The following is a 115343-nucleotide window of genomic DNA, read 5'->3' as shown; positions in this document are numbered from 1 at the left end:
AAGAGCGGTTCCGGCGACAAGGCCCCCGCCGGCGCGGGCTCGGACACTCCCACCAAGGCCCCCTCGGCCGGTTCGGCGCCCAAGTCGGCACCCGCCGTGGTGTACAGCGGCGTGTCGGGACCGGAGTGCCCCACCCAGCGCTTCCAGAAGTCGGGGTACTACAGCGACGGCAAGGAGGGCTGGGCCACCCACAGCGGCGGCTTCGGTGGGTACGGCTGCGCGGGGAAGTACCTTTCCATGCCGATGTCCGGCAGTTCCTCCAAGGACTCGGGCGGATCGGCGACCTGGCTGTTCGACCTGCCCGCCACCGCCAGGAAGTGCAGCATCTCCGTCCATGTGCCCGGGAGTTCCGACATCGCGCGGGTCGGTGGCAACCCGAGCTACTACACCGTGTACGACCGCTTCCTGCCCAGGACCAGCAACCTCGTCGGCTCCTACTACGTCCGCCAGCAGGAGCGTCGCGGCACCTGGTACAACGTGCCGGGCACCTTCTCCGTCGACGCCAAGAAGCTCTCCGTGCGACTGCACGACCGGGGCGAGGACAACAACTACGAGCACCACGCGATATCCGCGCTGAAGGTGACCTGCACCGGCTGAAAAACCGGCTCGGAGCCCACTGGGAATCCGGCTGCGTCACCGGCCGGCCGACCGGTCCCCGTCATGTTCTTCGCGGTCCTGCAAGAGGACCGCTGTCCTCCGGGCCCGGCATGACTGTGTCCCCCCTGTCGAAGGCATGACCGGGGGGTCACCGGGCCCGGGAGGTTGCCGTCGCAGACGCCGATCAGAGGTCCGGCCACCGCCCGGTCCGGCGCAACGCCGGACAGCTCGCGGGCGGCAGGTCTGCATGACGTGGACGCGCGCGTACGACACCAGCGCCGAGGCCGGCACGTTCAACTCCCCTGGCGGCACGATGTTCGCGTTGGTCACCAATGCCATCCGCTACGGCGCCGGCACGTCGTCGAGGGCCTGCTGAAGAACGCCTCCGAGGTCCACCTGGCCATGGTGCACGAGCACTCCCGGTACCGGCGTCGGCCCAAGGGCCGTTGAACCTCAGTCGGAACCCACTGGCAGGACGTCCGGTGAGAGCGCGCCGGCACGGACAGAACCGCTCGTCATACGGCGACGATGGTGACGCCGGCACAACACCTCGTAGCCGACGTCCGCAGCGGGGCTGCTCACGTCACCGACCACGACCTGCTCACCTTCCACCACCATCTCGCCGCCCACCGTGCGGGCATTGTGCGTAGCACGCGCCCCGCACCAGCACATCGCTTCCACCTGAAGCGTCTCCACTCGGTCCGCCAGCTCGATCAGCCGCCGCGAGCCGGGGAAGAGCTCGGTGCGGAAGTCAGTGGTGATCCCGAAGGAGAAGACATCCAGGCCCAGGTCGTCCACGACCCGCGCCAATTGATCGATCTGCTCCGGCTCCAGGAACTGCGCCTCGTCCACGATCACGTAGTCGACCCTGCCGCCCTGCGACACCCGGTCGACGACATAGGCATACAGATCCATGCCCGCCACCGCCTCGACCGCCTCGGTCACCAGCCCGAGCCGTGAGGAGAGCTTCCCCTCCCCCGCGCGGTCGTCCCGAGTGAAGTTCAGACCCTGCAGCCCCCTCGCCGACCGGTTGTGCGCGATCTGAAGCGCCAGTGTGCTCTTTCCGCAGTCCATCGTTCCGGAGAAGAACACAAGCTCGGGCATGAGGGGCTGAGCACCTTTCGGGCGGGAGGAGAAGCGGTGGCAGGTGGGAAAAAAACGGTTACGAGCGTACTTCGAGCAGCGGGACGAGCTGCTCGGCGGGGGTCATCGAGCCGTGCATGCCGACCATCGCGGACTCGTGCGGTTCATTGACCGAGGCGGTGATCACCACATCGTCGTGGGCCGCCGCGACGACGTCGCCGATCCTGCCGTGGACGCGTTCGTCGATCGTCGGGCCGAACCAGCCGGCCTCGATCGCCTCGTCCCGGCTCGCCACCCAGAACTGCTCGCCGAGCACTTCGCGCCAGACGGCCAGGACATCGTTCTCGGCGCCGGGGACGGCGTACACGTGCCGGGCCCGCCCCTCACCACCGAGCAGCGCGACGCCGGCGCGCAGTTCCCAGTCCTCGTCGAAGTCGATGCGGGACCGCTCGTCGAAGGGGATGTCGATCATGCCGTGATCGGCGGTGATGTACAGCGCCGAGCGGGGCGGGAGCTGTTCGGCCAGGCGCCGGGCCAGGCTGTCCACGTGCATGAGCTGTCCGCGCCAGGCGTCGGAGTCGACACCGAAGCGGTGGCCGTTGGCGTCGACCTCGCTGTAGTACGTGTAGACGAGCGACCGGTCGCCCGCGGCGAGGCGTTCGGCGGCGACGTCCATCCGCTCCTCACCGGTCAGCCGGCCGAGGAACGTGCCGCCGCTGAGCGCGACCTGGGTGAGCGGGGTCCGCTCGAAGGCCGGTGCGGAGACCTGGGCCGTGTGCACGCCCGCGGCGTCGGCGAGCGCGAAGACGGTGGGGTGCGGCTGCCAGACGGCGGGCGGGGTCCAGGGCTGCCAGCGGAGCTGGTTCATCAGCTCGCCGGTCGCCGGATCACGCACGGTGTAGCCGGGCAGGCCGTGCTCCCCCGGCGGGCGTCCGGTGCCGACCGAGGCCAGCGACGTAGCCGTGGTGGCCGGGAAACCCGCTGTGACCGGTCGGCCGGTGCCACCGCGCGAGGTGGCGAGCAGCGAGTGCAGGAACGGTGCCTCCTCGGGGTGCGCCCTGACCTGCTCCCAGCCCAGGCCGTCGATCAGGAACACGCAGTTCCGGTCGGCCGGGGCGAGTTCGGGGATCGTCGCGGTGAATCCGGGCACGCCCTGCCCCGCCACGAGCGTGGGCAGCAGATCGCCGAGCGAGCCGCTGCCGTACTCGGGGACGGGAGCGGTGGCGATGTCGAGCAGAACGGGGTCCTGCCAGGCCGGCTGGGCCATCAGCGGCCGGTCGCCGCGGTCGCGGCCGTGGCCTCGGAGAGGGACTGTGCGAAGGCGAGCGTCTGGCGCACGGTGTCCGGGCCGTCACCGGCCTCGCTGACCCGCAGGCTCAGGTCGTCGGCGGTGGAGTTGCCGGTGTAGCCGTGGTCGGCCTCGCAGTTGGGGTCGCCGCAGGCGGCCGGTTCCAGATCGATGCGGGAGACCGCTCCCCAGCCGATGGTGAGGACGACCTCGCGCGGCAGCGTACCCGGCACGTACTTCTCGGGGTCGGCCACGACCCGGCTGACCACGACCGACGAGATGCGGTCGAGCTTGACCGATTCCGTGGAGGTGGTGGCGTACGGCGACGGGGACGTGGTGTCCGCGTTCTGCTCGTCGGTGTGGCTGACGATGAAACGGGTGCCCGTGAGGACCAGGACCGTGACGTGGCGGCGCACCTCGTTGGAGTCGAAGGTGGTCTCCTGGTGGACGAGGTACGAGGCGACGGGCTCACCGCCCACGGCGGCTTCCACCGCCTCGGCCACGAGGGCCGGGTAGTAGCCACTGCGCTCGATCGCCGCGCGCAGCCCCTGGGTCGTCGTACCGGTCTTAGCCATGGGCACCATCCTACGGGGGGCGGATGACTGCCGGGGACGTCGTGCGGCGGCGCGGACCGGGGACGGCGGTCCGCGCTCTCGGGGGCACCCGGCGGCCGGAGCGGTGCGGGCCCGGTCCGGGCCCCGTCGGCGGTTGTCCGGCTCAGTAGTTGGGGAGGCGGCGGGGACCGAGGTCGGTGCGGGGCGGCGGCGGTGAGAGCCGGACGCTCGCGCCGAGAACGCTCAGCCCATGGGGGGCGACCACGACCGGTTCCAGGGCGACGGAGACCACCTCGGGGTGGTCGTCGACCAGCCGGGACACCCTCAGCAGCAGTTCTTCGAGCGCCGCGGTGTCCACGGGTGCCGCGCCCCGCCAGCCGAACAGCACGGGGGCCGCCCGAATGGACCGGATCAGCTCGGCGGCATCGCGGTCGGTGGCCGGAACCAGTCGGTGGGCGGTGTCGCCGAGGAGTTCGGAGGGCGCTCCCGCGAGCCCGAAGGACAGGACGGCGCCCGCCGCCGGGTCGATCGTGGCCCGTACGACGGTGTCGACGCCGCGCGGGGCCATGGCCTGGACGACGGGCCGGAGTTCGGCGGGCCTGCCGAGCAGGTCGGTCAGTTCGCCGTACGCGCGGCGCAGCGCGTCCTCGCCCGCGAGGTCCAGCCGCACGCCACCGAGATCGGCCCGGTGACGCAGATGGTGCGCGGTGGTCTTGAGCGCCACGGGATAACCGAGCCGCGCCGCCGCGGCGACGGCGGCCTCCGGGTCGGGGGCGGGCAGCGTCGGCCGCACGGCGATGCCGTAGCGGCCGAGGAGCTCGCACGCCTCGTCGGGCGTGAGCTGTCTGCCGCGAGGGTCGGGGTCCGGGCCGAGGAGGGGTTCGATCAGCGCGGCGGCCCCGGACTCGTCGGTGGTGTCGTCGAGGAACTCGGGCACCTTGCCGGGTACAGCGGCCTGCCGTCGCCATTGCGCGTACCGCACCGACTCGGCCAGGGCGCGTACGGCCCGTTCGGCGGCGGGGTAGGCGGGGATCCGGCCCGCGCGGCCGTCCGTTCCGGGTCCCTCCGGGGTGGCCCGGGCGTGCTGACCGTCCCGGGCGTCCGGGGCCCCGGCGTGGGCGGTCCCGGCGTGCGCGGAGGCGGTCGCCGGCTGAGCGGTCGCGGGTTCCCCGGTCGTGGAGGACGGCTTGGCCGTGCGTGGCGGCGCGACCGTGCCGCTGGCCACGGCGAGGGCCTCCGCCAGCCCGCCGATCTCCACGTGGACGACGGCCACCGGCTTGGCGGGACCGGTGGCCGCGGCGGCGCGCAGGGCGGTCGCCAGCACCTCCCCGCCGCCGTTCTCCGCCTCGCCGTCCTCGCCCACCCAGGGGATCGCCGTGACGATCACCGAGTCGCAGTCCTCGTCGGCGAGGGCCTCGGTCAGGGCGTCGCGGAAGTCCTGCGGCGTCGCGGCGGTGGTGAGGTCGAGGGGCAGTCGCGGGCGCAGCCCCTCGGTCAGGCAGGCGTCGTACGTGAGCAGCCCGAGCGACTCGGAGTTGCCGAGGATCGCGACCCGGGGGCCCGCCGGGAGCGGCTGGTCCGCGAGGAGGAGGGCCACGTCGACCATCTCCGTCACCGTGTCGACGCGGATCACGCCCGCCTGCCGCATGAGGGCGGAGACCGTCGCGTCCGGGATCCGGCTGACGGGCACGGCGTGGCCGGGCGGGGTGGAGCCGCTGTGCCGGGCCCCCTTCACCACGACCACGGGCTTCGCGGCCGCGGTGCGCCGGGCGAGCCGCATGAACTTGCGCGGGTTGCCGAACGATTCGAGGTACAGCAGGGCGACGTCGGTGTCCGGGTCCTCGTACCAGTACTGCAGGAAGTCGTTGCCCGAGATGTCGGCCCGGTTGCCCGCGGAGATGAAGGTGGAGAGCCCGGCGCCCTGCCGGTAGAGCCGGGAGAGCAGGGCGATGCCGATCGCCCCCGACTGGGTGAACAGCCCGATGCGTCCGCGCTGGGGAGGCTCGGGTGCGAGAGAGGCGTTCAGCCGGACGGCCTCGGCGTTGTTGATGACGCCGAAGGCGTTCGGGCCGATGATCCGCATCCCGTACGAGCGCGCCTGACGGACCAGTTCGCGCTGCCGGTCCCTGCCCTCGGCGCCCCACTCGGCGTATCCGGCGGAGAGGACGACGAGGCCCTGGACGCCGTGCTCGCCGCAGTCGGCCACCGCCTCCGGTACGCGTTCGGCGGGGACGGCGACGACCGCGAGGTCCACCGGTTCGCCGATTTCGCCGACCGAGCGGCGGGCGGGGACGCCGTCGATGGCGCCCTGGTCGGCGGCGAAGGAACGATTCACGGCATACGTACGGCCGGTGAAACCGGCTGCGAGGACGTTGCGCAGGACCGTGCGGCCGACACCACCGGGCGCCCGGCCGACGCCGATGACGGCCACGGATCCGGGGGCGAGCAGCCGTTGCACGGAGCGCGCCTCGGCCCGCTGTTCACGGCCGCGCTGGACGGCGAGGGACTCGGCCGTCGGTTCGAGGTTCAGGGTGAGGTGGACGGAGCCTTCCTCGAAACTCCGCTGCTGGGTGTAGCCGGCGTCCCGGAACACCTTGATCATTTTCGTGTTGGCGGGGAGCACCTCGGCGGCGAAGCGGCGGATGCCGCGCTCGCGGGCCACGGCGGCGATGTGCTCCAGCAGCGCCGACGCCACGCCCCGGCCCTGGTGCGCGTCCTGGACCAGGAAGGCGACCTCGGCCTCGTCCGCGGGCGCGGAGGCGGGCCTGCCCTGTCCGTCGATCCGGTCGTAGCGGACGGTCGCGATGAACTCGCCGCCGACCGTGACCGCGAGCCCCACCCGGTCGACGTAATCGTGGTGGGTGAAGTGGTACACATCCTTGGCGGACAGCCGGGGGTACGGGGCGAAGAAGCGGTAGTACTTCGACTCGTCGGAGACCTGCTCGTAGAAACTGACCAGGCGTTCGGCGTCGTCCGTGGTGATGGGCCTGATCCGCGCAGTGCCTCCGTCCCGGAGGACCACGTCCGCTTCCCAGTGGTCGGGATAGGCGTGATGCGGACTCTGCTCCGGCGAGGACTGCATGGGCACAGACTACGGCTCGCCCACCACTCGCGTAGCTCCCGGGGCCGGGGCAGTCTGAGGGGGGCCGAACGGCGTTGCGGCACCGCTCGTGGGTGTGGCGCGGGTCGGCCGGAGCACCGCGCACCGCATGAGAGAATGGTCTAGACAACTAGTGATTCATGAAGGGCAGAACCATGGCTGAGCGCCGCGTCAACGTCGGCTGGGCCGAGGGCCTGCACGCCCGCCCCGCTTCCATATTCGTCCGTGCCGCCACGGCTTCCGGCATCCCCGTGACGGTCTCCAAGGCCGACGGCACCCCGGTGAACGCCGCATCCATGCTCGCGGTGCTCGGTCTCGGCGCGGAGGGCGGCGAGGAGATCGTGCTCGCGTCCGAGGCGGACGACGCCGAGGCCGCCCTCGACCGCCTGGCGAAGCTGGTGGCGGAGGGTCTCGACGAACTCCCGGAGACCGTCTGAGCCCCGTCCCGGGTTCCGGGCCCGCGGGACCGAGTCCCGCCACAGAGCCGCGATGCCGCCCACCGGCACCGCGGCTCTTTGCATTCTCCGGCCCGGGCACCTCTGCCGGGCCCGGCCCTTTTCCGGCCCTTCCCCTCTCGCCCCCTTCTCCGGTCGGTCTTTCTGCGGACCGGACCCGTTCTCCGTCCCGAGCCGGAGCCGGGTCGGCGTCACGATCGGCGCGAGGCTGCCGGACGCCTGCGCCGACGGGTCGTGGAACCGGCCGTCCGGCGGGCGAAGATCCTCCCCGCCGTGCTGCCGGGGCCGTAGGTGCGGTTCGGGGGCCGGCCGTCGGTCAGACGGAGACGCCGTGGGCGCGCAGATACGCGACGGGGTTCATGTCGGATCCGTAGAAGGGAGTGGTCCGGGCCTCGAAGTGGAGGTGCGGCCCGGTGGAGTTGCCGGTCGAGCCGGAGAGACCGATCTGCTGGCCCGCGCCGACACTCTGGCCGACACGGACACCGATCGACGAGAGGTGCCCGTACTGCGTGTACGTGCCGTCCGTCATGCGCAGCACGACGTTGTTGCCGTACGCGCCGCCCCAGCCCGCCTCGACGACCGTACCGGCACCGACGGCGACGACGGAGCTGCCGGACGCCGCGTGGAAGTCGATGCCCGAGTGGCTGCCGGAGGACCAGAGCGAACCGCTGGACTTGTAGCCGGTGGTGACGTAGGAACCGGCGACCGGGAGCTGGAAGAGACCCAGGCGGGTGCGCTCGGCGGCGCGGGCGGCACGCGCCTTCTCGGCCCGCGCCTCGGCGGCGCGCTTCGCCTCGGCCTCGGCGCGCTTCTCGGCCGCGGCCTTCCGCTGAGCCGCCGCCTTCGCCTCGGCCACGAGGTCGGCCCGGTGCTGCTGCGCGTCGGCCTGGGCTTCGACCCGGTCGGCGATGGCGTCCTGGATCGCGATGACCTGGTGCAGGCCGGTCTCACCGACCGCGGGTGTCTTGGTGTCCGCGGCGAGGGCCGGGGAGGCGGCGCCTGCGACGACGCCGGTGGTGGCCAGCGCCGCGACGCCGGCGATCATCGCGCTGCGGCGCGTCGGTCGGCCGGGGGCACGGTGCTTCCCGGTGGCACGGGTGAACGCCATGAAGTGGCTGATCCTTTCCTTCCCTCTCGCCTACCGGGTTAGCTGACGGGTTCGGAGCAGGAAGGTCTCCTACGGGCGCCCCGGCCTCACCGAGGCTCGGGCTTCCGATTCACCCCAGGGACTGCTTCGGGTCCCCGGCTCCCCAGGGCTCACGCCCGACGGGACTCGGCGATGGCTGTCCGGTGCGTCGCGGTCGCGACATACGAGTGGCGGACAGCCCGGTCGACGCTAAGCGCGAGCACATTCCTTCACCAAACGGACAAGCCGTTTTGTAGCGCATGCCACAGGACGTACGGGCAACCTCGCCGCCGGGACGGACACGAAGGGAAGACCCCGGCGAGACATCGCTCACAGGGGTCTTCCTCGCCCGCGCGCCCGGCCGCCGGGGCCGACGGCCCCGGTCAGGCCGTTCCCGTTCGGCGTCGGCCCGTTCCGTGCGGCCCCGGCAGGATCCGCTGGCTGTCCTTTGGGGACCTGCCCCGGTACGGGAGCGGGGCGCCGGACGCCCGGCGTCGGCCGACAGGCCCGGGGCGCCGAAGCCCGGACGCCGGGGCCGGGACGTCCGGGCCCGGGCGTCGGGGCCCGACCGGCCGACGGGCCCGGGGCGTCGGGGCCCGGAACACCGGTCGGAGTCCGGGAACCCGAGGTCGGGACGGGAAACGCAGGTGGCCGTCGGCCGGTGCGTCGTCACCTTCACGGCTGGTGAGCGGCCTCGTGCGCCGTTGCGGGTGCCCGCGCACGCCCTCACCCGGCCCCGGCCCGGGCGGTCGGGCCGGGGCCGGGACGGCGTACCGCTCAGCCGGCGACCACCGACACCTCGCCGATGCCCAGGGCCCGGACCGGCTCCTCGATCCGGGACGCGTCGCCGACGAGGATCGTCACCAGCCGGTCGCCCGGGAAGGCGCTGACCACGGCCGCGGTCGCCTCGACCGTGCCGGTCGAGGCGAGCCGGGTGTACAGGTGGGCCTGGAAGTCGTCCGGGAGGTGCTGCTCGACCTGGTCGGCGAGCGTGCCCGCGACGGAGGCCGCCGTCTCGAACTTCAGCGGCGCGACACCCACGAGGTTCTGCACCGCGGTCTCGCGCTCCTCGTCGGTGAGCCCCTCGGCCGCCAGCGTCCGCAGGACCGTCCACAGGTCCTCCAGCGCCGGTCCGGTCGACTCGGTGTCCACCGATCCGCTGATCGCGAGCATGGCGGCACCGGTCGCGCCCGTGGCCGAGTCCGGGGCCGACGACCGCAGCACCTGGGCGAAGGCGCGGACACCGTAGGTGTAGCCCTTCTCCTCGCGCAGCACCCGGTCCAGCCGGGAGGTGAGCGTGCCGCCCAGGCAGTACGTGCCGAGCACCTGGGCAGGCCACACGCTGTCGTGCCGGTCCGGTCCGATCCGGCCGATCAGCAGCTGCGTCTGCACCGCGCCCGGGCGGTCCACGATGACCACGCGGCCGGTGTCGTCGGCGGTGATCGGCGGAGCGGGGCGCGGCTCGACGGTGTCTCCCGACCAGTCGCCGAGCGTGTCGGCGAGCAGGGCCTCCAGGTCGATCCCGGTGAGGTCGCCGACGACCACGGCAGTCGCCGCGGACGGGCGGACATGGGCCTCGAAGAAGGCGCGCACCGCCTGCGCGTCGATCCGCTCCACCGTCTCCTCGGTGCCCTGACGCGGCCGGGACATCCGCGACGTGGCCGGAAAGAGCTCCTTGGAGAGCTGCTTGGCGGCGCGGCGCGCCGGGTTGGCCTGCTCGTGCGGGATCTCGTCGAGCCGGTTGCGCACCAGCCGTTCGATCTCGCTGTCGGCGAAGGCGGGAGCCCGCAGTGCCTCGGCGACCAGTCCGAGCGCCTTGGTCAGCCGGGAGGCCGGGACCTCCAGGGAGACCCGCACGCCGGGGTGGTCGGCGTGCGCGTCGAGCGTGGCGCCACAGCGCTCCAGCTCGGCGGCGAACTCCTCGGCGGTGTGCTTGTCGGTGCCCTCGGACAGGGCCCGCGCCATGATCGTGGCCACGCCGTCCAGGCCCTCCGGCTCGGCGTCCAGCGGGGCGTCGAGGATGATCTCGACCGCCACCACCTGCTGGCCGGGGCGGTGGCAGCGCAACACCGTGAGGCCGTTGGGCAGCGAACCGCGCTCCGGGGCGGGGAAGGCCCACGGGCGGGCGACGCCGGGGGCCGGCTGGGGGTGGAACTGCATCGAAACTCCAGTCGCGGCGGCGTCGGTCACTGGTCCGCTCCTTCGTGCGCGTCGGTGTCGTCGGCGTTCTTCCCGTCCGTCTCCGCGGCGTCCGCGGAATCGGCCGGTTCGACCGGTTCGTAGACCAGTACCGCCCTGTTGTCGGGACGCAACCGGGCCTGGGCGACCGCCTGGACCTCCTCCGCCGTCACGTCGAGAACCCGATGCACGGCGGTCAGGGCGAGCTGGGGGTCGCCGAACAGCACGGCGAACCGGCAGAGTTCGTCGGCGCGGCCCGCGACCGTACCGAGCCGGTCCAGCCACTCGCGCTCCAACTGTGCCTGCGCGCGCTCCATTTCCTCTGGAGTCGGGCCCTCGGCGGCGAACCGGGCCAGCTCCTCGTCGACCGCCGCCTCGATCCGCGGCACCTCGACCCCGCCGGAGGTCTTGACGTCCAGCCAGCCGAGCGACGGGGCGCCCGCCAGCCGCAACAGCCCGAATCCGGCCGCCACGGCCGTACGGTCGCGGCGGACCAGGCGGTTGTGCAGCCGCGACGACTCCCCGCCGCCCAGCACGGTCAGCGCGAGGTCCGCCGCGTCGCACTCGCGGGTGCCGTCGTGCGGGAGCCGGTAGGCGGCCATCAGTGCCCGCGCCGGGACCTCCTCGCGCACCTCTTCGCGCAGCTGCTCGCCCATGACGTCGGGCAGCGTGCCGTCGCGCGGGGGCCGCTTTCCGTCGTGGGAGGGGATGGAGCCGAAGTACTTCTCGATCCAGGCGAGCGTCTGCTCGGGGTCGATGTCGCCGACGACCGACAGCACCGCGTTGTTCGGCGCGTAGTACGTACGGAAGAACGTGCGCGCGTCCTCCAGCGTCGCGGCGTCCAGGTCCGCCATCGAGCCGATCGGGGTGTGGTGGTACGGGTGCCCCTCGGGGTAGGCGTGCGCCGTCAGCCGCTCGAACGCCGTGCCGTAGGGGACGTTGTCGTAGCGCTGGCGGCGCTCGTTCTTGACGACGTCGCGCTGGTTCTCCATCGACTCCTCGTCGAGCGCGGCGAGGAGCGAACCCATGCGGTCCGCCTCCAGCCAGAGGGCCAGCTCCAGCTGGTGCGCGGGCATCGTTTCGAAGTAGTTGGTGCGCTCGAAGCTGGTGGTCCCGTTGAGCGAACCGCCGGCGCCCTGCACCAGCTCGAAGTGTCCGTTCCCCTTCACCTGGCCGGAGCCCTGGAACATCAGGTGCTCGAAGAGGTGAGCCAGACCGGTGCGTCCCTCGACCTCGTGGCGCGATCCGACGTCGTACCAGAGGCAGACCGCGGCGACCGGGGTCAGATGGTCCTCGGAGAGCACCACGCGCAGGCCGTTGGCCAGGCGGTGCTCGGTCGCTGTCAAGCCGCCGGAACCGGCCTGGGCTGTGGCCGTGTGACCCATGGGCATGTACGTCCCTTCGATCGCGATACTGGATTTCCTGCGAGACCTGCCACTGTAAGCAAGCGCACCGACACCTGGCGAAGTTCCCGTACCGCGGAAGTTCGTGTGAAAGAGGGGCGCACCACCCGGCGCACGCGCCCCCGCCGCCGCTTCGGGGCCCTTCCTGGCGGCCGCGGGGAGGCCGGTTGGGATGGGGCGAGGTCGGCGTTGTCCGTGCGGAGGTCCACAATGGTCCGCGTCAGAACCTGAGGTTGCCCGAACAAAATCCGTGAAGGAGTCGCAGCAGCGATGGCCCGCCGCAGCACGAAGACCCCGCCGCCGGACGACTTCGAGGAGAACATCCTCGACATCGACGTCGTCGACGAAATGCAGGGCTCCTTCCTCGAGTACGCGTACTCGGTGATCTACTCACGGGCCCTGCCCGACGCCCGTGACGGTCTGAAGCCGGTGCACCGCCGCATCGTGTACCAGATGAACGAGATGGGCCTGCGCCCCGACCGCGGCTTCGTGAAGTGCGCGCGGGTCGTCGGCGAGGTCATGGGCAAGCTGCACCCGCACGGCGACGCGTCGATCTACGACGCGCTGGTCCGGCTGGCGCAGCCGTTCTCCATGCGTCTGCCCCTGGTCGACGGCCACGGCAACTTCGGTTCGCTCGGCAACGACGACCCGCCGGCCGCCATGCGGTACACCGAGTGCCGGATGGCCGACGCCACGTCGTTGATGACGGAGTCGATCGACGAGGACACCGTCGCCTTCCAGGCGAACTACGACGGCCAGGAGCAGGAGCCCTCCGTTCTCCCGGCCGCGTACCCGAACCTCCTGGTCAACGGGGCGTCCGGGATCGCGGTCGGCATGGCGACCAACATGCCTCCGCACAACCTGGGCGAGGTCGTCGCCGCCGCCCGCCACCTGATCAAGCATCCGGGCGCGGACCTGGAGACCCTGATGCGGTTCATCCCCGGTCCCGACCTGCCGACCGGCGGCCGGATCGTGGGCCTGGGCGGCATCAAGGACGCGTACGCCGGCGGGCGCGGGACGTTCAAGATCCGTGCGACGGTGTCCGTGGAGAACGTGACGCCGCGCCGCAAGGGCCTCGTCGTCACCGAACTGCCCTTCGCGGTCGGCCCGGAGAAGGTGATCGCCAAGATCAAGGACCTGGTCTCGGCGAAGAAGCTCCAGGGCATCGCGGACGTGAAGGACCTGACCGACCGCGAGCACGGTCTGCGCCTGGTCATCGAGGTGAAGAACGGCTTCGTGCCCGAGGCGGTGCTGGAGCAGCTCTACAAGCTGACCCCGATGGAGGACTCCTTCGGGATCAACAACGTGGCGCTGGTCGACGGGCAGCCGCTCACGCTCGGCCTCAAGGAGCTGCTGGAGGTCTACCTCGACCACCGTTTCGACGTGGTGCGTCGGCGCAGCGAGTTCCGGCGCGGCAAGCGCCGCGACCGTCTCCACCTGGTCGAGGGGCTGCTCGTCGCGCTGCTCGACATCGACGAGGTCATCCGGCTCATCCGGTCCAGCGACAATTCGGCGCAGGCCAAGGAGCGGCTCATCGAGCGCTTCTCACTGAGCGAGATCCAGACGCAGTACATCCTGGACACCCCGCTGCGCCGGCTGACCAAGTTCGACCGGATCGAGCTGGAGAGCGAGCGGGACCGGCTCAACAAGGAGATCGACGAGCTGACCACGATCCTCGAGTCGGACGCCGCGCTGCGCAAGCTCGTCTCGTCGGAGCTGGCCGCGGTCGCCAAGAAGTTCGGCACCGAGCGGCGCACGGTGCTGCTGGAGTCGGCCGGTACGCAGGTCGCCTCGGTGCCGCTGGAGGTCGCGGACGACCCGTGCCGAGTGCTGTTGTCGTCGACCGGTCTGCTGGCGCGTACCGCCGGCGACGATCCGATCGTCTTCGCCGAGGACGCCAAGCGCGCCAAGCACGACGTGATCGTGTCCGCGGTGCCCTCGACCGCCCGGGGCGACATCGGGGTGGTGACGTCGGCGGGACGGCTGCTGCGGCTCGCGGTCATCGATCTGCCACAGCTTCCGGACACGCACGCGGCGCCCAATCTGTCGGGCGGGGCGATGATCTCGGAGTTCCTCACGCTGGAGAGCGACGAGGAGGTCGTCTGCCTGACCACGCTGGACGAGGCGTCGCCCGGTCTGGCGCTCGGCACGCTGCAGGGCGTCGTCAAGAGGGTGGTGCCGGACTACCCGGCCAACAAGGACGAGCTGGAGGTCATCGCCCTCAAGGACGGTGACCGGATCGTCGGCGCGGCCGAACTGCGCACGGGCGAGGAGGACCTGGTCTTCATCACGTCCGACGCGCAGTTGCTGCGCTACCCGGCGGCGCAGGTGCGGCCTCAGGGCAGGCCCGCCGGTGGCATGGCGGGGGTCAAGCTCGCGGCGGGCGCGTCGGTGATCTCGTTCACGGCCGTGGATCCTGCGTCGGACGCGGTGGTGTTCACGGTGGCGGGTTCCCAGGGCATGCTGGACGACTCGCTGCTGACGTGCAAGCTCACCCCGTTCGACCAGTACCCGCGCAAGGGCCGGGCCACCGGCGGGGTGCGCTGTCAGCGGTTCCTCAAGGGGGAGGACGCCCTGGTCTTCGCCTGGGCGGGTGCCGCGCCCGCGAGGGCCGCGCAGAAGAACGGCGCGCCCGCCGGACTTCCGGCGCCCGACCCGCGGCGCGACGGTTCGGGTGCGCCGCTGGCCGCGCCGGTCGCGTCGATGGCGGGACCGGTGTAGCCCGCCGCACGGCTGGCGCCGGTCCGACGATCAGGACCTACTGCTCGTCGGGCCGGCGCACGTACCGCAGGACGCCCCACATGCTTCGCTCGTGTGCGGCGTCCTGCGCCGTCTCCGGGGCCGGCGCGTCGGGAACCGGGGCTGCGTCGGGCATCAGCGTGCCCGGGGTCGGCCTGTCGGTCTCGCGGCAGTCGGTCAGCTCCTTGTGCAGGGCTTCCGGTTCGATGCCCGAGCCGATCAGCACCAGCCGGGTGAGGCGCGGTTCGTCGCGCGCCCACGGCTGCGGCTCGAATCGCAGAAACCGGCCGACCGCGTGCAGGACGTACTTGTTGGCGCGGTCGCCCGCTCCGAAGTCGACGAATCCCTTGATCCGGTAAAGCCCCTGCGGCCGGGAGTCGAGGAAGTCCATCAGCCTGCGCGGGTCCATGGGCACGTCCGCGGTGAAGGACACGCTCTCGTACGCGGCGTGCAGATGATGCTCGTGCCCGGCCGCGGCCTCCTTCTCGCCCCGCTCGGCCAGCAGCAGGTCCTCGAAGGTGAGCTGGCGTGCCTTCTCCTCGCCGTCCGGCCGCAGCGACGGGTCGAAGAGCAGCTCGGGATCGATGCGCCCGTACGTGGCGCAGATGACGGCGCCCGCGCCGTCGCCCGCCGATCCGCCGGTGCCCGGTGCGCCGGCCGTGGCGACGGCCTCGCGGACGCGGGCCAGTTCGTCGTCGCCGACCCGGTCGGTCTTGTTCAGGACGACGAGGTCGGCGACGGCGAGATGGCGGTCGATCTCCGGATGGCGGCGCCGGGTGGCATGGAACTCCGCCGCGTCCACGACCTCCACCAGCCCGCCGTACATGACGTGCGGATTGTCACTGGCCAGGAGCATGCGGACGAGTTCCTGCGGCTCCGCCAGTCCGCTGGCCTCGATGACGATCACGTCGAGACGGGTCGAGGGCCGGGTCAGCGTCTCCAGGAAGGAGTCGAGCTCGCTCGCGTCGACCGCGCAGCACAGGCAGCCGTTGCCGAGCGAGACCGTCGAGCCGACCTGCCCCGAGACCGTCATGGCGTCGATCTCGATCGAACCGAAGTCGTTGACGATCACGCCGATCCGGTTGCCCGCACGGTTGCGGAGGAGGTGGTTGAGCAGTGTCGTCTTGCCCGACCCCAGGAACCCCGCGAGGACGACGACCGGAATCTGCTGCGCGCGGGGTGGGGGCGGCGGGTTCAACGGGGACCTTCCTCCGGATCTTCAGGGCGCCGGGACCGACTGCGACGGCGGTGTGCCGACGTAACGGGCCGCCGGGCGGATGATCTTCGTGTCCTCCGCCTGCTCCAGGATATTGGCGCTCCAGCCGATCACCCGCGCCGCACAGAACGTCGGGGTGAACATCTCGCGCGGCAGCCCGCACAGCTCCATCACGACCCCGGCGTAGAACTCCACGTTGGTGTGGAGCTCGCGGCCCGGCTTGAGTTCGGCGAGGATCGCCTCGACCTGCCGCTCCACCTCGACGGCGAGATCGACGAGCGGGCCGCCGAAGCTCCGGGCGATGTCCCGGAGCATGCGGGAACGGGGGTCCTCGGTGCGGTAGACGGGGTGGCCGAAGCCCATGATCCGCTCCCCCGCGAGCACCCGTTCACGGATCCAGCCGTCGATGCGGTCCGGGGTCCCGATGGCGTCCAGGGTGTCCAGGGCGCGACTGGGCGCCCCTCCGTGCAGCGGACCTGAGAGGGCGCCGACGGCCGCCACCAGGCAGGCGGCGACATCGGCGCCGGTGGAGGCGACGACCCGGCCCGTGAAGGTGGAGGCGTTGAAGCCGTGGTCGATCGTGGAGATCAGGTACTGCTCCACGGCCCTGACGCGTCGAGCGTCCGGCACGGAACCGTCGAGCATGTACAGGTAGTTGGCCGCGTACGGCAGGTCGTCGCGGGGCTCGACCGGCTCCAGGCCCCGACCGAGCCGGTGCAGGGCGGTGAGCACGGTGGGAACGGCGGCGCAGGCGGCCAGGGCGTCGTCGCGGCGCCGGCCGGCGTCGAGGTCGTACACCGGCCGGAAGTGCGCCGCGGCGCCGAGGAGCGACAGGGCGGTGCGCAGACCGGCCAGCGGGCCCGAGACGGCTCCTGCCCGGGCTATCGCGGGCAGGGCCTCGCGCACCTGCGCGGGCAGGCGTCGCAGGACGGCGGTCCGGGCGGTGAAGCCGTCCCGGGCCGCGGCATCGGGCAGTTCGCCCTCGAACATCAGGTACCAGACGTCCTCGAAGCTCCGGGTCCGCGCCAGCTCGGTCGCCGAGTACTGCCGGTAGTGGTAGAAGCCCTCGCCGCCCCGGACATCGCCGAGAGCCGTGTCCGTGACGACGACGCCCGCGAGGCCGCGGGGTACGTCGAGGCCGCCGCCAGTCGTGATCTGCATCGTTTCCTCCGTGAACGTTCCGGTGAGCCATCGATATTGATTCGACCATTCATGATTGACTTCAATCCTGTCAATGTTGATTACATCAATGTAGATACGGTTGACGGCATGAAGGATCAGGCAGTTCCGGAAGACGCTCCGGACGCGACGGCACCGCGGCGGCTCAGCACGAAGGAGACGGCCGACCGTCTCGGGGTGAAGCCCGAGACCGTGTACGCCTACGTCAGCCGGGGGCAGCTGAGCAGCAGACGGGCCCCCGGCGGGCGCGGCAGCACGTTCGACGCCGCGGAGGTGGACGCGCTGGCCCGGCGCTCGGGCCGCCGTGAGCCCTCCGCCGCCGGCACCGGTGACCTGGTGTTCCGTACCGGCATCACGCTGATCGAGAGCGACCGCTACTACTTCCGTGGCGTCGACGCCACGGAACTGGCCCTGCGGTACGCCTACGAGGAGGTCGCCGAGTGGCTCTGGACCGGTGTCCTGCGGCCGGGGATCCGCTTCGCGGCGCCTGCCGAGGCGCTGGCGGCGGCACGCCGGGCGGTCGACGCGCTGCCCGCCCACAGCGGTTCGACGGACCGGTTGCGCGTGGCCGTGGTCGCCGCGGCGACGGCCGATCCGCTCCGCTTCGACCTCTCGCGCGAGGCGGTGATCGCCGGGGCGCGGAGCCTGATCCCGACGCTGGTCCGCGCGCTGCCCGCGGTGTCAGCCGCTTCTTCGACGGCTGACGACGGGGAACGGGCCTCCGTCGACGAGGAGCGGGCGCCGGCCAAGGAGGTCGCCCTCGCCCGGCTGCTGTGGCCGAAGCTCACCGCGCGCCCGGTGGACGGGCCGTCGGTCGCCGTGCTGGACACCGCGCTCGCCCTGCTGATCGATCACGATCTCGCGGCTTCGACGCTGGCCGCCAGAGTGGCCGCGTCCGCCCACGCCCATCCGTACGCGGTGGTCTCCGCGGGCCTCGGGGTACTGGAGGGCCCGCTGCACGGGGCGGCGAGCGGTCTGGCGCACCGGATGCTGACCGAGGTCCTGGAGCGGGGCAGCGCCGTTCCGGTGGTCGCGGACCAGCTGCGTACCGGACGCGGCGTGCCGGGACTCGGGCACCGGCTCTACGCCTCCGAGGACCCGCGGGCGAGGACCCTGTTCGCCCTCCTCGCGGACGTTCCTCAGGCGGCGTCCGCGCTCGCCGCCGCGCGCGACGTGGTTGCCACGGCCGCCCGCCACGCGCCCCTGCACGCCAACGTCGACCTCGCGCTGGCCGTGCTCTCGGTCTGCTCCGGCATGGCCGCGGAGGCGGGCGAGACGGTGTTCGCGGTGTCCCGGACGGCAGGCTGGATCGCGCACGCGCTGGAGGAGTACGAGGAACGGCCGTTGCGCATACGGCCCTGCGGCCAGTACGGCGGCCCGCGTCCGCCACAGCCGCTCCCTTCCGCCGAAGACCGACCGGTTGAACGGCTGACCGGTTGAACGACCGTGGGGCTCACCGGCTCGTACGACGGACGAGGCCCTCCACGTACCGCGCAAGGCTGCCCGGTCCCGCGATGTGGTCGGCGGCTACACCGCTCCGGCGCCGGTGAGCGCGCGAACCTCGGTCTCCGCGTGCTTGGCTGCATCGGCCGGCTCGGCAGAGGTCACCGTTCCGGCCCAACCGGCCAGGAAACCCAGCGGGATGGAGACCAGACCGGGGTTCTCCAAGGGGAAGAACTGGAAGTCGAGCCCGGGGAAGAACGAGGCCGGGCTGCCGGAGACGACCGGGGAGAACACCACGAGGAGCACCGCGGGAATCAGTCCTCCGTAGATCGACCAGACCGCTCCCCTCGTGGTGAAACGCCGCCAGAACAGGGAGTAGAGCAACGCCGGAAGGTTGGCCGAGGCGGCTACGGCGAAGGCCAGCCCGACCAGGAACGCCACATTCAGGTTCTGCGCGACCAGACCGAGCCCGATGGCTGCCACCCCGATCCCGGCCGCGGCGACCCGGGCCACGGTGACCTCGCTGTACCGCTGGGAACCGGGACTCCTGAGTGAGGCGTAGAGGTCGTGCGCGACGGAGGCGGAGGAGGCGAGGGTGATCCCCGCGACGACGGCGAGGATGGTCGCGAAGGCGACGGCCGCCACCACGGCGAACAGGATCGTCCCCCCGGTGGCCCCCTCGCCGCCGCCGAGAACCAGGGCCAGCAACGGAACCGCCGTGTTCCCCGCGGCGTTCGACACCCGTACGTCGGCCGAGCCGACCAACGCCGCGGCACCGAACCCGAGCGCGATGGTCATCAGGTAGAAGCTGCCGATGAGCCCGATCGACCAGACGACCGACCTCCGGGCCGCGCGGGCGGTGGGCACGGTGTAGAACCGCGACAGGATGTGCGGCAGTCCTGCCGTACCGAGCACCAGGGCCAGGCCCAGGCTGATGAAGTCGATGCGCGCCGTCCAGGTCCCGCCGTACAGCAGGCCGGGCGCGAGGAACCGGCTTCCGTGGCCGCTCCGCCGGGCGGCGGAGTCGAGCAGCGCGTCGACGTCGCCGTGGAAGCGGACCAGGACGAGCACGGTGAGCACGACCGCTCCCGCCATCAGCAGAACGGCCTTGACGATCTGGATCCAGGTGGTGGCCCGCATTCCGCCGAACGACACGTAGATCACCATGAGCGCCCCGACACCGACGACGGTCCAGGACCGTGCGGCGCCGCCCGTACCGCCGAGGAGCAGGGCGACGAGGCTGCCCGCGCCGACCATCTGCGCCACCAGATAGAGCACGGAGACGGTGACGGACGACGTGCCCGCGGCGATCCGTACCGGGCGCTGCGCCATGCGCGCCGCCACCACGTCGGCCAGTGTGAACCGGCCGCAGTTTCGGACCAGTTCGGCGATCAGCAGCAGAACCACGAGCCAGGCGACGAAGAACCCCACCGAGTAGAGCATGCCGTCGTAGCCGTAGAGGGCGATCAGGCCGGAGATACCGAGAAAGGAGGCCGCCGACATGTAGTCGCCCGCGATGGCGAAACCGTTCTCCATCGGAGAGAACAGCCGACCGCCCGCGTAGAACTCCTCGGCCGAGCCGTGCCGGTTGCGGCTCACCCAGGTGGTGATGGCGAGCGTCACCGCGATGAAGGCGCTGAAGAGCACGAGCGCCAGCGTCTGGTGATTCCCGCTCAACGTCCCGCCTCCCGTGTCATCTCCTGCGTCTCCCAGCGCAGTTCGAGCGCGGCCCGGTCCCTGCGCAGCCGCGCGTGCCGCGCGTAGGCCCAGGTGAGGAGGAACGTCGTGAGGAACTGCCCGAGACCCGCGACCATCGCGACATTGACCGATCCGGCCACCGGACGCGACATCAGCCCGGGCTCGGTGACCGCGACCACGACATAGGCGAGGTACCAGGTGAGGAAGGCGATCGTCGCGGGAAGGACGAAGCGCCTGTACCGGCGGCGCACCTCCTGGAAAGCTCCGCTGCGCTGCACCTCCAGATAGATCTCGGCCGCGCTGTGGCCGCGCTGCGGGGCCGCGGGACCGGCCGGCCCCGCGGGTACGAAATTCCCCGCCCCGTCCAACTCGCCCCATCCGGAGGCAAGCGTGTCGTACCACGGGTCGACGAGCCGCACCGCTGCGGCGTCGCGCCCTGCTTCCTTCTCCACCGAACAACTCCCCTTGTCCACTGACCACTTCGGCCGCGTACCCAAGAATGGGCGGATTGGGAAGACCTCGGACGATTCATTCGCCGGCGTTCACCCCATCAGGTGAAAACCGGACCGGATGGCTGCGCAAGGCCCCGAACATAGGCGTAGCGAACGGCCTGTGCATGGTCACGTACCCCGGCCTTGGCGAAGAGATTGTTGATGTGGCTCTTCACCGTGGCCTGCGAGATGTGCAGTCTGCGCGCGATCTCCGGGTTGGACAGTCCGTCGGCGATCAGGACCAGCGTCACCATCGGTTCCGCGCACAGGAACGCCACGGACAGCGCCGAGTGACGCGGATCGACCGTCCCCGGCTCCCGCGGCGACATGACGAGGAGGACGCCCGGCAGGACCCACCAGCGCCCGCCCTCGGAGATCCGCTGCGCCGAGAACTGACGGACGACGACAGCGACGACGGCGATGGTCACCAGGACATCGACGAACCCCGGCATGGCTGCCTGCGTGAAGCGGGAAGATCGGACGCCTTCGACGCTACGGAACCGACCGGGACGGAGGATCGGCCCAGGGGTTGATCAAGGGTGGAGGCGCTGTCTCCACCCACGGGTGGAGACAGGTGGACGCTCCGGGCGGAGACGGCACCGCTCAGGCGTCGATGCGCGAGCGGTCGAGCGTGGCGGCCGAGCTGGTGATGAACTCCTTGCGCGGTGCCACCTCGTTCCCCATCAGCAGATCGAAGACCTTCTCGGCCGCTTCCAGGTCGCCGATGTTGATCCGCCGCAGCGTGCGGTGGCGGGGATCCATCGTGGTCTCCGCCAACTGGTCGGCGTCCATCTCGCCCAGTCCCTTGTAGCGCTGGATCGAGTCCTTGTACCGGATCTTCTTCCGCTGCAGTTCCAGCAACCGCTGGCGCAGTTCGTTGTCGGAGTACGTGTAGATGTACTTGTCCTGGCCCTTCTTGGCCTGGACGAGCTCGATCCGGTGCAGCGGGGGCACGGCGGCGAAGACCCGGCCCGCCTCGACCATGGGCCGCATGTAGCGCTGGAACAGTGTCAGCAGCAGGATGCGGATATGCGCGCCGTCGACGTCGGCGTCCACCAGCAGGACGATCTTCCCGTAGCGGGCCGCGTCGATGTCGAAGGTGCGTCCGGACCCGGCTCCTATGACCTGGATGATCGCGCCGCACTCGGCGTTCTTCAGCATGTCCGAGACGGACGCCTTCTGCACGTTGAGGATCTTGCCCCGGATCGGCAGCAGCGCCTGGAACTCGCTGTTCCGGGCGAGCTTGGCCGTGCCGAGGGCGGAGTCGCCCTCGACGATGAAGAGCTCGCTGCGGTCGACGTCGTCGCTGCGGCAATCGGCGAGCTTCGCCGGCAGCGAGGAGGTCTCCAGTGCCGTCTTCCGGCGCTGGGCGTCCTTGTGCTGGCGCGCGGCGATACGGGTGCGCGCGGCCGCCACGGCCTTGTCCAGGACCGCCCTGGCCTGCGCCTTGGCATCGCGCTTCGTCGAGGTCAGGAACGCCTTGAGCTCCTTGGCCACGACGTTGGCGACGATCCGGTTGGCCGCCGAGGTTCCGAGCACCTCCTTGGTCTGCCCCTCGAACTGCGGCTCCGCCAGCCGCACGGTCACGACCGCGGTGAGGCCCTCCAACGCGTCGTCCTTGACGATGTCGTCCTCGGCCACACGGAGCAGCTTCGCGGACCGCAGCGCCTCGTTGAGGGTCTTGGTCACGGAGCGTTCGAACCCGGTGACGTGCGTGCCGCCCTTGGGGGTGGCGATGATGTTGACGAAGGACTTGATGTTGGTGTCGTATCCGGTGCCCCAGCGCAGGGCGATGTCGACTCCGAGTTCACGGGTGACCTCGGTCGCCGTCATGTGCCCGCGCTCGTCCAGGACCGGCACGGTCTCCTTGAACGTGCCCTGCCCGGACAGGCGCAGCACATCGCAGACCGCCTTGTCCTGGGCCAGGTACTCGCAGAATTCGCTGATTCCGCCGTCGAAGTGGAAGGTCTCCTCCGACTTCCCCTCGCCGTCGAGACCGCGCTCGTCGCGTACGACGATGGTGAGGCCGGGGACGAGGAAGGCCGTCTGCCGCGCCCTCTGGTGAAGCGTCTCCAGGCCGAGCTTGGCGTCCTTGAGGAAGATCTGCCGGTCCGCCCAGTAGCGCACCCTCGTGCCGGTACGGGTCTTCGGCACCCGCTTGCCCTTGATCAGGCCGTTGGCCGGATCGAACGGGCTGTCGGGACCTTGTTCGGTGAAGATCCCCGGGACTCCCCGCCGGAAGCTGATCGAGTGGGTCGCGCTGTTGCGGTCGACCTCGACGTCGAGCCGGGCGGAGAGGGCGTTGACCACGGAGGCGCCCACGCCGTGCAGTCCGCCCGACGCGGCGTACGAACCGCCGCCGAACTTTCCGCCGGCGTGCAGCTTCGTCATCACGACCTCGACGCCGGACAGGCCCGTCTTGGGCTCGACGTCGACCGGGATCCCCCGGCCGTTGTCCCTGACCTCCACCGAGTTGTCGTCGTGGAGGATGACCTCGATGCGGTCGCAGTAGCCGCCCAGGGCCTCGTCGACGGAGTTGTCGATGATCTCCCAGAGGCAGTGCATGAGACCGCGGCTGTCCGTGGACCCGATGTACATGCCGGGTCGCTTGCGAACGGCTTCGAGCCCTTCGAGTACGAGGAGATGCCGCGCGGTGTAGTTGGAACCGTCTCGGTCTGCTCCGGTCAGCAGCGCAGTGGACGGCACGGACGTATCGGCGGTCACGCGGTTCGCTCCTCGCTGAATTTCTTTTGGGGCCCAGTGGGCAGGGGTTCGGCTTCGGTCGCCGCTGAGAGGGTACCGAGGCCCGGTGGAGCGGTCGTCACGCCACCCTTCGAGCACCCCTCACACTAGTCCAGCTTCGCATGCACGTTCGATCCCTCGGAGGAGTGACGCGCACATCACGTTCCCTTCCAGGCATGAACCATTTAGGCTCCGGGCACGTCCTCATGAACAAACCGGCAAGCCGGCCGGGAGGACCGAACCACCGAGACAAGCAACGCGAAACCGTAGCGCTACGCAATACGGCACATTCGCCGCCAACCGGCAACAGACAGCCATCTTGAGAAGAAGTTTCAAAGAAAAGCCACGAGCGGGAACGTTTTCGGCCTGGTTGGATGTTGACCCTGGTACGACAGCTCGTCGAGCTAGAGAAGAGGCGACGTGACTACTGTTCTGACCCCCGCGAGCCCGCTGACCGCAGCAGATCGCTGTGACCGCTGCGGCGCCCAGGCATATCTGCGCGTCGTCCTGATCAGCGGCGGTGAGCTGCTCTTCTGCGCCCACCACGGTCGCAAGTTCGAGCCGGAGCTCAAGAAGATCGCCGCGGAGATACAGGATGAGACGGACAGGCTGACGGCCGTGCAGGGACACGACGTCGAAGAGGAACGGCACTGACACCTCGCATCCACGACGAGCCAGGGCCAGGTCGCGACCTGGCGACGGGCGGCTTCCCATGAGGAAGCCGCCCGCTCTCGTCATCACGGTCCGATGTCGTTCAGACACCCTCCGGCATCCAGCCGATGGCGGCGGAGATGCGGGTGTACACACCGGGTCTGCCCGCCCGGCCGCAGCCGTCTCCCCAGGACACCAGCCCGATGAGCCGCCCTCGGGCCACCAGTGGCCCTCCGCTGTCTCCCTGGCAGGCGTCGTACCCACCATCCGGTTCGCCCGCGCAGAGCATCGCCGAGGCGTCGTACGTGCCGTTTTCGCCCCCGGGGTAGGCCCGTTCGCACGCGGTGTCCGGCAGCACACTCAGTTTCGCGGCGCGGAGTGACGAGGCGTAGTCGCCGTTGCCCGTGGTGTCACCCCATCCGTAGACCACCGCGCTCGTACCCGGTTCGTACGCCGCGTCGCCGGATTCGGCCATGGGGATCACGTCCTTCGCGGGGACCGGGTCGGCCAGGGTGAGCACCGCCAGGTCCCCGGCGTTCGTCGAGGGATCGAACCTCGGGTTGCTCCACGCCGCCTGCACGGGGATCTCCCGCCCATCGGTTCCGCGGAGGCCGTCCCGGCCCGCGATCACCTTGAAGTCACGCATCCGGCCAACGTCGACACCGAGCGCCGCCCGGCCAAGGCAGTGCGCGGCGGTCAGCACTTTCCTCGGCGCCACGACGACGCCTGCACAGAACTGACCGGCACGCGTCTGCCCGAATCGCTCCCGGCTGGACAGGGCCACGACCCAGGGGCTGTCCTTGACGTGCGCGGGCTGACCACCGATGACGATGCTGTCCGCGACGGCCGGGGTGGAGGATCCGAACGGCAACGCGGCCGTCACGGCAACCAGGGCGAGCGCCCCGGACATGACACGGAAGACGGTACGGGACATGCGCGCTCCTGACTCTGTGGTGAACACCTCCTACCCAGAGTCGTCGCAGCCGACCCCGGCCGCACCCCCAGATACGCCGAGGGCCCGACTCCCCATGGGATCCGGGCCCTCGGTCCGAGAACTCCGACGAGCTCCGCGGCCTAGTCGAGGTAGTCGCGCAGCACCTGCGAACGCGACGGGTGGCGCAGCTTCGACATGGTCTTCGACTCGATCTGACGGATGCGCTCACGCGTCACGCCGTAGACCTTGCCGATCTCGTCCAGCGTCTTCGGCTGACCGTCGGTGAGTCCGAAACGCATCGAGACGACGCCCGCCTCACGCTCGGAGAGCGTGTCGAGCACCGAGTGCAGCTGCTCCTGGAGGAGCGTGAAGCTGACCGCGTCGGCCGGGACGACCGCCTCGGAGTCCTCGATCAGATCACCGAACTCGCTGTCTCCGTCCTCGCCCAGCGGGGTGTGGAGGGAGATCGGCTCACGGCCGTACTTCTGGACCTCGATGACCTTCTCGGGCGTCATGTCGAGTTCCTTGGCCAGCTCCTCCGGCGTGGGCTCACGGCCGAGGTCCTGGAGCATCTGGCGCTGCACACGGGCGAGCTTGTTGATGACCTCGACCATGTGCACCGGGATGCGGATGGTGCGGGCCTGGTCGGCCATGGCGCGGGTGATCGCCTGACGGATCCACCAGGTGGCATACGTGGAGAACTTGTAACCCTTGGTGTAGTCGAACTTCTCGACCGCGCGGATCAGACCGAGGTTGCCCTCCTGGATCAGGTCCAGGAAGAGCATGCCGCGGCCGGTGTAGCGCTTGGCCAGCGACACCACGAGACGGAGGTTGGCCTCCAGCAGGTGGTTCTTGGCCCGGCGGCCGTCCTCGGCGATGATCTCCAGCTCGCGCTTGAGCTTGGGCGCGAGCTTGTCCGAGTTCGCCAGCTTGTCCTCCGCGAACAGACCGGCCTCGATGCGCTTGGCGAGCTCGACCTCCTGTTCGGCATTGAGGAGGGGGACCTTCCCGATCTGCTTCAGGTAGTCCTTGACCGGGTCGGCGGTGGCTCCGGCGACGGCGACCTGCTGCGCGGGCGCGTCGTCCTCGTCCTCGTCGGAGAGGACGAAGCCCTTGTTCTCGCCCTCGCCCTCCTCGTCCTCGCCCTTGCCGACCTTGACTTCCTCGACCAGATCGTCGCCGTCGAGGAGGTCGTCGTCCTGCTTCCCGGCCTTCTTCGTCGCTGTCTTCTTCGCCGCCGTCTTCTTCGCGGCGGTCTTCTTGGCTGCCGTCTTCTTGGCTGCCGCCTTCTTCGCAGGTCCGGCCGCGGCGGCGTCGCCGGCCACCGCGCCCGCGGCCTCTGCCGACGGGGCGGCAGAGGCCGCGACGGTCCTGGTCACGGTCGTCTTGGCCGCGACGGTCTTGGTGGCGGTGCGCTTGACCGGGCTCTTCGCTGCGACGCTCTTGCGGGCACGCTTGGACGGCTCCGCGGCACTGACCATCAGCGTCACACCCTCTTCCTCGAGGATCTGATTGAGGCTGCGCAGAACATTCTTCCACTGGGTTGGCGGAATCTGGTCAGCTTCGAAGGCCCGACGCACGTCATCGCCGGCGATCTGCCCATCAGCCTTTCCCCGCTCGATGAGCGCCATCACAGACTCGGACTCGGCGATCTCCGGCGGGAGCGTACGGGATGTGCTGGCCGACACGAACAACCTCTCGGAACGATGGAAACGGCTTCCGGCCCGGCCCTGGAGAGGACCGGAGCCGACGACCGCCGGGCTGGGAATGTACCGACGGCGCGGGTTTGGCCTCAGAACTGCACAGCGCACTGAACGGCTGCTGTATTCCTTCCGTGGCGGTCACCTCTTAGGTCATCGCGCTGCTTCGAGGAGTGTTACGCCCAATCCGCGTGGCCCGAGTCACACCTCATTTGCGACGAACGTGATCAAGAATGCCATCCCGCCACAATCGTGTCGCCGGACCGCAAGGGTCCGGCGACACGCGGTTCACACACCTGACCGTGCTGTGTTCAGTGCTCGCGGGGCGCGGGCACCACCCGTTCCACCTCGGGGTGGACGACGAGCAGTTGACGCATGGCCGCCTCGGCGCCCGACGCGTCCCCCGACGCGAGGGCGTCGACGATCCTGGCGTGGTGGGCGAGGGACGCCTCCGTGGGTCGGTCACAGCCCGTGGCGGGGCCGCCCGAGACCTGCAGGGCCGCCGCGACGATTCCGGACAGGTGCTCCAGCATGCGGTTGCCCGCGGCCTGGATGAGCAGGGAGTGGAACTCCGCGTCGGCCCGGGATCCGGTGATCACGTCGCCCTGCCCGAGCGCGTGCCCCATGATCTCGACCATGTCGCCGAGGCGCTGCTGGATGTCCTCGCGGCCATGGCCCGCCGCGAGACGGGCCGCGAGCGGCTCGATGGTCCATCGGAGCTCAGCCAGCTCGCGCCGCTGGTCCTCGCGCTGCGGGCCGAAGGCGCGCCATTCGATGATGTCGGGGTCGAGCAGATTCCAGTCACTGACGGGGCGGACCCGGGTGCCCACGTTGGGCCGGGCGCTGACCAGGCCCTTCGCCTCGAGGACGCGCAGTGATTCACGGACGACGGTGCGGGAGACCTCGAAGCGCTGACCGATCTCCTCCGGCACGAGGGGGCGGTCGGCGCCGAGGTCGCCGGAGACGATCATCTGACCCAGCTGCTGAACGAGTTGGCCGTGCAGGCCGCGCCCCCGGCTGGCCGAGCCCCGTCGGCCGGCCCGGCCGAGCTCGGCATCGGACCCCTCCCAGGAACGCAGAGCGGCACGCTCGCCGGCCGGCGCCTCCGCATACGAGTAGCGGTCGAGTTCACCCGGGCCGGCGAGACCGGAATCGGCGGAGCGGGCGGCGGTCATCATGGTGTGCGCAAGGGTACTCACGCATCCTTTGTCGGCGCCGGTCCTCCACCCCTTGAGGTCTTTGGTGAAAAGCACACGAAAGGGTGATCGTCACCCGCCCGCCAATTGACGCCTTATCCCCTCAAATCAGGCATTCTCAAGGGACTTGTGATCCGGAAACGACTTGCCGCCACCTTCGATCACCAACGAACCCGGCCGCGAAGGCCGGTGAGCACGTAGGCGCAGACCAGGATCGACAGCGACAGCGACAAGGCGACCCCCACCGGTTGCCCCACCACGCGCACGACAGCCGTCAGCCACCGCTCCACCTCGTGCGGCCAGTGCGGCCACAGCAGTTCACTAAGCCTGCCGGGCAGCCCTGCGGCCTGGCGGGAGCCGGGCCCCGTCGGCACCGCCCGGACCAGCGGAACACCGAGGACGGGTACGGCGAGCACGGCGACGACACCGGCCGTCGTCGCCCTGAATACTCCGGCACCCAGCAGGCCCGCCCAGGCACAGCCGACCGTCAGCCCCGCCCAACTCGCGCCCAGAGCCGGAGAATGAGGGACGATTTCCGTCAAATCACCACCATGTGCGAGGTAGTAGGTACCTGCAGAGGTCAGCACGACAGCCGCGGCCAGCGCCAGAGCGACTGCTGCCGACACCACCAGCTTGGCGAGGAGCAGCCCGATGCGGCGTGGGGCGGCACCGTATCCCGCCGCGAGGGTGGGGTGGCGGAGTTCGTCACCGGACGAGAGTGCGCCGAGCAGTCCGGCCCCGATCGCCGCGGGCGGCAGCGGCAGTGGCGACGGCCAGGCCGCCAGCATCCTGGGCAGCGGGGTGTGCCCGGAGAGTGCGAGGATTCCGGAAATTCCGAGCGAGACGGCGAGGACGGCCGCCATGACCAGTGTTGTCGTTCCGGTGCCGAGGAGACGGCGCAGTTCGTAGCGGAGCGGCTGGAGGGGGCCGCGGGGCGGCCGGCGCCTGATCGGCGGCGTGGGTCTCGCGCCGTTCGCCCGTGGGGCCGGGCATGGTCCGGCTTCCACGGCCCCGGCGGAGAGGGCCGGCGGGGCGGCGGTGTGCGTGGGGCCGACGTCGGGGACCTCGTCGGCGAGTCCGTGCACCGGGAGCCCGTGCCGGAAGGCCGTGTCGCCGATCTCGGCACAGGTGGCCCCGTACACGGAGAGCCGACCGCCGGTGCCGGCGACCACCTCGACGGGGCGTTTCGCCGCCCGGGCCTCACGACCGACGACAGCGGCGAGGCGGGCGGCGTGCGGACTGCGCACCGCGACCCGGGGGCGGAGGCGGTCCCGGGAGAAGTCGCCCGCGCTCTGGTCGGCGACGAGCCGTCCCGCGTCGATGGTGACCACACGGTCGGCGGTGCGCAGGGCATCCCTGGGATCGGTCATGGTGCACAGAACGGTTCCGCCGCGAGTCGCCCGGTCCCGCATCAATCGGTGCACCCAGCCCGCCTCCTGCGGCGAGAGTCCTTCGGCGGGATCGTCGAGGACGAGCGTGTGCGGGTCTCCCAGCAGGGCCGACGCGAGTGCGAGCACGCGGTCCATGCCGAGCGACAGGTCGCCGACGCGCTGGTCCCGGAGTCCGGTGAGATCGACGAGTTCCAGCACCTCGTCGGCCCTGGAGGCGGGTACGCCCACGGCGGCGCAGAGCATGCGGAGGTGGCCCCGGACCGTACGGGCGGGATGCACCGGCACGTCACCGAGGAGCACCCCCACCTCATGCGCGGGGCGAGGAATCCGGTGCAGCGGCCTGCCCCGGAAATACGCGACCCCCCGCCCCGGGTCGAGTTCGAGCATCAGGCGGAGGGCCGCGGTCTTGCCCGATCCGGGCGCACCCAGAAGTGCGGTGACGTGACCGGGTCGGGCTTCGAAGGTGAGATCGTCCACAACGGCCGGACGGCCGCGTCGGGATGCGCTGGTGAGTCCGATGGCCTGGAACATCGCTTCTCTCGCGGAGGATGAGACCGCTCGGCGGCAGGGCGAGTACCGCAGCACGATAACGCGATGTATCCGACTTTTTGCGCAGCGTCGCCCCCCGGGTGTTCCGCGGGGTCAGACCTCCGGCCTCAGCATCGGCGGGTTGAGTACCGTCGCCGCACCGGCCCGGAAGAGCTGGGCCGGTCGGCCGCCCTGCCGGGTGGTCGTTCCTCCGGCGGGCACCAGGAAGCCGGGGGTGCCCGTCACCTTGCGGTGGAAGTTCCGGGGGTCCAGAACCACGCCCCACACCGCCTCGTACACCCGTCGCAGCTCACCGACCGTGAACTCCGGCGGGCAGAAGGCGGTGGCCAGGGAGGAGTACTCGATCTTGGAACGCGCGCGTTCGACGCCGTCGGCGAGGATCTGCGCGTGATCGAAGGCGAGCGCGGCCCGGCTCTCGTCCTTGCGGCCGTCCCCGCTCCCGGGTCCGAGCAGGTCCTCGACCGGCGCCCAGCGGGCGTAGTTCGCGTCACCGCCTGCCCGGGGCGCAGGCAGGTCCGGGGCCAGCGCCAGGTGGGCGACGCTGACGACCCTCATCCTGGGATCGCGGCCGGGGGCGCCGTAGGTGGCCAGTTGCTCCAAGTGCGCAGCGCCGACCGCCGGGCCCGCCGGGTCCTGGGCGCACAGTCCGGTCTCCTCGGTCAGTTCGCGTGCCGCGGCGGCACCGAGGTCCTCGTCGGCTCTGACGAAGCCGCCGGGCAGCGCCCATCTGCCCTGGAACGGCGGTTCACCCCGGCGTACGACCAGTGCGCACAGCGCGTGGCGGCGCACCGTGAGCACAACCAGGTCGACGGTGACTGCGAAGGGCGGGAAGGTCGACGGGTCGTAGGGCGGCATGCCGCGATCATAGTCGTCTTCCTGACGATAAACACTCCCTTCGCCGTGTTCCCGGGCCCGACTGGCGCTGTCGCGCCGCTCGTTGCGTCCGTCGCCTGGTCCCCCGTCGTCCCGTACGGGCCGGATTGCGGGCGCGCACCGCAGCCGTTCCTCGGCCCGCCCTTGCGGAGCCATGGGGCGGCTTCGTCATCGACCGCTCCTGGAGCCGCGACGGTTCGGAGGTGTCTGCCCCGAACGGCGGCGGGAGGACGTCGGCCCCGGGCAGGCGGGTCCCCGTGTCGGCTTCCTCCGCCGAGCGGTGGCCGGACGAACCGTCCGGTGCCGTGTGCGGCGCTCCGCGCGGGGACGCCCGGCCGGCTCCGCGGCCCGGTCCCGCCCGGCCGTCCGGGCGCCGCGCTCACCGCGGAGGCAGCGGCGCAGCGTTTCCGGGTCCAGCCCCTGGTTGCACGCCTCGTGGAGGAGTTGGGCGAAGGTGTAGTGCGGGTCCGCCCGCAGGGCGAGGCCCAGGGCGACCCGCGCGCCGGGTTCGTCACCGGTGGACCAGGAGACCCAGCCGGCCAGCGTCAGCGGGGCAGCGGCATGCTCCTCGTACGGGGTGACGCAGCGCCGTGCGAGCGCGCGCCAGAGCCGCAGCGCGGAAGCGGCTTCGGGCCCTTCCATCCACTCCGCGGCCCTGTCACGCGTTTCCCGGTCCTGTAGGCCGAGGATCACTGCGGCGGCCTCGTCATGCGTGATCAGCCGGTCGTCGTCGGTGTCCGACGCGGAGGGTGTCGCCGGTGCCTGTTCGAGGCGCTTCATGAGCCGCCGGACGAGATCGAGGGTGTCCCGGCCCACGTTCTCGCGTCCCGCCCCGTCGAGGATCTTCGGGAACAGCTCGGCACCGGCCGAGTCGAGCGCGCGTTGCTGCTCGGCAACCGCCGCCGAAGCGTTCAGCGGTGCGAGCCGCGCCTCCATCTCCCGTAGCGTGCCGCGCACTTGAATGCCCGCGTACGCCGCGGCGGCTGCCATCACCGAGGTACCGGGCATGGCCATCCGGTTCCCCTCGACCGGACAGCAGCGGTCGTCCGGGCAGCAGTACGACCAGTACCGGCCGTCGGAAATGCAGAGCGCTTCGAGCACGGGCACATCGAGCGCACCGCAGGCCGTGCGCAGGTTCTGGGCAAGGGGGCGCAGACGCTCCATGACCTGATCGCCGCTCTCGCCCTCGGCCGGATCCTGGCAGAGGAAGACGACGATCGCGTCGGGCCGTCCCCCGCGTCGCTCACTCCCCTTGATCAGGCATTCGGCGAGTTGCTCGGCGACGGACGGCCATTCGCGGGACACCCGGGGGATACCGAGCCGCAGCCGCCCGCCGAAGCGGCCGCGACCGCCGTGCAAGGCGACCATGACCACGCTGTCGCTCGGATGAAACCCCATCAGGTACGGGAGGGCGTCGGCGAGCTCGGCAGGCCCTCGCAAGGTGATCTGCTGTTCGTCGTGCGGGCCGGTGGATTCGTGGTGCTGGTTCATGGCATGACCGTCCCGCGAACGGCCGATTCCCGCGACCCCTGTGGATAACTTTATCCACAGGCATCAGAGGGCACTCGCGGTTTGTCGTAGCCGTCGGGTTGCATGGAGGGATGACCACGCAGACCGCAAAGAGCCCCGAACTCAGGGCTTCGGCCGATCCCGTGCTTCACCCGTCCGGTCGGTGGCACCTCCGGCACCGCACGCGACAGAGCGAGGGCCACCCACCTCCGTTGCCCACTGACGCATGACCAAGTACCAGCCTCTGCCCAGGTCGCTGCCCACGCCCGGAGTTCGTCGCGCGGGCGTGAAGGGCCCGGCCGAAAGAAGCGTGGTGACTGGAGTCCGCCAGCCGCAGGGAGACTTCCTGCCGGTCTTTCGATGTCACGACCAACTCGCCCTGCTTCCGGGCGCGCTGATAGCTCCTGAACGATGTCGCGAAGCGGTCGAGCTCATCCCTGACCGCAACCCGTAGTTGGAGAGCACTTCCATGTGTGGAATCGCTGGATGTCTCGACCGCAACCTTACGAAGGAGGCGGGCACGGCACGGGCGATGACCCGGACCATGGCGTGCCGTGGTGCGGACGCCGAGGAAATCCGGACCGACGGGCACGCGATGTCGACCACCGCCGGAAGGCGTTGATCGACATGGAAGGCGGCAAGAAGCCGATGCGCTCTGCGGAGACCGGCCCGGACCGTGATCCGCTGGTCGTCCTCAGCCACAGCGGCGAGGTCTGCAACTTCCGCGAGATCCGCGGCATCGCCCGCCCGGGGCACCGGGGAAACGCCGTGCGAAGCGCCGCGCGGACAGCGGCGCCTCCCCGCCGTACCCGGGAAGGCTCAGCCCGCCGCGGCGAGGACCAGCGGAAGGACCTGTTCGCCGCCGGCCCGGCGCAGCAGGCGGGCCGCGACCGCGAGGGTCCAGCCGGATTCGGTGTAGTCGTCCACGAGCAGGACGGGTCCGGGAGAGCCGGTCAGCGCGTCGGCAAGATCCTCGGGGACGGCGAAGGCACCGGACAGCGCCCTGAGGCGTTGGGCGGAGTTGCTGCGGCGTGCCGCGTGCGCTCCCCCGGGCCCGTTGTACGTCAGCGTGCCCAGGAAGGGCAGGCGTCCGACGGCCGCGATGTCCCGGGCGAGGGAGCCGACCAGTCTCGGGCGGGCCAGCGACGGCACGGCGACGACCCCCACCGGACGGGCGGAGGCGTCCGGGTCCTTCGACGCCCAGCCGCCGGGAGAGCGCGCCCAGTCGGCGAGGACCGCCACCGCGGCCCGCAGGACGTCATCGGGGACCGGCCCGTCGGGAGCGTTCTCCGCGAGCAATGGGCGCAGGCGGTTGCCCCAGCCGATGTCCGAGAGCCGGCCAAGGGCACGCCCGGTGGAACACTGCTCGCCGAGAGGGATACGGCCCTTGAGCTCGATGCCGAGGGCGGGCATGCCGGTCGGCCACATCCGGCGCGGCTCGATCTCCACGCCCGGGCGGTCCAGTTCCTTCGTCGCTCCCGTCAAAGCCTCCGCGGAGACGGAGGAATCTGCCCAGGCTCCGGCGCAGTTGTCGCACCGGCCGCACGGGACCGCTCCCTCGTCGTCGAGCTGCCGGCGCAGGAACTCCATCCGGCACTGCGTCGTGCTTACGTAGTCGCGCATGGCCTGCTGCTCGGCCGCCCGCTGCCGGGCGACCCAGGCGTAGCGCTCGGAGTCGTAGACCCATGGCTCGCCGGTTGCGATCCAGCCGCCCTTCACCCGCTTGACCGCCCCGTCCACGTCGAGCACCTTGAGCATGGCCTCCAGGCGGGTGCGCCGGAGATCCACCGCTGCCTCCAGGGCCGGAACGGACAGCGGCCGCCCCGCGCCGGCGAGAGCCGAGAGGGTCTGACGCACCTGTGCCTCGGGCGGGAAGGCGGTGTCGGCGAAGTAGCGCCAGATGGCCTCGTCCTCCTTGCCCGGCAGCAGCAGGACATCGGCATGGGCCACACCGCGGCCCGCCCGCCCCACCTGCTGGTAGTAGGCGATCGGTGAGGACGGCGAGCCGAGATGGACCACGAACCCCAGGTCCGGCTTGTCGAAGCCCATGCCCAGCGCCGAGGTCGCGACCAGTGCCTTGACCCGGTTCTCCAGCAGGTCCGCCTCGGCCTGCAGCCGGTCCGCGTTCTCCGTACGGCCCGTGTAGGAGGCCACCTGGAAGCCGCGCTGCCGCAGGAAGGCGGTGGCCTCCTCGGCCGCGGCGACGGTGAGGGCGTAGACGATCCCGGAACCCGGCAGCTCGTCCAGGCGCTCGGCGAGCCAGGCCAGGCGGTGGGCCGCGTCAGGCAGCCGGATCACACCGAGCCGCAGGCTCTCCCGCTCCAGCGAGCCGCGCAGCACCAGGGCCTCTCCTGCGCCGGTACCCAGCTGCTCGGCCACGTCCGCCGTCACGCGCGCGTTGGCGGTCGCGGTGGTCGCGAGCACCGGCACACCGGGGGCGAGGTCCCCGAGCATCGCCCGCAGCCGACGGTAGTCGGGCCGGAAGTCATGGCCCCAGTCGGAGATGCAGTGCGCCTCGTCGACCACGAGCAGACCGGTCGTGGCCGCGAGACCGGGGAGCACCTGCTCCCGGAAATCCACGGAGTTGAGGCGTTCCGGACTCACCAGGAGAACGTCGGTAGCGCCGCGCTCGACCTCCTCGTAGATGGTGTCCCACTCCTCCGGATTGGCCGAGTTGATGGTGCGGGCCCGGATACCCGCTCGATCCGCCGCCTCGACCTGGTTCCGCATCAGCGCCAGCAGCGGCGAGACGATCACCGTCGGGCCGGAGCCCCGCCGACGCAGCAGAGCGGTGGCGACGAAGTACACCGCCGACTTGCCCCAGCCCGTGCGCTGCACCACCAGGGCGCGTCGACGCTCCTCCACCAGAGCCGCCACCGCCTGCCACTGGTCCTCCCGCAACCGTGCCGAGCCCTCGGGGGCACCGACGAGTTCGGCGAGGACGGCGTCGGCTTCGGCGCGGAGATCCGGTTCGTTCATGCCCCCATGCAACCCGATGACGGGGGCGAGCAGCCAGCTCACCGAACGTGACGAGATGCTCACGAACGGCACGCTGGTCACGCACCGGTCGTGGACGGCCGGACCTGAGTGCTCGACGATCCCCGCCTCGGATCCGGCCGCTCCGCTGGGAACGTTTCCGCTGGTCCTCGCCGTTCGGACGGGGCAGGAGGCGTGATCGGGCAGGGCGAGGGCAGGGATAAGGGAGAGGGGCAGGGACATCGGCGTCATTCCGCCGCATTTCCGCCAGTTGCGACGATTGCTCGTTGCCGCCGGTGAAAACGCCAGGAAGAATTGGAGTCGCTCCCCGCCCAGGCGTTCGCCACCCTGGAACAACTGTGCCCAGTGAGCCCTCACTCGTCCCTGCCCGCCCTGTGGGCGCGTATGCGAAGGGAGGACCATGACCTTCGAATTCGCCCCGTCCACGGCCGCTTCGATGTCGGCGCCGTCCGCGTCCGCCGATTCCGTCAACCGCCTTGCCAGGATGCTGGAACCGGCCGAGTGGGCCGAGGCGGGCATACCGTTGCTCCGCAGTCCCCGTGAGGTCGTCGGCGGTCTGCACGCCCGCCACCGGCCCGCTCCCGGAACCGCCGTCGTCGCGGTCCTGGACCACGAGGAACGCCTCGTGGCCAGCGCCTCGTTCGCCCGCCGCGCCATGGCGACGGACGGCTGGGAGTTCCGCAACGCGCTGCTGGCGCATCTGCGCCGGGTCGTTGCGCACGACCTGCGCCGCCGCGCGCCTGTCCGCACCGCCGTCCTGCTCTACTGCCGTGAGGGCGACGAGCGTTGGACGGAGGAGGACGGGGCGTGGATGTGGGGGCTGCGGGACGCCTGCACACTGCACGGTCTGCGGTGCGGTGCCTACATCACCCTGACCGGCGGTGGCTGGCAGGTGCTCGGCGAGGGGCGCGGCGGTCGTCGGCCCACCGCGCCGTCGCAGCCGTCGCCCCTCACCGGAACGACGCTCGACACCACTCCGCCGCCGATGCGTACCGGCGGCGGGGCGTCCCGGGCGCGTCCCAACGGGGCACGCTGACCGACGGGGCGGTGCCCCGGCCCCCTCTCGGGCAACCGGGTCACCGCATCACGGCGACATGCGCGGCGCATACTGCGACCGCGTACGCGGCGTCGCTCAGACGCCTGCGCCCAGCACCGCGTCGACGCGTCGCGGCTCCCCGCACACGATCAGCAGGGCGCCCGCCCGTGCGCGGGCACCGGACAGCACCTCGGCGATGTCGGCGCCGCCGCCGTCGTTGACGGCCACGACCACCACGGGACGGGGCTTCAGCCGTCCGACGGCCTCGGCACGGGCGAAGAAGACGTCCTCGCCCGCTTCGTGCTGAGCCCAGTAGGCGGCCTCGCCGAAGGAGAGTTCGTGCGCGGCCCACGGGTGCTGCTCACCGGTGGTGACCACCAGGATGTCGCCCGGTGCGCGTCCGGAGTCGAGCAGCAGGTCGACGGCCTCGTCGGCGGCGTCGACCGCGGCGGTCGCCTCGGCGGGGATCACCTGGATCTGCGGTGCGGAACGATTCTCCGGACGGGCTCTCCGCGACGCTCCGGAGGCGGGGTGCGGGCGCGGCGTCGGCGGCGCGGGCCTCGCGGAGCCGGGGCCCGGACGACCGGGACGCGGCGTGGCCGCTGTACGCGGACCGGGTACGGGACGGGGGGTCGACGCGGCACGGCCTGAGGCCGGAGTGGCGCGGGGACCCTGGGCGCTCTCGTGAATCTGAGGCTCCTCGGGGATGAGAGGCATGGGTGGTTGTCTATCAAACGCCGGCATGCGGGACGTCGGCGGGTGGGTACTTGTGCGCGGTCAGAAGTCGAAGCCGAGCTGGCCCCCGCTTTCCAATGCGGCCGCCTCGGCGGAGAAACGGACCTTCTTGAGGTGCTGCCACCTGGGCAGCGCGTCGAGGTAGGACCACGAGAGGCGGTGGTGGGGTGTGGGACCCCACTCCTCCAGAGCGGCCCTGTGCACGGGCGACGGATAGCCGGCGTTGGCACCGAAGTCGAATGCGGCGTACTCGCCGGAATGCGCGCCCAGTTCAGCCATCATCACGTCCCGTCGGACCTTCGCGATCACCGAGGCCGCCGCGACGGCGATGCAGGACTGGTCACCCTTGATCACCGTACGGACCTTCCAGGGCTGTCCCAGGTAGTCGTGCTTGCCGTCGAGAATCACCGCGTCGGGCCGCACCGGCAGGCCCTCCAGGGCGCGTACGGCGGCGAGGCGCAGTGCCGCCGTCATCCCCAGGTCGTCGATCTCCTCCGCAGAGGCGTCCCCCAGGGCGAACGCGGTGACCCAGCGTTCCAGTTGCGGTGCCAGCTCCGCGCGGCGCCTGGGGCTGATCAGCTTGGAGTCGGTGAGTCCGGCGGGAGGTCTGCGAAGGCCGGTGACGGCCGCACACACGGTGACCGGCCCCGCCCACGCTCCGCGTCCGACCTCGTCGACGCCGGCGACGATCCTGGCGCCGGTGGTGGCGCGCAACGAGCGCTCGACAGTGTGCGTGGGTGGTTCGTACGGCATGGCGCCTGTCAGCGTACGCCGACGGGAACGCGTGCAACACCCCGGGGGCGCCTGATGACCGCGCCGGACGCGGGCGGCGTCGGGGGCGTGAACTGCCGCCTGAACGCGGACCGTCGCGCCGGTTTGCTGCGGTACACGGCTCGGCGGGCCGCGCACGGCCGGCGATGTCCGCGAGCGGTCGCGCCGACGTCGGGGAAATCCGGCGGCCGATCACTGTCCGAGCCGCTCGCAAGGGGCCGCGTCACATTCGTGAAGCCCAGAACGCGGTACGCAACGGCGCGGCGACGGACCCGGCGCAGCGCGCGAGCGACCGGCACGACAGTGGCCACGGGCACCGCCGCGGGTATGGACCGGAGGCGGCGGGTCCGTACCCGCGGCGGGCCGTGTCAGCGCGGGTCGTTCGGGTCGCCCACGTCGTTCGGGATGTGCGGCCCGCTCGTGTCGTTCAGTTCGTTCGGGACGTAACGGCCGTCCTCGTGGCCGCGGTCGCCGTTTCCTCGTTCTTCGACGCTCACGCGCACGGCGGCACAGGAGCCCTCCGGGTCCCTCGTACCGCGCTCGCGCAGGATCTCCCGGGCCCGTTCCTCGCCCAGGCTCATGGCGTGCCAGGGCGTGTCCGAGGACCGCAGGGAACGCTCGATGTCCCGCAGGGCGCAGGAGCGCAAGGGCTCGGGCAGCGTGTCGAGGGCCAAAACGGCATCGGCCGAGAGGTCGCGGAGATAGTCGATGTCGATCGCGTGCCCGTCGCGGTATCGCTGCACGTTCTGTTCCGCGATGAGACCGTCGGGCGAGACCAGACCGAACGCGAGCACGGCGGCGGCTGCGCTCGCGGCGACGGCGCGCGGGAGCAGGCGGGGACGGAGCGCGCCGAGGACCACGATCAAAACGAGGACGACGCCCAGCCAGAGTTCCACAGCGGAGACCGAGATACGCAGCCGCGTCAGTCCGTACGTATCGACGTACAGGTCCATGCGCCTCAGCGCGGACGCCACCACGACGAGGGTGAGCAGGCAGAGCGCGCCGAGCACGCTCCGTACGAGAGTGCGGTCCCCGTCCCGTCCGCGCGGCGCCAGGCGCAGGGCGATCCCGATGACCAGCAGGGTGAGGAGGGTGGCCCAGAGAAGCTGCCAGAAGCCCTGTCGGGCGTACTCGGCATGGCTGAGGTGGGTCTCGGCCATCACCTTGTCGTATCCGCCGAGCAGCACGGTCAGCTGGACGGCGATGAACACGGCGAACAGCAGGTTCAGCGCGATGAGCGGCAGCGCCCATTCCAGCCGCCCGCGCGCCTTTCCCGGCGGGAGGGCGAGGCCGTCCCAGCGCACCGGGGCGGCGGCGGTGTAGGCGGCGGCGAGTGAGCCCACCAGTCCGAGCGTGAAGAGGAAAAGCCTCCAAGGGCTGTCGCCCAGCGACACATCGGGGATCAGGCCGCTGAGCACATCGGCGAAGGCGGCGTCGGCACTCGCGAACAGCGTGCCGAACACGATGAGCAGGACCGCCGCCACCGCGGTGGTGCGCAGTGCGGCACCCCAGCGCTTCCGGGACCCTTCCATGCGCCCGCGCACGCCTCGCCAGCCCCAGGCCGTCCCCCCGGCGAGGGAGCTGAACAGGCCCGCCGAGCCGAGGAGGACCCCCATCCAGCTGCGACCACCGTGCAGCGCGAGCGAACCCAGAGCCACGGCCGACACGACGGCGAGGAAGGTCGGCCACCCGGCGTCCCGCAGCGCCGGGACGGCGAGGAGCGCCAGGCCGCCGACCGCCCAGACGGCCGTCCACGGGCGGAGGCGGCGTCCGGCCGCCCGCGCGGCGAAGAAGGCCGCGAGCGCCGCGGGTACCGCGACGATCAGCAGGTTCGTGCCGAGGCCGTCGCCGAGCAGCGACGCGCTCAGGACAGCGGTGACGAGGGCGGAGCCGAGTGTCGCGCCCCGGACGGCGGCCGGCTCGGTGGTCCGCAGTCGCGCGGCCGTCGGGGGCGGGGGGCCGCTGCGTTGCCAGGGACCGGACGGTGGCTGCGGTCCGCCGCGTCGCGCGTGGGCGCGCGCCCGCGACGGCCCGGGCGTGACGTCGTGGGACCGCGACGGCGTCGGCTTCGATGGTGCGCTCGTATCCGGCTCCGTACCGCGTCCCGACGGCCCGGATGGCTCGGACACGTCCTCCTGCCGGTGGTTGTCTGGTGCGTGATCGGACAATGGGACCCCTCCCCCACCGGGCCCGCGCACCGCCGCTGGGCAGCACGGGGACACCCCGGCGTCTCATTCGGTGCACGCCCGTCCGGATGATCACCGGGGGCGACGTGGCCGAAAGAGTAGCCTCCCCTTCCTTTTAAACATGCGTTCGATGGAAGGCTGTGGCAGGACCGTGACAGTACGGGTCGTGCGACGTCACGGCCTGGCGCACCATTCCGCTCGTTCGGAGAACCTTCGGCTCGTTCGGAGAGCTTCCGCTCGTTCGGAGAACCTTCGGCTCGGGCCCGCTGTTCGGCTCTGGGCCACCGTCGATGTGTGGATCGCCGTCCGGTTCGAAAGTGCGCCGTTCGGCTCGGTGCCGCCGTCCGGTTCGGCGCGAGCACCGTTCGCCCGGCTCGCGCTACTGCGGAAGCCAGCCCGGCAGTTCCTCCGTCTGTGCCGACCAGTCGACGGGCGGTGCACCCGCTTCGCTCGCCGCGACGATGCCGCCGACGATCGCGCAGGTGGTGTCGACGTCGCCCCCGGCCCGGGCCGTGCCCCAGAACGCCTGCTCGAAGTCGCCGAGGTGCCGCGCCGCGGACCAGAGGGCGAACGGGACAGTGTCGTGGGCGCTGGTGCGCCGTCCGTTGCCGAGCACCGCGGCGACCGTCCCCGCGTCGTCGTAGTCGAGCATGTCGCGCGCCCGGCGCAGTCCGGCGCCGACCGCACTGCGCGGCACGAGGGCGATCACACCGTCGAGGAACTCCGTCGGGATGGGCGGCCCCGCGCTCGCCGCGGCCAGCGCCGCCGCCGCCGCGACGGCCATCGCGCCCGCGACCGCCTCGCGGTGCTGATGCGTGGTGTACGAGGAGATCTCGGCCTGGTGCGTGGCCTGCTCCGGGTCGTCGGCGTACCAGGCCCCGAGCGGCGCGATGCGCATCGCGGAGCCGTTGCCCCAGGAACCCTGTCCTTGGAACAGCGCGGACGCCAGCTCGCGCCAGTCGCCGCCTTCCCGGACGAGCCTGAGCAGCCGGTTCACGGCGGGGCCGTAGCCCCTGTCGAAGTCATGATGCTCGGCGAAGGACCGGGCGAGCGCGTCCTGGTCGATCCGTCCGTGCGCCATCAGCACGGCCACCACCGACGACGCCATCTCGGTGTCGTCCGTCCACTGCCAGGGGCCGGGCGGCAGACCGCCCCGCTTCAGCAGGGGGTGGTTCACCGGCACGAAGAACTGGGATCCCAGCGCGTCCCCCACGGCCAGTCCGCGGAGGCTGGCCAGGGCACGTCTGAATCGTTGGTCGGCGGCAGAGGAGGCAGACGTCATCGCCTACCACTCTATCCGGTGATGCCGTACGGCTCAGGGGTGCGCCAGCGCTCGAACGGCCGGTCCAGGGTGTAGCGCCCGCCCTTTCCGAGTATCAGCGTCCTGGTCTCCCCGTTGCCGGGATTGGACAGGGACTCGAACTCGGCCACCGACCAGTGGAACCAGCGCATGCAGAACAGACGCATGGTCAGTCCGTGCGTGACCAGCAGGACGTTCGGCGGGTGGTCGGGGGCCTCGAAACTCCGGTGCAGGCTCTCCAGGAAGGCATCGACCCTGTCGTACACATCGGCCCCGGACTCGCCCTGCGCGAAACGGTAGAAGAAGTGCCCGTAGGCGTCCCGGTACTCCCTCTGGAGCCGCACGTCCTCCCGGTCCTGCCAGTTCCCCCAGTCCTGCTCCCTCAGCCGCGGCTCCTCCCGCACCCTCACCCGTGCCGGATCCAGGTCCAGCGCCCGGAACGTCTCGTGCGTGCGGCGGTAGGGCGAGACGTACACGCTGACCCGCTCGGTGCCGAACACTTCGCGCAGCCGCGCGCCGGTCTCCCTGGCCTGCCGGAGCCCCGTGGAGGTGAGCCTCAGCGCGTGGTCCGGCACGCGCTCGTACACCGAGTCGTCCGCGTTGCCCTCGGACTCCCCGTGCCGGACGAGGACGATGCGTTCGGGTCGTGCCATGGGTCGACCCTAAGCGCTGTCCGCCGCCCCGGGCGGGCGCACCACGGCAGCCGCGGCGCCCCCGCGCGAACGGGCCCGCGCGGCACGCCGCACCGATGCCGCACGCCGAACCAGGGGAAGCCGAGGACAGGACCCGAGGGCGAGGCCGGGGGGAGGCGGCCGGACAGAAGGGGAGGGCCGCGGGAGAGCAGGGTCGGCAAGGAGGCGGAAACGGAAGGACGGGGCGGAAGGCAGGCGGACGCGCCTTCGACTTCGGCGACGGGAACCCTCTGGAGCAGGCCGAGAACGGACGGTCGTGCCGAGCGACGCGGGGCTTCGCCCTCCGTCACACCGTCCAGGACGGTTCGAGTTGCACGACATCGCCCGCCACTGCCGCCACGTCGTCCTCGACCTGCGTCCGCTGCGTCAGCCGCTCGATGCTGCCGGCCCGGTACTTGCCGCGCTCGGCGCTCGACTGCCACATCGACAACACCAAAAACTCGTGCCCCGGCGCTTCCCCGAACATCCCTCGCACCATGCCGGGCGAGCCGGCCATGGCCGGATTCCACACCCGCTCCTGCATCAGCGCGAAATGCTCGGCCCGGTCCTCGTGGACAGTGCTGTGGGCCACCCTGACGACGTCCACGTCGGTGAAGCGTGGCTCGAAACCGGTCTTCACGTCGAAGCGGTGCTCGAACAACTTGACCTGGACACGGCTGCACGTACGGGACTGTACGGCGGCCAACCGGTCGTGCCCGCGCGCCATGAACGAGTCGTAGAAGACGCGGTTCTCCCAGAAGGCGAAGACGTGCGCCACGCCGGGACGTCCTCGGCTCCACCCACCGCCCTGTCCCCTGAATCCCTGCTCTCCCAGCAGCTCCGCCCACTTTCGCTGTTCCCGTTCAAAACCCCGACGGTCCACCACGGTGCAACGAATCCACTTGACCAGCACCGCGCCATCGTACGGTGCTGGACATCACCAGGGTCACTCCCGCCCACGCTCATTTCGAACCGCCCTGTACCGAAAAGGAGTTGGCGACCCTGCTTGCCACGGATGAGCCAACCTCCGTTTCCCGGCTCATGCTTCGTGGTACGCGCACCGGATGCCGGCCGCCGCTCCCGCCCGGGGCTCGCACCGGGCGAGGTGGCCCGATTCCGTCGCCGTCGGCCAACCCGATTGGTTCGACGGTCGGTTACGGCATGATCGAGTGGTATGAACGGCCCGACAGCACAGCGGCACACCACGGAGGGAAGTCCGATGAGCACCCCCAACAAGGACATCGAAAAGGTCGAGGTCAGGCTCAAGTGGGATCCCAGCCCTCATGGTGCCCGGGACCACGACCTCGACATCATCGCGGGCACCTACCGCACGGACGCGCCGTACGGCAGTCCCGCGTATCTCGTGCACTTCGACAGCCGGTCGCCGGACGGCACCATCACGCTCAACCGTGACAGCAAGACCGGTCAGGGCTTCGGCTTCGACGAGGTGATGACCCTCGAACTGGGCCGTCTGTCGTCCGCGTACACACGGGTCGTCGTCGGAGTCGCCATTCAGCAGCGTGACGGCCGCAGGACGTTCGGCGACATCCCGAACACCGCTGTACAGGTCAGGGAGGGCCACAGCAGCCTGTCGGAGGACGACTTCTCTTCGGTCGGCGACGCCACCGCCGCGACCGTCGCGGAGTTCGTCCGCGACGCCTCCGGCGTATGGGAGTTCCATGACACGGTCAGGGGCTTCGACGGCGACCCGGAATCGTTCGCCGCGGCGATGGGAGGCCGTCCGCCCGCGGCATGACCCGCCGCCCGGCGCCGCGGGACGCGGAACCGGCACGGCACGCGGGATCCGGCACCGGGCCCTTCCGGACGCGGAGCGGGAACGCTACTCGATCGGTGACGCGACAGAGGGTGACGGGTTGCCGCATGCGGAATGCGGGCCCGTGGAGATGGCCCGAACGGCACAACATCTCGTGGCATCGTCGCGAAGGCGGGAGCACCGGAAAGGGTGCCGACCCATGGCCGGCACCCTCTCTCATATGCGGATCAGCGCCCTCAGCAAAAGTTGCTCAGTGCCGCATCCGACGCGGCTCCGCGCGGTTTCAGCTGCAACCGCTGGTCGAGCCGCAGCCCTCGCAGATGTAACAGGACCCGGCGCGCTGCATCTTGGTGCCGCAGGAGAAGCAGAGCGGCGCGTCCGCGCTGATGCCGAGCTGCATCTCGACAAGTTCCGCCGAGGTGTGCGCCGTCCTCGGGGCCTGCTCCTCGTCCTCCTGCACGGCGGCCACGGCCTTCAGGGGCTCCGTACGCACCGGGGCCGACTGCGCCAGGCTCTCGACGTCGATCTCGTCGTCCTCCAGGGAGGGCTCGTACGAACCGGTGTCGAGGTGGCGCTGACGCTCCTCGGCCGAGTGGATGCCCAGGGCCGAGCGGGTCTCGAACGGCAGGAAGTCCAGCGCGAGGCGGCGGAAGATGTAGTCGACGATCGACTGCGCCATCCGCACGTCCGGGTCGTCCGTCATGCCGGCCGGCTCGAAGCGCATGTTGGTGAACTTCGAGACGTACGTCTCCAGCGGGACGCCGTACTGCAGTCCGACCGAGACGGCGATGGAGAACGCGTCCATCATGCCCGCGAGGGTGGAGCCCTGCTTGGACATCTTCAGGAAGACCTCTCCGAGACCGTCGTCCGGGTAGGAATTGGCGGTCATGTAACCCTCGGCGCCGCCTACCGTGAAGGAGGTGGTGATGCCCGGGCGGCCCTTCGGGAGGCGCTTGCGGACCGGACGGTACTCGACGACCTTCTCGACCGCGTCGCGGATGGTCGCTTCGGCCTTGGCCGTGACCTCGGCCTTCTCCTTCTCCTTGGTCTTCGCGGAGAGGGGCTGGCCGACCTTGCAGTTGTCGCGGTAGATCGCGAGCGCCTTGACGCCCATCTTCCACGCCTCGAAGTAGATCTCCTCGACCTCCTCGACGGTCGCCGACTCCGGCATGTTGACCGTCTTGGACAGGGCGCCGGAGATCCACGGCTGGATGGCGGCCATCATGCGCACATGGCCCATCGCGGAGATGGAACGCTCGCCCATCGCGCAGTCGAAGACCTCGTAGTGCTCGGCCTTCAGGCCGGGCGCGTCGATCACGTTGCCGTGCTCGGCGATGTGGGCGACGATCGCCTCGATCTGCTCCTCCTGGTAGCCCAGACGGCGCAGGGCCTGCGGGACGGTGCCATTGACGATCTGCATGGAGCCGCCGCCGACCAGCTTCTTGAACTTGACCAGCGCCAGGTCGGGTTCGAGGCCGGTGGTGTCGCAGGACATCGCGAGACCGATGGTGCCGGTGGGGGCGATGACCGACGCCTGGGCGTTGCGGAAACCGTTCTTCGCGCCCAGGCGGATCACGTCCTGCCACGCCTCCGTCGCGGCGGCCCAGATCGGGCTGTCCAGGTCGTCCATGCGGACGGCGGCGGCGTTTGCGTCCGCGTGCTGCTTCATGACGCGCTGGTGCGGCTCGGCGTTGCGGGCGTAGCCGTCGTACGGACCGACCACCGCGGCGAGCTCGGCGGAGCGCCGGTACGAGGTGCCGGTCATCAGCGAGGTGATGGCACCGGCGAGGGCGCGGCCGCCGTCGCTGTCGTAGGCGTGACCGGTCGCCATCAGCAGGGCGCCGAGGTTGGCGTAGCCGATGCCCAGCTGACGGAAGGCGCGGGTGTTCTCGCCGATCTTCTGGGTGGGGAAGTCGGCGAAGCAGATGGAGATGTCCATCGCGGTGATGACCAGCTCGACGACCTTCGCGAAGCGCTCGGAGTCGAAGGACTGGTTGCCCTTGCCGTCGTCCTTGAGGAACTTCATCAGGTTCAGCGAGGCCAGGTTGCACGAGGTGTTGTCCAGGTGCATGTACTCGCTGCACGGGTTCGAGCCGTTGATCCGGCCGGACTCGGGGCAGGTGTGCCAGTGGTTGATCGTGTCGTCGTACTGGATGCCCGGGTCGGCGCAGGCCCAGGCCGCCTCCGCCATCTTGCGGAAGAGGGCCTTGGCCTCTACCTCTTCGATGACCTCGCCGGTCATGCGGGCGCGCAGCCCGAACTTGCCGCCGGACTCCACGGCCCTCATGAACTCGTCGTTCACGCGGACCGAGTTGTTGGCGTTCTGGTACTGGACGGACGTGATGTCGTCGCCGCCCAGGTCCATGTCGAAGCCGGCGTCGCGCAGGGCGCGGACCTTCTCCTCCTCCTTCACCTTGGTCTCGATGAAGCTCTCGATGTCCGGGTGGTCGACATCGAGAATGACCATCTTGGCCGCACGCCGGGTGGCGCCACCGGACTTGATCGTTCCTGCGGAGGCGTCGGCGCCGCGCATGAAGGAGACCGGGCCGGAGGCGTTGCCCCCGGAGGACAGCAGTTCCTTGGAGGAACGGATACGGGAGAGGTTCAGTCCGGCCCCGGAACCGCCCTTGAAGATCATGCCCTCTTCCTTGTACCAGTCGAGGATCGACTCCATGGAGTCGTCGACGGACAGGATGAAGCAGGCGGAGACCTGCTGCGGCTGGGGCGTTCCGACGTTGAACCACACCGGGGAGTTGAAGCTGAAGATCTGGTGCAGGAGGGCGTACGCCAGCTCGTGCTCGAAGATCTCGGCGTCCGCGGGCGTGGCGAAGTAGCCGTGGTCCTCGCCGGCCTTGCGGTACGTCTTCACGATCCGGTCGATGAGCTGCCGCAGACCGGTCTCGCGCTGCGGGGTGCCGACGGCCCCGCGGAAGTACTTGCTGGTGACGATGTTGACCGCGTTCACCGACCAGAAGTCGGGGAACTCGACGCCGCGCTGCTCGAAGTTGATCGAACCGTCGCGCCAGTTGGTCATGACGACGTCACGGCGCTCCCAGACCACCTCGTCGTACGGATGCACGCCGGGGGTGGTGTGGACGCGCTCGATGCGCAGCCCCTTGCTGGCCTTGGAACCCTTGGCTCGGGAACCTCGTGCCGGGCCACTCGCCGTCTCTGTCATGCCGCCTCCCATATGTGGGCAAAAACGCCCTGAAGTGCCCAGAACTTCCCAGGGCACAGTCTGTCTCTGCTGCTCCGGGCGCCACGGAGGACGCCCTGAGCGGGTTCATAAAGCCGCTTGCCCGCCGGTCCGCGGTCGCGCCGCGGGACCGGCCGGTGCCGCTCAGTCGGCGGCGACGGCGGGAACGGGGACCTCAAGGGTCGCGCCGGTCCCGCGCTCCTCCGCAGGAGGCCGCCGTTCGCGGAGTTCCGCGATGGCTGCCTCGAAGTCTTCAAGGGTGTCGAACGCCCGGTACACGGACGCGAAACGCAGGTATGCGACGAGGTCGAGTTCCTGCAGGGGGCCGAGGATCGCCAGGCCCACGTCATGGGTGGTCAGCTCGGCGCTGCCGGTGGCGCGCACCGCTTCCTCGACCCGCTGGCCGAGCTTGGCGAGGGCGTCCTCGGTGACCGGCCGTCCCTGGCATGCCTTGCGGACGCCGGAAATGACCTTGGTCCGGCTGAAGGGTTCGGTCACGCCGCTGCGCTTGACCACCATCAGCGAGCAGGTCTCCACCGTCGTGAAACGGCGGGAGCAGTCGGGGCACTGGCGGCGACGGCGGATCGACGTGCCGTCGTCGGTGGTGCGGCTGTCGACGACCCGGCTGTCGGGGTGCCTGCAGAAGGGGCAGTGCATGGCTCCCAACCCTCCTTCACAGCACGACTGAACAGCCTCGGCAGGACCCGTCAGGGCCCCTCGAAGCAGTCACAAGCATAGGCGATGGCCACACCCCTGACGGACCAGGGACCACAACTTCTGGGCGGCCAGAACAATCCAACCACTAGATCTTGGGTTCAGTCGCGCATTTGGCCCTGTGAGCGTGTCGCGGTTCGCGGACAGCCGGCGGGCGGTGTGCGGCCGTGCACGAGGGTACGGGAACCGCCCGGCCGCCGGGATCGCGGGCCCCGCCGCCACGCCTCGCACGGCGAACGACCGGAACTCCGCACGGCGAGACGGCGCCCGCGGACGTCACCGTAACGACCCGTCTCGCAAAGGGGCCGCCTCGCGTGTGATCGCATGCGCCCCGCCCCCGCATCGGCGTCCGCCTCGCGCACGCGCCCGCACAGGGGAGAGGGCGTCGCTTTTGCCTGTTCCACGCCTTTCGACCTCGCGCACGCGCCCGCACCGGGAAGGGGAAGGCGCGGCCACCGATCGTCAGACGCATGGCCACCGGCACACACGGCCACCTGCCACCCGCGACGGCCGACACGCGCAGCCGCGCACCGGCCACGCCGGGGACGCGCCTCCGGCACCGGACGCTCGCAGAACTTTGCGGCAGCGAAGACGTCCGGGAGGCGCCGCAATCGGCCGACCTCCCCCGCCGGACGCCTTCCGGCGCCGGTTCGCATAAACAGCCGACAGTCAATCCGCATACACCCAGCGGTTAACCCGTGACAGGTTTTTATTCGTTTTTCACTCGAACGTGTGTTTGGCGCAACCTTTCGAAAGCCACTACCGTTGTGCAGCCAGGGAGACCATTCGAGAGGGGCCGACGTGACCACCACCGCAGACAGCGCCACCATCACCGCCCAGGACCGCTCCCAGGGCCGACTTGAGCCGGTACGCGCCATGAATGACCATCTCACGAGCACGGAGGGGCCGGAGCACATGCGCCCAACGCGCTCGTTGCCCGGTCGGCCTCCAGGGATCCGGGCGGACAGCTCAGGGCTCACGGACCGGCAGCGGCGCGTGATCGAGGTGATCCGGGATTCCGTGCAGCGGCGCGGTTACCCGCCCTCCATGCGGGAGATCGGTCAGGCGGTGGGCCTGTCCAGCACGTCGTCCGTGGCCCATCAGCTGATGGCCCTGGAGCGCAAGGGCTTCCTCCGTCGTGACCCCCACCGCCCCCGCGCGTACGAGGTCCGTGGTTCGGACCAGCCCAGCACACAGCCCGCCGACACGGCCGGCAAGCCCGCGGCGTCCTACGTGCCGCTCGTCGGCCGGATCGCCGCCGGCGGTCCGATCCTCGCCGAGGAGTCGGTCGAGGATGTCTTCCCACTCCCCCGCCAGTTGGTCGGCGACGGAGAGCTCTTCGTCCTCAAGGTCGTCGGTGACTCGATGGTGGAGGCGGCGATCTGTGACGGCGACTGGGTCACCGTGCGTCGTCAGCCCGTCGCGGAGAACGGCGACATCGTGGCCGCCATGCTCGACGGCGAGGCCACGGTCAAGCGCTTCAAGCGCGAGGACGGCCATGTATGGCTCCTCCCCCACAATGCCGCGTACCGGCCGATCCCGGGTGATGAGGCGACCATTCTCGGCAAGGTGGTGGCGGTTCTGCGACGGGTCTGACGCGTCGCAGGTCCCGACCGGGGCCCCGGGATCCACTGCGCCGATCCCGGGGTCCCTTTTTCGTGACGCCCCACCGCACACCTGGGTGCCACACCACCGCAGGAACCGACGGAGCCGACGGAACCCGCCGCCCCGGCGCGGAGTCGGGTCGGAAACAGGACGACCCGCCCCGCCCCGCGTCCTGGCAGGCGTCGCGGGGGGACTCGTCGCCGAAGCCCCGGGGCGGCGGGCTACCGGCCGTCGGCCTTGGCCGCCACGTCGATCGCCGCGAGTGAGCGTCGCACCTGATTGCGATCCACGGTGTACCAGAAGTCGGGCAGCGAGGCGCGCAGGTAGCTGCCGTACCGGGCGTTGGCCAACCGTGGATCGAGGACCGCGACCACGCCCTTGTCCCCCGTGGCCCGTACGAGCCGACCGGCACCCTGCGCCATCAGCAGCGCCGCGTGCGTGGCCGCGACGGCCATGAATCCGTTGCCTCCGGCCTGTTCCACCGCTTTCTGGCGTGCGCTCATCAGCGGGTCGTCGGGGCGCGGGAAGGGAATCCGGTCCATGACCACCAGTTGGCAGCTGGGTCCGGGCACGTCGACGCCCTGCCAGAGCGACAGCGTGCCGAACAGACACGTCTCAGGATCGGCCGCGAAGTTCTTGATCAGTTCACCGAGCGTCTCCTCGCCCTGGAGCAGGATCGGCTTGTCGAGCCGGCCCCGCAGCTCCTCGGCGGCTGCCTGGGCCGCGCGCATGGACGAGAACAGCCCGAGCGTGCGCCCGCCCGCCGCCTCCATCAGTTCGGCCAGCTCGTCCAGCATGTCCGTGCGGGACGCCTCCCGGCCAGGTGTGGCCAGATGCCGGGCGACGTACAGGATCCCCTGTTTCGGGTAGTCGAACGGCGACCCGACGTCGAGCCCCTTCCACTGCGGGAGGTCGTCGCCCTCGGTGCCCTCGGGGGCGAGTCCCAGCGACGCCCCCACCCCGTTGAAGTCGCCGCCGAGCTTGAGGGTGGCCGAGGTGAGGACGACGGACCGGTCGGCGAAGAGCTTCTCGCGCAGCAGTCCGGAGACCGAGAGCGGGGCGACCCTCAGCGACGCGCCGAAGCGGTCGTGGCGCTCGTACCAGACCACGTCGTACTCGGATCCCTGGGTGATCCGCTCGGCGACGCCGTGGATCGTCTCCACGGACGCGAGGGCCTGCTTGCGAACCGCGTCCTCGTCCTGGACGGACTTGTCGCGCGTCGTGCCCAGGGCCGTGATCACCGTCCGCGCCGCGTCACGAAGGGACATCAGCGCGTAGCCCAGGTCCTCGGGGATCTCCTCCAGGCGGCCGGGGAGCGCCAGCTCCATCACTCGCTCGAAGCTCTCCGAAGCGGTCTGGAGGGCGTCGGCCGCCTTCTCGTCGACCAGCTTCGCCGCGCGACGCACCGCCCGGTTGACCTGGCCGGGGGTGAGCTCGCCGGTCGCCACGCCGGTGACCCTGGAGACCAGCTCGTGGGCCTCGTCGACGATCAGTACCTCATGCTGCGGGAGCACCGGGGCGCCCTCGATGGCGTCGATGGCCAGGAGCGCGTGATTGGTGACAACGACGTCGGCGAGCTTGGCCCGCTCACGGGCCTGCTCGGCGAAGCACTCGGCCCCGTACGCGCACTTGGTGGCGCCCAGGCACTCCCGGGAGGAGACGGAGACCTGCGCCCAGGCCCGGTCGGAGACCCCGGGGGTGAGGTCGTCGCGATCACCGCTCTCCGTCTCGTCCGACCAGTCGCGCAGCCGCAGCAGGTCCTGGCCCAGCTTGCTCGACGGGGCCGCCGCCTCGAACTGGTCGAACAGTCCTTCCTCCTCGTCCTGCGGCACGCCCTCGTGGAGGCGGTGCAGGCACAGATAGTTCGAACGCCCCTTGAGCATGGCGAACTGGGGGCGTCTGCGCAGCAGCGGGTGCAGGGCGTCGACCGTGCGCGGAAGATCGCGCTCCACGAGCTGGCGCTGGAGTGCCAGGGTCGCCGTGGCCACCACGACGCGCTCCCCGTGGGCCAGCGCGGGTACCAGGTAGCCGAGGGACTTGCCCGTGCCGGTGCCGGCCTGTACGAGCAGATGGGAGTTCTCGTCGACGGCCTCGGCGACAGCCACGGCCATGGCGGCCTGGCCGGGCCGTTCCGTACCGCCGACGGCGGTCACGGCGGCGTTGAGGAGCTCGGGGAGGGATGGCTTCGTCATAGCCCGACCACCCTACGGGTCACCACTGACAACGGCGATCACTCCCGGTCGTATTCGGCGGGGTGGAGCGGGTTGGGAACGCTCCCGTGGATGGCCGCGTGCGGGCGTCCCGGGCGGTCCCGGTAGCCGTCCACATGCAGACGGTTGCGGTTCAGACAGAGCCGGTCGATGCGCGGCGCCAGCATGTCGAACATCTCGAACCGGTCCTTGAGCTCGGGAAAGCGGGCGTGGTACCGCAGTACCTCGGCCCGCACGAGTGACCAGAAATCGGCCTCGGGGACGCCCAGTTGCTCCTCGCACAGCGGGGAGAGGAAGCGGAAGACGCCGATGAACAGTCCGGCGTGGATGAACTGGGTGAGGAAGGAGGGCTCCTCGGTGAGCAGGATGTCGCTTACGTCCTGCGGCATGGACGCGTGTTCCGGCAATGGCCGGGCGCTGACGTTCACGTCGTCGACGAAGTCCTTGATCGCCAGGCGCACGGGGACATCTTGGTGGTCGAAGACGACGATGGCGTTCTCGCCATGCGGGGAGAACACCGTGCCATAGCGGTAGAGGAAGTGCAGCAGCGGGGGCAGCAGCGCGGCGAAGAGCCGGGTCAGCCAGGCGGACGGGGCGAGCCCCGAGCGTTCGACGAGTTCCGCCGTGAAGGCGCGCCCCCGCGGGTCGATGTGCAGCAGTGAGGCGAGGGTCCGGGCGCGCTCGCCGGGGGCGAGCCGGGGCTGGAGGGGTTCTCGCCAGATCGCGCCGAGGATCTCCCTGAACTGGTACGGCGTCTTCGGCAGATGATCGTAGAGCGGGTGCTCGACGGCCACGGAGGCGACCTCGCCGAGCAGGATGACCCCGCAGATGTCGCGCAAGTAGCTGTCGCGGTCGCACAGGCCCTGGACCCAGGCGGTCACGGCGGGGGCCGCGAGCGTGCGTTCCGTGGGCAGCCCGCGCCAGACGAGGGTGTTGAGGATCGACAGCGGCAGCTTGACGGTGTACCGGTCGGGGCGGCCCACGTTGGTGAAGGTGCGGATGGACTGCTGCGGCAGCCTGAGGTCGGGGTCGGTGCGGAGGGGCACGATGTCGCCCGAGGCAATGGCCGGGGCGAACAGCGGAACGATCCATTCGTCCCACTGCCAGGGATGCACGGGCAGGAACAGGTACTGGTCCGGGTCGAGGCCGCGGGCGCGGAGCGCGGCGGTGAAGGAGTCACGGACGGCCTGGTCCAGTTCCCGCACGTACAGCTGCTCGGGCCTGGCGAGGGCGGTGACGCCCCGGTAGGCCCCGATCCGGGTGGACACCGCGATCCACGGCAGCCGTACGGGCCGACGGGCCTCGGGCGTGTAGCGGGAGGCGTCGGTGGCGGAGAAGCCGAGGCGGCCCTTGTTGGCGACGAGCCAGGGATGGCCGGTCTGGTGGCCCTCCAGCTCGGCGTAGTCGAGTTCGGCCAGCCGGGCGGCGGTGAGCGCGGTGTGGTCGAGCCGGGCGTCGGCGGCGAGGGTGGTGGTGATCTCGCGGATGAGGTGGCCGAGCGTGGCGCCGTCGATCCGGAGAAGGCGGCGGGCGCGGGCGAGGAAGCGCAGGGGGTCGCGGAACGGGACGGCGCCGGTGCCTGCGTGCCGTCCTGGGGTGGCGTCGGCGGCGCCGCGGTGCCGTGGGGGGAAGGGGGTCCGGACGGCCTCGGCGCTGCGGTCCCGCGGCCGCTGTTCGGAGGTGCCGTGAAGGCGGTCGCGCACTGCCCCGGCCGCCGGGTCCGCGAGGTCCGGCGTCCCGTGGCGCGTCGATTCCGGCGACGCGCTCCCGCCGGTGTCGTACGTGGCTCGCGCCGGTGCTTCGCCGGCGGCGCCGCGCAGTTCCAGGATCGATTCGGGGGCGACGAGCCAGCTCCCGTACACCCCGCGACGGGCCGTGAAGACCAGGATGCCTCCGTCGTCGAGCCGGAGGGTGTACGTGTCGCCGCCGTCGGCGGGGCCGACCGGTTCGATGACCTCCTCGTAGGCGAATTGGCCGAGCATCTTCGCGAGAAGTCGGACGGCGGCTCGCTCCCAGACTGCCCGGTTCAGTTCCGGCGTGCTGAGCGGCGCGACGGATTCCGTCGAATCACTGCGTGAATCACTCACTGACCCAGTCGCGGAATCAGTCGCTGAATCAGTGCGGGCGGGATATTTCGGCACGGGGACTCCTCGGGAGGGAACCGATGGGTTTCGAGCGGTGCATGTATCGCAGCTGTTCGTTCACAGGTGGGCCCGGTGGTTTCGGTCGCGGATCATGAGGGCGGCTCGTTTGCCGGGGAGCTCGACCTCCGCGGAGAAACGGAAGCCGGCGCTCAGGAAGGCGGACACGGACGGGGTGTTGCGCAGGTCGGGTTCCGCGACGACACGCCCGCACAGGCGGCGATTGTCGAGGACCAGGTCGGCGACGGCGCGGAGCAGCGTGGTGCCGACGCCGCGTCCGCGGTCGTCGACTCCTCCGATGAGCAGGTGGATTCCGGTGTCGTGCGGACGCGCCGGGTAGTGGCGGGCCAGCGGGTCGAGATCCGCGCGGTAGATCTCCCAGTAACTCATGGGGGTGCCCGCCAGCACGCCGAGGCACGGGACGCTGCGTCCGTCGCCGTCCAGTTGGGGACGCAGGTGGTCCGCGGTGACCGTTTCGGGTCCGGCGAGTTCCCAGAACGCCGCGACCGCGGGGTCGTTCATCCAACGGCTGATGAGAGAGAGATCGCGTTCCAGTCGCACGGGGACGAGTTGGAACACCCCGGCCGGGGTGTCGACGGGGCCCCATTCCGCCGGCCGGTCGAGCAGGTCGGCGCACGCCGCTCGGCCCTCCGTCGTCCGTGTGGCAGCCGCGCGCGTGGCCGTGGTGCGTGTGGCGTCCGTCGGGTCCGTGCCGCCCGATGCCGTCGTCACGGGAGCCACGGGCGAGGCGGATGACACGGGCGACGAGGCCGACGGCGCGGGCTCGCCCGACATCACGGGGGGTGCCGCGGTGGTCGCCGTGGCACTGGTGCCGTCCCCGAACAGATTGAGGAGTTCTTCGGAGAGCGGCAGGTCCAGGGTGTCCTCGGCGCTCGAGTCGGTCAGTGGGGCTGAGCCGGTACCGGCGCCGGTGGGCGCGTCGGCAAAAGCCATGGTGTCGCTCTCCTCTCGATGGTTCGGGCGGTGGTCATGCCCTGTGGGTGGTCACTGCGGTCGTCACGGTCCTTGGCCCTCACGGCCTTCAGGCGTGCAGCGGGTTGGCGATGGTGACGTACACGGACTGGGTATCGACGGGACCGACGAGTTCGTCGAGACCGTGCAGCCGGGTCAGCAGGTTGGCCTTGCAGCGCAGATGGGTGTTGTCCAGGAGGTGCGCGGGCAGCGGGGAGCCGAGTGCGGTGGCCGAGCCGAGGAACCGGCGGAACGCGGCGATGAGGACCCGCTCGTCGACGAGCTGCTGGGAGCCGAAGGCCCCGATGAGCCCGAGCACGTTGTTGATGCCGAGGTAGTAGGCGAAGCGTTCGTCGGTGACCTCGTCGGAGACGAAGGTGTCGCTGGCCGCGCCGATGCCGGGGAGCCGTCGCCCCAGGGCGGCGCGGTGGGACTCGCGGAAGTAGTAGCCCTGGTTGTCGCGGTACCGGCCGCCGACGGGCCAGCCATGGCGGTCGAGCAGCACCAGGGTGTTCTGCTGATGCGCTTCGAGGGCCACGCCCGCGTGGGCGTCGAGCCAGAGCACGGGGCGTACGACCCGGTCGAGGTAGCGAAGGAACCACTCGGTGGCCACGGCGCCCACGGCTCGTCCGGTGGCGGAGGACAGCGAGAGGACGACCGCGGCGAGGCGCGAGTGCATGCCCTTCCGGCCCGGCCACGGACGCGGCGCGGTGAGCCCGGCGACGCAGACCGCGTCGTCGTGCGGACCGAACGGGTTGTGCCGCAGCACCACGTCGAGACCGGTGACGGGCGCGCCGTCCGGGCCGTCGACGGCGAGCCAGGCGGGGTCGCGGACGATGTCGAAACCGGGATGGGCGGCGTGCCACTGTGCGGCGAGGCCGCTGCGGAGCAGGCGGTGGACCTCCACTCCGCGGTGGAGTTCCTTGCGGAGGTTCTCCCGACGGGAGTTGGTGATGCGCAGGCCGAGGGAGAGTTTGAGCATCATCTGGGCGCCGGGCCGGTGCACGGTGCGGACGGAGGAGGTGGGGTGCCAGTGTCCGCCGTACGGTCCGAGGTCGTGCAGGAGTCCGGCATCGAGCAGGGCGACCGCCTCGGGCCGGTGCAGCAGGTCGCGAGCCTGCCAGGGGTGGAGCGGGATCGGCTCGGTGCCGTCGGGAAGACACAGCCCTCGGGCCTGGGCGGTGAGCAGTTCCGCAGCGGGCACGGGGCGGCCTCGTTCGGTCCAGGCGGAGTCGGTGGCCAAGGCGGAGCGGTCGACGGCCATCCAGTGCAGCGCGAAGGAACCGTACGACTCGGGCGAGTAGCGGCGGGCCTCGGATTCGGAGAGCCCCTCACGGCTCTTGGGCGCGGGGTGGAGCGGATGGCCGAGGAGCAGTGACTGCTCGGCCGCGAGGAAGAGGTCCGCCGCGGCCGGGGCCTCGGGGGCGCGCCGTCGCTCCGCGATGAAGCCCGCGGCGCGGCGGACCGAGTCGGCGACCCGGGCCACCATGTCGGCTCCTTCGTCGCGGTCGGCCTCGCGGCCCAGCAGGGCGGCGACCGTGACGGCGTCGACGGACGGCGCGCTGTCGGGCGCCCCTTCCAGGACGGGCGGTCCGAACCGGTGCCAGCCCGTGACGGACCAGTGCACGACGGGCACGAGCAGCGCCGTTGCGCTCGCGGGCAGGGGAACGCGCAGCACGTCCGCCTCGGGGCGGGCCAGGTCGCTCTCACGGACCCAGCAGCGGAGCAGGTTCTCGACGCCCGCCGCGTCGGCGGCGCGCAGCGGGTCCGGGTGGTCGAGGTGGTCGAAGCGGTCGTCCGGTGTCGTACCGGCGGCCCGGGCCGGCAGGGCGTACCGCTCGTCGTCCGGCGCGGCCTTCTGGCGCGGCACGGTGGGCTCGGCGAGGAGGCTCCCGGTGTGTCCGGCCTCTGCTCGCTGCGGGATGGGGGGCGGGCCGTCGGCCTGGGGCGGGGGGATGGGGTTCACTGCGGTCTTCCTTGTGAGGTGGCCGGGTCAGTGGATCGACCCGGTCGAGATCCGGCGGTGCGGCAGTCGCTCGGCGGCTGCCAGGGCGTCGGCGAGGCGGTCGACGACCGCCGTCGCCTGTTCGTCGGTGAGCGTGAGGGGCGGCAGGAGGCGCACGACGGCGCAGTGGCGTCCGCCGAGTTCGACGATGAGCCCGCGGCGCAGGCATTCCTGCTGGACGGCGGCGGCGAGTGCGGGGGCGGGCGGTGGTTCGGGGCTGCCCTCCGGCGCGGGGGCCTCGGGATCGACGAGCTCCAGCCCGATCATCAGTCCCCGGCCCCGGACGTCCCCCACGCACGGGTGGTCCGCCGCCAGGCCCTGGAGACGGGCGAGCATCCGGGCACCGAGCGTCGCGGCGCGCTCGGCAAGGCGGTTCTCCCGGACGTGGGCGAGGGTGGCCGTACCGGCGGCCATCGCGAGCTGGTTGCCCCGGAAGGTACCGGCGTGCGCGCCGGGCTGCCAGGTGTCGAGCGCGGAGCGGTAGACGACCACCGCGAGCGGGAGGGAGCCGCCGATGGCCTTGGAGAGCACCATCACGTCGGGGGTGATCCCGCTGTGCTCGACCGCCCAGAAGGCGCCGGTGCGGCCGACGCCCGTCTGGACCTCGTCGACGATCAGCGGCACGGACCGGGCGCGGGTGATCTCACGCATGCGGCGCATCCATGCGTCGGGGGCCGGGATCACCCCGCCCTCCCCCTGCACCGGCTCCAGGATCATCCCGGCCGGCGCCGGCACGCCGCCCTTCGGATCGTCCAGCAGGTTCTCGGTCCACCGGGCGGCGATCTGGGCACCGCGCTCTCCCCCCACCCCGAGGGGGCAGCGGTAGTCGCGCGGGAACGGCAGACGCGTCACCCGCACGTCCTCGGCGCCGCCCGAGGCGGCCAGGGCGCCCTCGGTCATTCCGTGGTAGGCGCCGGTGAAGGCGAGGAGCCCGTCGCGTCCGGTGGCGGCGCGGACCAGTTTGATGGCCGCCTCGACGGCGTCCGTCCCGGCGGGTCCGCAGAACTGGATCCGCGCGTCGTCGGCGAACCTCTGCGGCAGGGTGGCGAACAGCTCGGTGGTGAAGGCGTCCTTGACGGGGGTGGCGAGATCGAGGACGTGCAGGGGCGCGCCCGAGTCGAGCACCTTCTTGATGGCCTCCAGCACCACCGGATGGTTGTGACCGAGCGCCAGGGTGCCCGCTCCCGAGAGGCAGTCGAGATACCGCCGCCCGTCCGCGCCCTCGATGGTCATCCCCCTGGCGCGCACCGGGACGATCGGCAGCGAGCGCGCGTAGGTACGGGCGGCGGACTCGCGCATCGACTGGCGGCGCAGGATCCCCTCGTGCACCGCCGGTGCTGCCACCCGCGCTGGTTCGGTCACGGCCACGGCTGTCGGTCCTTCCGCTGTAACGGTTGCGTCGCACGTCGGTACGTCGGTGCGCGGACGGACGGACTCCGGGGCTGAACGCCGTCCCCGGGTCCCTCGCACGTGACCAACGACGCCGGGCCCGGCGGATCACGGGTATATCCGAAGATCCTTGCGGGGGCGGAACCGCGGACCTGCCTCGAGCCGTCCCCACCGGCACCGGCATAGTGGGGGCCGCACGAGGCGCTCGGGCGGTTTTCCGAGTTCCGGCAGGACATTCGGAGCCGATGGCCCGGAGCGCGCCGAGTGCGGTACGGAAGTGTTGAGTTACGAAGTCCCAGGGGGATCACCACACATGCGACTCAGTCGACCGGTTCTCGCCGCACGCCGAAGGGGTGCGCGGCGTACGCGCTCCTCGGTGCTGGCCGTGACCGCGGTCACCGCGGTCCTCTCGCTCACCGCCACCGCCTGCGGGCCGGAGGAGGACAACGGGGGCGACAAGCCGGGCAATGCCGCGACCCAGGCGTCCGACGGCACGATCACCATCCCGGAGGACCTGAAGGACCGGCTCAAGGAGCGCGGGATCGACCTCGACCGGTGGCGCAACGGCGAGTGGAAGAACTGGGACAGGGAGAAGTGGCTGCGTGAGGCCAGGGACTTCGTCAACCCGGTCATCGAGGATCTCTGGGACCCCGACCGGATGCGCGACGCCGACAAGGCGCCGGAGCGGCCGGTCGAGAATGACATCTCGGGCGACGTCGGCGTGACGGACCCGACACCTTCGCCGGTCCGGGCCGCCGCCGTCGGAGCGCCGTACCACTCCAGCGCCGCCGAGTCCGGGAAACTCTTCTTCGACGGTCCCGAGGGCTCCATGGTGTGCTCCGCGACCGTGGTGAAGGACCCGGCGCACCCCGGGAAGTCCAATCTGGTGTGGACGGCGGGGCACTGTGTGCACGCGGGCAAGAAGGGCGGCTGGTACCGCAACATCGCCTTCGTGCCGTCGTACAACAACGAGGGTCTCCCGACGGCCGAGCTGAAGAAGGCGACCAGGGAGCAGATGGCCCCCTACGGCGTGTGGTGGGGGCAGTGGGCGCAGACGTCCGACCAGTGGATCTCCCAGGGGTCCTCGGTCGGCGGGCAGGGCGCCCCGTACGACTTCGCGGTGCTGCGCGTCATGCCGGAGAAGGGGTCGACGGGCAAGTCCCTGGAGGAGACGATCGGTTCGGCGCTGCCCGTCGAGTTCGACGCCCCGGCCGTGTCGAAGATCGGCACCATGACCGCCACCGGTTTCCCGGCGGCGCCTCCGTACGACGGCCAGAAGGCGTTCCGGTGCGAGGACGAGCCGGGCCGGCTGTCGTTGACCGCGCAGGACCCCACGATGTACCGCATCGGCTGCACGATGACCGGCGGCGCCTCTGGCGGCGGCTGGGTCGCGGCCGGCCGGGACGGCAAGCCCGCGCTGGTCTCGAACACCTCCATCGGCCCGGTGACGGCCGGCTGGCTGGCCGGGCCGCGGTTCGGCAAGGAGGCCGAGGGCATCTACGAGTCGGTCAGCAAGAAGTACGCGGCACGGTGAGCACGGGCCGTCACCGGGCCTGTGTCCGGTGGCGGCGTCTGTTCACGGCGACGGCGCTTCGTCCGGGCGTGTGAGTCGCCTGGCGGCGTCGACGGCGAAGGCCCGCTCCCCACAAGGTGAAATGTGCCGTGCGGGGAGCGGGCCTTCGGTCCTAGTGCCGCATCAGGCAACGTTTGCCCTGTCGCACCGCCCGGCACGCACGCTCGCGGCGTTGGCCGAAAGCCCACGTAGCCCGCTACGAGGGCATTCGGCCGCCTTGCGATCGCACGCACCGGACGCCGCTCCTTCCGGGCAAACCTTGCCGGTCACGGCACTAGCTGCGGTGCTGCCGCGCCGTCAGTGCGCCACGGGAACGAACGCGGAGAGTTCCGCGGCCAGTTCCTCGTTGACCCGGGCCTTGAGGTGGGTGCCCTCCGACGTGTGCTCCTCGGAGATCACCTCGCCCTCGGCATGCACCCGGGAGACGAGACCGCCCCGGGTGTACGGCACGAGTGCCTCGATCTCGACCGACGGCCTGGGCAGTTCGGTGTCGATGAGCGCGAGCAGTTCTTCGATGCCGTCACCCGTGCGTGCCGAGACGGCGATCGCGTGCTTCTCGATGCGCAGCAGGCGCTGGAGCACCAGGGGATCGGCTGCGTCCGCCTTGTTGACCACCACGATCTCGGGCACGTCCACCGCGCCGACGTCGCGGATCACCTCGCGGACCGCGGTGAGCTGTTCCTCCGGCGCCGGGTGGGAGCCGTCCACCACGTGCAGGATCAGGTCGGACTCGCCGACCTCCTCCATGGTGGAGCGGAACGCCTCGACGAGATGGTGCGGCAGATGCCGTACGAACCCGACGGTGTCGGCCAGGGTGTAGATCCGGCCGCTGGGCGTCTCGGCCCGGCGCACGGTCGGGTCCAGGGTGGCGAACAGCGCGTTCTCCACCAGGACGCCCGCCCCGGTGAGCCGGTTGAGGAGCGAGGACTTGCCCGCGTTGGTGTAGCCCGCGATGGCGACCGACGGCACCTTGTTGCGCTTGCGCTCCTGGCGCTTGATCTCACGGCCGGTCTTCATCTGCGCGATCTCCCGGCGCATCTTCGCCATCTTCTCGCGGATCCGGCGCCGGTCCGTCTCGATCTTGGTCTCACCGGGACCACGCGTCGCCATGCCCCCGCCGCCGCTGGAACCACCGCCACCCATCTGCCGGGACAGCGACTGACCCCAGCCGCGCAGCCGCGGCAGCATGTACTGCATCTGCGCCAGCGAGACCTGTGCCTTGCCCTCTCGGGACTTGGCGTGCTGGGCGAAGATGTCGAGGATCAGGGCGGTCCGGTCGACCACCTTGACCTTGACGACGTCCTCCAGATGGATCAACTGGCCGGGGCTGAGCTCACCGTCGCAGACGACGGTGTCGGCACCCGATTCGAGGACGATGTCACGCAGCGCCAGCGCCTTGCCGGAACCGATGTAGGTGGCCGGATCGGGCTTGTCACGGCGCTGGTAGACCGCGTCGAGCACCATGGCGCCCGCCGTCTCCGCCAGCGCGGCGAGCTCGGCCAGCGAGTTCTCCGCGTCGCGGGCGGTCCCCGAGGTCCAGACGCCCACCAGCACCACGCGCTCCAGGCGCAGCTGCCGGTACTCGACCTCGGTGACGTCCTCCAGCTCGGTGGAGAGACCGGCCACGCGTCGCAGCGCGGCCCGCTCGGTGCGGTCGAACTGATCGCCGTCCCGCTCTCCGTCGATCTCGTGGCTCCAGGCGACGTCCTCTTCCATCAGGGCGTCGGCCCGAAGGCCCTCTGTGAGGCTCTCGGTGGTGTTCTCCGTAGCACTCCGCGCGTACCGCGCGTCCTGGGGAAGGGAAGAAGAGGAGGTCATTGGATCCTTACGTCGATGGAAGTCCGTTACATGAGTCACAACGTGCGACCTCTGCCGATGATTCCCCGTGCGGCGAATCACCGGTGCGGCCGCCGTGGCGACCTGTCGATAGTGGCACGGCCCCTCCGGGCTCGTCACCCGGGTTTGGACCCGGCCGGGACCGACCGCACCGCCGACCGGGCCGCCCTCGCCGCGGCCCGTACGTCCCACGTCACCGACCGGACGGTTCGGCACTTCGCCAGTCGGGGTGGCCCGGCATCGGCGGGGTCTTCTCGCCGTACAGCCAGCCGTCGAGGAACGAGGTCAGGTCGCGGCCCGCGATCCGGGACACCAGCCGGACGAAATCCGCGGTGTCCACGGTGGAGTCCCGGTGCTTCCTCACCCAGCTCCGCTCCAGCCGGTCGAAGGCGCTCGCGCCGATCTCCTGGCGCAGCGCGTACAGGACCAGTGCGCTGCCGTCGTACACCATCGGCCGGAACAGGCCGAGCTTCTTGCCCGGCTCGGGTGTGTCGGGCCGGGCCGGCGGGCCGCCCGCCGCGCGCCAGCCGTCGGAGCGGACGTAGGCTTCGCGCATCCGGCTCTCCAGCGACTTTCCGGCGTGCTCCTCCGCATAGCGTGCCTCGTACCAGGTGGCGTGTCCCTCGTTGAGCCACAGGTCGGACCAGGTCCGGGGCGAGACGCTGTCGCCGAACCACTGGTGGGCCAGCTCGTGCACCATGATCGATTCGACGTACCACTCGGGGTGGTCGTCCCCCGCCAGCAGGGACCGCTCGAAGAGCGAGAGCGTCTGGGTCTCCAGCTCGAAGCCGGTCCGGGTGTCGGCGACGAGCAGTCCGTACGCCTCGAAGGGGTAGTGCCCCACCTGTCGCTCCATCCACGCGATCTGGTCGGGGGTCCTGCCGAGCCGGTGTTCCAGCCGCTCGCGGTCGGCGGCCGGAACCACGTCGCGCACCGGCAGTCCGCGCGGCCCGGTGCGGTGCAGCACGGCGGACCGGCCGATGCCGACCTGCGCCAGTTCGGTGGCCATGGGGTGCCGGGTGCGGTAGGTCCAGGTGGTCTCGCTCCCGTGCCGGACGACGCCGGCGGGCAGGCCGTTGGCGACCACGGTGAGGTCCTCTGGCGCGGTGATCCGGAAGGTGAAGTACGCCTTGTCGGCGGGGTGGTCGTTGCCCGGGAAGACGCGGTGGGCAGCGTCCGCCTGGTTGGCCATGGCGAGGCCGTCGGCGGTGCGCACCCATCCTCCGGTGTCCTGGTCGCCGTTGGGATCGCTGGTGTGGTGGACGGTGATGCGCAGCGGCACTCCGGGCGGGAGGTGGCCGGGAGGGCGCACCACCAGGTCCTCGCCCGCCGTGGCGAATTCGCTGCTCAGGCCGTTGACCGCGACGGCGCGGACGGTGCCGTGGGTGAAGTCGAGGTTGATCCGGTCCAGCGGCTCGGTGGTCCGGGCGTCGATCGTGGTGACGGCGTCCAGCGGTTCGCTGTTGCTGCCGTGGTAGGTCAGTCCGATGTCGTACGAGAGGACGTCGTATCCGGGGTTGCCGAGATGTGGGAAGAGCCGGTCGCCGATGCCGAGCGGCACGGGCGACGGGAGGGCGGCGGCGACGAGGGCGGTCGACGCGGCGGCCAGCAGAGCGGCCCGCGCACGGCGGGAGATGAACGGCATGGACTACCGCTATCAGCGACGCCCGGGCGGGCAGGCGCGGCACGCGCCGCACCACTCGAACGAGATCCCCGCGGCGGACGGCGGCGCGGCGATCAGACGGCGCCCGCGGGCTGCCGGGCACGGCTCACGTCGTAGACCCCCGGTACGTCGCGCATCGCGCGCATCAGCGCCGACAGTCCAGCGGCTTCGGGGAGTTCGAGGGTGTAGGTGTGCCGGACCCGCTGTTCGCTGGGCGGTTCGACGGTGGCGGACACGACGGCCGCCCCCGCCGTCGCGATCGCCTCGGTGAGATCGGCGAGCAGCCGAGGGCGTCCGAACGATTCGACGACCAGGGTGACCCGGCATGCGGCCGTCTCCCCCCAGCGCACGCCGACCGGGGCCCGGCCGACGGACCGCATCCGGGCCGCCGCGGGACACTCCCGCCGGTGCACGGTCACCGCGCCGCCGCGGACGACGAAGCCGGTGACGTCGTCGGGGGGCACGGGGGTGCAGCAGCCCGCCAGGCGCACGGTGGCGTCCGGCCGGTCCACCACGGCGCTCGCGGTACGGCTCCCGGCCCGGCCGTCCGTGGTGCCCGGGGCCTCCTGGAGCTGCGGTTCGGGCCTGGGCCCGGCCGGCCGGCCGCCGTGCGGTCCTTGCGGAGGCTCGGGGTGGGCCTCCAGCCAGCCGTTGATGGCGATCCGGGCCGCGGCGGTCCGGGCGTGGTCGAGCCAGTCGCGCGAGGGGCCGCAGCCGGCGTCCTCGGCGAGCAGCGGCTGCACCGTGTCACCGTCGCTCAGAACGGTGCCGAGGGTGGCGAGCCGACCGTTGACCCGGGCACCGACGCAGTTGTGCGCCCGCTCCCCGTACTGCGCGTAGGCGGCGTCGACGCAGCTGGCTCCGGCAGGCAGTCCGAGCGTGCCGCCGTCCGTGCGGAAGACCGTGATCTCGCGGTCCTGGGCGAGGTCGGCGCGGAGCGTGGTCCAGAACGTGTCCGGGTCCGGTGCCGACTGCTGCCATTGCAGGAGCCTGGACAGCCAGCCGGGTCGGGTCGGGTCGGCGCGTTCCCCGTCCGCGGGTTCGGCGGGCTGGGGTCCGCAGCCGCCGTCCGCCGCGTACGGGTTGCCGAGGGCGATGACACCGGCTTCGGCGACCTTGTGCATCCGGTGCGTGCGGATGAGGACTTCGGCGACCGCGCCCTGCGGGCCGACGACCGCGGTGTGCAGCGACTGGTAGAGGTTGAACTTGGGCGCGGCGACGAAGTCCTTGAACTCTGAGATCACCGGGGTGAAGCAGGTGTGCAGCTCGCCGAGCACGGCGTAGCAGTCGGCGTCCTCGCCGACGAGGACCAGAAGGCGCCCGAAGTCGGTGCCGCGCAGTTCACCGCGTTTGATCCTGACGCGGTGCACGGACAGGTGGTGGCGCGGCCGGATGAGGACTTCGGCCGGGATGCCCGCGTCTCTCAGCACGGTCGCGACGTTCTCGGCGATGGGGGCGAGCGGGTCGGGTCCGGCGGCGTCGATCAGCGCCCGGGTCCGTTCGTACTCCTCGGGGTGGAGGATCGCGAAGACGAGGTCTTCGAGTTCGGTCTTGAGCACCTGCACGCCGAGCCGTTCGGCGAGCGGGATCAGCACGTCGCGGGTGACCTCGGCGATCCTGGCCTGTTTCTCCGGACGCATCACGCCGAGGGTCCGCATGTTGTGGAGCCGGTCGGCGAGCTTGATCGACATCACCCGGACGTCGTCCCCGGTGGCCACCAGCATCTTGCGGAAGGTCTCGGGTTCGGCCGCCGCGCCGTAGTCGACCTTCTCCAGTTTGGTGACGCCGTCGACGAGATAGCAGACCTCCCTGCCGAACTGCTCCCGCACCTGATCGAGCGTCACTTCGGTGTCCTCGACGGTGTCGTGGAGCAACGAGGCGGTCAGGGTAGTGGTCTCGGCACCGAGTTCGGCGAGGATCAGGGTGACGGCGAGGGGGTGCGTGATGTACGGCTCGCCGCTCTTGCGCATCTGCCCGCGGTGCGAGGACTCGGCGAGCAGATAGGCGCGGCGCAGGATGGAGAGGTCCGCATCGGGGTGGTGGGCGCGGTGCGCCTCCGCGACATGGCCGATCGCGTCGGGCAGCCGGTCGCGGGGTACGGAACCGAGCAGCGCGACGCGGCCGAGCCTGCGGAGGTCGATCCGGGGGCGGCCCCGCCTGCGGATGGGCGTACCAGGGTTGGCGGCCTCTGCGCTCATGGGGGGGCACCTCCGGCGACGTCGACCGGCGGGGGGAAGGAGCGGTCGCACCTCCGGGCCGGTGCTTGATGCTACCGAGCCCACCACGTGGCGGAGTCCCGCTCTCGCCCAGCGTGAAACGGATCACCCATTCGAGCGAGGCAGCGGGACCTGCCGTTTCGGTCATGTCAGGCATCGCCAGGGTCACCGCCCGGACGTGGCCCTGTCGGCACGGGGCGGTGGCACCCGCCCGGGCCGTCTACCCGGGCCGTGCGGCGAGCCAGGCCGGGTCGACGAGGCCCTCGGCGACGATCACGGCGGGACCGGTCATCTCGATCTCACCGTCCGGGTGCTCGGTGATGACGAGGGTGCCGCCGGGCAGCTCGACCGTGTACGTGACCGGGGTGCCGGTCTCCGCGGGGTCGGCGCCGTCCCTGCGGGCCGCGGCGACGGCCACGGCGCAGGCGCCCGTGCCGCAGGAGCGGGTTTCTCCCGAGCCGCGCTCGTGGACCCGCATGGCCACATGGCGGGGAGCCCGGTCGACGACGAATTCGATGTTGACGCCGTCGGGGTAGACGGCTGCGGGGCTGTACGGCGGGGTGGCCGTCAGAGCGCCGGCGTGCTCCAGCTCATCGACGAAGGCGACGGCGTGCGGATTACCCATGTTCACGTTGCGGGCGTCCCAGCTACGGCCGTCCACGGTGACCGTGACGCCTTCCTCGGGCAGGGTCGCGCGCCCCATGGAGACGGTGATGTCGCCGTCCTTGGCGAGGTGCACCCTCTTGACGCCGCCACGGGTGGCGACGGCGAGGTCGCCCGCCTCGACATGCCCGGCGCGCTGCAGATAGCGGGCGAAGACGCGTACGCCGTTGCCGCACATCTCGGCGACCGAACCGTCGGCGTTGCGGTAGTCCATGAACCACTCGGCCTCGTCCGCCATGGCACGAGCCTCGGGGTGTGCGGCGGACCGTACGACGTGCAGCAGCCCGTCCCCGCCGATACCCGCCCGGCGGTCGCACAGCCGGGCGACGACGGCGGCGGACAGGTCCACGGCGTCGTCCGGGTCGGGAACGATCACGAAGTCGTTCTCGGTGCCGTGGCCCTTGAGGAAGGGGATCTGCGAGGTGGTCACAGGGCAACTGTACGAGGCGGCACCGATCACCGCCGAAACCGGGCCGGGCCGGGCGGTGGCCGGGCGGAGCCGCGAGGAGGAAAGGAGACGGGCCGGGCAGAGGGCGCGCCCGGCGCGGTCGTCGGAGTCGGTCAGCGGAGCCGGGCCACGCGCCCGACTGCCGAGGCGACCAGAACGAGGCACACGGCGACGTACAGGGCGACCACACGCCAGTCGGGTCGCTCGCCCGTGCCCCTCTGTGGCAGTCCGGGCCAGGTGTAGCCCACGCGGTGGGCGGCCATCATGCCCCAGCCCGCGGCGCAGCCGCTGAGCAGCAGGCCCAGCATGGCGACGACCGCGCCACCGTCACCGAACTCGAAGGCCAGCGGGAAGGCGAACATCAGCGAACCCAGGGCGGCGAGCACGACGATCGGTGCGAGCTGCCAGATGCGCAGCCGCCGGGCGGGCCGCAGCTCGACCTCGACCTCGGGAGGAACGTCGAGCTCGTCGGGCCCGTCGGAGCTCAGACGCCCCGGCTCGTGCTCCGGCTCGTGCGCGGTCCCGTGCCCCGGCTCGTGCGCGGTCGCGCGCCGCGTGTCCGGTACGTCGTCTTCCGTGTCGCGAGGGCCGGCCTCCATCGCCACGCGCCCTCCCCACTCGGACTCAACTGATCGATCGATGCTCGATGATGGCACGCCCCGGGGCACCGGAATGACGGGCGGGGCGTCCCGATGCCATCACGTGATCAGGCTGTAACCGCTCGTTCGAGCAACGCCAGAGCCCGGTGCGGGAGTTCCCCCCGGTCTTCCGCGGCACCGCTCAGCCAGTGGACCCGCGAGTCGCGGCGGAACCACGAGTCCTGGCGGCGCGCGAATCGTTTGGTGGCGCGAATCGTCTCGGCACGCGCCTCCTCTTCCGTGCATTCCCCGGCCAGCGCGGCCAGCACCTGCTGGTAGCCGAGCGCCCGGGACGCGGTCAGTCCGTCGCGCAGGCCGCGCGACTCCAGGCCGCGCACCTCGTCGACGAGCCCGGCCTCCCACATCCGGTCGACCCTCAGGGCGATGCGTTCGTCGAGCTCGGGACGGGCCACGTCGACGCCGATCTGGACGGTGTCGTACACCGCATCGTTACCCGGAAGGTTGGCCGTGAAGGGTCTGCCGGTGATCTCGATGACCTCGAGGGCCCGGACGATCCGGCGGCCGTTGCTCGGCAGGATGGCCCGGCCCGCCCCGGGGTCGGCGGCGGCGAGCCGGGCGTGCAGCACCCCGGGGCCGCGCTCGGTCAGCTCCTCCTCCAGCCTGGCCCGTACCTCCGGATCCGTGCCGGGGAACTCCAGTGCGTCGATGGCGCCCTTCACGTAGAGGCCGGAACCGCCGACCAGGACGGGGGTGCGGCCCTTGGCGAGCAACCGGTCGATCTCCGCGCGGGCCAGCCGCTGGTACTCGGCGACGCTGGCGGTCTCGGTGACGTCCCAGATGTCCAGCAGGTGGTGCGGAACGTCTCCGCGCTCCGGGAGCGTCAGCTTCGCGGTGCCGATGTCCATGCCCCGGTAGAGCTGCATGGAGTCGGCGTTGACCACTTCGCCGTCGAGCCGCTGAGCGAGGAACACTCCCAGATCGGATTTTCCGGCAGCGGTGGGGCCGACGACGGTGATGACCCGCGGGGCGGGAGCTGAGCTTGTCACCGCCCCAGTCTCGCAAACCTCCCGGCGTGTTCCCGAACGAGTGCAATGGCACGGGCCGACCGGTGGGGCGGGGGCCGGCCCTGCTGCGCCGAACAGCGCGGATCCTCGCTCGCACCAGTAGAATTTGTAGGTAAATGCGGGCGTTTTTCATGGTTTGCGATTCGACTGCGGAGCCGGTGGGCGAGGCGGTCGGGGGCAGACCGGACGGGACGCCCGGCCGTCTCCAGCAGGGAAGGTGCCCGATGGGCTTCCTGGACACTTTGAAGGCCAAGCTGAGCCCCGCCAGGGAAAAGGTCGGCGACCTCGCGCATCAGCACGGGGAGAAGATCGACCACGGGATCGACAAGGCGGCGCGAACGGTCGACGAAAAGACCAAGGGCAAGTACAGCGAGAAGATCGAGTCCGGCACGAGAAAGGCCAAGGAAGCGGTCGAGCGCCTGTCCCACACACACGAGGACGGCAAGCCCGGGGAGGGGGACGCCACGCCCGGGCAGAGCGAGGGTACGCCGCCGAGCACGCCGCCGCCCGCCTCGTGACACTCGGCCGCTTCGGGGCACACGGCCGACCAGGAGGTTCGGGGGAACGGAAGGACCGAGCGCGGCCGCCCACCGCACGGGGGCGTCCGTGCGGCGCTCTGCCGGGTACGGGCCCGGCGAGCTGACGTACGGGCATCAGGACCAGGCGGCGACCATGTAGCCGACGCCGTAGGGGGCGTCCTCGTACAGCAGCCGTCCGCGCAGGTCCGCTCCCTCGGCCGCGCCCGCGAGGACCTGCCAGGGCGCGCGGCCCGCCGCCTTCAGTTCGTGCGCCAGCGACTCGTCCAGCGCGATCAGCGCGGCCGGGTCGGCCGCGCCCAGGGCGTGCGCGGCGGCGGCGTCGAACGCCTCGGCGCGCTCGTCCAGATAGCCGGGGGCCTTGAGGGTTCGGCAGGCACTGCCGTCGCCCATCACCAGCAGCGCCACCCGGTCCGCCCTGGCGGCCAGGTCCCGTCCCGTGCTCACGCAGCGTTCGGTCTCCAGCGGCTCCCCCACTCCGAGACCCTCGACGGGTGCGGCCCCCCATCGCGCGTCGGCGAGCAGCCAGGCGCCCACGGCCAGGGACGGCGGAAGCGGGCGGTCCGCCACCGACCCCACGTCGCGCCCGAGCCGTACGCCGAGGTCGACGCCGAAGCCCCGGAAGGTGGCGGTGGCCCCCTCGGAGTGCGGTCCACGACCCGCGTGGGCCGCGGGCCCGACCACGATCAGGAGGTCGGGCCGGGCTGTGGCGAGCACCTCCAGGCCGTCGGCGCAGGCTTTCCGCAGCGCGTCGAGCTCGGGAGCGGCGCCGGCGGCGACCTCGGGCACCAACAGGGGCGGGCAGGGGCAGACAGCGGCGGCGACAAGCATGGTCGGCAGCGTACTGCTTGAGCGCACGGCTCCGGGCGGCCGTCCGCCGGAGCCGACGGACGCCTGGGTCAGTCGCAGCCGCAGCCGGGGGCCGCCGCGGCCGGCAGCGGGGCCGGGGCGCCGATGCCGGGCAGCCCCAGCATGACGCCGGCCGGCTTGGCCGTCTCGGCGGCGTTGCGCTTCTCCCAGGCGTCCCCGGCCCGGGTCCGCCGCACACCCACCGCGGGCCCTTCGGCGAGCAGGTGGTGCGGGGCCGCGTACGTGATCTCCACCGTCACCACGTCCCCCGGGCGCACGTCCTCGTCGGGCTTGGTGAAATGGACCAGGCGGTTGTCGGGGGCGCGGCCGGAGAGGCGGTGCGTGGCCCCGTCCTTGCGGCCCTCGCCCTCCGCGACCATGACCTCCAGCGTCCGGCCGACCTGCTTCTTGTTCTCCTCCCAGGAGATCTCCTCCTGGAGGGCGGACAGGCGCATGTAGCGCTCCTGGACGACCTCCTTGGGGATCTGATTCTCCATCTCGGCGGCCGGGGTCCCGGGGCGCTTGGAGTACTGGAAGGTGAAGGCGTTGGCGAAACGCGCCTCACGGACCACGTGCAGGGTCTGCTCGAAGTCCTCCTCGGTCTCGCCGGGGAAGCCCACGATGATGTCGGTGGAGATGGCGGCGTCCGGCATCGCGGCGCGCACCTTCTCGATGATGCCGAGGAAGCGCTCCTGGCGGTACGAGCGCCGCATCGCCCTGAGGACGGTGTCCGATCCGGACTGCAGCGGCATGTGCAGCTGGGGCATCACGTTGGGCGTCTCGGCCATGGCCGCGATCACGTCGTCCGTGAAGTCGCGCGGGTGCGGCGAGGTGAAGCGGACCCGGTCCAGGCCCTCGATCTTCCCGCAGGCGCGCAGCAGCTTGGAGAACGCCTCCCGGTCGCCGATGTCGGAGCCGTAGGCGTTCACGTTCTGGCCGAGCAGGGTGATCTCCGAGACGCCCTCGGCGACCAGTGCCTCGATCTCGGCGAGGATGTCGCCGGTGCGGCGGTCCTTCTCCTTGCCGCGCAGCGCCGGGACGATGCAGAAGGTGCAGGTGTTGTTGCAGCCGACGGAGATGGAGACCCACGCCGCGTAGGCGGACTCGCGACGCGTGGGCAGCGTGGAGGGAAACGCCTCCAGGGATTCGGCGATCTCGATCTGGGCCTCCTCCTGGACGCGGGCGCGCTCCAGCAGCACCGGCAGTTTGCCGATGTTGTGCGTACCGAAGACGACGTCCACCCAGGGGGCCCGCTCGACGATGGTGGCCCGGTCCTTCTGGGCCAGACAGCCGCCGACGGCGATCTGCATGCCGGGGCGCCTGGCCTTCATCGGGGCGAGCCGGCCGAGGTTGCCGTAGAGCTTGTTGTCGGCGTTCTCCCGCACCGCGCACGTGTTGAAGACGACGACGTCGGCGTCCCCGTCGGCCCCCTCCGCGGCGCGCACGTAACCCGCGTCCTCCAGCAGACCGGACAACCGCTCGGAGTCGTGGACGTTCATCTGGCACCCGTAGGTGCGGATTTCGTAGCTCTTGGGTGCTTGGACGTCCACTGCGAGGCTCCGGTCGCTGCTGCTGGTCATCCCTCAAGGGTAGGCGGTCCCGGGAGCGCCTCCCGCTCCGGAGCCCCGGCCCTGGTCATCGCGGGGGCGGGCTGGCAGGATCGCCGCCATGCTCCAAGCACTGTCCCCTGCCGGCCGTCGGCGCGCCCTGCGCGCGGGCGTCGTCCTCGTCGTCGGGCTCGGGCTGCTGCTGTGGTGGCTGCTGCCGCTCGGGAAGCCGGCGCCGAGCGGGACGCTGACGTTCAGCACGGGGGTGCGCAGCGGGGTCTACCAACGGTACGGAGAGCGGCTGAGGGGCGACCTCGCCAGGGACCTGCCGCAGGTGTCGATCCGGCTGCGGACCAGTGAGGGCTCCCAGCAGAACATCGCGCGGGTGGCGACCGGGGAGGCCGACTTCACCATCGCCACCGCCGATGCCCTCGCCACCTACCTGCGCGACCGCGGTCCGGGCGCCGACCGGCTGCGGGGCTGTGTGCGCCTGTACGACGACTACATCCAGCTGGTGGTGCCCCGGGACTCGGCGGTGCGCCAGGTCTCGGACCTGCGCGGCAGGCGCGTCGGGGTGGGGCAGCCGGGGTCGGGGGTGCGGCTGGTCGCCGACCGCGTGATGGCGGCCGCCGGGCTGGATCCGGCCGACGACGTGACGCCGGTGCCCGACGGCATCGACACCATGCCGAAGCATCTGGAGAACGGTCGGCTCGACGCCTTCTTCTGGTCGGGCGGGCTGCCCACCTCCGCCGTGCAGGAGCTGTCGGACCGGTTCGCGATCCGGCTGGTGCCGCTGGGGGCGTCGCTGGTCAAGGAGCTTCAGGCCGCGGGCGGGTCTGCCCGCCACTACCGGTCGGCCATGATGCCCGCCGACGCCTACCGCAACGCACAGCAGGGACAGGCGGTGCCGACGGTGGCGATCGCCAATGTGCTGGTGACCACCGACCGCACGGACCCGTCGACGACCGAGGCGTTCACCCGGACCGTGATCGACAGCCGGGACCGGATCGGGCGCGAGGTGCACGCGGCCCAGCTGGTGGACCTGCGTACGGCGATCTACACCGATCCGCTGCCGCTGCACGAGGGGGCCAAGCGGTACTACCGCTCGGTCAAGCCGTGACCCAGGGTCCGCAGTCCGTGGTCCGTGCCCTCGCTCCGTGACCCGCGCGGGCCCGTACGCGGGTCACGGCCCGTAGGCACCCTGCTCGTGCCCGGCCGAAGGGTCGAACCGTGACCGCGACCGCGGTGGAGCCGATCAGCCCTGCGGGCCGCTGCGCGGCACCGTCACCGTCACGCGCAGCCCGTGCGGTTCGTTGGCCGCGCAGTCGACGGAGCCGCCGCCCGCGGCCAGGAGCGCCTTGGAGATGGAGAGTCCGAGCCCCGATCCCTTCACGTTCTGGTGCTGCGTGCTGCGCCAGAACCGGTCCCCGACGCGTTCCAGCTCCTGCGGGGTGAGGCCGGGGCCGTGGTCGGCGACGACCACCGTGACGTCGTCGCGTCCGGATCCGACCGTGACGAGGACCTCCTCCCCGGCGGGGGTGAACTTCAGCGCGTTGTCGATGACGGCGTCGAGAGCGCTCGACAGCGCGATGGGGTCCGCCCACGCCGTCACGGCGGTCGGTCCGTCCACCCGGAGCCGTACCCGCTTCTCGTCGGCGACCGGACGCCAGGAGGCGACGCGTTCCTCGGTGAGCGCGCCGATGTCCGTGAGTCGAAGGTCGGCCGCGGCGTGCTCGGCGAGCGCCAGGTCGAGCAGATCGTCCAGGACCTGCGCGAGGCGCTTGCCCTCCGTGCGTACGGAGGCGATCTCTTCGTTGCCCTCGGGGAGTTCGAGCGCGAGGAGCTCGATCCGCAGCAACAACGCGGAGAGGGGGTTGCGCAGTTGGTGCGAGGCGTCGGCGACGAAGGCGCGCTGCTGCTCCAGCACGTTCTCGACGTTGTCGGCCATCTCGTTGAACGAGCGGGCCAGGCGTCTGAGTTCGGGCGGGCCGCCGGAGGCCACGACCCTCGACCTCATCCGGCCGCTGGCGATGTCGTGGGTGGCCGCGTCCAGGGTCCGTACCGGCAGCAGCACCCAGCCGGTGAGTCTGATCGCGGCACCGACCGCCACCAGCATGGCGATCGCCTCGCCCGCGGCGATCAGCAGCCAGCCGCGCAGGATGCGCGCGCGCATCCCGGACGTGGGCGAGTCGATGACCACGACCGCGACGACATCGCCGTCCCGTACGACGGGCGAGGCGATGACGATCCTGCCCCGCTGCCAGGGCCAGACCTGCTGCGGATCGTGGCTGCGACGCCCGAGGAGTGCCTCCTTGAACGCCTCCCGCCCCTCCCCGTCCAGGGGCAGTTGCCAGTCCGCCGGGGCCTTGGCCATGACGCTGTCGTCGCGGTAGAGGACACCGGCGTGGATGCCGTACACCGAGTCGTAGGTGTCGAGTTCGCCCCTCAGGGTGTCGCGCCGCTCCTCGTATCCGGGGGTGCGCTCGGCGACGAACTGGGCGAGCGCGGCGAACCGCGCGGCGTCGTCCATGCGGTCGATGACGACGCGCTGCTGCTCGGCGTTGGCCACGCTCACGGCCAGCGGGAAGCCCAGGGCGAGCAGCACGCTCGCCATGAGCACGATGAGGAGGGGAAGCAGCCGGGTGCGCACCTGGGACGTATGCCTCTGCTTGTCTCGGCCGCCGCTACGCGGACGGGTCGACGAGGCGGTAGCCCACCCCGCGCACCGTCTCGATCAGTGCGGGCAGCCGCAGCTTGGAGCGCAGGGACGCGACGTGCACTTCGAGCGTGCGGCCCGTGCCCTCCCAACTCGTGCGCCACACCTCGCTGATGATCTGCTCCCTTCGGAAGACCACGCCCGGCCGCTGGGCCAGCAACGCGAGCAGGTCGAACTCCTTGCGGGTGAGCTGGATCTCCGAACCGTCCACACTGACCCGGCGGGTCGGCAGCTCGATCCGGACGTCCCCGAGGCGCAGCGCCGCGACCGGTGTGGACACGGTGTCCTCGCCGGTCGACGTGCGCCGGCTGACGGCATGGATGCGGGCGAGGAGTTCGCCGGTGTCGTACGGCTTGACGACGTAGTCGTCGGCCCCGAGGTTGAGGCCGTGGATCCGCGAGCGGACATCGGCGCGGGCGGTCACCATGATGACCGGTGTGGACGTGCGTTTGCGGATCTTCCCGCACACCTCGTAGCCGTCCTGGTCGGGCAGGCCGAGGTCGAGGAGCACGACGCCGAAGGGTTCCGTGTCCGCGGGCAGCAGCGCCTGGAGCGCGTCCTCGCCGGTGCGTGCGTGGACGACCTGGAAGCCGTGCCGGGCGAGGATGGCGGAGAGCGCGGCCGCGACGTGGTTGTCGTCCTCGACGAGCAGCAGTCTCATACGCCCCCCTTCCATGGTGCGGTACCGGGTGCCGCGGGTTGTCCGCGGCCGCAGGGTCGGCGCGGCGCGCGTGCCATGCCGGTGCGGCTCTCGGTGTCGTGTTTCGTACGCCTCTCGCCACTTCCCCGTACGGAGGTGTTTCACGTCATGGCGTACCAGGGCATCCACTCCGATGAGTGGCACGCCAGTCAAGAGCTCGCCCGTCGCATCGGGCCATCTGTTATCCACCCGGTACGCCCCGGCCGCCCCGCCCGCACACCTGGTCACAGGGCGTGTCCGGGCGCCGCCGGATCGTTATCCTCAATTCTCGCTCAGATGTGATGACGCTGGTCGCACCGCAACTCTAGGGTCCTTCCCAACCGAGGAGGACGGAGCAAGAAGCCGATGAGCGGAGTTTCAGTGACCAAGGGCGCCGAGGACGCCGCACCTGCGGCGAACGACCTTGTCGTACTGAGCAACGTCAACAAGCACTTCGGCGCGCTGCATGTGCTCCAGGACATCGACCTGACCATCGCCCGCGGCGAGGTCGTGGTCGTCATCGGGCCTTCCGGGTCCGGGAAGTCCACGCTGTGCCGCACGATCAACCGCTTGGAGACGATCGACTCGGGCGACATCTCGATCGACGGCAAGCCGCTGCCGCAGGAGGGCAAGGAGCTGGCCAGGCTGCGCGCCGACGTCGGGATGGTTTTCCAGTCGTTCAATCTCTTCGCGCACAAGACGGTGCTCGAGAACGTGATGCTGGGCCAGATGAAGGTCCGCAGGACGGACAAGAAGGCCGCCGAGGACAAGGCCCGTTCACTGCTGGAGCGGGTGGGCGTGGCGACGCAGGCCGACAAGTACCCCGCCCAGCTCTCGGGTGGCCAGCAGCAACGCGTGGCCATCGCCCGGGCGTTGGCGATGGACCCCAAGGTCATACTCTTCGACGAGCCGACGTCCGCGCTCGACCCGGAGATGATCAATGAGGTGCTGGAGGTCATGCAGCAGCTCGCCCGGGACGGCATGACGATGGTCGTCGTCACGCACGAGATGGGTTTCGCGCGTTCGGCGGCGAACCGGGTCGTCTTCATGGCGGACGGGAAGATCGTCGAAGAGGCCACGCCCGAGCAGTTCTTCAACAACCCGCGCAGCGACCGGGCCAAGGACTTCCTCTCGAAGATCCTTCACCACTGATCGGAACCGATCGTCCGGAATCGATCGGCCCGAGCCGATCGATTCCTCACCGCCGGTCCGTGAACCGGCCGGTCACCCGCATCGCGTCAAACTTTAGGGAATGTCATCATGCAGCTTCGTAAGGTCACCGCCGCCTCGGCCGCCGTGCTCGCTCTCGCCCTGACCGCCACCGCCTGTGGTTCCGACCAGAAGGACGGCGGTTCGGACGGTTCGGGCAGCGGCAAGATCACCATCGGCATCAAGATCGACCAGCCCGGTCTGGGGCTGAAGACGCCGGACGGCAAGTACACCGGCTTCGACGTCGACGTCGCCACGTACGTCGCCAAGGAACTCGGCTACGACGCCAAGGACATCGTCTTCAAGGAGACCAAGAGCGCCGACCGCGAGACGGCCATCGAGCGCGGCGACGTGAAGTTCATCGCCGCCACCTACTCGATCAACGACGAGCGGCTGCAGAAGGTCGACTTCGCGGGCCCGTACCTGCTGGCGCACCAGGACATCCTGGTCCGCGCCGACGACGACTCGATCAAGTCGCCGAAGGACCTGAACAGCAAGAAGCTGTGCTCGGTCGCCGGTTCCACCTCGGCGCAGAACGTCAAGGACAAGCTGGCCCCGAAGGCGCAGCTCCAGACCTACGGCGGCTACTCGGAGTGCCTGACCGGCCTGGAGAACAAGGTCATCGACGCACTGACCACCGACGACTCCATCCTGGCGGGCTACGCCTCGCAGAAGGAGTTCCAGGGCAAGTTCAAGCTGGCCGGCTTCAAGATGACCAACGAGAACTACGGCATCGGCCTGAAGAAGGGCGACGCCGACCTCAAGAAGAAGATCGACGACGCGCTCACCAAGATGGTCTCGGACGGTTCCTGGGACAAGGCCGTGAAGGACAACTTCGGCCCGGCGAACTACAAGAACGAGCCCGCCCCGAAGATCGGCAACGTCGTCAAGTGAAGCAGGGCTGACCGGGCGCGCCGTCCGTGAACGACGGCGCGCCGTGCCCTCCCTCCGACACGCGGAAGCGCGGGAGATCGTGTTCGACTTTCTTGAAGGTTACGACCTGCTGGGGGCCTTCTGGGTGACGGTGCAGCTCACCGTCTACTCTGCCCTCGGCTCCCTCATATGGGGAACGCTACTGGCCGGCATGAGGGTCAGCCCGGTCCCCCTGATGCGCGGCTTCGCCACCGCGTACGTCAATGTGGTCCGGAACATTCCGCTGACCGTGATCATCGTGTTCTCGTCGCTGGGCCTGTACCAGACGCTGGGCATCATGCTCGGAGCCGAGGTCATCGACGACATCAACTTCCGGCTGGCGGTGCTCGCCCTGGTCGCCTACACCGCGGCCTTCGTGTGCGAGGCGCTGCGCTCCGGCATCAACACGGTGCCGGTCGGCCAGGCGGAGGCGGCCCGTGCGCTCGGGCTCAGCTTCACCCAGGTGCTGCGGCTGATCATCCTCCCCCAGGCGTTCCGTGCGGTGGTCAACCCGCTGTCCAACGTGCTGATCGCGCTGACGAAGAACACCACGGTCGCCTCCGCGATCGGTGTCATCGAGGCGTCCTACCTGATGAAGGACATGATCGAGGCCGAGGCCCAGCTGATCCTGATCTCACTGGTCTTCGCGTTCGGCTTCGTCGTTCTGACCCTCCCGACCGGCCTGATCCTCGGCTGGGTGAGCAAGAAGGTGGCGGTGAAGCGATGAGTTCCTCGGTCCTCTACGACGCCCAGGGGCCGCGCGCCAAGCAGCGGAACGTCCTGTACACGGTGTTGTTCGTGCTGGGCGCCGCGGCCGTGGTGTGGTGGGTGTACGACGGCCTGGCCGAGAAGCACCAGCTCGACTGGATCAAGTGGAAGCCCTTCTTCACCAGCTCCCAGCCGTGGGAGACGTACATCTGGCCGGGGCTCGAGAACACGCTCAAGGCGGCGTTCTTCGCCCTGATCATCGCGCTGCCGCTGGGTGCCCTGTTCGGTATCGGCAGGCTGTCGGACCACCGCTGGGTGCGGATGCCGGCCGGCTTCGTCGTGGAGCTCTTCCGCGCCGTCCCCGTCCTGATCCTGATGATCACCGCGAACGCGGTGTACGCGGAGTACACCACCATCGACACCGATCTGCGTCCGCTGTACGCCGTGGTGACCGGTCTGGTGCTGTACAACTTCTCGGTGCTCGCCGAGATCGTGCGGGCCGGAATCGAGTCCCTGCCGAAGGGCCAGGCGGAGGCCGCCAAGGCGCTCGGCATGCGCAAGAGCCAGATCATGCTGTCCGTGCTGCTGCCGCAGGCGGTGACGGCGATGCTGCCGGCGATCGTCAGCCAGCTCGTCGTCATCGTGAAGGACACCGCGCTCGGTGGCGCCATGATGACCTTCCCCGAACTGCTGGCGTCGGTCCGCCCGATGAGCGCCAACTACGGTGCCAACACCATCGCGTGCTTCACCGTCGTGGCCGTGATCTTCGTGGCGCTGAACTTCGCGCTCACCTCGTTCGCGAGCTGGCTGGAGCGGCGGCTGCGGCGCACCAAGAAGAGCAAGGGCACCGCCACCGGGGGCACGCAGAAGACCCTCGGTACGCCGGCGCTCGTCGTCGACGACGGACGCGCCGTCTGACGGATCGTCGTATCGGGCGCCCGAGGGGCGGTGGCGGATTCGCCACCGCCCCTCGCCGTCGTCCGGTGTCGCTTGACGCGGGCACCGGCAGTAGGTTGCATACGTTCTGTGATCGCGCCCCCTTCCCCCGCCGCCACCACACCTCCTCCGCCTCCCGGTCGGCTGTCGAGCCGTTCGTTCCTCTCGTCCGCGTCGACGGGAGCCGCGCCGGCTGCGGCATCGGCATCGTCCGTACGGATTCGAGGAGCCGCCCCGTGGACCCGGTGATCGTCGTCGGCGCGGGGCCCGTCGGTCTGGTGCTGTCGCTCGCCCTCGCCGCCCAGGGCGTGCCCTCCGTCCTCCTCGACGAGGACCCGGGCCGGGACGAGACGCGCCCCGCTCGGACCGTGGTCCTGCGCGAGGACACCGCGGACCTGGTCGAACGGCTGGGTTGCACGGCGCTCCGGCGCGAGGGCGCGCGCTGGTCCGGGTGGCGCTCCATGCGGCGCAAGCAACTGGTGCGTGAACTGCCCCTCGGCGTGGGCGAGAGCGAAGGCCGGGGCCGGGGCGAGAACGCCTCCGACGGCGATCCGCCGCCCCGCTCCCCCGTCCATCTGCCACAGCACACCCTGGCCCGCGGACTGCGGGACGCGGTGAGCGCGCGGGAGCTCGTACGAGTGGTCCCGTACAGCCGGGTCGACAGGCTGGAACAGGACGGCACCGGCGTAACGGTGCACACCAGGGAGCCGAACGCCACGTGGTGGCGAGGGAGTTACGTGGTGGGCTGCGACGGCGCCCGGTCCACCGTGCGCAAACTCCTCGACATCCGCTTCCCGGGCCGCACGGCGGTGGAACGCCATGCCGTCGCAGCACTGCGCACCGAACTCCCCTGGCCGGGGCAGGCCGTGCTGCACCGGCTGCCGCCGTGGCGCACCGGCGGCGCCGAAGTGACCGCGCGTCCGCTCCCGGACGGCATCTGGCGGCTGGACTGGCTGCTGCCACCGCGCGGCGAACTGGTCACGCCGGACGCCCTGATCGCCCGCATCCGGGACACCCTGGCCGGCTGGTGCGGTGAGACACCGCCGTACGAACTGCTGGACACCGGCGTGTACACGCTGCACCACCGGCTGGCACTGCGCTGGAGGACCGACCGGGCGTTCCTGGCCGGGGACGCCGCCCATCTGCTGGGCGCCTTGGGCACCCAGGGGCTCGACGAGGGGGTGCGGGACGCCGAGAACCTCGCCTGGAAGCTGGCGCACGCCTGGCACGAGGGCGCCTCGGACGTACTGCTCGACAGCTATCAGGCGGAGCGGCGGGCCTCGGTGGCCGCGCGGTTGCGGGCCGCGGACCAGTCGCTGCCGGTACTGCGCGGCGGCGGCGGGCTGCGGACCCTGGTCCCGGGGAGCGCACGGGGGCACGACTCCTTGCTCATGGACGGGCATCTGGGCCGGGGCCCCCTCGGCGCGCCCCCTTCGTACTCGCACTCGCCCCTTGCGCCCGCGCATGCCGAGGCGCACACATCCGTGGGGACACCCCCCGGTGCGCCGGTCGTCGATGTGCGGGTGACGGCGCCCGACGGCACGACCGTACGGCTGCGCGAGCGGCTGGGACTGGGGAACCTGCTGGTGGTCCTGGTGGCGCCCGGCACCGGGGTGTGGGACCGGCGGCACTGGATGACCGCGGGTGTCATGCCCCGCCTTGCCTCCGCGGTCGACGCGCTGCCGGTGCGGAGCGAGCTCCTGGTGACGGAGAGCTATCCGGGGGCGCCCGCCCACACCGTCCTGTTGATCAGGCCCGACGGTCATCTCGTGGCGTCGTTCGGCGGGGTGCGGCCGCGCGAGCTCCACGCGGCGGCGGACACGGTACGCGGCGGGGCAGTGCACGCCACCGAGCGCTCCGACCGGACGGTGGACATCAATTGACCGCTGTCGGTCCGCGTGGGGTACTCCGGAACGGGACCGACACCGATGTGCGCCTGTGGCGGAGGGTCCATCTGGACCTCGTCCGCTGTGTGGGCTGCGTGTGTCGTCCGTCCTGCTGACTCGCCCCTCCCCTGCCGCGCCGTGCGCTCTTCCGTACGGCGTGCGCCTGCGCGAACCTTCAGGACGGCTTCCTTGTCTGCCCCTTCCTCACCCTCCGCACCCCTGCCCACCCTCATGGGTGCCGGTTCCGATTCCGCGTCCGACAGTGATTTCGACCCGGCGGCCGGAACGGGTTCCGGTTCGCCGGCCGGCACGGGTTCCGGCCCCCGTCGATCACCGAACTGCTCGCATTCGGTCCACCGTGTGGCCGCCGCCCCATGGATCGTCGCCTCGCTCCCCCTGGATCCCGAAGGGCGCACCTGGCTCCCGCTCGAAGGCCCCGGCGGCAGTGAGGCGTGGCTGATCGGCTGGCCACCTGGCCAACTGGCATCGGCACCGGCTGGCACGACCACGTCGGCTCGATCGGCGCCTTCACCACCGCTGCCGGCGCCCTCGGGGACGTCCCCGGGGCCCGGAGGCGGTGAGCCACGACCTGCGGATCGTGGTGGTCTGCGACGAGGGCTACGCGTCAAGTCTCGCCGTCGCGTCCCCGCGGCAGTTGGGGCTGCACCGGCGACGGATCTGATCGGCGGCTTCCGGGCATGGCGCGCGGCGGGGACTTCCCGTGGAGCGGCGGGACTTCCCGTGAAGGCGTGACGGGCGCGAAAGGCTCGGATCGCCACACGGACGAGCGGAGTCGCGGCCACCCCTGGCACCACCGGCGCCATGTACATACGCGGTTTTGGCCCGGAGCCGTCCGGGGCGGCGCACCACGGACCACAGCCCGTACCTCCGTCCCGTCCCCCGAATCCGCCGCGACACACCCGAACGCCGCACTCCGGTGGAGCGATCTCCGTTCGCGGCGGACATTCGGCTCAACGCCGAGGACGATGTGACGGAGGCACCGCGCCCATGCCCATCCCCACTCCCACCCCCGCCCTGACCCCCGATCTGCTCGATGCCCAGGCCGTGCGCCTGTACGACACCGAGGCATGGCGGCAGATCGTCTCCGGCTGGGACCTCACCGCCGCCGAGCCCGTACCCCTGCCCTCCTCCGGGGCCGCGGAACGGGCGACGGGCCCTGAACCGACGGACTGGCGCGCTCTGCTGTCCGTCCCCGTCGACCGGCTCATCGCCGAATCCGTCCGCGCCCTGCCCGCCGCCGCACCGCGCGAACGGCCCCTTCCCGGGCGGCTGGGCGCGGTCCTCCCCGACCGTCTGCACTCCTGGCGCCGGATCGGGCAGCCCGATGTGCGGCCCTCCACGCATCTGGCCCACGCACGAAGGATCCTGGCCGAATGGGGCTGGCAGAACGCGCCCTACAAACTTCGCAACGCCCGCGGCGCGCGGTGCATCTGCGGCGCCCTTCTCACCTCGCACCGTCTGGGCTACGGATCCCTGGGCACCGTGGACCGGGCGGGTGCCTGGCTCGTCACCGAACTCCGTTCCCAGGGCTGGACCGGTCTGATCGGCCCGTGGAACCGCAGTCCCGGCCGCACCGCCGAGGAGGCGCTCGCCCTGGTCGACGCCACCATCGCCCGCGCCGCCCGCGCCGGGCAGTGAACGGACCGCGCACCGGCTCTCCCTGCCACTCCACTCGCAGTGGCGCGGCCTGCCCGACACTCCTCCATCGGCGCCTGCGCTTCTCTTACGCCCGCCGCCCCGTGCGAACCTCTGTGGGACCTGCGGCAAACCACCATCACCCCACCGTCGACCGCCGTCCGACGCCGATCAGAACGGCTCGTCCAGCCCTTCCGTGTCCTCCCCCTCCTCCTCCAGCGCCTGACGCACCACGCGCAGCGCCATGCCTTCCCCGTAACCCTTGCGAGCGAGCATGCCCGCGAGGCGACGCAGCCGTCTGTCACGGTCCAGCCCGCGGGTGGAACGCAATTTGCGCGCCACCAGTTCCCGGGCCGTCGCCTCCTCCTGCTCCGCGTCGAGCTGCCCGACCGCCTCGTCGATCACCGCCGAGTCCACCCCCTTGGTGCGCAGCTCACGAACGAGCGCCCGGCGGGCCAGCCCTCTGCCATGGTGCCGTGACTCCACCCAGGCATCCGCGAAGGCGGCGTCGTCGATCAGCCCCACGTCCTCGAAGCGCGACAGCACCTGCTCGGCCGCCTCATCCGGGATCTCCCGCTTGCGCAGGGCATCCGCGAGCTGCTTCCGCGTGCGCGGGGTCCCGGTGAGCAACCGCAGGCAGATATCGCGGGCCTGCTCGACCGGATCTCGCGGCTCCCCCTTCTCGGCCCTCGACGAGGAGGGGGAGCCGCTGCTTGTGGAACGGGAACGGGCGCGACGCCCCGCCCCCTTGCCGGAACCCGAGGCCGAACCGGGGCTGGTACCCGCACCATGGCCGTCCCTGGACTCCGGCCCGCATGCGCCCTCGTACCCGTACTCGTCCTCGCACCCGGACTCGGCGAGATGCCCGGCGGTGAACCCGGAACCGGGGCCGACGCCCGGGTCCATGGCGCCGACCGGCCACTGCGTACGACGCGTCACGGCTCAGCTCTTGGCTGCCGCGGCCTTGGCGGGCTTGGTCTTGCCGGCCGGAGCGGGTACCGACTTCGCACTGTCGGCCGGAGCCGCGGCGCCGCTTCCCGCACCGGCTTCGGCGGCCTTGTCCTCCGCCCTGACACCGACGCCCAGCTTCTCGAGGATCTTCTTCTCGATCTCGTTGGCGAGGTCGGGATTGTCTTTGAGGAAGTTACGGGCGTTCTCCTTGCCCTGGCCGAGCTGATCGCCCTCGTACGTGTACCAGGCGCCGGCCTTGCGGACGAAGCCGTGTTCCACACCCATGTCGATCAGACCGCCCTCGCGGCTGATGCCCTGGCCGTAGAGGATGTCGAACTCGGCCTGCTTGAAGGGCGGCGAGACCTTGTTCTTCACGACCTTGACACGGGTGCGGTTGCCGACGGCCTCGGTGCCGTCCTTCAGGGTCTCGATCCTGCGGATGTCGAGGCGCACCGAGGCGTAGAACTTCAGCGCCCGGCCACCGGTCGTGGTCTCGGGCGAGCCGAACATCACACCGATCTTCTCGCGCAGCTGGTTGATGAAGATCGCCGTGGTCTTGGACTGGTTGAGCGCGCTGGTGATCTTGCGGAGCGCCTGGCTCATCAGGCGGGCCTGGAGACCCACGTGCGAGTCGCCCATCTCACCCTCGATCTCGGCGCGCGGCACGAGCGCGGCGACGGAGTCGATGACGATCAGATCGAGAGCGCCGGAGCGGACCAGCATGTCCACGATCTCGAGGGCCTGCTCGCCGTTGTCCGGCTGGGACAGGATGAGATTGTCGATGTCGACGCCGAGCTTCTTCGCGTACTCGGGGTCGAGAGCGTGCTCCGCGTCGATGAAGGCCACCGAGCCGCCTTGCTTCTGCGCGTTCGCCACGGCGTGCAGTGTCAGCGTCGTCTTGCCGGAGGACTCCGGCCCGTACACCTCCACCACGCGGCCGCGCGGCAGTCCACCGACGCCGAGGGCCACGTCGAGAGCGGTCGATCCGGTAGGGATCACCTCGACGGGCTCGTTCGGCCGCTCGCCGAGACGCATGACCGCGCCCTTGCCGAATTGCCGTTCAATCTGTGCGAGCGCGGCGTCCAGCGCCTTCTCGCGGTCGGTTCCTGCCATGGGTTCCACCCGATTTGCTTGTGTCGATCGCTTCACGTCAAAGACGCTAACCCCTGCCACTGACAATGAGCCTCGACGTCCTCCCGACCTGTGGATAACTTCACGACCGGGCCCGGGAAGACCCGGCCGGAATCCCATAAGAATGGATGTTCGATTTCAGTGTCAAGCGCACCGCGCCGGACCGGGCCGCCTCACGTGACCGACCTTTGGCATCGTGTCCCGTCGCCTGCCGCCGGGGGCCGACCGTGGCGGAACGCCGACGGTCGGGCGGGGGCCACCGGGCACCCGCGCGGCCCGGCAGGCCGGGCGAGCGATCCGCTGACGGTGCTGCCGGTGCCGTGAGCTTCCCTGGAGTTGTCCGGGCAACGCCTCAGGGGCACCCCCGAAGCCTCCCGGCAGCCTCTTCCCCGGTCAGGCACGCTCCGGACTCCCCGCCTCCCCTGCGCCGGCGTCCGCCCGGCCGTCGTGGACCTCGTCGCTCCCGCCCGTCCGCCAGGAGCGGCGCAGCCGCGTGAGCAGCGCCTCACCGCGCTGCCGACGAGAGCCGTGCACCCGGGGGTCGTCCGTCACGTCGTACCGCTTCACATAGGCCCCGAGGAACGCCTGGAGGGTGGCGACGGCCGGGATCGCGATCAGCGCGCCCACCGCGCCCATCAGCGCCGTACCCGCGATGACCGATCCGAAGGCGACCGCCGGATGGATGTCGACGGTCTTGGCGGTGAGCTTGGGCTGCAGGGCGTAGTTCTCGAACTGCTGGTAGACCACGACGAAGCCGAGCACCCACACCGCGTACCAGGGGTCCACGGTGAACGCGATCAGCATCGGCAGGGCTCCCGCCAGGTACGTGCCGATCGTGGGGATGAACTGGGAGACCAGACCGACCCAGATGGCGAGCGCCGGCGCGTACGGAACACCGAGGATCACCAGCACGATGTAGTGCGCGATGCCGGAGATGAGTGCCATCAGGCCACGCGAGTAGAGGTAGCCGCCCGTCTTGTCGACCGCGATCTCCCAGGCCCGCAGGACCTCCGCCTGCCTGGCGGGCGGCAGGACCGAGCACAGGGCGCGCCGCAGTCTGGGGCCGTCGGCGGCGAAGTAGAACGAGAACAGGAAGATCGTCAGTAGACGGAACAGCCCACCGAGCACGGTGGTGGAGACGTCGAGCACTCCGCTCGCACTGTTCTGGACGTACCTCTGCAGCCAGTCGGAGTGGAGCAGGCTGTCCTGGACCGCGACCCGGGACAGCTCGGTGTGGAAGTTCTGGTTGACCCAGTTGATCACCGAGTCCACATACTTCGGGAAATCCTCGACCATGTCGACGATCTGGCCGGCGAGCATCGAGCCGAGCAGCACCACGAAGCCGGTGGAGGCTATCAGCACGATGAGGAAGACCAGGAAGGTGGCGAGGCCACGACGCATTCCGCGTGCCGCCATCCGGCTCACCGCGGGCTCGATGGCGAGCGCCAGGAAGAACGCGATCAGTACGTTGATCAGCAGCCCGACGAGCTGGTGGAACGCCCAGCTGCCGAGCTGGAAGCAGGCGTAGAGCGCCAGGGCGAGCACCATGGCGCGCGGCAGCCACACGGGCATACGCGTCGTCGGCCGGGTGCCGGCCGCCACGACCGGCGGGGCGGGCAGGGTGCGCGGAGCCTGGGGCTGAGCTGTCTGGGCCGTGGGGGCTGTCTGGGCTGTCTCGTCTGCAGATGGCACCGCTCCAGTCTCACCCACCACGGTGAGAAACGGCGGTCCGCCCCACGCAACGGCACAGGTCCAGCGGCTGACAGGGCGGAGTCAACGCTTGTCGGCGGGGATGTCGACCGCCGCGCAGACACCGCGCCAGACGTCCTTCGCCTCCCAGCCGGCGGCCAGCGCCTGGAGCACCGTCTGTCCGTCGAGTTCGGCCATCACGTGATCGCGTGCGAAGGAGTCGGCGTACCCCGCGCCGAAGTGGTCCGCCATCCGTTCCCAGAAAATCGTCAACCGCATGACACCAGTATCCCGCCCTGAGGGTGCAGCCCGGCCGCTACGGCTTGCCAAGAGCGCTTACCGCCCTACGGTCGGTCCATGGCTGGAACCGGAACAAGTCCCCTCAATCGTGCCGAGCATTTCATCTGGCTCACGGCCCGTGTCCTGGAACAGCGGCGGTTCGCCCATCACTTCCTGGAAGGAAGCGCGGACGCCGTGGAGACCGCGCTCGCCGCCTATCTGAACGAGGACGGCGGGTACGGGCACGCTCTCGAACCCGATCTGCGCGGCCCCGTCAGTCAGCCGCTGCACACCGCGCACGCCCTCAATGTCCTCGACTCGATCGGCCGCTGCGGCGGGCCACGAGCGGAACGGATCTGCCGTTTCCTGACCGATGTGTCGACCAAGGAGGGTGCGCTGCCCGCCCTGCTGCCCACGCAGCGCGGCTACCCGGCCGCGCCGTTCATCCCGATCGTCGACGATCCGCCCGCGGAGCTGTTGGTCACCGGCCCCGTGGTCGGGCTCCTGCACCGCAACGCGGTGTGGCACGCCTGGCTGTTCCGGGCCACCGATTTCTGCTGGTCGGCGGTCGAGTCCCTGGACCGGTCACACCCCTACGAGATCGAGGCGGCGCTCGCCTTTCTGGACGGCGCCCCGGACCGGGCCCGTGCCGAGGCGGCGGCCGACCGGCTGGGGCGGCTGGTACGGGAACAGCGGCTGGTCGTGCTGGACCCCGAGCGGCGTGCGGACTACCCGGTGGCAGCCGGGTACGCGCCGGGCGAGCAGCACTTTCCGTACGACTACGCCCGGACGCCCGATTCACTGGCGCGAGCCTGGTTCACCGAAGAGGAGGTAGAACGCTCGCTCGACCATCTCGCGTCCGAGCAGCAGGCGGACGGCGGCTGGCCGGTGAACTGGCGCCAGTGGGCCCCGGGAACGGCTCTGGAAGGGCGGCCCCTCGTGACCCTCAAGGCACTCCTGACCCTGCGGGCCCATGGGCGCAGCATCGACTGAGCACGCTCGGGGCGTCGCCGCGGGACGCCCGCGCGGCGGCGCCGCACGGCACCGGCCCCCGATCGTCACTCACGCCCGACCGTCACGCATGGCCCCGCTCCCCGATCGCCATACCACTCACACCCCGACCGACACGCACGGACCGACCGTCGCTCGTGGAACGTCGTCGGGGCATCGCTCGCGCGGCGGCCTCACCAGAGGGCCGGGGCGAGGGCGCGAACCAGCGCCGTGACGGCCACGGCGGTGCCCACCACCACGAGAAAGGGAGCGCGCAGTGCCAGGGCGAGCGCCGCTGCGGCGAGCCCCGCGCCCCTGGCGTCCAGGGTCAGCTCCCGGCCGTCGCCGAACGTCTGTTGGGCGGTGAGCGCGGCCAGGAGCGCCACGGGCAGGAGCGCGGCGAGCCGTCGGGTGAGCGGGCGTTCCAGCACCCCTGCGGGCACCAGCAGGCCGAGTAGTTTGGCGAGGTAGCAGCCGACGGCGGTCAATGCGATGGCGATCCAGACGTTCACCGGTCCGCCTCCGCCGCGGTCGTGCCCCGGCTCGTTCCCTCGTCGCGTCCCTGGAAGGACTCCCTGCTCCCGCGTCCGCGCAGAAAGAGAACCACGGGTGCGGCGAGCGCGGACAGCAGGACGGGGACGCCCGCGGGCAGTACGGGCAGCAGCCCGAGCGCGAGCAGGACCGCGAGCGCGGCGGTGACGCGTTCCGTCGCGCTCCTCAGCATCGGCGCGAGCAGGGCGAGGAAGACCGCCGGTGATGCCGCGTCCAGCCCCCAGGCATCGGTGTCTCCCAGCGCCTCGGCGCCGAGGGCGCCCAGCAGTGTCGTCAGGTTCCACAGCACGTAGAGGCTGAGCCCGGTCACGGCGAAGCCGATCCGTGCGGCCCGCCGGGTGGGCTGCGACAGGGTCACGGCGGTCGTCTCGTCGATGACCCACTGGGCGGCGAAGGGCCGCAGTGCGCGCGGGAGCGCGAGCAGTTGTGACAGCCGCAGGCCGTAGAACGAGTTGCGCACGCCGAGGAAGAACGCTCCGGCGGCCGCGGTGTACGGATTTCCGCCCGCCGCGAGGGCTCCCACGAGGGCGAACTGCGAGGCGCCGGTGAAGACGGCGAGACTGAGCACGCAGGTCTGGAGCAGGCTCAGTCCGGAACCGGCCGCGGTCACGCCGAAGGCGAAACCGGAGAGCCCGACCGCTGTCCCGACGCCGAGCGCGTCACGTACGACGGCCGCGTCCGTCTTCGAACCGGTCGCGTCCAACTGCGAACCAGTCACATCCGTCTTCGAACCGGTCGTGTCCGACCTTGTGCCGACCGCCTCCGACGTGCGCCCGGTCATGCGCGCCCTCGAATCGGCCGCGTGTGTCCTCGTCCCGGCCACTTCGCCGTGGTCTTTTGGGACTGCTATCTGTTCTGCCACATCCGAGACGCTATGCGCCCGGCTGGGGACCGGTCTTGTACGTTCCTGCGCGTTCGCGCTGGTACGCGCCCGGGGGCACCCCCACGATCCGGGTGAAATGGCGGTTGAGGTGCGGCTGATCGGTGAAGCCCACCTCGGCGGCCACCTCCGCGGGCCGTCTCCCCATGTCCAGCAACCGGCGCGCGGCCCGCACCCGGGCATCGGTGAGCCAGGCGTGCGGCGGCATCCCGTACTGCTTCTTGAAGGCCCTCATCAGTGCGAACGGGCCGGTGCCGAGTTCCGCGGCCAGCGCGTCCAGCGTCGGCGGGCGGGCCATCCTGTCCTCCAGCACCGCCCGGGCGCGCGTCGCGTCGCGGGCACCCGCCGAGCGGGGCGCACGCGTGGGCAGCACGCCGCCGTGCCGACCGAGCAGCCGCGCGACCATGGTGCGCAGTACGGTGTCCGCGGCGAGCGCGTTGCTCTCCTCGGCCGCCCGGTGGACCTCACCGATCAACCGGGCCGCGCACGGGTCCGCGACACCGGTCTCGGTGAAGCCGACGGTGCCGCGCAGGCTCGTCGTCTCGGCAGCGATGTCGTTGATCACCTGCGCGGACGGGTAGAGCGTGGTGTACACCCAGCCCTCGGGGACACCCGCCCGGGCGGTGTGCGGCACCTCCGGATTGATCATGAGGACGACGCCGGGACCCGCGTGGACGGTGCCGCCCGGCAGCCCCACGTCCTCCACCCCGTGGGTGATGGTGCCGAAGACGTAGCCCTCGTGGCTGTGGCGCGGAAAGGTGTGGCGGACGTACCGGGCGTGCAGCAGGTCGAGGTCGGGCAGCTCCGCGTACTGCCAGTGCCTCGCCCACTCCCCCGCTCCCGACTCCGGTGTCGCGTCCATGAACGAATTCTCGCAGGTGGCGGGGACGGGGTCGGCTGTCGGCCGACGGTCGCCGCAGGTGCCCGACGCGGTGGTCGGCGACCGGCACGTCCCGGTGTCAGTGGTGGGGTGCACGATGGAGGACATGGCCGGTTCCGTGCTCGACTCGTTCTCCCCCGCGACCCGCGGCTGGTTCGCGGGGGCCTTCAGCGCGCCCACCGCCGCGCAGGAAGGCGCCTGGCGAGCGATCGCCGAGGGGTCGGACGTGCTGGTCGTCGCGCCGACCGGCTCCGGCAAGACCCTGGCCGCGTTCCTCGCCGCGCTGGACGGGCTGGCGTCCGTTCCGCCTCCGGCCGAGGCGAAGAAGCGCTGTCGGGTGCTCTACGTATCCCCCCTCAAGGCCCTCGCGGTCGACGTCGAGCGCAATCTGCGCTCACCTCTGACCGGTATCCGTCAGGAGTCGGTGCGGCTCGGGCTGCCCGAACCGCAGGTCCGGGTGGGCATCCGCTCCGGCGACACCCCGCCCGCCGAGCGCCGCTCGATGGCGACCCGCCCGCCGGACATCCTGATCACCACGCCGGAATCGCTGTTCCTGATGCTGACGTCGTCGGCCCGCGAGGCGCTCTGCGGTATCGAGACGGTCATCCTCGACGAGGTGCACGCCGTGGCGGGCACGAAGCGGGGCGCCCATCTGGCCCTCTCCCTGGAACGGCTCGACGAACTCCTGCCCGTGCCCGCTCGGCGGATCGGCCTGTCGGCGACCGTCCGGCCGGTCGACGAGGTGGCGCGTTTCCTCTCGCCCCGGCGGCGGGTGGAGATCGTCCAGCCCCCCTCCGCCAAGCGGTTCGATCTGTCGGTGGTCGTGCCGGTCGAGGACCTGGGCGAGCTCGGCGGCTCCCCCGTGTCCGACGCCGACGGGGCGGGCCGGGCGGAGAAGCCCTCGATCTGGCCCCACGTCGAGGAACGCATCGTCGATCTGGTCCAGGAACACCGCTCCACGATCGTCTTCGCCAACTCCCGCCGTCTGGCGGAGCGGCTGTGCAACCGGCTCAACGAGATCGCGTACGAGCGGGCCACCGGCACCGCCCTCGGGACCACTGATGTCCCGCCCGGGGAGGGCGGTCCCGCACGGCCGCTGCCGGAGGCGCACTCCCCGGCCGGGATCATGGCCCAGTCCGGCGCGGCGAAGGGCGCCCCCGCACTGCTGGCCCGCGCCCACCACGGTTCGGTCTCCAAGGAGCAGCGCGCCCAGGTCGAGGAGGACCTCAAGGCGGGCCGACTTCCGGCCGTGGTGGCCACGTCCAGTCTGGAGCTGGGCATCGACATGGGGGCGGTCGATCTGGTGATCCAGGTGGAGTCGCCACCGTCGGTCGCCTCCGGGCTGCAGCGCGTCGGCCGGGCCGGGCATCAGGTCGGCGCGGTCTCCACCGGGGTGGTCTTCCCCAAGTACCGGGGCGATCTGGTGCAGGCGGCCGTGGTCACCGAGCGGATGCGCGAGGGCTCCATCGAGGCGCTCCGGATTCCGTCCAACCCTCTGGACGTGCTGGCCCAGCAGCTCGTCGCGATGGTTTCCCTGGACAGTTGGCAGGTGGACGACCTGCTGGCGGCGATCCGCCGCGCCGCGCCCTTCGCCTCGCTGCCGGAATCGGCGTTCACGGCGGTATTGGACATGCTCGCCGGCCGCTATCCGTCCGACGCCTTCGCCGAGCTGCGTCCCCGTGTGGTCTGGGACCGGATCGCCGGTACGGTCACGGGCCGTCCGGGCGCCCAGCGACTGGCCGTGACCTCCGGGGGGACCATTCCCGACCGCGGGCTCTTCGGGGTCTTCCTCGCGGGCGCCGACCCCAAGAAGGGCGGCGGCCGAGTCGGTGAGCTGGACGAGGAGATGGTGTACGAGTCCCGGGTCGGCGATGTCTTCACGCTGGGCACCACGTCCTGGCGGATCGAGGACATCACCCGCGACCGGGTCCTCGTGTCACCCGCCCCCGGGGTTCCCGGCAGGCTGCCGTTCTGGAAGGGCGACCAGCTGGGCCGCCCACTGGAGCTGGGGCGGGCGCTGGGCGCGTTCCTCCGGGAGATCGGCGGGATGCCTCCGGAGGAAGCCCGGCGGCGCCTGCTCGCCGCCGGCCTCGACGCCTGGGCCGCGGACAACACCTTGTCGTACATCGACGAGCAGCGTCGCGCCTGCGGTCATGTACCGGACGACCGGACCATCCTCGTCGAGCGGTTCCGCGACGAACTGGGCGACTGGCGGGTCGTCGTCCACTCCCCGTTCGGCGCGCAGGTGCACGCCCCGTGGGCGCTGGCGCTGGGCTCCCGCCTCGCCGAGCGGTACGGCATGGACGCCCAGGTGATGCATGCCGACGACGGCATCGTGCTCCGGCTGCCCGACGCCGATCTGATGGGTCTGGATCTCCTCGACCTCGACCTCGACTCCACGCAGGACCCGTCCGGCTCCCCGTCCCCGCTGCGGGGTCTCTCGTACGACAGCGAGCAACCACCCGTCGGCGCGGCGGATGTGACGTTCGATCAGAGCGAGATCGGCCAGATCGTCACCGACCAGGTCGGCGGTTCGGCTCTCTTCGCCTCCCGGTTCCGCGAGTGCGCGGCCCGTGCGCTGCTCCTGCCTCGCCGCAGCCCCGGCAAGCGCACCCCGCTCTGGCAGCAGCGCCAGCGTGCCGCGCAACTGCTCCAGGTCGCCTCGGAGTTCGGCTCGTTCCCGATCGTCCTGGAAGCGGTCCGCGAGTGCCTCCAGGACGTCTTCGACGTTCCCGGCCTGACGGAACTGATGGGCGACCTCGAAGCGCGCCGGGTCCGGCTGGTCGAGGTGACCACCCCGGAGCCCTCTCCGTTCGCCCGCTCGCTCCTGTTCGGTTATGTCGCCCAGTTCTTGTACGAGGGTGACTCGCCGCTCGCCGAACGGCGGGCCGCCGCCCTCTCCCTCGACTCCCATCTGCTGGCCGAACTCCTCGGGCAGGCGGAGCTGCGCGAGCTGCTCGACGCCGACGTCCTGACCGAACTGGAGCGGGAACTCCAGTGGCTGTCCGACGACCGCCGCATCAAGGACGTCGAAGGGGTCGCCGATGCCCTCCGGGTCCTCGGACCGCTCACCGAAGCGGAGTTGACCGAGCGCGGCGCCCGGCCGGAGTGGGCCGCGGAGCTGTCGACCGCGCGCCGGGCCATCCGGGTCAGGATCGGCGGCACGAACCACTGGGCGGCGATCGAGGACGCCGGGCGCCTGCGCGACGCCCTGGGGACCGCTCTCCCGGTCGGCGTCCCCGAGGCGTTCACCGAACCGGTGAAGGATCCCCTCGGCGACCTCCTCGCCCGATTCGCCCGTACGCGCGGCCCGTTCACCTCCGCGGGGGCCGCCGCCCGTTTCGGTCTCGGCGCCGCCGTCACGGACGGCGCCCTGCAGCGGCTGGCCGCGACCGGCCGGATCGTCCAGGGCGAGTTCCACCCCGCCGGGATCGGCCAGGAGTGGTGCGACGCCACCGTGCTGCGCCGGCTGCGCCGACGCTCGCTCGCCGCGCTCCGCCACGAGCTGGAACCCGTCCCGCCCGCCGTGCTCGCCGGCTTCCTTCCGCAGTGGCAGCACCTGGGCGACAACAGCCTGCGCGGGATCGACGGACTCGCCCGCGCCATCGAGCAGTTGCAGGGTGCGCCCGTTCCGGCATCGGCCCTGGAGAAGCTCATCCTCCCGAGCCGGGTGACCGGCTACACCCCGGCGCTGCTGGACGAGCTGACCACCACCGGCGAGGTCGTCTGGGCCGGTGCGGGGGCACTGCCCGGCAAGGACGGCTGGCTGTCCCTCTACCTCGCCGACAGCGCGCCCCTGCTCCTCCCGCCCCCGCGTCCTCTCGAACTCACCGCGTTGCACGAATCCGTCCTGACGGCCCTCAGCGGCGGGTACGGCCTGTTCTTCCGGCAGATCGCCGACCAGGTGCGGGCCACCACTCATCCGGAATGCACCGATGCACAACTGGCCGAAGCCGTCTGGGACCTGGCCTGGTCGGGCCGGCTCACCAACGACACGCTCGCACCGCTGCGCTCGCTCCTCGGCTCCGGCCGCACGGCGGGGTCGACCGCCCACCGCGCGAGACGGAGCGTCCCGCGCGGGCGTTACGGCTCGCTCACGGCCGCCGCCCGCCCGGTCTCCCGCACCGGGCCGCCCACCGTCTCGGGCCGCTGGGCCCTGCTGCCCGCCACCGAGCCCGACCCGACCCACCGCGCTCACGCCCTGGCCCGCACGCTCCTCGACCGCCACGGCGTGGTGACTCGTGGCGCGGTCCAGGCCGAGGGGGTCGAGGGCGGTTTCTCCGCCGCGTACCGCGTGCTTTCCGCGTTCGAGGACAACGGGCAGGCCCGGCGCGGCTATGTGGTCGAAGGATTGGGGGCGGCCCAGTTCGCGATGGACGGCGCGGTCGACCGGCTGCGTGCGGTGTCCACCGCGCGCGACCGCGCCGAGCCGGGCGTCGCGCCGCACGCCGTGGTGCTCGCCGCGGCGGACCCGGCCAACGCGTACGGCGCGGCGCTGCCGTGGCCGCAGTCGCCGGACGGCGCCGGACACAAGCCGGGCCGCAAGGCGGGCGCCCTGGTGGTGCTGGTCGACGGCGAACTGGCGATGTACATGGAGCGTGGCGGCAAGTCGCTCCTGGTCTGGCCCACCGATCCGGAGGACCCGGCACTCTCCGCGGCAGCCGGCGCGCTGGCGACGGCCGCGCGCGCGGGATCGCTCGGCACAGTCACGGTGGAGCGCGCCAACGGCGCCTCGTCCCTGACATCACCGCTCGGGCGCGCCCTGGAAGCGGCCGGCTTCCTGGCCACACCCAGGGGGCTCCGCCTCCGCGCCTGACGCGTTTCGCCCGCGGCCCGTGCATCACGCCTCGGCCCACGTGCCCGTACGCCGTGCCGCGCTCCCCCGCACTCTTACGCCGCACCGCGCCGACGCGCCCCGGACGCACGCCGCACCGCACCGCCCTCACCTCCCACGCGTCCGACCGGCCCTACGCCAAACCTCTGCGTCGCGTCTCATGGGCCGCCCGGAGCACCGGCTCGGCCCGAGCCGACCCGTGGCTGTGGGCAGCATCATGGAGGCATGCCCGAAGGAGACACCGTCCTCCAGACCGCCCGGCGTCTGCACGCCGCACTCGCCGGCCGGGTCCTCACCCGCTTCGACCTGCGCGTCCCCCGGTTCGCCACCGCCGACCTCACCGGGCGGACGGTGCTGGACGTCACCTCGCGCGGCAAGCACCTCCTCACGCGCATCGAGGGCGGCCTCACCCTGCACAGTCATCTGCGGATGGACGGTTCCTGGCAGGTCTACGCCCCGGGCGAGCGCTGGCGCGGCGGACCCGCCCACCAGATCCGTGCGGTGCTCGCCAACGCGGACCACACAGCCGTCGGCTACCGTCTCCCGGTCCTGGAGCTCCTCCGCACCAGGGAGGAGGAGCGAGCGGTTGGCCATCTCGGCCCCGACCTCCTGGGCCCCGACTGGAATCCTGACACCGCCCTGCGCAATCTGCTCGTCGATCCCACCCGCCCCCTCGGTGAGGCCCTTCTGGACCAACGCAACCTGGCCGGAATCGGCAACGTCTACAAGGCCGAGCTCTGCTTCCTCGCCCGCGCCACCCCGTGGCTCCCCATCGGCGAACTGACCGGGCCCACGGCCTCGCGCCTCGTCACCACGGCCAAACAACTCCTCGAAGCCAACCGCGACCGCCCCGTGCGCACGACCACGACGACAACGAGCACCGCGGCCGCGAGCACGAGCGCGACCACGCGCTCAAGGGCCATACCCCGCCGCCACGGCTCGCACGAACGGCTCTGGGTCTACGGCAGGACCAACCGCCCCTGCCTGCGCTGCGGCACACCGATCCGCACGGCCGAACAGGACGCCCGCCCCACCTACTGGTGCCCGCACTGCCAGAAGGGCCCCGCGGTCTAGTTGTTCTGTCCTGGCCCAGCCCGGGCAGCTCCGCCGCGAGGGCTCCCGACCACCTCCCCTCGCACGCACCGAACGGCACCCCTTCCGAGCAGTCGTTCCGGTCACCACGACGACCGGCAGCACGCAAGCAAAGTGACGATGCGTCGGATTGAGCCGTAGCGTCCCCACATGGGTGTCGTCGGGTACGACCCCACGGGCCGTTCCGCGCTCGTTTCCGGAGCGGCGAGCGGCATCGGTCGGGCGAGTGCCGTCCTGCTCGCACGGCGGGCGCCGCCGTGCACTGCGCGGACCGTGACGAGAAGGGGCTGATGGAGACCCGGGACCTGATCAGCAAAGCGGGCGGGTCCTGTCGTCTTCACCGCTCGATGTCACCGATCCCAACGAGGTCAGGGGGTGGTGACCGCTGCGGGCGGGGAACTGGGACCGCATTCCATCCGCGTCAACGCCGTCGCTCCGGGCTGGATCCGCACCCCCATGACCTCCCGCCACGACGCGGAACGGCAGCACCGGGCCGAGGCCGCGATGGCGCGGTTGTCACCACTGGGCCGGGTCGGAGAGCCCGAGGACGTCGCCCAACCGTGCTGTACCTCGCGTCCGACGCGGCGGCCTTCATGACCGGCCGGATCCTCCGCCCGAACGGCGGCGCGACCACGCCCTGGTAGTCCGCCGGGCCCGGGCCACACGATGCAGCCCGACGCCCGACCAGCGCCGGACGCGACGCGCCCCGGCGTACGACCACCGGCTCACACACCGCACCGCGACGGCCCGCCACCGGACCGCGCGCGGCGCCCCGGTCCCGGACCACCAGCTCACGCAGCGCGCCCGGACACGGAACCAACCGTCCAGACACCGCGCCCCCACCCCGTTCCCCCTGTCCACGCACCACGCCCGGATCCGGGACGACCAGGCCACGTCCTCGCCCGCGTCCGCATCCGTACGCCCGTCCGGCGTACTCGCCCCCACCCGCCCAGCCGTCGCGGCCACGTGCACGGGCAGCAGACTCAGTCCCCATCCGCCCGCCGCCACCGCGCCCTCGACGAGCCCCACGCGGGCTGGTTCCAGCGCGAGCCGCAGCACGGCCCACCACCACACCCCGGCGAGAACGAGCGCCGGCACCCATCGCCGTACCATGGCTGCCTCCTCCGGCCGAACCTAGTCCGGCGCGATCGCCCGGCGGGAGGGCGCACCGGTGCGCCACCGGCGCGCGGTGTGCGGGCCGTAGCGCGTTGTGCGCTCTCGCCTGGAGTTCCCCGAGCGTGCTGTGCGGGCGCGGGCCGCCCCTGCCGGAAGCCCTCCGGCAGGGGCCCCGTAAGCCCTTCGCCACGGGTCCCGGCTTCACGAACCACGCCGCTGTCCGGCAGGTCGCGCCTGGCGTGCGACGCGGCGGGGTCCGGACATGGCCCGGGGCGCCTTCACCGACCGGCGCCCTGTCCCCGAAAGTCTGGCGCGCCGATGCCCCGACCGCATCCAGAGCGGCGGCCGGACTTCGACCGAGGCGGCGTCACCCGAAGCGGCACGAACCGTTCCGAAAGCGACGGCGCCGCCCGCCGCGGGGCAGCGGCCCGGCCGTTCCATCCGGCCCCGACGGCTCCGTGGCCCCGCCGAACCCCTTGCCCCGGACAGGCTCGGGCAGGGGCTCGGCGGGGCTCTGCGGACATGGTCAGGCTCGTCGCGGAGGGCAGACGCAACGCCTCCGCTCCGAATCCGAACGCTCCAGGCATCCGCTTCAGGGATCGCTTCACCCATGCGCATCACATACACGCGCCGCGCACACATGCACGGGACACATATATGCGTTGCGCATATGCCTGGCCCATCGCCTCGCGCACTCAGGCGTTCGCCGCTTGGAACATCCAGGCGTGCTTTTCGAGGTCGGCGGTCAGACCGATGAGCAGGTCCTGACTGACGGGATCGGGTCCGCCGGTCTGCTCGATCCGCTCCCGCATGCGCCCGATCACCACACCGAGGGCGCTCACCAGCGCCTTCACCGCATCCGCGTCCGCGACCCAGCCCTCGGGCACGGACGCGAGGGCCGTGGTCCTCGCGATCGTCCCCAACCGCCCGTCCGGATTGACGCCGAGGGCAGAGGCACGTTCCGCGACCGAGTCGGAGTGCCGACGAGCGGTATCGACGACCTCGTCGAGCTGGAGATGCACGGACCGGAATCGCGGCCCGACGACGTTCCAGTGCACCTGTTTGGCCACCAGGGAGAGGTCGATCAGGTCCACCAGAGCGCCCTGCAACGCGTCTCCCACGACCTGGAGGTCGGCCCCGGACAGCGGGCTCTTCACCACGGACATGCACGTCTCCAATCTGCTTCTGTTCCGCTCGACATCACGTTCAGCATCACCACCATTGCACAGACAGCCGAAAGCGCTCGTTTCGGAAGGAGGCTTTCATCCTTGAAGAAATGGGGTGAAAGTGTCAGTCCGTCGGCACCTGGATGACGTCCCTGGCCCCATACCCCGGCACTCGGACACCCGGCCACGCGATACGGCACAGCACATCGGCCGCGAATTGCACCGCCCCGACCGCACCGCCCCCGGAACGACATCATCCGAGCGGCGCATCCACGGCCCCCGGCCTCGTATCCGGCCGGTCCCCCCGCCGGCCCTGGGAACCGCCGTCGAAGACTGCCGCCCGGGCCATGAACAGGCAGGCACAAGGCACACGGACGCCACAGACACAAGACACACGGAAGCCCCGGCCCCCATGAGGGACCAGGGCTTCTCCTGCACACCGGACCGCGCGGTCAGGCGGCGACGACATCCACCGCTTCTGCGGGCGCCTTGATGGTCACCCGCCCCGTCGGCACACCCGCCACCGATGTGACGGAGACGGAGTTGAGCATCGGACGCACCGGCACAGGCACCGGATCGCCGGCTGCTGCCGACTCGGCCAGTTCGGCCAGCGACAGCTCATCGCTCACTTCACGCATGAGTTCGGACATCCGTACATCAAGCGCGTCGCAAATGGCGGAGAGCAGTTCGGAGGACGCCTCCTTCTGCCCCCGCTCCACCTCGGAGAGATAACCGAGCGAGACTCGGGCGGACGAGGAGACTTCGCGCAGAGTACGGCCTTGGCGCTGGCGCTGCCGACGCAGCACGTCACCAAGCAGGCGACGGAGCAGAATCATCGGTGGCTCCCTCCTCGGACCGCGTAGCCGCATCCTTCACGCCCCACCGTACCGCCTTGCGCCGCGGCCGTGCGGGGAGCGATGTCGTGTTCACTCAGGGCTGCAAACATCAATTCCCCCCGTTCTGTTCCGTATCCTGTGCGCTTGCATTCTTGCCGAGTTTGCCGGAAAGCAGTGTGAGAACGTTCCGTACGCTCTCCTTACGGATGTCCGCACGACTGCCGTTCAATCGCAGCGCGGCCACATTCTCCGCACCGTCCGGACCTGCCACCGCGACGAAGACCGTGCCGACGGGCTTTCCGTCCTGCGGGTCGGGGCCCGCGACGCCGGTGGTCGCCACTCCCCAGTCTGCACCGAGAACGCGCCGCACACCTGTCGCCATCTGCCGCGCCACGTCGGCGTCGACCGCGCCTCGTTCCGCCAGGAGGGCGCCGTCCACACCGAGCAGTTCCCGTTTCAGGGGCGTGGCGTAGGCCGTCACGGATCCCCGGAAGGAGCGTGAGGCGCCCGGCACGGACGTCAGCTCCGCCGCGACCAGACCGCCGGTCAGCGACTCGGCGACGGCGAGCGTCTCGCCGCGCTCCACGAGCAGATCCAGGACCCGGGCCGCAGTCGTCACCGCTCCGTCCCCGCGGAACCACGGTCGTCGCACGCCCCTGAAGTCTCGGATGCCCCGGACGCACCGACAACGCCGGACGTCTCAGCCACCCCGGCCGTACCGCTCGAAGCCGCGGCAGCGGCCCGTTCCGCCGCGAGACCCTTGCGCCGCAGCACGACGGCCTGACGCACGTAGTCGAGCCCGGTGACGACCGTCAGGACAACCGCCACCGCCATCACCCAGAAACGCACGGTGGCGAGTGGTCCGGTCAACGCCAGGACGTACATGCCGACGGCCGTCCCCTGGGCCAGGGTCTTCATCTTCCCGCCGCGACTGGCCGGAATCACCCCGTGCCGGATCACCCAGAACCGCATCAGTGTGATGCCTATTTCGCGGAAGAGGATCACGCCGGTGACCCACCAGGGAAGATCGCCCAGATACGACAGACAGATCAGTGCCGCGCCCATGATCGCCTTGTCCGCGATCGGGTCGGCGATCTTCCCGAAATCGGTGACCAGGTTGTACGTGCGCGCGAGATGACCGTCGAACAGGTCGGTGATCATGGCGATGGCGAACGCCGCCCAGGCGAACGACCGCCAGGCCGGGTCGTAGCCGCCGTTGTGCAGCAGCAACAGCACGAAGCCGGGCACCAGCACCAGCCGAAGCATGGTGAGCAGATTGGCGATGTTCCACAGACTGGCCTGGTTGACGGCCGCGGAACCCAGCTTGCCGCCGCGGACCGGCCTCGCGCCGGAACCGCCCGCCGCGGATGCCGGGGCTCCCGTCATCTGGCCGCCTCCACGAGCTCGGAACACTCGGCCACCAGGTCCACTCCTTCGGTTCCGACGACCTTTGCCTCGACCATAAGGCCGGGCACGAGGCCCTCGCGTGTCGTGAGGAGCACCTGGCCGTCCGTCTCCGGGGCCTGGTGCGCCGCACGCCCCACCGCACCGTCCTCGTCGTCCACGGACTCGACGAGCACCTGGAGGGTCTCGCCCAGGCGCTCCTCCGCCCGCTGCGAAGTCAGTTCTTCGGCCAGCCGCGAGATGTGCGCGAGGCGCTCCGCGACGACGTCGGCTTCCAGCTTGTTCTCGTAACCGGCCGCCTCGGTGCCCTCCTCGTCGGAGTAGCCGAACACGCCGATGGCGTCGAGTCGGGCACCGGTGAGGAAGCGTTCCAGCTCCGCCAGGTCGGCCTCGGTCTCGCCGGGGAAGCCGACGATGAAGTTGGAGCGGGCACCGGCCTGCGGAGCCTTGCCGCGGATGGTGTCCAGGAGTTCCAGGAAGCGGTCGGTGTCACCGAAGCGGCGCATCGCCCGCAGCACACCGGGGGCCGAGTGCTGGAAGGACAGGTCGAAGTACGGAGCGACCTTCGGGGTCGAGGTCAGCACGTCGATGAGGCCCGGCCGCATCTCCGCGGGCTGCAGATAGCTGACCCGGATCCGTTCGATCCCGTCCACCTCGGCGAGTTCCGGCAGGAGCGTCTCCAGCAGCCGGATGTCGCCGAGGTCCTTGCCGTACGAGGTGTTGTTCTCCGAGACCAGCATGACCTCCTTCACGCCCTGCTCGGCCAGCCATCGGGTCTCCCCCAGCACGTCCGAGGGGCGCCGCGAGATGAAGGAGCCGCGGAAGGACGGGATGGCGCAGAAGGAGCAGCGGCGGTCGCAGCCGGAGGCGAGCTTCACCGAGGCGACGGGGCTGGTGCCCAGCCGCCGGCGCAGCGGCGCCCGCGGGCCGGAAACCGGGGCGACGCCCTCGGGCAGGTCCTCCGGCACCGGCGCGGTCGGCTGTGCGTGTCCGGGCAGGGCCACGGCGGCGTCCTGGCGCTCTGCCGGGCTGATCGGCAGGAGCTTGCGGCGGTCGCGCGGGGTGTGCGAGGCGTGGACACCGCCGCTCAGGATGGTCCGGAGGCGGTCGGAGATGTCGGCGTAGTCGTCGAATCCGAGGACCCCGTCCGCCTCGGGCAGGGCCTCGGCGAGGTCCTTTCCGTAACGCTCGGCCATGCAGCCGACGGCGACCACGGCCTGGGTCCTGCCGTGGTCCTTCAGGTCATTGGCTTCGAGCAGGGCGTCGACGGAGTCCTTCTTGGCGGCCTCGACGAATCCGCAGGTGTTGACGACGGCGACATCGGCGTCGGAGGCGTCCTCGACGAGCTCCCAGCCGTCCGCTGCCAAGCGGCCTGCGAGCTCCTCCGAGTCCACCTCGTTACGGGCGCAGCCGAGAGTGACAAGGGCGACGGTACGGCGTTCGGGCATGGGCTCAAGACTACTTTGTCCCCGCACTCGCCCTGCCGCGCAGGGTTGCGTCGTCATGTCCGGCGACGAAGGCGGCGGGTGCCCGGCACGATCGCCGGGCACCCGCCGCCTTTGCCGGAGCCGTCCGGAGCCGCACGTCAGCCGACCGCCGGGTCGCCCTTCGTGTACGAGAGCCGCTCGACCTGGCCCGGCTGGAACTTGTCCTCGACCTTCTTGCCGTTCACGTAGAGCTCGATGGACCCGGCGTCGCCGAGGACGAGGTCGATCCGCTCCCGATCCTGGAAGGTCTTGGACTGGCCCTGGAGCAGCAGACCGTCGAAGAGCAGCCGCCCGTTGTGGTCCTTGGCGGAAATCCAGCTCTTGCCCTGGCTGGCGCTGAGCTTCACCGTCACCTTGTCCCGGGGGGCCGCGGCGATGGCGCTGTCGGAGGTCTCCGGCTTGGGGTCCGCAGTCTTGCCGGCCTTGGGCCGGGGGCTCTCCGTATTGGCGGTCGCACCCTCCGCGACCTGCGTGGCCGTCGGGGCGTCGCCGTTGCCGCCCTTGACGACCGTGAAGCCGACGAAGCCGATCACGACGACGATCGCCGCGACCATGGCGGCCGTCCAGTTGGGGCGGCGGGGTTCGGACCGAATGCGCTCGGCCTCGAACAGCGGAGCCGCGGATGTGGGTGCCGGGCGGCCGCCGTGCTCGTCGTCGTACTGCGCGACCAGCGGTTCCGGGTCGATGTGGACGGCACGTGCCAGCGCGCGGATGTGGCCTCGCGCGTACACGTCGCCGCCGCAGCGGGAGAAGTCGCCCTCTTCGATCGCGTGCACGATGGGGATGCGCACCCGCGTGGACGTACTGATTTCTTCGACCGTGAGACCTGCGGCGATACGAGCCTGCTGAAGCACTCGACCGATCGAAGGCCGGTCGTCTTCGGGAGAGTTGCCGATGGACACGGGGGCGCCTTTCGAGCGTGAGCCACCTGCTGGGTGTTCAGTCTAGGGGGGGTACGAAAGAGTGGGGCAACCGGGAGGAAGGACTTTGTACGCCATCGGACTCGAACGCCGTCCGACGCGCCGGGCCGCCCCGGGAAGAACCATCCTGCCCTCCTCCCCTCAACTTGACGTACGACCCGGCGAAACGGTTGCCCGCGCTTCACCTACGAGGCGGGTTCCCCGCGGATCAGCGCCAACACCCCGTCCAGCTCGTCGGGTTTCACCAGGACGTCCCGGGCCTTGGATCCCTCGCTCGGTCCCACGATGTTCCGCGACTCCATCAGATCCATCAGCCGTCCGGCCTTGGCGAAGCCGACCCTCAGCTTGCGCTGCAGCATCGAAGTGGACCCGAACTGGGTGGAGACGACCAGTTCGGCGGCCTGGCAGAGCAGGTCCAGGTCGTCGCCGATGTCCTCGTCGATCTCCTTCTTCTTGCCGGTGCCGACCACCACGTCGTCGCGGAAGACCGGCGCCATCTGATCCTTGCAGTGCTGGACGACGGCCGCGACCTCGTCCTCGGTGACGAAGGCCCCCTGCATACGGGTGGGTTTGTTGGCCCCCATGGGCAGGAACAGTCCGTCACCCTTCCCGATGAGCTTCTCGGCGCCGGGCTGATCGAGGATGACGCGGCTGTCGGCCAGCGACGACGTCGCGAAGGCGAGCCGCGAGGGCACGTTCGCCTTGATCAGACCCGTGACGACGTCGACCGAGGGCCGCTGGGTGGCGAGCACCAGATGGATGCCGGCGGCGCGGGCCAGTTGGGTGATGCGGACGATGGCGTCCTCCACATCGCGCGGGGCGACCATCATCAGGTCGGCGAGTTCGTCGACGATCACGAGCAGATACGGGTACGGCGCGAGTTCGCGCTCGCTGCCCTCCGGCGGTTTGACCTTCCCGTCGCGCACGGCCTGGTTGAAGTCGTCGATGTGCCGGTAGCCGAAGGCTGCGAGGTCGTCGTAGCGGAGGTCCATCTCCCGTACGACCCACTGGAGGGCCTCGGCGGCCCGCTTGGGGTTGGTGATGATCGGCGTGATCAGGTGCGGGATGCCTTCGTACGCGGTCAGCTCGACGCGCTTGGGGTCGACCAGCACCATGCGGACGTCCTCCGGGGTCGCCCGCACCATGATCGAGGTGATCAGGCAGTTGATGCAGGACGACTTGCCGGACCCGGTGGCACCGGCCACCAGCACGTGCGGCATCTTCGCCAGGTTGGCCATCACGTAGCCGCCCTCGACGTCCTTGCCGAGCGCGACCAGCATCGGGTGGTCGTCCTCGGCGGCGTCGGCGAGGCGCAGCACGTCACCGAGGTTGACCATCTCGCGGTCGCTGTTGGGGATCTCGATGCCCACGGCCGACTTCCCCGGGATCGGGGAGATGATCCGCACATCCGGGCTGGCGACGGCGTACGCGATGTTCTTGGCGAGCGCCGTGATCCGCTCGACCTTCACCGCCGGGCCGAGCTCCACCTCGTAGCGGGTGACCGTCGGGCCCCGGGTGAAGCCCGTGACCGCGGCGTCGACCTTGAACTCGGTGAAGACGTTGGTCAGGGCCGCGACGATCGCGTCGTTGGCGGCACTGCGGGTCTTGCCGGGCCCGCCGCGCTCCAACAGGTCGAGCGAGGGCAGCGCGTAGGTGATGTCGCCGGACAGCTGGAGCTGTTCGGCGCGGGCCGGCAGCGGCTCGGACTGCGACCGGTCGGGCGCGGGCTTCGTCAGGTCGGGCACGCTGCCCGACACCGCCGCCGCCTTCACCCGCTTCCCTCCCCCGGTGGCGGGCTCGCTCTCCCGGGCGCCCGGGACCGGCGGCGCCGGGCGATCGCGCTCGACGGCGACGCCCTGGGTGAGGTCGGCGACGACCGGCGAGGGAGGCATGCCGTTGAGCACGGCCCCGTCGAGCGCGGCAGCCGCCGCCGCGGCGACGTCCACCGGGTCCATGGTGCGGTGCGTCGCGGGCTGTGCGGAGGGCCTGCGCGGACCACGGCGCCTGGAGAGCGCCTCCGCCTGCTCGGCGCCGTACTCCTGGGACGCCTCGGAGCGACGCGCGGAGGAACGGCGGGAGCGGGCCGGCAATGCCTCGCGCCACTGCTCCTCGTAGCGCTCGTCGTCGCTCTCCTCGTCCTCCGCGGGATCGTACGGCGGATCCAGGATGCCCAGCTTGGTGCCGAGCAGACGCAGCCGTTGCGGAATGGCGTTGACCGGGGTGGCGGTGACGACGAGCAGCCCGAAGACAGTGAGGAGGAGCAGCAACGGTACGGCGAGGACCTCGCCCATCGTGTGGATCAGCGGTGTGGACGCCGCCCAGCCGATCAGCCCGCCCGCGTCCTGCATCGCCGTCGTGCCCTCGCCCCGGCCGGGCGATCCGCACGCGATGTGGACCTGCCCCAGCACGCCGACGACCAGGGCGGAGAGCCCGATGACGATGCGGCCGTTGGCCTCGGGCCGCTCCGGGTAGCGGATCAGTCGTACGGCGATGGCACCGAGCAGTATCGGGACGAGCAGATCGAGACGGCCGAAGGCCCCGGTGACGAGCATCTCCACGAGGTCGCCGACGGGACCGCGCAGGTTGGACCAGGTGCCCGCGGCGACGACGAGCGCCAGGCCGAGCAGGAGCAGAGCGATGCCGTCCTTGCGGTGCGCGGGATCGAGTTCCCTGGCGCCGCGTCCTACGCCGCGGAACATCGCTCCGACGGCGCGCGCGGCACCGAGCCAGACGGCGCGCGCCAGGCGGTACACGCCGCCGGTGGGCGACGGTGCCGGTCGGGGCGCGGCCGCCTTCCTCGCCGCCGCCTTCTTGGCGGCGGGCTTCTTCGCGGGCGCTTTCTTCGCGGGCGCTGTCTTCTTCGCGGCGGGCTTTCTGGCGGGCGCGGCTTTCTTGGCCGGCGCGGCCTTCTTGACGGGCCCCGCGGTACGACCGACGCGCTTCGCGGTGCCCGCCGTGCCCTGGGAACCCTTGCCGGACGTACGTGAGGCCATGATGCCGAGGTTACCGGTGTCGACGGCCGTGAACACGTGTGCCTGCCGCTTCACCCGACCGTGTCGCCGGGCGGAGGCCGGAAACTGACGTGTCCTCACGCCACCGCACGGCGGGGCACGCACCGTGACGGGTCGTCGAGGGAGCGAAAAGGTGCGGCAGTTGGACGAGCGTCGGGGCCATCGCCCGTAACCCGGCCGGGATCGTCTCATGCCCCGCTCCCGGGCCGAGGAGCCGTCCGCCCGGGGTGGCCGGCCCCCGCGTCTCCGTGCACCGCGCCCTGCCCCGCCGAGCCCCGGCCCGGCGGCGGATCCACTCCACGGCCGATCGTGTGGACACGCTCCCCCGCGACGGGGCCTCGCTCCCCACGGGTGCCGTGACCGGCAACGTTTGCCCGCAAGGAGCGTCCTCAGGCGCGTGCCATCGCAAGGCGGCCAGAAGCGCCTCCGATGGGGTCTCCCCTGCCCGAACGAAGCCGAGAGCTGGGGAAGTGCCGACGGCGCGACGGGGCAAGCGTTGTGGGAGCGGCACCAGCTCTCGGGGCCGGGCCGCTACGAGGGAAGGGCGGCCGTCCCGCTCCCGGTGCCCGGCTCCAGCGCGTCGAGCGCCCGGCGCAGGCCGGTCAGCTTGCGTTCCAAATGGGCGGCGGTGGCCACGGCCGCGGCGTCCGCCGACTCGTCGTCGAGCTGCTTGGAGAGCGCTTCGGCCTGCTCCTCGACGGCGGCGAGCCGTGCCGAGAGCTCGGCCAGCAGTCCGGCGGGCTCGCCGTCGTGGCCCGTGCCTCCTTCGGCGTCGCCCTCCAACTGGAGCCGCAGCAGAGCCGCCTGCTCGCGCAGCTTGCAGTTCTTCGTGTACAGCTCGACGAAGACCGAGACCTTCGCCCGCAGCACCCATGGGTCGAACGGCTTCGAGATGTAGTCCACCGCGCCCGCCGCGTAGCCCCTGAAGGTGTGGTGCGGTCCGTGATTGATCGCGGTGAGGAAGATGATCGGGATGTCCCGGGTCCGTTCCCGCCGCTTGATGTGCGCTGCGGTTTCGAAACCGTCCATCCCAGGCATCTGGACGTCCAGCAGAATGACCGCGAAGTCGTCCGTGAGCAGCGCTTTGAGCGCTTCCTCCCCTGACGATGCCCGTACCAGTGTCTGATCGAGCGCAGAGAGGATGGCCTCCAGCGCCAGCAGATTCTCCGGCCGGTCATCGACCAGGAGGATCTTGGCCTTCTGCACCATGGCCCGTCCTCCTCGCCCCGGAATTGCACCGGGCGCCGCCCCGGGGGACGACTCCCTTACGCCGTCCGTCCTTGTGCCGGTCATGGTAGCCGCACCCCGCCCGTCACCACACCCTGTCACCGCGATGTCACTGTGCACACAGCGAAAACGCGGCGACAGACGCGAAGGTTCCCCTCGCGGGCCTCGCCGCGGCGGGAGCGCAGTCGATCATGAAAGCGCCGCAATTCCCGCCGCCTAATGATCACTCTCCGCGCATCCATTGCTCCATTACAGAAAGGAGATGATCGGGATCAACAGGCTTGGTGACATAGTCGGAAGCACCGGATTCGATCGCCTTTTCCCGGTCGCCCTTCATGGCTTTCGCGGTCAGCGCGACGATCGGCAGCCCGGCGAACTGCGGCATCCGACGGATCGCCGCCGTCGTGGCATAGCCATCCATCTCCGGCATCATGATGTCCATCAGTACGACCGTCACATCGTCGTGTTGTTCCAGGACTTCGATGCCGACACGGCCGTTCTCGGCGTACAGCACCGACAGACCGTGCTGCTCCAGGACGCTGGTGAGTGCGAAGACGTTACGGATGTCGTCGTCGACGATCAGCACCTTCTCGCCGTGGAACCGGAACGGTCTGCGGACCTCCGTCTCCTCCGCGACGCCGGGAGCCCACGATTCCTGTCCGGTGGCAGCGGCGGAGGCGCGGGACGGCAGCGCGGGCTGCCGCCCTGTGCCGCCCAGGGCCGTGTGACGGTTCCGGGCCGGCCCGGCGGCACCCGAGGCGGCCGGAACGCCACCGAAACCGGCCGGATCGTGCTCGGCGTCCATCGGCTCGGCACCCGGAGCGGCCTGCGCGAGCGGCGTCTCCTCGACCGCCGCGTCGGGTACCTCGGCGTCCTCCGGGCCATGCTGCGGGAAAGCCGGTTGCGACGGCTCGGTCGGGTGCAGCGGCAGATACAGCGTGAACGTCGAACCGCGGCCCGGCTCACTCGCCGCGTGGATCTCACCGCCCAGCAGCCGGGCGATCTCCCGGCTGATGGACAGCCCCAGACCCGTGCCGCCGTACTTGCGGCTGGTCGTGCCGTCCGCCTGCTTGAACGCCTCGAAGATGACCAGCATCTTGCTCGCCGCGATACCGATACCGGTGTCGGTGACCGAGAAGGCGATCAGATCGGCATCGGCGTCACGCAGCGAGCCGGCCTCCAGGAGCTGCTCGCGAATGGCGTGCGGCACGTCGTCGGCGGCGAGCCGGATCACCAGCTCGACCGCTCCGCTGTCGGTGAACTTCACCGCGTTGGAAAGGAGGTTGCGCAGCACTTGGAGCAATCGCTGTTCGTCCGTGTGCAGCGTTGCGGGCAGTTCCGGAGAGACCCGTACGGAGAAATCGAGCCCCTTCTCCGCGGTGAGCGGCCGGAACGTCGCCTCCACGTAGTCGACGAGCTGGACCAGCGCGATCCGGGTCGGGCTGACGTCCATCTTGCCCGCCTCGACCTTCGTGAGATCGAGGATGTCGTTGATCAGCTGCAGCAGATCGGAACCGGCCCCGTGGATCGTCTCGGCGAACTCCACCTGCTTCGGCGAGAGATTGCCCTCCGCGTTGTCCGCGAGCAACTTGGCGAGAATGAGCAGTGAGTTGAGCGGAGTGCGCAGCTCGTGCGACATGTTCGCCAGGAACTCGGACTTGTAGCGCATGGAGACCGCGAGCTGTTCGGCGCGTTCCTCCAGGACCTGCCGGGCATCCTCGATCTCGGTGTTCTTGACCTCGATGTCGCGGTTCTGCCGGGCCAACAGCTCGGCCTTGTCCTCGAGTTCGGCATTGGATGCCTGAAGGGCCTTCTGCCGGTTCTCCAACTCCTTGGAGCGGTCCCGCAATTGCTGGGCCAGTTCCTGCGACTGCTCGAGGAGCTTCTCGGTCTTCGTATTGACGCTGATGGTGTTGACGCTCGTCGCGATCATTTCGGCGAGCTGGTTGAGGAAGTCCCGCTGGATCTGGGTGAACGGCTGGAACGAGGCCAGTTCGATCACGCCGAGGACCTTGCCCTCGAACAGCACCGGCAGCACGATCACATGCGCGGGAGGCGCCTCGCCGAGCCCGGAGGAGATCTTCAGATACCCCGGCGGGACGTTGTCCACCTGAATGGTCCGCTTCTCCTCCGCCGCCGTCCCGATGAGCGTCTCACCGGGGCGGAAGGAGGTCGGCATCGACCCGGCCGAGTATCCGTAGCTGCCCCTCATGCGCAGCTCGTACGAACCGTCCTGGTCGCCGTCCACCCCCACCGTATCGGTGTCCCCGGTCGGCATGGCCAGGAAGAACGCGCCATGCTGCGCGGAGACGACCGGCGTCAGCTCGCTCATGATCAGCGAGGCCACGTCGTCCAGATCGCGTCGGCCCTGCATCAGGCCGGAGATCCGGGCGAGGTTGCCCTTGAGCCAGTCCTGTTCCTTGTTGGTGGCCGTGGTGTCGCGCAGGTTGGCGATCATCGTGTTGATGTTGTCCTGCAGCGCCTGGATCTCACCGGCCGCGTCCACGTCGACCTTGAGGTTGAGGTCGCCCCGGGTCACGGCGGTGGCGACCGCCGCGATGGCCCGGACCTGGCGGGTGAGGTTGCCGGCCATCTCGTTCACCGATTCAGTGAGATCACGCCAGGTGCCGTCGACGTCCCGGACCCGTGCCTGACCGCCCAACTGCCCCTCCGTACCCACCTCGCGGGCCACTCGGGTCACCTGCTCGGCGAACGAGGACAGCTGGTCGACCATCGTGTTGATGGTGTCCTTGAGCTCCAGGATCTCGCCCCGGGCGTCGATGTCGATCTTCTTCGTGAGGTCGCCCTTGGCGATGGCCGTGGTGACAGCCGCGATCTGCCGCACCTGGCCCGTCAGGTTGGACGCCATCGAGTTCACGGACTCGGTGAGGTCCTTCCACGTACCGGACACGCCCGGCACGCGCGCCTGACCGCCGAGTTCGCCCTCCGTGCCCACCTCGCGGGCCACCCGCGTCACCTCGTCGGCGAACGAGGACAGCGTCGTCACCATCGTGTTGACGGTGTCGGCGAGTTCGGCGACCTCTCCGCGCGCCTCGACGGTGACCTTCTTCGTCAGGTCACCGTTGGCGACCGCGGACGACACCCGGGAGATGTTCCGCACCTGGCTGGTCAGGTTGTTGGCCATCAGGTTGACGTTGTCGCTGAGGTCCTTCCAGATGCCGGTCGCACCACGCACCCGCGCCTGGCCGCCGAGGATGCCCTCCGTGCCCACCTCACGGGCCACCCGCGTCACCTCGTCGGCGAAGTTGAGCAGCTGGTCGACCATGGTGTTGACGGTCGTGACCAGTTCGAGGATCTCGCCCTTGGCGTCGACCGTGATCTTCTTGGAGAGGTCGCCGTTGGCGACCGCGGTGGTGACCTCTGCGATGTTGCGGACCTGGAGGGTCAGATTGTTCGCCATGCCGTTGACGGACTGGGTGAGGTCCTTCCACGTACCGGACACGCCCTGCACCTCGGCCTGGCCGCCGAGGATGCCCTCCGTACCCACCTCACGGGCGACCCGTGTCACCTGCTCGGCGAAGTTCGAGAGCTGGTCCACCATCGTGTTCAGGGTGTTCTTCAGCTCCAGGATCTCGCCCCGGGCGTCCACGTCGATCTTCTGCGACAGATCGCCCCGCGCCACCGCCGTGGCGACCTGGGCGATGCTGCGGACCTGGTCGGTGAGGTTACCGGCCATGCCGTTCACCGAGTCGGTCAGATCGCGCCACACACCGGCCACACCGGGCACCTGGGCCTGACCTCCGAGCCGCCCGTCCGTGCCCACCTCGCGGGCCACCCGGGTCACCTGGTCGGCGAAGGCGGAGAGCTGGTCGACCATGGTGTTGATGGTGTTCTTCAGCTCCAGGATCTCGCCCCGGGCGTCCACGTCGATCTTCTGCGACAGATCGCCCCGCGCCACCGCCGTCGTCACCTGGGCGATCTCGCGCACCTGGGACGTCAAATTCCCGGCCATGAAGTTGACGGAGTCCGTGAGCTCCTTCCAGGTGCCGGAGACGCCGTCGACCCGTGCCTGACCGCCCAGCCGGCCCTCCGTGCCCACGTCCCGCGCCATCCGCGTGACCTGGTCGGCGAAGGACGAGAGCTGCGCCACCATCGTGTTGACGGTGTTCTTCAGCTCCAGCATCTCCCCGGCCACGTCGACCGTGACCTTCTGGGAGAGGTCACCGTTGGCGACCGCGGTCGTCACCTGCGCGATGTCCCGCACCTGGCCCGTCAGGTTCCGGAACGCGGTGTTCACCGAATCGGTGAGGTCCTTCCACGTGCCCGCCGCGCCCGGCACCTCGGCCTGCCCGCCCAGTCGGCCCTCGACACCGACCTCCCGCGCCACGCGCGTCACTTCCGAACCGAAGGACTGCAACTGGTCGACCATCGTGTTGACGGTGTTCTTCAGCTCCAGCATCTCCCCGGCCACGTCGACCGTGACTTTCTGCGACAGGTCGCCGCTGGCCACCGCCGTCGTCACCTGCGCGATGTCCCGCACCTGCGTCGTCAGGTTCCGGAAGACCGTGTTCACCGAATCGGTGAGATCCTTCCAGGTCCCGGCGGCCCCCGGCACCTGCGCCTGCCCGCCGAGCAGCCCCTCGCCGCCGATCTCGCTCGCCACCCGCGTCACCTCGTCCGCGAAGGTCCGCAGGGTCTCGGTCATCTGGTTGATGGTCTCGGCCAGCTGCGCGACCTCGCCGCGCGCGCTCACCGTCACCTTCTGCGAGAGGTCGCCGTTGGCGACCGCCGTGGTCACCTCGGCAATACCGCGCACCTGGGAGGTCAGGTTCCCGGCCATCGTGTTGACGGAGTCGGTGAGGTCCTTCCACACACCGGCGACACCGGGCACCTGGGCCTGCCCGCCCAACTCGCCTTCGGTGCCCACCTCACGGGCGACCCGCGTCACCTCGGAGGAGAACGACGACAGCTGATCGACCATCGTGTTCACGGTGTTCTTCAGCTGGAGCATCTCACCGGCCACATGAACGGTGACCTTCCGTGACAGATCGCCCTTGGCGACCGCCGTCGTGACCAGGGCGATGTCCCGCACCTGGGCGGTCAGCCGGTACGCCATGGTGTTGACGGAGTCGGTGAGGTCCTTCCACGACCCGGACATCCCGCGCACCTGGGCCTGCCCGCCCAGCTTGCCCTCAGTCCCCACCTCGACCGCGACCCTGGTCACCTGCTCGGTGAACGCCGAGAGCTGGTCGACGAGGTTGTTGACCGTACGGGCGACCTTCAGGAACTCGCCGCGCAGCGGCCGCACCGCCCCCTCGGCCGTGTACGACCGCAGCTCCATCCGCTGTTCGAGGTCGCCGTCGGCCACCGCCGCCAGCACCCGTCCGACCTCCGACACCGGACGGGCCAGGTCGTCGACCAGTTCGTTGGAGGCATCGATGGCGGCGGCCCAGGAGCCCTCGCAGGCGCCCGTCTCCAGCCGCTCGGTGAGTTTCCCCTCGCGCCCGACCACGCGCCGCACCCGGGCCAGCTCCCCGGTGAGGTGAAGATTGCGGTCGGCGACCTCGTTGAACAGCGCCGCGATCTCCGCCATCATGCCGTCCCCGGAGACGGTCAGGCGTCGGCGGAAGTTCCCGTCGCGCATCGCCACCAGTCCCGCCAGCAGTCTGTTGAGCGCCGCCGCGTCGACCTCAATGGTGCCATTGCGCTGTTTTTTCACGGAATGTCCGCCTTTTGTGCGCGTTCCTGATCGCCGCGCCGCCACGCCAGACTCCACCGTGTCCCTCCCGCAGGGGTTGACCGTTTCGCTCGGGTCCTACCTGGGAGCTTGCCCAGTTCCTCTTCGGCTCACCGCCACTGCCCACCGTCGACGGGTGACCATGCGGACGTCAAATCGTTGAAACGTACCAGGCCCGACCCGGTCGGGGCGCGACCTCCACCGGTTGCCGCCACGCCCCTGTCGGGAAGTCCGGACTTGTCCGCTCACTTGCCTGTTCCTGGCCGTTCCTGCGCGAAGTCGGACCTCGCGTACCGGGTACCGAGGCCGAGCGTCTAGCCTGGCAGGCGAATCGAAGCGGCGAGAAACGGGCACAGGACTCGGGGAAGCGACGAGACACCACATGGGGAGTGCTGTGATCACCGCGCGCGCGGCAGCCACCTTCGACCCGGTCGGGCGCTCGGTCGCGGCGGCCCGCGCCTTCGTCCGGGACACCCTCCAGGGCTGGGGGTACACGGACGTCGTCGACGACGCGGTCGTCCTCACCAGCGAACTCGTGACGAACGCCGTGGTCCACGCCGGCACCGCGGCGGACGTGCTCTGTCTGCGCACGGAGGACGGCGTCCGGATCGAGGTCTCCGACCACTACCCCGAGCGCGAGGTCCCGCTCCAGCGCCCGGGACCGGATCACGCGGGCCCGGACCGCGAGAACGGCCGGGGATTGCTGCTCTGCGCAAGCCTGGCCTCCCGGTGGGGCGTCGAGTACTCCCCGACCCACAAGCACGTCTGGTTCCAGCTGCATCTGCCCGAACGCCCGGTGGGCATCCGCTCCGCGGGCCCGCAACTCCCGGTCGGCCTGCTCCCGGTCGCCGACGAACGGGTACGGGTGGCCGTCGTCCAGACCGACGGCACCGGTCGTGTCACCGCCTGGAACGACGACGCCACGTTCCTCTTCGGTTACGCCTCGGACCAGGCCATCGGCAAGCTGCTCACCGACTTCACGGCGTGGCCCCAGACTCCGGGCACCAACACCGGCATCGCCGAGGCCCTGCGGCTCTCGCACTGGGAGGGCAGCTACGGCATCCGGGGCGCCGACGGCCGCACCATCCCCGTCTACGCCTCCCACCTGCGGGTCCGCGATCCGCACGGCGAACCGTCCACGGTCTGTCTGCTGGTGCGCGACTACGAACGCGCCGTCCTTCAGTCCCCGCCCCGCACCCCGGTCTCCGACGCGAACGCCGAGGGCCGCAAGGCGGACCCGTTCGAGGTCTTCATCGGCTCCCCCGCCCCCGAAGACCTCGACGGCCTCCTCCAGCGCACGGTCGAGCGCGCACGCGACATGCTCGACGCCGATTCGGCGTTCCTGCTGCTCGCCACGGACGACGAAACGGAACTGGAGGTGCGGGCCACGACGGGCCTGCCCTCCGCCCGCCAGCGCTTCGCCCGGGTTCCGGTGGAGGCCGGAACGGGACGTTACGGCTCCGCCCGGATGCCCGCCGTCCACGAGGACCTGGACACGGTTCCCGGGGCCGTCCCGCTGCTCGCAAGCACGGGCATGCGCTCCGTCGTCACCGTGCCGCTCAAGGTCGAGGGGCGTCTCACCGGCTCGCTCGGCGTCGCTGCGGAGGCGGCGGGACGGTACACCAACGAGGAGGCGCTGCGTCTCCAGTTCGCCGCGGACCGCATCGCGTTGGCCGTCGAGTCGGCCCGGCTGGGGGAACTGGAACGCCTGCGCCGCGGTTCGCTCTCCTTCCTCGTCGAGGCGTCCGACCTCCTCGCGGGCACTTTGGACCGGGACCAGACCCTGGCGCTGATGGCGCAGATGACGGTTCCCACGCTGGCCACCTGGTGCGCCGTCTACACGATCGCCGACCAGTCCTCGGACCCGTACCTCTCCTATGTGCTGCACGAGGACGAGGAACGCATCGACGGGCTCAAGGCCCTGCTCTCCAGGATCGCCCCGCCGGACCCCGTGCCGACACCCGGCGCCCGCGTCTGGCCCGCCCCGTCCGAGGCGGCCCATCAGATGGCCCTGCGCACCTCCATGCGCACGCTCGGCCTCTCCGAACCCGGCGGTCCGGGCCCCGGTATCGGTACGACGCTCGCCACCGCGGCCGCGGTGGGCGGCGAGACCGTGGTCCTGCCGCTCGTCGCCCGGAACCGCGTCATCGGCATGCTGACCCTCGGAAAGCCCGCGGACGACCACTTCCGCCAGGAGAGCCTGGAACTGGCCGAGGACCTGTCCCGGCGTGCCGCGCTCGCCCTGGACAACGCCCGCCTCTACTCCGAGCGCATGGCGATCAGCCAGTCGCTTCAGCGGAGTCTGCTGCCGCCGGAGCTGCCCGAGGTCCCCAATGTCGAGATCGAGGTCATCTACCGCGCGGCGGGCGAGGGCAACGAGGTCGGTGGCGACTTCTACGACGTGTTCCCGATCCGCGACGGTGCGTACGGCTTCGCCATCGGCGACGTCTGCGGTACGGGCCCGCAGGCCGCGGCCGTCACGGGCCTCGCCCGTCATGCCCTGCGCCTCCTCGCCCGCGAAGGCTTCGGCGGTCCGGCGGTCCTGGAGCGCCTCAACGCCGCGATTCTGGACGAGGGCGCCCGCAGCCGCTTCCTGACACTCCTTTACGGCGAGCTGTGGCCGCAGGAGGACGGCAGCGCTCTCCTGAAGGTGGTCTGCGCGGGTCATCCCCTGCCGCTGCGCCTGCGCCAGGACGGCTCCGTCGAGGCAGCGGCCGAACCACAGCCGCTGCTGGGAGTCATGGAGGATCTCGACCTGTACGAGCAGACGGTGACGCTCGCTCCGGGCGATGTCCTGCTGTGTGTGACGGACGGCGTCACGGAGCGCCGTGAGGGGACCCGCATGCTCGGCGACGACGGTCTGGCCGATGTCCTGGCCACATGTACGGGATTGACGGCCGGCGCGGTTGCCGCACGCATCCTGCGGGCCGTCGAGCGCTTCGCCGCCGAACCGGCCTCCGACGACATGGCCATCCTCGCCATGCGCGTCCCCGAGCCGCCCACCGCCTGACCGCGCGTCATACGGCTGAAGCATCCGCGCTGTTCCGGCGCGTTGTCGGTGGACACGAGAAAGGCCCTCCCCAATTGGTGAGGGCCTTTTCCTTTGCCGAGCCCCAATGCGGAATCGAACCGCAGACCTTCTCCTTACCATGGAGACGCTCTACCGACTGAGCTATTGGGGCCTGCTGCGCTGTGGCAACGATGTAATCATACCCTGAAATCAGGGGTGCTCAGAACCACTGGCGTAGAAGATTCTGATGCCCCCTCACCCCGTTGCCAGAGGCTCGGCAACGCCCTACCTCCCCCCGGCCCGTGTCGGCTCCTCCGGCTGCGCCGTCGGCCGAGCGAGGCAGGCCGAGCCGGCCAGTCTCCTGAACCGGCCTCAGCCCGCCTTGAACGCGAGAAAGCCCCGCACCACAAGGGTGCGGGGCTTCCCCACAAAAACTGTTCGGCGGCGACCTACTCTCCCACAGGGTCCCCCCTGCAGTACCATCGGCGCTGAAAGGCTTAGCTTCCGGGTTCGGAATGTAACCGGGCGTTTCCCTAACGCAATGACCACCGAAACACTATGAAACACATCAACCAGCAAACAGCGGTTCGTTGTTTCAGAACCAACACAGTGGACGCGAGCAACTGAGGACAAGCCCTCGGCCTATTAGTACCGGTCAGCTCCACCCGTTACCAGGCTTCCACATCCGGCCTATCAA

General features: G+C 70.9%; 80 protein-coding genes, 1 tRNA gene, 1 rRNA gene, 5 pseudogenes and 1 riboswitch (1 of these 88 running past the window's edge). Of the genes and pseudogenes, 25 read left to right on the top strand and 62 right to left on the bottom strand.

The window, feature by feature from the left end:
* A protein-coding gene (locus ACGF2V_RS04320) for a hypothetical protein (protein ID WP_362708786.1) crosses the window boundary here: on the top strand, window positions 1–597 show its 3' end. Its footprint begins 1092 nt before the window's first position; the window shows 597 of its 1689 coding nt (coding positions 1093–1689); its start codon lies beyond the left edge, outside the window; it ends in the stop codon at window positions 595–597.
* A gap of 247 nt (window positions 598–844) precedes the next feature.
* Window positions 845–973 (top strand): hypothetical protein, encoded by a 129-nt coding sequence (locus ACGF2V_RS04315; protein ID WP_362617900.1) that lies wholly within the window; start codon window positions 845–847, stop codon window positions 971–973.
* A gap of 77 nt (window positions 974–1050) precedes the next feature.
* Here the strand turns inward: ACGF2V_RS04315 and ACGF2V_RS04310 are convergent, their stop codons facing one another.
* The 4 genes from ACGF2V_RS04310 to ACGF2V_RS04295 form a co-directional block, all read right to left on the bottom strand.
* Window positions 1051–1701 (bottom strand): thymidine kinase, encoded by a 651-nt coding sequence (locus ACGF2V_RS04310; RefSeq protein WP_362708783.1) that lies wholly within the window; start codon window positions 1699–1701, stop codon window positions 1051–1053.
* 58 nt (window positions 1702–1759) lie between these two features.
* Window positions 1760–2947, bottom strand: coding sequence for a nucleotide pyrophosphatase/phosphodiesterase family protein (locus ACGF2V_RS04305; RefSeq protein ID WP_362617906.1), 1188 nt, complete (start codon window positions 2945–2947; stop codon window positions 1760–1762).
* Entirely contained in the window at window positions 2947–3543 is a 597-nt protein-coding gene (locus ACGF2V_RS04300; protein WP_362617908.1) for a DUF5998 family protein, read from the bottom strand. The genes ACGF2V_RS04305 and ACGF2V_RS04300 overlap by 1 nt, the downstream gene beginning before the upstream one ends.
* 142 nt (window positions 3544–3685) lie before the next feature.
* A complete protein-coding gene (locus ACGF2V_RS04295; protein WP_362708780.1) occupies window positions 3686–6604 on the bottom strand; it encodes a GNAT family N-acetyltransferase in 2919 nt (972 codons plus the stop codon).
* 173 nt (window positions 6605–6777) lie between these two features.
* Here ACGF2V_RS04295 and ACGF2V_RS04290 point away from each other — a divergent pair, with 173 nt between their 5' ends.
* A complete protein-coding gene (locus tag ACGF2V_RS04290) occupies window positions 6778–7059 on the top strand; it encodes an HPr family phosphocarrier protein (protein ID WP_362617912.1) in 282 nt (93 codons plus the stop codon).
* Between the two features lie 334 nt (window positions 7060–7393).
* Here ACGF2V_RS04290 and ACGF2V_RS04285 read toward each other — a convergent pair whose 3' ends face one another.
* The 3 genes from ACGF2V_RS04285 to ACGF2V_RS04275 all read right to left on the bottom strand — a co-directional run bounded on the left by ACGF2V_RS04285 (window position 7394) and on the right by ACGF2V_RS04275 (window position 11772).
* Window positions 7394–8185: a M23 family metallopeptidase gene (locus ACGF2V_RS04285; RefSeq protein ID WP_362708777.1), complete on the bottom strand. Its 792-nt coding sequence runs from the start codon at window positions 8183–8185 to the stop codon at window positions 7394–7396.
* Between the two features lie 12 nt (window positions 8186–8197).
* A riboswitch (cyclic di-AMP (ydaO/yuaA leader) is annotated at window positions 8198–8366 on the bottom strand.
* Window positions 8367–8980: 614 nt separating this feature from the next.
* On the bottom strand, window positions 8981–10363 hold the full coding sequence (locus ACGF2V_RS04280; RefSeq protein WP_362618046.1) for a pitrilysin family protein: 1383 nt from the start codon (window positions 10361–10363) through the stop codon (window positions 8981–8983).
* 26 nt (window positions 10364–10389) lie between these two features.
* Window positions 10390–11772 carry a pitrilysin family protein gene (locus tag ACGF2V_RS04275; protein WP_362708774.1) on the bottom strand — a complete coding sequence of 461 codons (1383 nt, stop codon included), beginning with the start codon at window positions 11770–11772 and terminating at the stop codon, window positions 10390–10392.
* 282 nt (window positions 11773–12054) lie between these two features.
* Here ACGF2V_RS04275 and ACGF2V_RS04270 point away from each other — a divergent pair, with 282 nt between their 5' ends.
* Window positions 12055–14505: a DNA topoisomerase IV subunit A gene (locus ACGF2V_RS04270; RefSeq protein WP_362708771.1), complete on the top strand. Its 2451-nt coding sequence runs from the start codon at window positions 12055–12057 to the stop codon at window positions 14503–14505.
* Window positions 14506–14542: 37 nt separating this feature from the next.
* Here ACGF2V_RS04270 and ACGF2V_RS04265 read toward each other — a convergent pair whose 3' ends face one another.
* Both ACGF2V_RS04265 and ACGF2V_RS04260 read right to left on the bottom strand, forming a co-directional pair.
* Entirely contained in the window at window positions 14543–15721 is a 1179-nt protein-coding gene (locus ACGF2V_RS04265) for a GTP-binding protein (RefSeq protein WP_362708767.1), read from the bottom strand.
* A gap of 21 nt (window positions 15722–15742) precedes the next feature.
* The gene (locus tag ACGF2V_RS04260; protein ID WP_362617925.1) at window positions 15743–16900 is read right to left on the bottom strand and encodes a citrate synthase/methylcitrate synthase; all 1158 of its coding nucleotides are present in this window, start codon (window positions 16898–16900) and stop codon (window positions 15743–15745) included.
* Between the two features lie 108 nt (window positions 16901–17008).
* Here ACGF2V_RS04260 and ACGF2V_RS04255 point away from each other — a divergent pair, with 108 nt between their 5' ends.
* A complete protein-coding gene (locus tag ACGF2V_RS04255) occupies window positions 17009–18358 on the top strand; it encodes a citrate synthase (protein ID WP_362708764.1) in 1350 nt (449 codons plus the stop codon).
* Window positions 18359–18445: 87 nt separating this feature from the next.
* Here the strand turns inward: ACGF2V_RS04255 and ACGF2V_RS04250 are convergent, their stop codons facing one another.
* The 4 genes and pseudogenes from ACGF2V_RS04250 to ACGF2V_RS04235 form a co-directional block, all read right to left on the bottom strand.
* A complete protein-coding gene (locus ACGF2V_RS04250) occupies window positions 18446–20038 on the bottom strand; it encodes a cation acetate symporter (protein ID WP_362617930.1) in 1593 nt (530 codons plus the stop codon).
* Window positions 20035–20478, bottom strand: coding sequence for a DUF485 domain-containing protein (locus ACGF2V_RS04245; protein ID WP_362618048.1), 444 nt, complete (start codon window positions 20476–20478; stop codon window positions 20035–20037). The genes ACGF2V_RS04250 and ACGF2V_RS04245 overlap by 4 nt, the downstream gene beginning before the upstream one ends.
* Window positions 20479–20609: 131 nt before the next feature.
* Window positions 20610–20795, bottom strand: a pseudogene (locus tag ACGF2V_RS04240) (response regulator transcription factor); the annotation flags it as partial.
* Between the two features lie 358 nt (window positions 20796–21153).
* Window positions 21154–23274, bottom strand: coding sequence for a DNA topoisomerase IV subunit B (locus tag ACGF2V_RS04235; protein ID WP_362617933.1), 2121 nt, complete (start codon window positions 23272–23274; stop codon window positions 21154–21156).
* 438 nt (window positions 23275–23712) lie between these two features.
* Here ACGF2V_RS04235 and ACGF2V_RS04230 point away from each other — a divergent pair, with 438 nt between their 5' ends.
* A complete protein-coding gene (locus ACGF2V_RS04230; RefSeq protein WP_362617936.1) occupies window positions 23713–23946 on the top strand; it encodes a hypothetical protein in 234 nt (77 codons plus the stop codon).
* 100 nt (window positions 23947–24046) lie between these two features.
* Here ACGF2V_RS04230 and ACGF2V_RS04225 read toward each other — a convergent pair whose 3' ends face one another.
* The 7 genes from ACGF2V_RS04225 to ACGF2V_RS04195 form a co-directional block, all read right to left on the bottom strand.
* Window positions 24047–24877, bottom strand: a complete 831-nt coding sequence (locus ACGF2V_RS04225; RefSeq protein ID WP_362617939.1) for a serine protease — start codon at window positions 24875–24877, stop codon at window positions 24047–24049.
* A 140-nt stretch (window positions 24878–25017) separates the two neighbouring features.
* Window positions 25018–26565 (bottom strand): RNA polymerase sigma factor, encoded by a 1548-nt coding sequence (locus ACGF2V_RS04220; RefSeq protein WP_362617940.1) that lies wholly within the window; start codon window positions 26563–26565, stop codon window positions 25018–25020.
* 323 nt (window positions 26566–26888) lie between these two features.
* On the bottom strand, window positions 26889–27776 hold the full coding sequence (locus ACGF2V_RS04215; protein ID WP_362708761.1) for a FadR/GntR family transcriptional regulator: 888 nt from the start codon (window positions 27774–27776) through the stop codon (window positions 26889–26891).
* A gap of 158 nt (window positions 27777–27934) precedes the next feature.
* The gene (locus tag ACGF2V_RS04210) at window positions 27935–29695 is read right to left on the bottom strand and encodes an ABC transporter ATP-binding protein (protein ID WP_362708759.1); all 1761 of its coding nucleotides are present in this window, start codon (window positions 29693–29695) and stop codon (window positions 27935–27937) included.
* A gap of 111 nt (window positions 29696–29806) precedes the next feature.
* Window positions 29807–30568, bottom strand: a complete 762-nt coding sequence (locus ACGF2V_RS04205; RefSeq protein WP_362617947.1) for an NUDIX domain-containing protein — start codon at window positions 30566–30568, stop codon at window positions 29807–29809.
* Between the two features lie 186 nt (window positions 30569–30754).
* Window positions 30755–32077 (bottom strand): DUF4192 domain-containing protein, encoded by a 1323-nt coding sequence (locus ACGF2V_RS04200; RefSeq protein WP_362708756.1) that lies wholly within the window; start codon window positions 32075–32077, stop codon window positions 30755–30757.
* An 837-nt stretch (window positions 32078–32914) separates the two neighbouring features.
* Entirely contained in the window at window positions 32915–35074 is a 2160-nt protein-coding gene (locus ACGF2V_RS04195) for a RecQ family ATP-dependent DNA helicase (RefSeq protein WP_362618050.1), read from the bottom strand.
* A 418-nt stretch (window positions 35075–35492) separates the two neighbouring features.
* Between ACGF2V_RS04195 and ACGF2V_RS04190 the strand changes: the two genes are divergently transcribed.
* Window positions 35493–36128, top strand: coding sequence for a hypothetical protein (locus ACGF2V_RS04190; protein ID WP_362617952.1), 636 nt, complete (start codon window positions 35493–35495; stop codon window positions 36126–36128).
* Window positions 36129–36224: 96 nt separating this feature from the next.
* On the opposite strand, the gene ACGF2V_RS04185 is transcribed toward ACGF2V_RS04190, so the two are convergent.
* The 6 genes from ACGF2V_RS04185 to ACGF2V_RS04160 all read right to left on the bottom strand — a co-directional run bounded on the left by ACGF2V_RS04185 (window position 36225) and on the right by ACGF2V_RS04160 (window position 42704).
* Complete coding sequence (locus ACGF2V_RS04185; RefSeq protein WP_362617954.1) at window positions 36225–36845, bottom strand: hypothetical protein; 621 nt, start codon at window positions 36843–36845, stop codon at window positions 36225–36227.
* Between the two features lie 60 nt (window positions 36846–36905).
* Window positions 36906–37616: a ribonuclease HII gene (locus tag ACGF2V_RS04180; RefSeq protein ID WP_362617956.1), complete on the bottom strand. Its 711-nt coding sequence runs from the start codon at window positions 37614–37616 to the stop codon at window positions 36906–36908.
* 386 nt (window positions 37617–38002) lie between these two features.
* Window positions 38003–39763 carry a DUF4153 domain-containing protein gene (locus tag ACGF2V_RS04175; protein ID WP_392910709.1) on the bottom strand — a complete coding sequence of 587 codons (1761 nt, stop codon included), beginning with the start codon at window positions 39761–39763 and terminating at the stop codon, window positions 38003–38005.
* Between the two features lie 436 nt (window positions 39764–40199).
* Window positions 40200–41102: an ADP-ribosylglycohydrolase family protein gene (locus tag ACGF2V_RS04170; protein ID WP_362708753.1), complete on the bottom strand. Its 903-nt coding sequence runs from the start codon at window positions 41100–41102 to the stop codon at window positions 40200–40202.
* A gap of 11 nt (window positions 41103–41113) precedes the next feature.
* Complete coding sequence (locus tag ACGF2V_RS04165) at window positions 41114–41773, bottom strand: histidine phosphatase family protein (RefSeq protein WP_362708750.1); 660 nt, start codon at window positions 41771–41773, stop codon at window positions 41114–41116.
* A gap of 325 nt (window positions 41774–42098) precedes the next feature.
* Entirely contained in the window at window positions 42099–42704 is a 606-nt protein-coding gene (locus ACGF2V_RS04160) for a YdbC family protein (protein ID WP_362708747.1), read from the bottom strand.
* A gap of 306 nt (window positions 42705–43010) precedes the next feature.
* Here ACGF2V_RS04160 and ACGF2V_RS04155 point away from each other — a divergent pair, with 306 nt between their 5' ends.
* Entirely contained in the window at window positions 43011–43547 is a 537-nt protein-coding gene (locus ACGF2V_RS04155; protein WP_362617965.1) for a TerD family protein, read from the top strand.
* A 301-nt stretch (window positions 43548–43848) separates the two neighbouring features.
* Here ACGF2V_RS04155 and ACGF2V_RS04150 read toward each other — a convergent pair whose 3' ends face one another.
* Together ACGF2V_RS04150 and nrdR are read right to left on the bottom strand one after the other, a co-directional pair.
* Window positions 43849–46743 (bottom strand): vitamin B12-dependent ribonucleotide reductase, encoded by a 2895-nt coding sequence (locus ACGF2V_RS04150; RefSeq protein WP_362708745.1) that lies wholly within the window; start codon window positions 46741–46743, stop codon window positions 43849–43851.
* A gap of 162 nt (window positions 46744–46905) precedes the next feature.
* The gene (nrdR, locus tag ACGF2V_RS04145) at window positions 46906–47418 is read right to left on the bottom strand and encodes a transcriptional regulator NrdR (RefSeq protein ID WP_362617970.1); all 513 of its coding nucleotides are present in this window, start codon (window positions 47416–47418) and stop codon (window positions 46906–46908) included.
* An 858-nt stretch (window positions 47419–48276) separates the two neighbouring features.
* Between nrdR and lexA the strand changes: the two genes are divergently transcribed.
* The gene (gene lexA / locus ACGF2V_RS04140; protein ID WP_362617972.1) at window positions 48277–49071 is read left to right on the top strand and encodes a transcriptional repressor LexA; all 795 of its coding nucleotides are present in this window, start codon (window positions 48277–48279) and stop codon (window positions 49069–49071) included.
* A 230-nt stretch (window positions 49072–49301) separates the two neighbouring features.
* On the opposite strand, the gene ACGF2V_RS04135 is transcribed toward lexA, so the two are convergent.
* From ACGF2V_RS04135 to ACGF2V_RS04115, 5 genes are all read right to left on the bottom strand, one after another.
* Window positions 49302–51272, bottom strand: coding sequence for an ATP-dependent DNA helicase (locus ACGF2V_RS04135; protein ID WP_362708742.1), 1971 nt, complete (start codon window positions 51270–51272; stop codon window positions 49302–49304).
* A 38-nt stretch (window positions 51273–51310) separates the two neighbouring features.
* On the bottom strand, window positions 51311–53272 hold the full coding sequence (locus ACGF2V_RS04130; RefSeq protein ID WP_362708799.1) for an IucA/IucC family protein: 1962 nt from the start codon (window positions 53270–53272) through the stop codon (window positions 51311–51313).
* Window positions 53273–53491: 219 nt separating this feature from the next.
* Window positions 53492–54385, bottom strand: a complete 894-nt coding sequence (locus tag ACGF2V_RS04125) for a GNAT family N-acetyltransferase (RefSeq protein WP_362708740.1) — start codon at window positions 54383–54385, stop codon at window positions 53492–53494.
* A gap of 88 nt (window positions 54386–54473) precedes the next feature.
* Window positions 54474–56369, bottom strand: coding sequence for an IucA/IucC family protein (locus ACGF2V_RS04120; RefSeq protein ID WP_362708737.1), 1896 nt, complete (start codon window positions 56367–56369; stop codon window positions 54474–54476).
* A gap of 27 nt (window positions 56370–56396) precedes the next feature.
* Complete coding sequence (locus tag ACGF2V_RS04115) at window positions 56397–57776, bottom strand: diaminobutyrate--2-oxoglutarate transaminase family protein (protein WP_362617982.1); 1380 nt, start codon at window positions 57774–57776, stop codon at window positions 56397–56399.
* 334 nt (window positions 57777–58110) lie between these two features.
* Here ACGF2V_RS04115 and ACGF2V_RS04110 point away from each other — a divergent pair, with 334 nt between their 5' ends.
* On the top strand, window positions 58111–59331 hold the full coding sequence (locus ACGF2V_RS04110) for a hypothetical protein (protein ID WP_362617984.1): 1221 nt from the start codon (window positions 58111–58113) through the stop codon (window positions 59329–59331).
* 336 nt (window positions 59332–59667) lie between these two features.
* On the opposite strand, the gene hflX is transcribed toward ACGF2V_RS04110, so the two are convergent.
* From hflX to miaA, 6 genes are all read right to left on the bottom strand, one after another.
* The gene (hflX, locus tag ACGF2V_RS04105) at window positions 59668–61188 is read right to left on the bottom strand and encodes a GTPase HflX (RefSeq protein WP_362617986.1); all 1521 of its coding nucleotides are present in this window, start codon (window positions 61186–61188) and stop codon (window positions 59668–59670) included.
* A gap of 211 nt (window positions 61189–61399) precedes the next feature.
* On the bottom strand, window positions 61400–62851 hold the full coding sequence (locus tag ACGF2V_RS04100) for a M1 family metallopeptidase (protein ID WP_362708734.1): 1452 nt from the start codon (window positions 62849–62851) through the stop codon (window positions 61400–61402).
* 92 nt (window positions 62852–62943) lie between these two features.
* The gene (locus ACGF2V_RS04095) at window positions 62944–65067 is read right to left on the bottom strand and encodes an HD domain-containing protein (protein WP_362617992.1); all 2124 of its coding nucleotides are present in this window, start codon (window positions 65065–65067) and stop codon (window positions 62944–62946) included.
* Between the two features lie 238 nt (window positions 65068–65305).
* Complete coding sequence (gene dapF / locus ACGF2V_RS04090; protein ID WP_362708731.1) at window positions 65306–66178, bottom strand: diaminopimelate epimerase; 873 nt, start codon at window positions 66176–66178, stop codon at window positions 65306–65308.
* A gap of 131 nt (window positions 66179–66309) precedes the next feature.
* Window positions 66310–66795, bottom strand: coding sequence for a hypothetical protein (locus ACGF2V_RS04085; protein ID WP_362708797.1), 486 nt, complete (start codon window positions 66793–66795; stop codon window positions 66310–66312).
* Between the two features lie 107 nt (window positions 66796–66902).
* The gene (gene miaA / locus ACGF2V_RS04080; protein ID WP_362708728.1) at window positions 66903–67841 is read right to left on the bottom strand and encodes a tRNA (adenosine(37)-N6)-dimethylallyltransferase MiaA; all 939 of its coding nucleotides are present in this window, start codon (window positions 67839–67841) and stop codon (window positions 66903–66905) included.
* Window positions 67842–68083: 242 nt separating this feature from the next.
* On the opposite strand from miaA, the gene ACGF2V_RS04075 reads away from it, so the two are divergent.
* On the top strand, window positions 68084–68377 hold the full coding sequence (locus ACGF2V_RS04075) for an antitoxin (protein ID WP_362708724.1): 294 nt from the start codon (window positions 68084–68086) through the stop codon (window positions 68375–68377).
* A gap of 135 nt (window positions 68378–68512) precedes the next feature.
* On the opposite strand, the gene ACGF2V_RS04070 is transcribed toward ACGF2V_RS04075, so the two are convergent.
* Complete coding sequence (locus ACGF2V_RS04070) at window positions 68513–69226, bottom strand: class III extradiol dioxygenase subunit B-like domain-containing protein (RefSeq protein ID WP_362708721.1); 714 nt, start codon at window positions 69224–69226, stop codon at window positions 68513–68515.
* Between the two features lie 68 nt (window positions 69227–69294).
* Window positions 69295–70824 (bottom strand): tRNA (N6-isopentenyl adenosine(37)-C2)-methylthiotransferase MiaB, encoded by a 1530-nt coding sequence (miaB, locus tag ACGF2V_RS04065; RefSeq protein ID WP_362618004.1) that lies wholly within the window; start codon window positions 70822–70824, stop codon window positions 69295–69297.
* An 88-nt stretch (window positions 70825–70912) separates the two neighbouring features.
* On the opposite strand from miaB, the gene ACGF2V_RS04060 reads away from it, so the two are divergent.
* Window positions 70913–71911 carry a TAXI family TRAP transporter solute-binding subunit gene (locus tag ACGF2V_RS04060; protein WP_362708719.1) on the top strand — a complete coding sequence of 333 codons (999 nt, stop codon included), beginning with the start codon at window positions 70913–70915 and terminating at the stop codon, window positions 71909–71911.
* A gap of 135 nt (window positions 71912–72046) precedes the next feature.
* Here the strand turns inward: ACGF2V_RS04060 and ACGF2V_RS04055 are convergent, their stop codons facing one another.
* Complete coding sequence (locus tag ACGF2V_RS04055) at window positions 72047–73441, bottom strand: ATP-binding protein (protein WP_362708716.1); 1395 nt, start codon at window positions 73439–73441, stop codon at window positions 72047–72049.
* Between the two features lie 34 nt (window positions 73442–73475).
* Entirely contained in the window at window positions 73476–74168 is a 693-nt protein-coding gene (locus ACGF2V_RS04050; protein ID WP_362618011.1) for a response regulator transcription factor, read from the bottom strand.
* Window positions 74169–74552: 384 nt separating this feature from the next.
* On the opposite strand from ACGF2V_RS04050, the gene ACGF2V_RS04045 reads away from it, so the two are divergent.
* The 8 genes and pseudogenes from ACGF2V_RS04045 (at window position 74553) to ACGF2V_RS04010 (ending at window position 81496) form a co-directional block, all read left to right on the top strand.
* A complete protein-coding gene (locus tag ACGF2V_RS04045; RefSeq protein WP_362618014.1) occupies window positions 74553–75338 on the top strand; it encodes an amino acid ABC transporter ATP-binding protein in 786 nt (261 codons plus the stop codon).
* Window positions 75339–75446: 108 nt separating this feature from the next.
* Window positions 75447–76289, top strand: a complete 843-nt coding sequence (locus ACGF2V_RS04040; RefSeq protein WP_362618016.1) for a glutamate ABC transporter substrate-binding protein — start codon at window positions 75447–75449, stop codon at window positions 76287–76289.
* A gap of 79 nt (window positions 76290–76368) precedes the next feature.
* The gene (locus ACGF2V_RS04035; protein WP_362618017.1) at window positions 76369–77034 is read left to right on the top strand and encodes an amino acid ABC transporter permease; all 666 of its coding nucleotides are present in this window, start codon (window positions 76369–76371) and stop codon (window positions 77032–77034) included.
* Window positions 77031–77933 (top strand): amino acid ABC transporter permease, encoded by a 903-nt coding sequence (locus tag ACGF2V_RS04030; protein WP_362618018.1) that lies wholly within the window; start codon window positions 77031–77033, stop codon window positions 77931–77933. Before ACGF2V_RS04035 ends, ACGF2V_RS04030 begins: the two co-directional genes overlap by 4 nt.
* 254 nt (window positions 77934–78187) lie before the next feature.
* A complete protein-coding gene (locus tag ACGF2V_RS04025) occupies window positions 78188–79834 on the top strand; it encodes an FAD-dependent monooxygenase (RefSeq protein WP_362708712.1) in 1647 nt (548 codons plus the stop codon).
* A 234-nt stretch (window positions 79835–80068) separates the two neighbouring features.
* Window positions 80069–80388 (top strand): annotated as a pseudogene (locus tag ACGF2V_RS04020) (cysteine dioxygenase); the annotation flags it as partial.
* Window positions 80385–80590, top strand: a pseudogene (locus tag ACGF2V_RS04015) (rhodanese-like domain-containing protein); the annotation flags it as partial. The pseudogenes ACGF2V_RS04020 and ACGF2V_RS04015, both read left to right, overlap by 4 nt.
* Before the next feature lie 255 nt (window positions 80591–80845).
* Window positions 80846–81496 carry a hypothetical protein gene (locus tag ACGF2V_RS04010; RefSeq protein ID WP_362708710.1) on the top strand — a complete coding sequence of 217 codons (651 nt, stop codon included), beginning with the start codon at window positions 80846–80848 and terminating at the stop codon, window positions 81494–81496.
* Between the two features lie 168 nt (window positions 81497–81664).
* Here ACGF2V_RS04010 and recX read toward each other — a convergent pair whose 3' ends face one another.
* From recX to ACGF2V_RS03990, 4 genes are all read right to left on the bottom strand, one after another.
* Entirely contained in the window at window positions 81665–82432 is a 768-nt protein-coding gene (gene recX, locus ACGF2V_RS04005) for a recombination regulator RecX (RefSeq protein ID WP_362618022.1), read from the bottom strand.
* A gap of 3 nt (window positions 82433–82435) precedes the next feature.
* Complete coding sequence (gene recA / locus ACGF2V_RS04000; RefSeq protein ID WP_362618024.1) at window positions 82436–83557, bottom strand: recombinase RecA; 1122 nt, start codon at window positions 83555–83557, stop codon at window positions 82436–82438.
* A 411-nt stretch (window positions 83558–83968) separates the two neighbouring features.
* Window positions 83969–85147: an AI-2E family transporter gene (locus ACGF2V_RS03995; RefSeq protein WP_362708794.1), complete on the bottom strand. Its 1179-nt coding sequence runs from the start codon at window positions 85145–85147 to the stop codon at window positions 83969–83971.
* Window positions 85148–85348: 201 nt separating this feature from the next.
* Window positions 85349–85543, bottom strand: a complete 195-nt coding sequence (locus tag ACGF2V_RS03990) for a DUF3046 domain-containing protein (protein WP_362618026.1) — start codon at window positions 85541–85543, stop codon at window positions 85349–85351.
* A 78-nt stretch (window positions 85544–85621) separates the two neighbouring features.
* Between ACGF2V_RS03990 and ACGF2V_RS03985 the strand changes: the two genes are divergently transcribed.
* Window positions 85622–86536 (top strand): hypothetical protein, encoded by a 915-nt coding sequence (locus ACGF2V_RS03985; RefSeq protein ID WP_362618028.1) that lies wholly within the window; start codon window positions 85622–85624, stop codon window positions 86534–86536.
* A gap of 191 nt (window positions 86537–86727) precedes the next feature.
* Here the strand turns inward: ACGF2V_RS03985 and ACGF2V_RS03980 are convergent, their stop codons facing one another.
* The 3 genes from ACGF2V_RS03980 to ACGF2V_RS03970 form a co-directional block, all read right to left on the bottom strand.
* Complete coding sequence (locus ACGF2V_RS03980) at window positions 86728–87045, bottom strand: AzlD domain-containing protein (protein WP_362618029.1); 318 nt, start codon at window positions 87043–87045, stop codon at window positions 86728–86730.
* Complete coding sequence (locus ACGF2V_RS03975) at window positions 87042–87866, bottom strand: AzlC family ABC transporter permease (RefSeq protein WP_362708707.1); 825 nt, start codon at window positions 87864–87866, stop codon at window positions 87042–87044. Before ACGF2V_RS03975 ends, ACGF2V_RS03980 begins: the two co-directional genes overlap by 4 nt.
* A gap of 91 nt (window positions 87867–87957) precedes the next feature.
* Window positions 87958–88827, bottom strand: coding sequence for an AraC family transcriptional regulator (locus ACGF2V_RS03970; RefSeq protein ID WP_362618032.1), 870 nt, complete (start codon window positions 88825–88827; stop codon window positions 87958–87960).
* A 124-nt stretch (window positions 88828–88951) separates the two neighbouring features.
* Here ACGF2V_RS03970 and ACGF2V_RS03965 point away from each other — a divergent pair, with 124 nt between their 5' ends.
* The 3 genes and pseudogenes from ACGF2V_RS03965 (at window position 88952) to ACGF2V_RS03955 (ending at window position 95415) form a co-directional block, all read left to right on the top strand.
* A complete protein-coding gene (locus ACGF2V_RS03965; protein WP_362708792.1) occupies window positions 88952–93661 on the top strand; it encodes a DEAD/DEAH box helicase in 4710 nt (1569 codons plus the stop codon).
* Window positions 93662–93904: 243 nt separating this feature from the next.
* Window positions 93905–94753 (top strand): DNA-formamidopyrimidine glycosylase family protein, encoded by an 849-nt coding sequence (locus ACGF2V_RS03960; protein WP_362708704.1) that lies wholly within the window; start codon window positions 93905–93907, stop codon window positions 94751–94753.
* Window positions 94754–94921: 168 nt separating this feature from the next.
* Window positions 94922–95415 (top strand): annotated as a pseudogene (locus ACGF2V_RS03955) (SDR family NAD(P)-dependent oxidoreductase).
* Between the two features lie 289 nt (window positions 95416–95704).
* On the opposite strand, the pseudogene ACGF2V_RS03950 reads toward ACGF2V_RS03955, so the two are convergent.
* The 10 genes and pseudogenes from ACGF2V_RS03950 to ACGF2V_RS03905 all read right to left on the bottom strand — a co-directional run.
* Window positions 95705–95884 (bottom strand): annotated as a pseudogene (locus tag ACGF2V_RS03950) (hypothetical protein); the annotation flags it as partial.
* A 698-nt stretch (window positions 95885–96582) separates the two neighbouring features.
* Window positions 96583–97053 carry a DNA starvation/stationary phase protection protein gene (locus tag ACGF2V_RS03945; protein ID WP_362630025.1) on the bottom strand — a complete coding sequence of 157 codons (471 nt, stop codon included), beginning with the start codon at window positions 97051–97053 and terminating at the stop codon, window positions 96583–96585.
* A 452-nt stretch (window positions 97054–97505) separates the two neighbouring features.
* The gene (locus tag ACGF2V_RS03940; RefSeq protein ID WP_030927058.1) at window positions 97506–97889 is read right to left on the bottom strand and encodes a helix-turn-helix domain-containing protein; all 384 of its coding nucleotides are present in this window, start codon (window positions 97887–97889) and stop codon (window positions 97506–97508) included.
* A gap of 109 nt (window positions 97890–97998) precedes the next feature.
* Entirely contained in the window at window positions 97999–98508 is a 510-nt protein-coding gene (locus ACGF2V_RS03935) for a CinA family protein (protein ID WP_362630022.1), read from the bottom strand.
* Window positions 98505–99275 (bottom strand): CDP-diacylglycerol--glycerol-3-phosphate 3-phosphatidyltransferase, encoded by a 771-nt coding sequence (gene pgsA / locus ACGF2V_RS03930; RefSeq protein WP_362630019.1) that lies wholly within the window; start codon window positions 99273–99275, stop codon window positions 98505–98507. Before pgsA ends, ACGF2V_RS03935 begins: the two co-directional genes overlap by 4 nt.
* Window positions 99272–100741: a 30S ribosomal protein S12 methylthiotransferase RimO gene (gene rimO, locus ACGF2V_RS03925; protein ID WP_362708701.1), complete on the bottom strand. Its 1470-nt coding sequence runs from the start codon at window positions 100739–100741 to the stop codon at window positions 99272–99274. The genes pgsA and rimO overlap by 4 nt, the downstream gene beginning before the upstream one ends.
* A 137-nt stretch (window positions 100742–100878) precedes the next feature.
* Window positions 100879–101682 (bottom strand): RodZ domain-containing protein, encoded by an 804-nt coding sequence (locus tag ACGF2V_RS03920; RefSeq protein ID WP_362630013.1) that lies wholly within the window; start codon window positions 101680–101682, stop codon window positions 100879–100881.
* A 203-nt stretch (window positions 101683–101885) separates the two neighbouring features.
* Window positions 101886–104693, bottom strand: coding sequence for a DNA translocase FtsK (locus tag ACGF2V_RS03915; protein ID WP_362708698.1), 2808 nt, complete (start codon window positions 104691–104693; stop codon window positions 101886–101888).
* Between the two features lie 549 nt (window positions 104694–105242).
* Entirely contained in the window at window positions 105243–105920 is a 678-nt protein-coding gene (locus tag ACGF2V_RS03910; RefSeq protein ID WP_362630007.1) for a response regulator, read from the bottom strand.
* 241 nt (window positions 105921–106161) lie between these two features.
* The gene (locus ACGF2V_RS03905) at window positions 106162–111618 is read right to left on the bottom strand and encodes a HAMP domain-containing protein (protein ID WP_362708695.1); all 5457 of its coding nucleotides are present in this window, start codon (window positions 111616–111618) and stop codon (window positions 106162–106164) included.
* Between the two features lie 400 nt (window positions 111619–112018).
* On the opposite strand from ACGF2V_RS03905, the gene ACGF2V_RS03900 reads away from it, so the two are divergent.
* A complete protein-coding gene (locus ACGF2V_RS03900) occupies window positions 112019–114646 on the top strand; it encodes a SpoIIE family protein phosphatase (RefSeq protein ID WP_362630001.1) in 2628 nt (875 codons plus the stop codon).
* Between the two features lie 99 nt (window positions 114647–114745).
* On the opposite strand, the gene ACGF2V_RS03895 is transcribed toward ACGF2V_RS03900, so the two are convergent.
* Together ACGF2V_RS03895 and rrf are read right to left on the bottom strand one after the other, a co-directional pair.
* Window positions 114746–114818 (bottom strand) — tRNA-Thr (locus ACGF2V_RS03895).
* 264 nt (window positions 114819–115082) lie between these two features.
* Window positions 115083–115199, bottom strand: a 5S ribosomal RNA gene (gene rrf / locus ACGF2V_RS03890).
* Between the last annotated feature and the right edge of the window lie 144 nt (window positions 115200–115343).

The sequence above is a fragment of the Streptomyces sp. NPDC047982 genome (genome assembly GCF_043204165.1).
In the GTDB taxonomy this organism is placed as follows: Bacteria; Actinomycetota; Actinomycetes; order Streptomycetales; family Streptomycetaceae; genus Streptomyces.
This window is presented reverse-complemented; position numbering and strand designations above follow the sequence as displayed.

Coding starts and splice junctions, on each gene's coding strand:
- ACGF2V_RS04070 (WP_362708721.1), bottom strand. CDS start 69,226: ATGCTTGTCGCCGCCGCTGTCTGCCCCTGCCCGCCCCTGTTGGTGCCC.
- ACGF2V_RS03970 (WP_362618032.1), bottom strand. CDS start 88,827: ATGGACGCGACACCGGAGTCGGGAGCGGGGGAGTGGGCGAGGCACTGG.
- ACGF2V_RS04030 (WP_362618018.1), top strand. CDS start 77,031: ATGAGTTCCTCGGTCCTCTACGACGCCCAGGGGCCGCGCGCCAAGCAG.
- ACGF2V_RS04315 (WP_362617900.1), top strand. CDS start 845: ATGACGTGGACGCGCGCGTACGACACCAGCGCCGAGGCCGGCACGTTC.
- ACGF2V_RS04155 (WP_362617965.1), top strand. CDS start 43,011: ATGAGCACCCCCAACAAGGACATCGAAAAGGTCGAGGTCAGGCTCAAG.
- ACGF2V_RS04255 (WP_362708764.1), top strand. CDS start 17,009: ATGAAGGATCAGGCAGTTCCGGAAGACGCTCCGGACGCGACGGCACCG.
- rimO (WP_362708701.1), bottom strand. CDS start 100,741: ATGCCCGAACGCCGTACCGTCGCCCTTGTCACTCTCGGCTGCGCCCGT.
- ACGF2V_RS04195 (WP_362618050.1), bottom strand. CDS start 35,074: ATGAACGAACCGGATCTCCGCGCCGAAGCCGACGCCGTCCTCGCCGAA.
- ACGF2V_RS04310 (WP_362708783.1), bottom strand. CDS start 1,701: ATGCCCGAGCTTGTGTTCTTCTCCGGAACGATGGACTGCGGAAAGAGC.
- ACGF2V_RS03915 (WP_362708698.1), bottom strand. CDS start 104,693: ATGGCCTCACGTACGTCCGGCAAGGGTTCCCAGGGCACGGCGGGCACC.
- ACGF2V_RS04040 (WP_362618016.1), top strand. CDS start 75,447: ATGCAGCTTCGTAAGGTCACCGCCGCCTCGGCCGCCGTGCTCGCTCTC.
- ACGF2V_RS04210 (WP_362708759.1), bottom strand. CDS start 29,695: ATGTTCCAGGCCATCGGACTCACCAGCGCATCCCGACGCGGCCGTCCG.
- ACGF2V_RS04300 (WP_362617908.1), bottom strand. CDS start 3,543: ATGGCTAAGACCGGTACGACGACCCAGGGGCTGCGCGCGGCGATCGAG.
- ACGF2V_RS04085 (WP_362708797.1), bottom strand. CDS start 66,795: ATGGAGGCCGGCCCTCGCGACACGGAAGACGACGTACCGGACACGCGG.
- ACGF2V_RS04045 (WP_362618014.1), top strand. CDS start 74,553: ATGAGCGGAGTTTCAGTGACCAAGGGCGCCGAGGACGCCGCACCTGCG.
- ACGF2V_RS04185 (WP_362617954.1), bottom strand. CDS start 36,845: ATGCCTCTCATCCCCGAGGAGCCTCAGATTCACGAGAGCGCCCAGGGT.
- pgsA (WP_362630019.1), bottom strand. CDS start 99,275: ATGACGGGAGCCCCGGCATCCGCGGCGGGCGGTTCCGGCGCGAGGCCG.
- ACGF2V_RS04200 (WP_362708756.1), bottom strand. CDS start 32,077: ATGAACCAGCACCACGAATCCACCGGCCCGCACGACGAACAGCAGATC.
- ACGF2V_RS03900 (WP_362630001.1), top strand. CDS start 112,019: ATGGGGAGTGCTGTGATCACCGCGCGCGCGGCAGCCACCTTCGACCCG.
- ACGF2V_RS03975 (WP_362708707.1), bottom strand. CDS start 87,866: ATGACCGGGCGCACGTCGGAGGCGGTCGGCACAAGGTCGGACACGACC.
- ACGF2V_RS04060 (WP_362708719.1), top strand. CDS start 70,913: ATGCTCCAAGCACTGTCCCCTGCCGGCCGTCGGCGCGCCCTGCGCGCG.
- ACGF2V_RS04165 (WP_362708750.1), bottom strand. CDS start 41,773: ATGGCACGACCCGAACGCATCGTCCTCGTCCGGCACGGGGAGTCCGAG.
- hflX (WP_362617986.1), bottom strand. CDS start 61,188: ATGACCTCCTCTTCTTCCCTTCCCCAGGACGCGCGGTACGCGCGGAGT.
- ACGF2V_RS03965 (WP_362708792.1), top strand. CDS start 88,952: ATGGCCGGTTCCGTGCTCGACTCGTTCTCCCCCGCGACCCGCGGCTGG.
- ACGF2V_RS04110 (WP_362617984.1), top strand. CDS start 58,111: ATGCGACTCAGTCGACCGGTTCTCGCCGCACGCCGAAGGGGTGCGCGG.
- ACGF2V_RS04180 (WP_362617956.1), bottom strand. CDS start 37,616: ATGCCGTACGAACCACCCACGCACACTGTCGAGCGCTCGTTGCGCGCC.
- ACGF2V_RS04275 (WP_362708774.1), bottom strand. CDS start 11,772: ATGCCCATGGGTCACACGGCCACAGCCCAGGCCGGTTCCGGCGGCTTG.
- ACGF2V_RS04130 (WP_362708799.1), bottom strand. CDS start 53,272: ATGCTCGGCCAATTCGCCTACGAGGAGGTCATCGAACCGGTCGGCCCC.
- miaB (WP_362618004.1), bottom strand. CDS start 70,824: ATGACCAGCAGCAGCGACCGGAGCCTCGCAGTGGACGTCCAAGCACCC.
- ACGF2V_RS04050 (WP_362618011.1), bottom strand. CDS start 74,168: ATGAGACTGCTGCTCGTCGAGGACGACAACCACGTCGCGGCCGCGCTC.
- ACGF2V_RS04075 (WP_362708724.1), top strand. CDS start 68,084: ATGGGCTTCCTGGACACTTTGAAGGCCAAGCTGAGCCCCGCCAGGGAA.
- ACGF2V_RS03960 (WP_362708704.1), top strand. CDS start 93,905: ATGCCCGAAGGAGACACCGTCCTCCAGACCGCCCGGCGTCTGCACGCC.
- ACGF2V_RS04305 (WP_362617906.1), bottom strand. CDS start 2,947: ATGGCCCAGCCGGCCTGGCAGGACCCCGTTCTGCTCGACATCGCCACC.
- ACGF2V_RS04150 (WP_362708745.1), bottom strand. CDS start 46,743: ATGACAGAGACGGCGAGTGGCCCGGCACGAGGTTCCCGAGCCAAGGGT.
- recA (WP_362618024.1), bottom strand. CDS start 83,557: ATGGCAGGAACCGACCGCGAGAAGGCGCTGGACGCCGCGCTCGCACAG.
- ACGF2V_RS04095 (WP_362617992.1), bottom strand. CDS start 65,067: ATGAGCGCAGAGGCCGCCAACCCTGGTACGCCCATCCGCAGGCGGGGC.
- ACGF2V_RS04260 (WP_362617925.1), bottom strand. CDS start 16,900: ATGCAGATCACGACTGGCGGCGGCCTCGACGTACCCCGCGGCCTCGCG.
- ACGF2V_RS03910 (WP_362630007.1), bottom strand. CDS start 105,920: ATGGTGCAGAAGGCCAAGATCCTCCTGGTCGATGACCGGCCGGAGAAT.
- ACGF2V_RS03990 (WP_362618026.1), bottom strand. CDS start 85,543: ATGCGGTTGACGATTTTCTGGGAACGGATGGCGGACCACTTCGGCGCG.
- ACGF2V_RS04225 (WP_362617939.1), bottom strand. CDS start 24,877: ATGTCCCGTACCGTCTTCCGTGTCATGTCCGGGGCGCTCGCCCTGGTT.
- ACGF2V_RS04170 (WP_362708753.1), bottom strand. CDS start 41,102: ATGACGTCTGCCTCCTCTGCCGCCGACCAACGATTCAGACGTGCCCTG.
- ACGF2V_RS03995 (WP_362708794.1), bottom strand. CDS start 85,147: ATGCCCGTGTGGCTGCCGCGCGCCATGGTGCTCGCCCTGGCGCTCTAC.
- ACGF2V_RS04135 (WP_362708742.1), bottom strand. CDS start 51,272: ATGACGAAGCCATCCCTCCCCGAGCTCCTCAACGCCGCCGTGACCGCC.
- ACGF2V_RS03940 (WP_030927058.1), bottom strand. CDS start 97,889: ATGATTCTGCTCCGTCGCCTGCTTGGTGACGTGCTGCGTCGGCAGCGC.
- ACGF2V_RS04100 (WP_362708734.1), bottom strand. CDS start 62,851: ATGCCGTTCATCTCCCGCCGTGCGCGGGCCGCTCTGCTGGCCGCCGCG.
- ACGF2V_RS03945 (WP_362630025.1), bottom strand. CDS start 97,053: ATGTCCGTGGTGAAGAGCCCGCTGTCCGGGGCCGACCTCCAGGTCGTG.
- ACGF2V_RS04295 (WP_362708780.1), bottom strand. CDS start 6,604: ATGCAGTCCTCGCCGGAGCAGAGTCCGCATCACGCCTATCCCGACCAC.
- ACGF2V_RS04190 (WP_362617952.1), top strand. CDS start 35,493: ATGACCTTCGAATTCGCCCCGTCCACGGCCGCTTCGATGTCGGCGCCG.
- ACGF2V_RS04280 (WP_362618046.1), bottom strand. CDS start 10,363: ATGCAGTTCCACCCCCAGCCGGCCCCCGGCGTCGCCCGCCCGTGGGCC.
- ACGF2V_RS04270 (WP_362708771.1), top strand. CDS start 12,055: ATGGCCCGCCGCAGCACGAAGACCCCGCCGCCGGACGACTTCGAGGAG.
- ACGF2V_RS04125 (WP_362708740.1), bottom strand. CDS start 54,385: ATGGCTTTTGCCGACGCGCCCACCGGCGCCGGTACCGGCTCAGCCCCA.
- ACGF2V_RS04290 (WP_362617912.1), top strand. CDS start 6,778: ATGGCTGAGCGCCGCGTCAACGTCGGCTGGGCCGAGGGCCTGCACGCC.
- ACGF2V_RS04010 (WP_362708710.1), top strand. CDS start 80,846: ATGCCCATCCCCACTCCCACCCCCGCCCTGACCCCCGATCTGCTCGAT.
- nrdR (WP_362617970.1), bottom strand. CDS start 47,418: ATGCACTGCCCCTTCTGCAGGCACCCCGACAGCCGGGTCGTCGACAGC.
- ACGF2V_RS04205 (WP_362617947.1), bottom strand. CDS start 30,568: ATGCCGCCCTACGACCCGTCGACCTTCCCGCCCTTCGCAGTCACCGTC.
- ACGF2V_RS04285 (WP_362708777.1), bottom strand. CDS start 8,185: ATGGCGTTCACCCGTGCCACCGGGAAGCACCGTGCCCCCGGCCGACCG.
- ACGF2V_RS03985 (WP_362618028.1), top strand. CDS start 85,622: ATGGCTGGAACCGGAACAAGTCCCCTCAATCGTGCCGAGCATTTCATC.